Annotated in this window: 94 protein-coding genes and 1 riboswitch (2 of these 95 running past the window's edge); of the genes, 44 read left to right on the forward strand and 50 right to left on the reverse strand. The window is 38.7% G+C overall.

Going from position 1 to position 115,343, the window contains the following annotated elements; genetic code table 11:
• The 9 genes from CH362_RS08125 to CH362_RS08165 all read right to left on the reverse strand — a co-directional run.
• Window positions 1-129, reverse strand: the beginning of a protein-coding gene (locus CH362_RS08125; protein WP_100709868.1) for a precorrin-8X methylmutase. Its footprint begins 540 nt before the window's first position; 129 of the gene's 669 nt are visible here — the first part of the coding sequence; its start codon is at window positions 127-129; its stop codon lies beyond the left edge, outside the window.
• On the reverse strand, window positions 130-1,236 hold the full coding sequence (locus CH362_RS08130) for a cobalt-precorrin-5B (C(1))-methyltransferase (RefSeq protein WP_100709869.1): 1,107 nt from the start codon (window positions 1,234-1,236) through the stop codon (window positions 130-132). It lies immediately after the preceding gene.
• A 6-nt stretch (window positions 1,237-1,242) separates the two neighbouring features.
• Window positions 1,243-1,995: an FAD-dependent oxidoreductase gene (locus CH362_RS08135; RefSeq protein WP_100709870.1), complete on the reverse strand. Its 753-nt coding sequence runs from the start codon at window positions 1,993-1,995 to the stop codon at window positions 1,243-1,245.
• Window positions 1,996-2,003: 8 nt separating this feature from the next.
• The gene (locus CH362_RS08140) at window positions 2,004-2,378 is read right to left on the reverse strand and encodes a DUF3209 family protein (RefSeq protein ID WP_100709871.1); all 375 of its coding nucleotides are present in this window, start codon (window positions 2,376-2,378) and stop codon (window positions 2,004-2,006) included.
• 9 nt (window positions 2,379-2,387) lie between these two features.
• Window positions 2,388-3,578 carry a CbiX/SirB N-terminal domain-containing protein gene (locus CH362_RS08145; RefSeq protein ID WP_100709872.1) on the reverse strand — a complete coding sequence of 397 codons (1,191 nt, stop codon included), beginning with the start codon at window positions 3,576-3,578 and terminating at the stop codon, window positions 2,388-2,390.
• Window positions 3,575-4,390 (reverse strand): CbtA family protein, encoded by an 816-nt coding sequence (locus CH362_RS08150; RefSeq protein ID WP_100709873.1) that lies wholly within the window; start codon window positions 4,388-4,390, stop codon window positions 3,575-3,577. The genes CH362_RS08145 and CH362_RS08150 overlap by 4 nt, the downstream gene beginning before the upstream one ends.
• Window positions 4,381-4,563: a CbtB domain-containing protein gene (locus CH362_RS08155; RefSeq protein WP_100709874.1), complete on the reverse strand. Its 183-nt coding sequence runs from the start codon at window positions 4,561-4,563 to the stop codon at window positions 4,381-4,383. The genes CH362_RS08150 and CH362_RS08155 overlap by 10 nt, the downstream gene beginning before the upstream one ends.
• 140 nt (window positions 4,564-4,703) lie before the next feature.
• A riboswitch (cobalamin riboswitch) is annotated at window positions 4,704-4,886 on the reverse strand.
• A gap of 104 nt (window positions 4,887-4,990) precedes the next feature.
• The gene (locus tag CH362_RS08160; protein WP_100709875.1) at window positions 4,991-6,013 is read right to left on the reverse strand and encodes an isopenicillin N synthase family dioxygenase; all 1,023 of its coding nucleotides are present in this window, start codon (window positions 6,011-6,013) and stop codon (window positions 4,991-4,993) included.
• 96 nt (window positions 6,014-6,109) lie between these two features.
• A complete protein-coding gene (locus tag CH362_RS08165) occupies window positions 6,110-6,964 on the reverse strand; it encodes an SDR family NAD(P)-dependent oxidoreductase (protein ID WP_100709876.1) in 855 nt (284 codons plus the stop codon).
• A gap of 136 nt (window positions 6,965-7,100) precedes the next feature.
• Here CH362_RS08165 and CH362_RS08170 point away from each other — a divergent pair, with 136 nt between their 5' ends.
• The gene (locus tag CH362_RS08170; RefSeq protein WP_244280526.1) at window positions 7,101-7,739 is read left to right on the forward strand and encodes a Crp/Fnr family transcriptional regulator; all 639 of its coding nucleotides are present in this window, start codon (window positions 7,101-7,103) and stop codon (window positions 7,737-7,739) included.
• Window positions 7,740-7,784: 45 nt separating this feature from the next.
• Here CH362_RS08170 and CH362_RS08175 read toward each other — a convergent pair whose 3' ends face one another.
• The 3 genes from CH362_RS08175 to CH362_RS08185 all read right to left on the reverse strand — a co-directional run bounded on the left by CH362_RS08175 (window position 7,785) and on the right by CH362_RS08185 (window position 11,771).
• A complete protein-coding gene (locus CH362_RS08175; protein WP_244280527.1) occupies window positions 7,785-8,963 on the reverse strand; it encodes a two-component system sensor histidine kinase NtrB in 1,179 nt (392 codons plus the stop codon).
• 207 nt (window positions 8,964-9,170) lie between these two features.
• Window positions 9,171-10,958, reverse strand: coding sequence for an alginate export family protein (locus CH362_RS08180; protein ID WP_208859560.1), 1,788 nt, complete (start codon window positions 10,956-10,958; stop codon window positions 9,171-9,173).
• 291 nt (window positions 10,959-11,249) lie between these two features.
• Entirely contained in the window at window positions 11,250-11,771 is a 522-nt protein-coding gene (locus CH362_RS08185; protein ID WP_100709879.1) for a hypothetical protein, read from the reverse strand.
• 336 nt (window positions 11,772-12,107) lie between these two features.
• Between CH362_RS08185 and CH362_RS08195 the strand changes: the two genes are divergently transcribed.
• Entirely contained in the window at window positions 12,108-15,623 is a 3,516-nt protein-coding gene (locus tag CH362_RS08195) for a nitrate reductase (RefSeq protein WP_208859561.1), read from the forward strand.
• A 7-nt stretch (window positions 15,624-15,630) separates the two neighbouring features.
• Here CH362_RS08195 and CH362_RS08200 read toward each other — a convergent pair whose 3' ends face one another.
• The gene (locus CH362_RS08200) at window positions 15,631-18,105 is read right to left on the reverse strand and encodes a SpoIIE family protein phosphatase (protein ID WP_100709881.1); all 2,475 of its coding nucleotides are present in this window, start codon (window positions 18,103-18,105) and stop codon (window positions 15,631-15,633) included.
• Window positions 18,106-18,237: 132 nt separating this feature from the next.
• Window positions 18,238-18,774 (reverse strand): TetR/AcrR family transcriptional regulator, encoded by a 537-nt coding sequence (locus tag CH362_RS08205; RefSeq protein ID WP_100709882.1) that lies wholly within the window; start codon window positions 18,772-18,774, stop codon window positions 18,238-18,240.
• A gap of 151 nt (window positions 18,775-18,925) precedes the next feature.
• Between CH362_RS08205 and CH362_RS08210 the strand changes: the two genes are divergently transcribed.
• The 9 genes from CH362_RS08210 to CH362_RS08250 all read left to right on the forward strand — a co-directional run bounded on the left by CH362_RS08210 (window position 18,926) and on the right by CH362_RS08250 (window position 27,444).
• Window positions 18,926-20,095, forward strand: a complete 1,170-nt coding sequence (locus CH362_RS08210) for an MBL fold metallo-hydrolase (protein WP_100709883.1) — start codon at window positions 18,926-18,928, stop codon at window positions 20,093-20,095.
• Between the two features lie 4 nt (window positions 20,096-20,099).
• Window positions 20,100-20,762, forward strand: coding sequence for an NAD-dependent epimerase/dehydratase family protein (locus CH362_RS08215; protein ID WP_100709884.1), 663 nt, complete (start codon window positions 20,100-20,102; stop codon window positions 20,760-20,762).
• Window positions 20,763-20,816: 54 nt separating this feature from the next.
• Window positions 20,817-21,689 carry an AraC family transcriptional regulator gene (locus CH362_RS08220; RefSeq protein WP_100709885.1) on the forward strand — a complete coding sequence of 291 codons (873 nt, stop codon included), beginning with the start codon at window positions 20,817-20,819 and terminating at the stop codon, window positions 21,687-21,689.
• An 83-nt stretch (window positions 21,690-21,772) separates the two neighbouring features.
• Window positions 21,773-22,216, forward strand: a complete 444-nt coding sequence (locus CH362_RS08225; RefSeq protein WP_100709886.1) for a DoxX family protein — start codon at window positions 21,773-21,775, stop codon at window positions 22,214-22,216.
• A 95-nt stretch (window positions 22,217-22,311) separates the two neighbouring features.
• Window positions 22,312-23,661 carry a PAS domain S-box protein gene (locus tag CH362_RS08230; RefSeq protein WP_100709887.1) on the forward strand — a complete coding sequence of 450 codons (1,350 nt, stop codon included), beginning with the start codon at window positions 22,312-22,314 and terminating at the stop codon, window positions 23,659-23,661.
• Between the two features lie 4 nt (window positions 23,662-23,665).
• Window positions 23,666-24,388, forward strand: coding sequence for a LytR/AlgR family response regulator transcription factor (locus CH362_RS08235; RefSeq protein WP_100709888.1), 723 nt, complete (start codon window positions 23,666-23,668; stop codon window positions 24,386-24,388).
• Window positions 24,389-24,523: 135 nt separating this feature from the next.
• A complete protein-coding gene (locus CH362_RS08240) occupies window positions 24,524-25,912 on the forward strand; it encodes an MBL fold metallo-hydrolase RNA specificity domain-containing protein (protein WP_100709889.1) in 1,389 nt (462 codons plus the stop codon).
• Window positions 25,913-26,052: 140 nt separating this feature from the next.
• Window positions 26,053-26,733: a Crp/Fnr family transcriptional regulator gene (locus CH362_RS08245; protein WP_100709890.1), complete on the forward strand. Its 681-nt coding sequence runs from the start codon at window positions 26,053-26,055 to the stop codon at window positions 26,731-26,733.
• Between the two features lie 42 nt (window positions 26,734-26,775).
• On the forward strand, window positions 26,776-27,444 hold the full coding sequence (locus CH362_RS08250) for a dienelactone hydrolase (protein WP_100709891.1): 669 nt from the start codon (window positions 26,776-26,778) through the stop codon (window positions 27,442-27,444).
• Window positions 27,445-27,447: 3 nt separating this feature from the next.
• Here CH362_RS08250 and CH362_RS08255 read toward each other — a convergent pair whose 3' ends face one another.
• From CH362_RS08255 to CH362_RS08300, 10 genes are all read right to left on the reverse strand, one after another.
• Entirely contained in the window at window positions 27,448-28,200 is a 753-nt protein-coding gene (locus tag CH362_RS08255) for a sulfite exporter TauE/SafE family protein (protein WP_100709892.1), read from the reverse strand.
• 15 nt (window positions 28,201-28,215) lie between these two features.
• On the reverse strand, window positions 28,216-28,368 hold the full coding sequence (gene ccoS, locus CH362_RS08260) for a cbb3-type cytochrome oxidase assembly protein CcoS (protein WP_100709893.1): 153 nt from the start codon (window positions 28,366-28,368) through the stop codon (window positions 28,216-28,218).
• Window positions 28,365-30,830, reverse strand: a complete 2,466-nt coding sequence (locus CH362_RS08265; RefSeq protein ID WP_100709894.1) for a heavy metal translocating P-type ATPase — start codon at window positions 30,828-30,830, stop codon at window positions 28,365-28,367. Before CH362_RS08265 ends, ccoS begins: the two co-directional genes overlap by 4 nt.
• Window positions 30,827-31,312: a FixH family protein gene (locus tag CH362_RS08270; protein WP_100709895.1), complete on the reverse strand. Its 486-nt coding sequence runs from the start codon at window positions 31,310-31,312 to the stop codon at window positions 30,827-30,829. Before CH362_RS08270 ends, CH362_RS08265 begins: the two co-directional genes overlap by 4 nt.
• On the reverse strand, window positions 31,302-32,669 hold the full coding sequence (gene ccoG / locus CH362_RS08275) for a cytochrome c oxidase accessory protein CcoG (RefSeq protein WP_100709896.1): 1,368 nt from the start codon (window positions 32,667-32,669) through the stop codon (window positions 31,302-31,304). The genes CH362_RS08270 and ccoG overlap by 11 nt, the downstream gene beginning before the upstream one ends.
• A 34-nt stretch (window positions 32,670-32,703) precedes the next feature.
• On the reverse strand, window positions 32,704-33,237 hold the full coding sequence (locus tag CH362_RS08280) for a cbb3-type cytochrome c oxidase N-terminal domain-containing protein (RefSeq protein WP_100709897.1): 534 nt from the start codon (window positions 33,235-33,237) through the stop codon (window positions 32,704-32,706).
• Window position 33,238: 1 nt separating this feature from the next.
• Window positions 33,239-33,385, reverse strand: a complete 147-nt coding sequence (locus CH362_RS08285) for a cbb3-type cytochrome c oxidase subunit 3 (protein WP_020768294.1) — start codon at window positions 33,383-33,385, stop codon at window positions 33,239-33,241.
• An 8-nt stretch (window positions 33,386-33,393) separates the two neighbouring features.
• Window positions 33,394-34,083: a cytochrome-c oxidase, cbb3-type subunit II gene (gene ccoO, locus CH362_RS08290; RefSeq protein ID WP_100709898.1), complete on the reverse strand. Its 690-nt coding sequence runs from the start codon at window positions 34,081-34,083 to the stop codon at window positions 33,394-33,396.
• Window positions 34,080-35,519 carry a cytochrome-c oxidase, cbb3-type subunit I gene (gene ccoN / locus CH362_RS08295; RefSeq protein ID WP_100710236.1) on the reverse strand — a complete coding sequence of 480 codons (1,440 nt, stop codon included), beginning with the start codon at window positions 35,517-35,519 and terminating at the stop codon, window positions 34,080-34,082. The genes ccoO and ccoN overlap by 4 nt, the downstream gene beginning before the upstream one ends.
• 207 nt (window positions 35,520-35,726) lie before the next feature.
• On the reverse strand, window positions 35,727-37,004 hold the full coding sequence (locus CH362_RS08300; protein ID WP_100709899.1) for an acetyl-CoA hydrolase/transferase family protein: 1,278 nt from the start codon (window positions 37,002-37,004) through the stop codon (window positions 35,727-35,729).
• Window positions 37,005-37,236: 232 nt separating this feature from the next.
• Here CH362_RS08300 and CH362_RS08305 point away from each other — a divergent pair, with 232 nt between their 5' ends.
• Window positions 37,237-40,374 (forward strand): response regulator, encoded by a 3,138-nt coding sequence (locus tag CH362_RS08305; RefSeq protein WP_100709900.1) that lies wholly within the window; start codon window positions 37,237-37,239, stop codon window positions 40,372-40,374.
• A 19-nt stretch (window positions 40,375-40,393) separates the two neighbouring features.
• Window positions 40,394-41,032, forward strand: coding sequence for a LuxR C-terminal-related transcriptional regulator (locus tag CH362_RS08310; protein ID WP_100710237.1), 639 nt, complete (start codon window positions 40,394-40,396; stop codon window positions 41,030-41,032).
• Between the two features lie 7 nt (window positions 41,033-41,039).
• Here the strand turns inward: CH362_RS08310 and CH362_RS08315 are convergent, their stop codons facing one another.
• The 4 genes from CH362_RS08315 to CH362_RS08330 are packed head-to-tail and all read right to left on the reverse strand — an operon-like array spanning window position 41,040 to window position 44,329.
• Window positions 41,040-41,858, reverse strand: coding sequence for a sulfurtransferase (locus CH362_RS08315; protein WP_100709901.1), 819 nt, complete (start codon window positions 41,856-41,858; stop codon window positions 41,040-41,042).
• Entirely contained in the window at window positions 41,855-42,736 is an 882-nt protein-coding gene (locus CH362_RS08320) for an NmrA family NAD(P)-binding protein (RefSeq protein ID WP_100709902.1), read from the reverse strand. The genes CH362_RS08315 and CH362_RS08320 overlap by 4 nt, the downstream gene beginning before the upstream one ends.
• On the reverse strand, window positions 42,733-43,524 hold the full coding sequence (gene thiM / locus CH362_RS08325; RefSeq protein WP_100709903.1) for a hydroxyethylthiazole kinase: 792 nt from the start codon (window positions 43,522-43,524) through the stop codon (window positions 42,733-42,735). The genes CH362_RS08320 and thiM overlap by 4 nt, the downstream gene beginning before the upstream one ends.
• Before the next feature lie 43 nt (window positions 43,525-43,567).
• A complete protein-coding gene (locus CH362_RS08330; RefSeq protein WP_244280528.1) occupies window positions 43,568-44,329 on the reverse strand; it encodes a class I SAM-dependent methyltransferase in 762 nt (253 codons plus the stop codon).
• 439 nt (window positions 44,330-44,768) lie between these two features.
• On the opposite strand from CH362_RS08330, the gene CH362_RS08335 reads away from it, so the two are divergent.
• The gene (locus CH362_RS08335) at window positions 44,769-45,014 is read left to right on the forward strand and encodes a hypothetical protein (RefSeq protein WP_100709905.1); all 246 of its coding nucleotides are present in this window, start codon (window positions 44,769-44,771) and stop codon (window positions 45,012-45,014) included.
• 82 nt (window positions 45,015-45,096) lie between these two features.
• On the opposite strand, the gene CH362_RS08340 is transcribed toward CH362_RS08335, so the two are convergent.
• Together CH362_RS08340 and CH362_RS08345 are read right to left on the reverse strand one after the other, a co-directional pair.
• Complete coding sequence (locus CH362_RS08340; protein ID WP_100709906.1) at window positions 45,097-45,654, reverse strand: YbhB/YbcL family Raf kinase inhibitor-like protein; 558 nt, start codon at window positions 45,652-45,654, stop codon at window positions 45,097-45,099.
• Window positions 45,655-45,731: 77 nt separating this feature from the next.
• On the reverse strand, window positions 45,732-46,571 hold the full coding sequence (locus CH362_RS08345; protein WP_100709907.1) for an AraC family transcriptional regulator: 840 nt from the start codon (window positions 46,569-46,571) through the stop codon (window positions 45,732-45,734).
• 105 nt (window positions 46,572-46,676) lie between these two features.
• Between CH362_RS08345 and CH362_RS08350 the strand changes: the two genes are divergently transcribed.
• On the forward strand, window positions 46,677-47,240 hold the full coding sequence (locus CH362_RS08350; protein WP_100709908.1) for a penicillin-binding protein activator LpoB: 564 nt from the start codon (window positions 46,677-46,679) through the stop codon (window positions 47,238-47,240).
• Here the strand turns inward: CH362_RS08350 and CH362_RS08355 are convergent.
• The gene (locus CH362_RS08355; RefSeq protein WP_100709909.1) at window positions 47,237-48,541 is read right to left on the reverse strand and encodes a COG3014 family protein; all 1,305 of its coding nucleotides are present in this window, start codon (window positions 48,539-48,541) and stop codon (window positions 47,237-47,239) included. The two genes, CH362_RS08350 and CH362_RS08355, sit on opposite strands and share 4 nt — an antisense overlap.
• A 445-nt stretch (window positions 48,542-48,986) precedes the next feature.
• On the opposite strand from CH362_RS08355, the gene CH362_RS08360 reads away from it, so the two are divergent.
• Together CH362_RS08360 and CH362_RS08365 are read left to right on the forward strand one after the other, a co-directional pair.
• Window positions 48,987-49,928, forward strand: coding sequence for a family 2A encapsulin nanocompartment shell protein (locus tag CH362_RS08360; protein ID WP_100709910.1), 942 nt, complete (start codon window positions 48,987-48,989; stop codon window positions 49,926-49,928).
• On the forward strand, window positions 49,915-51,627 hold the full coding sequence (locus tag CH362_RS08365; RefSeq protein WP_100709911.1) for a family 2A encapsulin nanocompartment cargo protein cysteine desulfurase: 1,713 nt from the start codon (window positions 49,915-49,917) through the stop codon (window positions 51,625-51,627). The genes CH362_RS08360 and CH362_RS08365 overlap by 14 nt, the downstream gene beginning before the upstream one ends.
• Window positions 51,628-51,662: 35 nt before the next feature.
• Here the strand turns inward: CH362_RS08365 and epsC are convergent, their stop codons facing one another.
• On the reverse strand, window positions 51,663-52,559 hold the full coding sequence (gene epsC, locus CH362_RS08370; RefSeq protein WP_100709912.1) for a serine O-acetyltransferase EpsC: 897 nt from the start codon (window positions 52,557-52,559) through the stop codon (window positions 51,663-51,665).
• A 273-nt stretch (window positions 52,560-52,832) separates the two neighbouring features.
• Here epsC and CH362_RS08375 point away from each other — a divergent pair, with 273 nt between their 5' ends.
• From CH362_RS08375 to CH362_RS08390, 3 genes are all read left to right on the forward strand, one after another.
• Window positions 52,833-54,245: an OmpP1/FadL family transporter gene (locus tag CH362_RS08375; RefSeq protein WP_100709913.1), complete on the forward strand. Its 1,413-nt coding sequence runs from the start codon at window positions 52,833-52,835 to the stop codon at window positions 54,243-54,245.
• Window positions 54,246-54,941: 696 nt separating this feature from the next.
• A complete protein-coding gene (locus tag CH362_RS08385) occupies window positions 54,942-55,748 on the forward strand; it encodes an enoyl-CoA hydratase-related protein (protein ID WP_208859562.1) in 807 nt (268 codons plus the stop codon).
• A 144-nt stretch (window positions 55,749-55,892) separates the two neighbouring features.
• A complete protein-coding gene (locus CH362_RS08390) occupies window positions 55,893-56,162 on the forward strand; it encodes a hypothetical protein (RefSeq protein WP_100709916.1) in 270 nt (89 codons plus the stop codon).
• A 56-nt stretch (window positions 56,163-56,218) separates the two neighbouring features.
• On the opposite strand, the gene CH362_RS08395 is transcribed toward CH362_RS08390, so the two are convergent.
• The 3 genes from CH362_RS08395 to leuC form a co-directional block, all read right to left on the reverse strand.
• Entirely contained in the window at window positions 56,219-57,136 is a 918-nt protein-coding gene (locus CH362_RS08395) for a lysophospholipid acyltransferase family protein (protein ID WP_100709917.1), read from the reverse strand.
• 128 nt (window positions 57,137-57,264) lie between these two features.
• Window positions 57,265-57,891, reverse strand: a complete 627-nt coding sequence (gene leuD, locus CH362_RS08400) for a 3-isopropylmalate dehydratase small subunit (RefSeq protein WP_100709918.1) — start codon at window positions 57,889-57,891, stop codon at window positions 57,265-57,267.
• Window positions 57,888-59,291 carry a 3-isopropylmalate dehydratase large subunit gene (gene leuC / locus CH362_RS08405; RefSeq protein ID WP_100709919.1) on the reverse strand — a complete coding sequence of 468 codons (1,404 nt, stop codon included), beginning with the start codon at window positions 59,289-59,291 and terminating at the stop codon, window positions 57,888-57,890. The genes leuD and leuC overlap by 4 nt, the downstream gene beginning before the upstream one ends.
• A gap of 92 nt (window positions 59,292-59,383) precedes the next feature.
• Between leuC and CH362_RS08410 the strand changes: the two genes are divergently transcribed.
• Window positions 59,384-60,283, forward strand: coding sequence for a LysR family transcriptional regulator (locus tag CH362_RS08410; protein WP_100709920.1), 900 nt, complete (start codon window positions 59,384-59,386; stop codon window positions 60,281-60,283).
• A 19-nt stretch (window positions 60,284-60,302) separates the two neighbouring features.
• Here CH362_RS08410 and CH362_RS08415 read toward each other — a convergent pair whose 3' ends face one another.
• The gene (locus CH362_RS08415; RefSeq protein WP_100709921.1) at window positions 60,303-61,304 is read right to left on the reverse strand and encodes an alpha/beta hydrolase; all 1,002 of its coding nucleotides are present in this window, start codon (window positions 61,302-61,304) and stop codon (window positions 60,303-60,305) included.
• Window positions 61,305-61,436: 132 nt separating this feature from the next.
• Window positions 61,437-61,868, reverse strand: coding sequence for an Rrf2 family transcriptional regulator (locus CH362_RS08420; protein ID WP_100710238.1), 432 nt, complete (start codon window positions 61,866-61,868; stop codon window positions 61,437-61,439).
• Between the two features lie 179 nt (window positions 61,869-62,047).
• On the opposite strand from CH362_RS08420, the gene CH362_RS08425 reads away from it, so the two are divergent.
• Together CH362_RS08425 and lsa20 are read left to right on the forward strand one after the other, a co-directional pair.
• Window positions 62,048-63,526, forward strand: a complete 1,479-nt coding sequence (locus tag CH362_RS08425) for a discoidin domain-containing protein (RefSeq protein WP_100709922.1) — start codon at window positions 62,048-62,050, stop codon at window positions 63,524-63,526.
• A 3-nt stretch (window positions 63,527-63,529) separates the two neighbouring features.
• Complete coding sequence (gene lsa20 / locus CH362_RS08430) at window positions 63,530-64,111, forward strand: LIC11469 family lipoprotein adhesin Lsa20 (protein WP_100709923.1); 582 nt, start codon at window positions 63,530-63,532, stop codon at window positions 64,109-64,111.
• A gap of 6 nt (window positions 64,112-64,117) precedes the next feature.
• Here the strand turns inward: lsa20 and CH362_RS08435 are convergent, their stop codons facing one another.
• From CH362_RS08435 to CH362_RS08460, 5 genes are all read right to left on the reverse strand, one after another.
• Window positions 64,118-64,723: an MORN repeat-containing protein gene (locus CH362_RS08435; RefSeq protein WP_100709924.1), complete on the reverse strand. Its 606-nt coding sequence runs from the start codon at window positions 64,721-64,723 to the stop codon at window positions 64,118-64,120.
• 43 nt (window positions 64,724-64,766) lie between these two features.
• Window positions 64,767-66,458 carry a glycosyl hydrolase family 67 gene (locus tag CH362_RS08440; protein ID WP_100709925.1) on the reverse strand — a complete coding sequence of 564 codons (1,692 nt, stop codon included), beginning with the start codon at window positions 66,456-66,458 and terminating at the stop codon, window positions 64,767-64,769.
• 3 nt (window positions 66,459-66,461) lie between these two features.
• Entirely contained in the window at window positions 66,462-67,328 is an 867-nt protein-coding gene (locus CH362_RS08445; RefSeq protein ID WP_100709926.1) for a DMT family transporter, read from the reverse strand.
• Between the two features lie 146 nt (window positions 67,329-67,474).
• A complete protein-coding gene (locus tag CH362_RS08455) occupies window positions 67,475-68,545 on the reverse strand; it encodes a fatty acid desaturase (protein WP_100709928.1) in 1,071 nt (356 codons plus the stop codon).
• 157 nt (window positions 68,546-68,702) lie between these two features.
• On the reverse strand, window positions 68,703-69,845 hold the full coding sequence (locus tag CH362_RS08460; protein WP_100710239.1) for an AraC family transcriptional regulator: 1,143 nt from the start codon (window positions 69,843-69,845) through the stop codon (window positions 68,703-68,705).
• Between the two features lie 437 nt (window positions 69,846-70,282).
• Here CH362_RS08460 and CH362_RS08465 point away from each other — a divergent pair, with 437 nt between their 5' ends.
• From CH362_RS08465 to CH362_RS08490, 6 genes are all read left to right on the forward strand, one after another.
• Window positions 70,283-73,867, forward strand: a complete 3,585-nt coding sequence (locus CH362_RS08465; protein ID WP_100709929.1) for a hypothetical protein — start codon at window positions 70,283-70,285, stop codon at window positions 73,865-73,867.
• Between the two features lie 5 nt (window positions 73,868-73,872).
• Window positions 73,873-77,589 carry an Ig-like domain-containing domain gene (locus tag CH362_RS08470; protein ID WP_100709930.1) on the forward strand — a complete coding sequence of 1,239 codons (3,717 nt, stop codon included), beginning with the start codon at window positions 73,873-73,875 and terminating at the stop codon, window positions 77,587-77,589.
• 375 nt (window positions 77,590-77,964) lie between these two features.
• Window positions 77,965-79,542 carry a BTAD domain-containing putative transcriptional regulator gene (locus CH362_RS08475; protein WP_100709931.1) on the forward strand — a complete coding sequence of 526 codons (1,578 nt, stop codon included), beginning with the start codon at window positions 77,965-77,967 and terminating at the stop codon, window positions 79,540-79,542.
• A gap of 129 nt (window positions 79,543-79,671) precedes the next feature.
• Window positions 79,672-80,670 carry a hypothetical protein gene (locus CH362_RS08480; protein ID WP_100709932.1) on the forward strand — a complete coding sequence of 333 codons (999 nt, stop codon included), beginning with the start codon at window positions 79,672-79,674 and terminating at the stop codon, window positions 80,668-80,670.
• Window positions 80,671-80,727: 57 nt separating this feature from the next.
• Window positions 80,728-81,735, forward strand: coding sequence for a putative solute-binding protein (locus CH362_RS08485; protein WP_100710240.1), 1,008 nt, complete (start codon window positions 80,728-80,730; stop codon window positions 81,733-81,735).
• 84 nt (window positions 81,736-81,819) lie between these two features.
• On the forward strand, window positions 81,820-83,808 hold the full coding sequence (locus tag CH362_RS08490) for a TRAP transporter large permease subunit (protein ID WP_100709933.1): 1,989 nt from the start codon (window positions 81,820-81,822) through the stop codon (window positions 83,806-83,808).
• 165 nt (window positions 83,809-83,973) lie between these two features.
• Here CH362_RS08490 and CH362_RS08495 read toward each other — a convergent pair whose 3' ends face one another.
• The gene (locus tag CH362_RS08495; RefSeq protein ID WP_100709934.1) at window positions 83,974-86,286 is read right to left on the reverse strand and encodes an inorganic phosphate transporter; all 2,313 of its coding nucleotides are present in this window, start codon (window positions 86,284-86,286) and stop codon (window positions 83,974-83,976) included.
• A gap of 233 nt (window positions 86,287-86,519) precedes the next feature.
• Here CH362_RS08495 and CH362_RS08500 point away from each other — a divergent pair, with 233 nt between their 5' ends.
• The 7 genes from CH362_RS08500 to pgsW all read left to right on the forward strand — a co-directional run bounded on the left by CH362_RS08500 (window position 86,520) and on the right by pgsW (window position 93,520).
• Window positions 86,520-86,879 (forward strand): RNA recognition motif domain-containing protein, encoded by a 360-nt coding sequence (locus CH362_RS08500; protein WP_100709935.1) that lies wholly within the window; start codon window positions 86,520-86,522, stop codon window positions 86,877-86,879.
• Window positions 86,876-87,280: an FKBP-type peptidyl-prolyl cis-trans isomerase gene (locus CH362_RS08505; protein WP_165780243.1), complete on the forward strand. Its 405-nt coding sequence runs from the start codon at window positions 86,876-86,878 to the stop codon at window positions 87,278-87,280. The genes CH362_RS08500 and CH362_RS08505 overlap by 4 nt, the downstream gene beginning before the upstream one ends.
• 265 nt (window positions 87,281-87,545) lie before the next feature.
• Entirely contained in the window at window positions 87,546-89,069 is a 1,524-nt protein-coding gene (locus CH362_RS08510) for a PAS domain-containing sensor histidine kinase (protein WP_100709936.1), read from the forward strand.
• A gap of 35 nt (window positions 89,070-89,104) precedes the next feature.
• The gene (locus CH362_RS08515; RefSeq protein WP_100709937.1) at window positions 89,105-90,712 is read left to right on the forward strand and encodes a SpoIIE family protein phosphatase; all 1,608 of its coding nucleotides are present in this window, start codon (window positions 89,105-89,107) and stop codon (window positions 90,710-90,712) included.
• A 42-nt stretch (window positions 90,713-90,754) separates the two neighbouring features.
• Window positions 90,755-91,945 (forward strand): poly-gamma-glutamate synthase PgsB, encoded by a 1,191-nt coding sequence (pgsB, locus tag CH362_RS08520; protein ID WP_100709938.1) that lies wholly within the window; start codon window positions 90,755-90,757, stop codon window positions 91,943-91,945.
• Window position 91,946: 1 nt separating this feature from the next.
• Window positions 91,947-92,411 carry a poly-gamma-glutamate biosynthesis protein PgsC gene (gene pgsC, locus CH362_RS08525; protein ID WP_100709939.1) on the forward strand — a complete coding sequence of 155 codons (465 nt, stop codon included), beginning with the start codon at window positions 91,947-91,949 and terminating at the stop codon, window positions 92,409-92,411.
• Window positions 92,412-92,416: 5 nt separating this feature from the next.
• Window positions 92,417-93,520 carry a poly-gamma-glutamate system protein gene (gene pgsW, locus CH362_RS08530; RefSeq protein WP_244280531.1) on the forward strand — a complete coding sequence of 368 codons (1,104 nt, stop codon included), beginning with the start codon at window positions 92,417-92,419 and terminating at the stop codon, window positions 93,518-93,520.
• Here the strand turns inward: pgsW and CH362_RS08535 are convergent.
• From CH362_RS08535 to CH362_RS08545, 3 genes are read right to left on the reverse strand one after another with little or no spacing between them, the layout of a single operon-like run.
• A complete protein-coding gene (locus CH362_RS08535) occupies window positions 93,517-94,494 on the reverse strand; it encodes an alpha/beta hydrolase (RefSeq protein ID WP_100709941.1) in 978 nt (325 codons plus the stop codon). The two genes, pgsW and CH362_RS08535, sit on opposite strands and share 4 nt — an antisense overlap.
• 10 nt (window positions 94,495-94,504) lie before the next feature.
• Window positions 94,505-94,804, reverse strand: coding sequence for a hypothetical protein (locus tag CH362_RS08540; RefSeq protein ID WP_100709942.1), 300 nt, complete (start codon window positions 94,802-94,804; stop codon window positions 94,505-94,507).
• Between the two features lies 1 nt (window position 94,805).
• On the reverse strand, window positions 94,806-96,035 hold the full coding sequence (locus CH362_RS08545) for a DUF445 domain-containing protein (RefSeq protein WP_100709943.1): 1,230 nt from the start codon (window positions 96,033-96,035) through the stop codon (window positions 94,806-94,808).
• Between the two features lie 176 nt (window positions 96,036-96,211).
• On the opposite strand from CH362_RS08545, the gene CH362_RS08550 reads away from it, so the two are divergent.
• The 6 genes from CH362_RS08550 to CH362_RS08575 all read left to right on the forward strand — a co-directional run bounded on the left by CH362_RS08550 (window position 96,212) and on the right by CH362_RS08575 (window position 104,391).
• Entirely contained in the window at window positions 96,212-97,876 is a 1,665-nt protein-coding gene (locus tag CH362_RS08550; RefSeq protein WP_100709944.1) for a PAS domain S-box protein, read from the forward strand.
• A gap of 49 nt (window positions 97,877-97,925) precedes the next feature.
• The gene (locus tag CH362_RS08555) at window positions 97,926-98,399 is read left to right on the forward strand and encodes a cyclic nucleotide-binding domain-containing protein (protein WP_100709945.1); all 474 of its coding nucleotides are present in this window, start codon (window positions 97,926-97,928) and stop codon (window positions 98,397-98,399) included.
• Window positions 98,400-98,406: 7 nt separating this feature from the next.
• The gene (locus tag CH362_RS08560) at window positions 98,407-99,318 is read left to right on the forward strand and encodes an alpha/beta fold hydrolase (protein WP_100709946.1); all 912 of its coding nucleotides are present in this window, start codon (window positions 98,407-98,409) and stop codon (window positions 99,316-99,318) included.
• A 45-nt stretch (window positions 99,319-99,363) separates the two neighbouring features.
• The gene (locus CH362_RS08565; RefSeq protein ID WP_100709947.1) at window positions 99,364-101,595 is read left to right on the forward strand and encodes a PAS domain S-box protein; all 2,232 of its coding nucleotides are present in this window, start codon (window positions 99,364-99,366) and stop codon (window positions 101,593-101,595) included.
• Window positions 101,596-101,643: 48 nt separating this feature from the next.
• A complete protein-coding gene (locus CH362_RS08570) occupies window positions 101,644-103,506 on the forward strand; it encodes an ABC-F family ATP-binding cassette domain-containing protein (RefSeq protein ID WP_100709948.1) in 1,863 nt (620 codons plus the stop codon).
• A gap of 168 nt (window positions 103,507-103,674) precedes the next feature.
• Window positions 103,675-104,391: a hypothetical protein gene (locus tag CH362_RS08575; protein WP_100709949.1), complete on the forward strand. Its 717-nt coding sequence runs from the start codon at window positions 103,675-103,677 to the stop codon at window positions 104,389-104,391.
• Window positions 104,392-104,430: 39 nt separating this feature from the next.
• Here the strand turns inward: CH362_RS08575 and CH362_RS08580 are convergent, their stop codons facing one another.
• From CH362_RS08580 to CH362_RS08595, 4 genes are read right to left on the reverse strand one after another with little or no spacing between them, the layout of a single operon-like run.
• The gene (locus CH362_RS08580) at window positions 104,431-106,872 is read right to left on the reverse strand and encodes a right-handed parallel beta-helix repeat-containing protein (protein ID WP_100709950.1); all 2,442 of its coding nucleotides are present in this window, start codon (window positions 106,870-106,872) and stop codon (window positions 104,431-104,433) included.
• The gene (locus tag CH362_RS08585; RefSeq protein WP_100709951.1) at window positions 106,866-108,053 is read right to left on the reverse strand and encodes an LIC11435 family protein; all 1,188 of its coding nucleotides are present in this window, start codon (window positions 108,051-108,053) and stop codon (window positions 106,866-106,868) included. The genes CH362_RS08580 and CH362_RS08585 overlap by 7 nt, the downstream gene beginning before the upstream one ends.
• Window positions 108,043-110,157: a FecR family protein gene (locus CH362_RS08590; protein ID WP_100709952.1), complete on the reverse strand. Its 2,115-nt coding sequence runs from the start codon at window positions 110,155-110,157 to the stop codon at window positions 108,043-108,045. The genes CH362_RS08585 and CH362_RS08590 overlap by 11 nt, the downstream gene beginning before the upstream one ends.
• Window positions 110,141-112,798, reverse strand: coding sequence for an adenylate/guanylate cyclase domain-containing protein (locus CH362_RS08595; protein WP_100709953.1), 2,658 nt, complete (start codon window positions 112,796-112,798; stop codon window positions 110,141-110,143). Before CH362_RS08595 ends, CH362_RS08590 begins: the two co-directional genes overlap by 17 nt.
• Window positions 112,799-113,014: 216 nt before the next feature.
• Here CH362_RS08595 and CH362_RS08600 point away from each other — a divergent pair, with 216 nt between their 5' ends.
• Window positions 113,015-113,470 carry a peptidylprolyl isomerase gene (locus tag CH362_RS08600; protein WP_100709954.1) on the forward strand — a complete coding sequence of 152 codons (456 nt, stop codon included), beginning with the start codon at window positions 113,015-113,017 and terminating at the stop codon, window positions 113,468-113,470.
• 124 nt (window positions 113,471-113,594) lie between these two features.
• A protein-coding gene (locus tag CH362_RS08605) for a PAS domain-containing sensor histidine kinase (protein WP_100709955.1) crosses the window boundary here: on the forward strand, window positions 113,595-115,343 show its 5' portion. It continues 480 nt past the right edge of the window; 1,749 of the gene's 2,229 nt are visible here — the first part of the coding sequence; its start codon is at window positions 113,595-113,597; its stop codon lies beyond the right edge, outside the window.

The following is a 115,343-nucleotide window of genomic DNA, read 5'->3' on the forward strand; positions in this document are numbered from 1 at the left end:
TATGATCCTTCTAACAACTTCCCAATCACCCGGAGGATGAGAATGATTTCCTGATTCTTCATCTATGATTGCAAAAGAATTATTTTCGATCTCCCTTCCTAAGGAAGTCATTTGTCGCATATCATTCATTTATTCAGCTTCTCCTTTGATTCCCCAGCCTTCTGGAGCTTCAAATTTTCCTAATAGTGTTCCGTCAAAATCCACCATGTAAGTGGAAACTCTTAGTCCTAAACCATGTTTAGAACAATTTTTAGAGACAATCTCACAGATCCTGGTAGTGATATAAAAATGTCCGGATTCTTTACAAATATCTAATACGTGCCTTGCTGTGTTTGCTGATTCTATATTACTGCAAACAGTTTCAGGGATTTCCAGAGATCTTGCAATATTTGCGAGCATCTTTGTGTTTACAGAAGAGCCACCTCTATGAGTCATCATAACTCCGTCGGCCATCTTAGAGAGTTTTCCGATCATACCAACAATGATCACATGATGAATATCTTCTTTAATTGCAGTCTTGATCCCTGTTCCTATAAAGTCTCCGACTTGGATAAATGCGATCTCGTTCATTGAAGGAAGAAGGTCCATTGCAAACTTTTCGGACTTTCCGCCTGTAGTTAGTATGATACTTTGTTCTCCATATTCTCTGGCAACTTGTATTGCTTGTATTACACTTGCCTTATATGCCGCAGTGGAATATGGTTTTACGATACCTGTTGTACCTAAGATTGAGATACCGCCTATTAACCCTAGGCGCTCATTCATAGTTTTTTTGGCCATCTCCTGGCCACCCGGAACACTGATAGTAACTTCTGCGCCTGAAAATGCTGAGCCTATCAGTTCTTCTAATATCATTTCCGTAATATTTTTTCTAGGAACTGGATTGATTGCAGGCTCTCCTATCTCTAAACCGAGCCCAGCTTTAGTGACTACCGCTACTCCTTCTCCGCCTTTTAATACGATCTTGTTTTCTTGATTAAGTTTTACTTCTGCAGTTAACTCTGCACCGTGAGTGCAGTCTGGATCATCTCCTGCATCTTTGATAATACTACAAACTGCGCTATCATTTGAGATCTCGCAACGTTTCAGTTCGAATATAACTTTTCTTTTGTTGGGAAGAGTAGTTTCGATTTCCTTAATGGTTTGGCCTAAGATTAGAACTCTGACTGCTGCTTTCGCCGCAGCAGCTGAACAAGCTCCTGTAGTGAATCCTTCTCTTAGTTCTTTGGTTGCCATTTGAACTTATCCGAGACTTACAGCTTGCGATGGATTTCTTTGGGTATTAAAGAATGCTTCCATTCCGATCCTGGACTCTAAGGTTCCTAAACGAACTAGTTCGGATCTTACTTCTCTTAAGATGTTTCCGTCTCCGCTTAAGAATGCGTTCTCCGGAACTGTACAATCCCCCAAGATCGATTTAAAGATTTCTAATGCACTTGAGATCCTATTTGGATCTGAAATGGACGGGATCTGAAATATAGTCGGAAAATTAGAAATTTCTGAGAGTATTTCCCTTAGTTTATTTTCAGAAAGAAAATCTTCTTCTTTTGTTTTGAGCCAAACTGTTATTGTGCTGTCTAAACGACCCGAGAATTTTTTGGAAAGAAGAAGTCCTGCAAGAGTAGTGATGCCTGTGTCCGTTGCAAGAACGAGAGAGAAACCTGGAGAAGGCCATGTAGGATCTCCTACAAATTTTCCCCAAGGACCAGAATATTCCAATTCTTCTCCTAATTTTAATTCAGGTAGAATGCTGGATGCTTTTCCGGTCCCTAAACGTTTTACACAAATTTGAAAAGAATTCGTTTTGGAATCGGAAGACAAAATAGAATAAGCCCTTTTGATAGGCTTCCCCTCATTATCGTTTCCGACATTAAGTATAACGTATTGTCCTCCTACAAACTCGAAAGGAAAACCATCCGATCTTTCGAATTGATATAGATCCGAGGAAAGGTTTAAATTTTCCTTATGTATTAACTTAAGAAGTTTTTGGCTCAATGTTCCTCCTAAGAAGGGTAGATCTCATGCACGAAATCATGCATCTCTTCTAAATCTAGATATAAGGTTTGGAATGATTTGGCGGAATTTTTGAGATCCAATTCTACTTTTTTTGTAAGTATCAATAGAGAAGTGTAATATCCCGATTTAGGATCTCCGGCAGGAAGTTTTGAGATTGTTTGTTCTAAATCTACTAAACTTGCTTCAAAAAATTTGATGAGATCATCGAAATTATTTGCAGTTGTCAACGACTGGATCGGCCCGGGAGAAGAGAGTGCTTCGGTTCCTATTTCATTTTTTTCATGTTGGATGACTGATTCGTCCTTGATACCAAGAACATTCATCATTCCTAATCTTAAAGCTGCAATTTCATGACATGCCATATTATATTCCTATTGCATAATATTATCTACTAAACGAGAAACGAGTCTATCTTGCAGTAGATGTTCTGAAACCAGATCGTCCGCATCTTCTACACTTACTTTTTGGTACCAAACTCCATCTGGATAAACTACAACTACCGGACCTTCTCCGCATCTTCCCATGCAGGAAGAGCGAGAAATTTTGAAATCTAAATGCCTTCCTTGTAATTTTAAGATGGATCTCATCCGTGCGACTAATGCAGAACTTCCTTTGCTTGCGCAGTCTATATTCTCACAAACAAATATATGTTTTTGTAAATTACGATGAGGGAATAGATGAGGAGCAGCTTGGTTATGAGTTTCCAGATGACGGATACTCCAAAGAAGAGCTTTTAATCCTCCCACTTTTTTAGAAAGGCCAGGAAGTTGTGCTCTGTATTCGCAGGTATCACAAGGAAGAGAAAATTTTCCAGAGATACAATCTTGTATCCTTTCATTCATGACTGAGAAAAGTTCTGGATCAGGTCCAAGGTAAGAGGTAAGTTCTGTTTTGATCCAAGGAAATTTTTCAGAGAAGTTTTGTACTAAAGAGGAAATTTTTTGGATCAATTTTCCTCCAAATAAAAAGTAGGGGACCACCAGAAGTTTTTCCGGTCTCAACTTAGAGGCCATCTCTAAGGTTTCGGGAAGAAGAGGGCTGGTGATCCCTATAAACGAAGGAAGAACAAAGGAGAAATGATTTCCTTCTTGGAATAAACGAACTGTTTTATAAAAGTCACCATTCGCATCCGGATCGGAAGAACCTCTGTTTACAATGATCACTCCGGTTTTGGAAGATTGTTCTTTGTTTAGAGGTAAAAATTCTTCAGCACGTTTTCTGAGTAAGGATACCATCTTAGAATGGATACCTAAACTATTTGTTATCTTAAAAGAATGATCCGGAAATTCGGATTTGATCCTATCAAGAACGATTGGAATATCATTTTTTATATGACCGGAAGTATATAGAAAAAGAGGGAATATTATAATATTAGAATATTCTTCTGAAATTTCTCTTAATGCAGTTTCCAGATCCGGCTTTGCAAGTTCCACATAAGCGTGAAAAATTTTCAGATCTGGGCGGGTAAGTGAATAGGCCTTAACTAGAGAAACGAATTCCAAATTGGAATTTTCTTCTCTACTCCCATGGCCTAGTACCAAAACCGCAATTTTAGGCTTCATTTGAACCCCAATACCTGCCTTGGTTTCCAAAATAGGAAAAATAAAGAAGATAATAAAAACCAGAAGATCAGATTTGTGAGTAAGGTCACATACTCGAATTTTATCCTCAATTCTTTCGGGGCAGCAAAGTCTTCCGAAATTTTAGGTACTCCAAGATAGAAAGGAAGAGCTACAAAAAATATAACTGTTATTAAGGCGAAAGACCACTTCAATAGATTATGAATTTTTAAATAAGAGAGAACTACCCTAAATCCTAAAACTCCTACTAAACTGGAACCAACGCAGATGTACCACCAAGCCTGTCTTTCAGGATAATCATATGAACCGGAGACTCTTCCTGGTAATTCAGGGGGAAGCCCCAAAAATGGGATCCCGAAAAATATTAAAAATCCACCTGTCGTAAATAAAATACTTAGGGTGATTGCTTTGTATAGGGAAGGGCCTTCTATAAATCTGCTTGGAGGGAAGAAGATTACCCAAAGTGAGACGAGGACTCCAAAAGAAATTCCTAATAAAATGGAGCCGACTAACGTTCCAAAATTTCTTTTTTGCCAAAGTTTATCATTCTCAGCTTCTTCACTAAAGTTAGATTCAGCCTTTGTATGAGAATGAGTTTTTCCATGCGTGTGAGAATGAGTATGTATATGGCTTATATTAGAATTTTCAGATACAGATTTGGATTCAAACTTCTCCGCTTCTAAAATTAACGGAAGATTCCAAACACAAACCAGGATCCCTAAAACAAGTCCAGACACCAGGCCAGAGAATATTCCGGCCCGTAATAGATCAGAAAGTCCTGATCTTAATGGCATGGGAAACCCGTAGAATGCCTTATATCATGGAATGTATCGTGCAAATACACCATTGGTTCCAGACCTACTACATAGATCGTAGAAAAAGCGAGAAACCCAGCCAAAACTAGAACGGAACCTCTAAGCCATAACTTGGCTCCGGAAAAATCCTTCGAAACGGAAATCGAGCGCATAAAAATCCCTCCTAAGAGATCTTCACCTTACAAGATATAAACGATATTAAGACACGAGAGATCGTGCCAAAGCATCGTATGAAGAAAAAAAAATTGAGTTTAGTTACGAGATTGTCTTACATCCGAGACTGGATCACGTAGCTTCAGGATTTTTGTAAGGCGTTTTCTGACTCGAGATCATCCTACTCAGCACGTCTTCCCAGGTTTAACACCCAGTGACATCTTGTGCCTTTTGTCCCTCTTACAGCGGCGGGTACCGTGACGGAATTGCACCGTCTTCCCATAGATGAGATCATCTATGTTCCTACAAAAATAGTCTGAGATTTTAGGATCTATTTTGATCCGTTTATTTGTATATCTTTTTTTAGGATGAAATTCAGAAAATATGGAAACACATTCTGATCGTGGCGACGTAAGAGAGATCGATCTAAAGAACAGAATCTAAAAGTTTGGAATGGTAACGTTGTGCGACATCGGGATGGGATCTGAATCTGCTCTTCAATAAATTTTTTCCAACTTCATAGAATAAAGGATTATTCGGATCTTGTGTAAGTCCTCTGATTTCTTTCTGTAAATGTTCCGGCAAATGTAATAAAGGAACATTCGCATCTAATCTCGCGCTATAAAAGAAACCAACCGAGATCCGATCCGTTCCGGAAGAGGGAACGAGAGCACGATGTACTGTCGCGCGTAAATAACCGTTGGAGGCCAATTCTAAAAGTTCTCCAATATTGATCACAAAGGTCCCTGGAATCGGAGGCACTTGGATCCATCCATTCTCATATTCCACTTCCAAACCTGCTTGTTCGTCTTGTAAAAGAACGGTTACAAAACCTCCATCCTTATGAGCTCCCACTCCTTGATCACTATTCGTAGATTCTCTTCCCGGGTAACGGATTACTTTCATCAATTGGTGAGCCTTTGCTCCTAAGATAGGATCAAAAACAGATGGCTCTTGGCCTAGAGCAGAAGAGAATGCATGCACCAATCGGATCGCAAGATTTGTGACTTCCTTCTGATATCTTAAAACGATTTTTTTAAATTCGGGCAGTCGATCCGGCCATTGGTTCGGTCCTTGTAAGATCGTCCAATGAGGAGAAATATCCGGATCGGAAACTGGAGAAAGTTCAGCCCCTACATCCAATTGTTCTCTCCAATCCGGAAGGCCTAAAGTTCTTTCTGCCCCGATCCTAGAATATCCTCTGAAATGAGGAGAGTGGATCATCTCGATGGATAATTTTTCCTCTATCGGTAATGCAAAAAATTCCCTGGAATTTTTAAGAAGGAGTTCGGGAAGTTCCGTATCGATCCCATGACCGGTTAAGTAGAAGAACCCAAGCTCACGGGAAACCTCTCTTAATTCTTCCAGAAAATTTTCACGCTCAGTAACTGCTCCTGAATATTTAGAAAAATCTAATATAGGCAGAGAGTTCCATTTTTTGTTTTGCATAAGGATGACTGCTAAATCTTCTTCCTCCCGGAAGTAGCGGTCAAGCCTATTTCTGTTTTAACGGATAAAAAGTCAATTTAACGGATTTGGCTATAGTTATACTTTTTGTTTTTTCTTATCCAGTCTGGACTGGGCCGCTTTTAATTCAGAATCCGTAAGCTTAATACTGAATTCAGGGAAATGCCTAAATAGGAAATATTGGAGCCAAGAATCCCAGCCAGTATATCCAATAAACTTATTGTTCGGGATCCATTTTAAGATTGCCTTTGCTACTGAATCGATCGAATGCACTCTATTCAACGCTGAACCCATTTCAATTTCCTTACTCAATTCAGGTTTATCAGTATTCTCTTTTTCTAAACCAGGAGTGTCAGTTGTAGGAGGAAGGAACAATTTTACTTTCACTCCGTGGAGCATCATCTCCTGTCTGAAACCTTGAGCAAAGCCTACGATCGCGAACTTACTCGCTGAATAAGCTCCGTATCCATAGATGGAAAAGAACGCAAGAGTAGAGGATAAAAATACGATCTCTCCACTTTTTTGTTTGGAAAAGTGATCACTAAATGCGAGTGCACTGTTCACATGGCCGAAAAAGTTCACATCCATTAAATTTCTATAAACTTCGTCGTCCAGGTCGGAAGCTTCTCCCGCTTTTGCAAAACCACTGCTACAGATCAAAAGGTCCAATCCTCCTAAAGTCTGGATTGCCTTTTTGGCTTCTTTTTCAAGAGCCTTTTTGTCGGAAACATCCAAAACTGCGAATCCGAAGACTGCTGTTGGAGTTCCTACAGACTTCAATTCCTGGACTGTTTTTTCTAAGTTAGATTTTCCTCTGGCGGAAACAATTACACTTGCTCCTGCCTTCGCTAATTGAATTGCAATTCCTTTGCCTATACCCGCGGAACCGCCTGTAATAAATACTTTTTTGCCTTTGTATCTGCTGAATGACATACTGAAAAATTCTCTTCGATGCGGGCAAGGTTTCCGCTTTTGAGAAACTATTCAATCTAATTCGAAACTTTTTACATAAAGAATTAGAGAACTTGTTCCAAAATCTTAAATTCCTGGTTTGGTATCAAAACAAATCTTGCCTTTTCATTCCTATAATACTGAATACGTGAGAATCCAAGGCCCCAATATGCATGAGATACCTTTACTGGAAAACCTAAGGAAGAAGATCCCAAGTTTGGAAAAAAATTGGGACCGTTATACTTCCATGTTAAAAGAAAAGAAGGTCCCACCAAAAACTGAACTCATCAAAAGAGGCGTTTATACCAAAAATATATTCATCGTTAAAAAGGGATGTCTGCGATTAAAATTCGAAGATAAGGGACGTGATATCACGATCGCGTTTTTTCCAGAAAACAGGGCAATCACTTCTATTCATAGTTATAGAGGGACTTATAAAAATAGTCAACTTAGTGTAGAAAGTATAGAGCCTACAGAATTACTTATACTAAGCGGAGAAGATGCTGAAATTATTTACCGGGAGAATGAAGAGGTTCGTGATTTTTTATTGGAATATGTTGCCGAAAGATTTGATACTTATATGAATTTGTTTTTGTCTAGGATTAGGGATAGCCCTGAACAAAGATATTTGAATCTGATCAAAGAACAACAGGATATCGCAAATCGTATCCCTCAACATTATATTGCTTCTTTTTTAGGGATCACTCCTGTGTCCTTAAGTAGGATTAGAAATAGGATATGGAAGGAACAAAAATAAACTTCTTATAAATTTTTTTAAGGGTAGAAGTGGCCGGGACTTCTTTTATTCCAGAACCGGAAAGTAGATAGAAAATTTTGTACCTGATCCAAGTTCACTTTCTACTTTGATCTTTCCTTTATGATTTTCTAAAATACCATAAACGATCGAAAGTCCTAGGCCAGTTCCTTTTCCGGGCTCCTTAGTGGTGAAGAATGGATCGAATATTTTGCGGATTGTTTTTCTATCTATTCCAGTCCCACTATCTAAAATTTCTATCACTGCAGTCTTTTGAGTCTTTTCTGGAGAAATGAATTCACCTTCTTCCATTCTTAATCGTATAGAGAGCAATCCACCGTTAGGCATTGCGTCTTTTGCGTTTAAGAATAAGTTCAGAAAAACTTGATGGATCTGAGTATGATCCGCTTGGACCCAAATAGGATCTTGTGGAAGATCAGAAATTACCCTTATGGATTTGGGAAATGTAGAGGAGGCTATATGTGCCGCTTCAGACAATAAATCGTTCAAGATAGAAGGTTTGAGATCAGATTCTACTTTCCTTGCCAAAGTCAGAAGTTGTTTAATTAACGAGGATCCTCTTTCTGCAGTCTTTTTAATTATTTCAGAATATTGTAAGATCTTTTCGGGGTGTTCCGAATTCTTTTCTAGTAGGGTAGTGTAACCTAAAACTACAGTTAGAATATTATTAAAATCATGTGCCACTCCACCTGCAAGAGAACCGATCGATTCCATTCTTTGGGAATGTATGAGTTGTTTTTCCAATTCATGTTGTTTGGTAATATCCTGGAATTGGGCCGCAAAATAATTTGGATCTCCCTTTCTATTTCGTATTAATGTGGCATCTACCTGGACCCAGAGATGATGTCCGTCTTTATGAATGTATCTTTTTTTCCTTTTAAAGATAGATATTTGTCCTCTTAAGAATTGATCCTTTAAGTGAAGATCTTCTTCTAAATCGTCTGGATGAGTGATATGGTCGAAATTCATTCCAACCAATTCATTTTCAGAATAACCTAAAATTTGTGAAAGTGCTGGATTAGAACTAATAAATCTTCCTTCCAGAGAAATGATCGCAAATCCATTCGGAGAGTGATAAAGTATATTTTTAAATTGTGCCGCCTGGCAGTACCATTCATCCCATCCCATTTCTTTAGGTAAAAAATCCTTCTCCAAATAACCGGATGGCTGGTTTATTTTTGGAGGAATTTCATCGCAACTTTGCATAACCTTCTCTTCCATGCTATTTAAGACAGAGAGTGTGAATGGTTTCCTCTTAACTATTGTTAATAAATTATGTAACTATTTTAAACTCCACCTAGTAACAAATTATAGTCTAACTTACTCTAGGAATTAAGAAGAACTAGGACTTCTCCCCCAAAAAAAAAGAAAGGAGAGGCCGAAACTTCGACCCCTCCCAAGGAAAGGATTGCCTTATAGGGAGGCGGAGACCATGAGATAAAAGAACTTAGAAGTATCGTCGAACGTGTATCTATTATCAGGATTAGAAGCAAATGGATTTGTTCTTTCATTCCCGATTGCTTCTTTAGCTTTCACGACGGAAATTCCCATCCAGATAGAAACTGAATCAGTGTAATTATAGATCCAAGTAAAATCGTACTGATAGAATAATCTTCTGCCTAATCTAGAATTGTCATAAGAGAACTTATCATTCGAATAATTTTCGGTGCTTGCTCCAGTATTCGGGACTCCTGAAACCTTATACCAAGCATCTTGTAAATTTGCTTTCTGAGTATCGTAAAACGCGAATATAAACATTCCATATTCTGTTTTGAGATTTGCTCTGATAGAATAAGACTTTATATTCTCAAATCCTGCCATTAGAGCCTGGCCATTCATTGTATTCCAGTTTGGAAAAGAGCCGGCAATCTGCGGAAATAAACTCTGCCAAGTCCCTACCTTAGAATCGGATCTATTCGGATCTCCTGATGCATATGTATAACCTAAACCTAATCGGATCCAATCATTTACTTTGATCCCAGTATCCAAGGAGAGAAGTCTTGTATCATACTGAACCTTCTCCGTATAAATATTTTTACCGTTAGCTGCTTTTTGGTCTAAGATATCCCAATCCGCTTTTACTCTGTCCCCAGTCATTCCTGACTGCCATGCAGATTCAATCGTCCAATCCCAGATCTTTCCGGCAGGTAGAAGGTTATTGTTCGTTCTGTTGGTGAATCTAAAACCAGTGGTCAATAGATCGTCTCTTTGTTTCAGACGATTATCGAAATCTGTAGGATTTGTATTGGGGATCCATTTTTTAGAAACTTCGAACATATATACATCTAAGTGAGCTTCTTCTCCAAACTTGATCGTATTATAAGCACCGAAAAAGTAAGCCTGGTCTATAGAACCCTTAGATCTTCCATTACTCGTAGTCAAACCATAAGGAGCATCATATTGGTTGGATAAGATTGTTCCAAATACATGAGACCTAAACCATTGTGAATCGTGAACGAATCTAACTCCATCGAATGCAAAACCTGTATGAAGCCAATTTAATGGACCTACAATTTTCAGATCCCCGAAAGCAAATACTTGTCTACCTACAAAAACGGAAACAGGAAGTTTATCAGTTTTTTTGAATACGATATAGGCTTCCCTAATATCAGTATTGTTTCTTATATTAGTATTGGTAGAAGTAGCCGGAGTCAAAGTGGTCCCAGCACCCGTGCTAAGCCCGTATGTCCAGTTGCCAGCATTCTGTGGAGTTTGACTTCCTCCCCAGAGTCTGCTATCTTGCATAGTAACTTTGATCGCATAATAGGGAGAAGGATCGAATAAAAACCAGAGCTGAGTGTTTTGTCCTACAAAAGAACTATAATCATCTGTCTTCTTATTAAAGTCAGGATTCTCTCTTGCCTCGAATCTAGGACGGAGAGAAACTCCTAATTTTAAATTATCCAACCAGAATAGATCCGACTTTTGTGTATCCTTCATCTGCTCCGGAGTAACTAAAAGAGTTCTGAGATGATCTACAGGAATATTTCCCTTCCATGGAGAATTATACTTAGGCTCTTGCTTCTTAGTTTTCGGATCAGTGCCTTCTGTCTTATTCGTATCGGAAGAAGGGGGCAGTGGGTTTTGGATTGTTTCCTTTGTATTTTTATTCGGGTCCTCCTCCGAATACGCGGAAATACTAATAACAATAGTTATTAAGAGAAGTATAAAATTAAACATTGGTTTCGAGATTGTATTCATCCAGGAGTAGCCCACAGTAAAAGTATCTTTGTGAAACTTTTAGCAATTACTGTGCCAATATGGTAAAAATATATGATTGTTAAGTGAATTGGTGTATTAAAGTGATTTGCTGAGATTTAGATCGTGTGTAGTATTTTCTGTACGTTTTAAATATATACGTAATGTATAAATTAGATGCGTTTTCTAGGAAAATTCTTTCTGTAGTATCTTCGACTGTCTTTTGGAGAGGTAATTTAACGCTTAATATTGCTATTTTTTAAAAAATTACATAGTTGGCATGAGTTTTGCTTTTTAGGTGATGATGTCTATATTCAGTTTTTTGCGGAAATTGAATCCGTAATGTTCTATCAACTCCAGTTCAAGTTCGTTATTGAAACGAATTATACTCTTGGTGGTTTCTTCTAATGAAACTAGTAAGGGACCTTTTCTTCCCTCTTGGATTTCTTTTTGTAGATTCCAAAAGTATTTACTGTTTTGGAGAGATTTTTTCTTATCCGTTTGTTTACTTTCAAAAACTCTTTTGTAGATCGAAACTAACTCACTCGGAGTTTTTACATTTATATCTACTTTTTTTAATTCGTAAGAAAAGTCGGGATCGTTTCCGTTTTCGGAAGCCAGTTTTGTTTTTGAGATCACAGAAGGGAGAAGTTTAGAAATGTCTTCGTAAATCGGAAATGCCGCAAAAATCCAATTCACTAGATTTAAGCAGGAAAGTTTTGCTGGAGATCTTTTGTATTCCGCCCAGACTTCTTCTAAGAAGTCCGCTTGGGAATAGAAAAAAAACAAAATTTCATGCTCGTTCTTCTCTTTCATTTTTTGGGTTCGAGCCTGAGCGACCCGTTGTATCCAAGGGATACTTTTTCTTTATATGCAGGATAAATGCCAGATCTAAAAAAGAAAGGCAATTCGTTTCTAATCGCATCGAATCCTGATTCCAACGTATATTCTGCGCTTCTTGGCTGGAGAAGGCAGGGGATCTTGGGGATGACGATTTTGTCGAAGATACTACATTGCAGAGATTCTATACAAACTGCCTCGGAACTGAGGCTGGAAGGGACTTCTCCCACTGAAAGCAGATTCAGAAAGCCTCAATTTGACCCGTTTTCTAAATAATCCATGCTCTGGCGTGATAATTGCATGAATATAGGTATGCAAAACCCGGAAACTTTTCAGACCACCTGTCCGTACTGCGGGGTGGGTTGTGGCCTGAAGGTGGAAAAATCCGGGCCATTGGAAATTTCCGTAAGCGGGGATCCGGATCATTCTACGAATAGAGGGATACTTTGTTCAAAGGGGATGAATTTGCATTATTCCGTCATGGACAGGTCAGACAGACTTTTGTTCCCAATGATGAGAGAAGATCGTTTCGCTCCCTTAAAAAAAACAAGCTGGGACAAGGCTCTCGATTTCGCTGCAGAAAAATTTAAAAGTTTTATTAAGGAGTTCGGTCCCGATTCCGTTGGCTTTTATGTTTCTGGGCAACTTCTAACGGAAGAATATTATATTATAAATAAGTTAACTAAGGGTTTTTTAGGAACAAATAATATAGACACAAACTCCAGGCTTTGTATGAGCTCCGCCGTTACGGGATACAAGATGGCGTTCGGAGAAGATGCTGTTCCCGTAGGTTACGACGATTTGGATCTTGCAGACTGTTTTTTAGTTGCTGGTGCAAATCCAGCCTGGTGCCATCCGATTGTATTCAGAAGGATTGAAGCTAGGAAAAAAGAAAATCCGAATATCAAGTTGATCGTGATCGATCCTCGCAGAACTGAATCCTGCGAGCATGCGGATATTCATCTGCAGATAGATCCTGGAACTGATATTTATTTATTTCATGCAATTGCAAGAATTTTAATAGAGAAGGATTGGATAGATCCAAAGTTTATTCAGGATCACACAGAAGGATTCGAAGAATTAAAAACAAAAGTTTTTGAAATTTCTGTTTTGAAAGCAGCAGAAATCTGTGGGATTTCTTCTGAACTCATATATAAAACTGCAGAGTATATCTCTAAAGCAAATGGTTTTATCAGTTTATGGGCAATGGGTTTGAATCAAAGTGTTGTTGGGGTAAATAAAAATTTAGCTCTCATCAATCTTTCTCTTCTTACTGGGCATATTGGAAAGCCTGGGTCCGGTCCATTCTCCTTAACAGGTCAATCCAATGCGATGGGGGGAAGAGAAGTTGGCGGACTTTGTAATCTTCTTCCTGCTCATAGAGATTTGGAAAATCCTGAACACAGAAAAGAAGTCGCGAAATTTTGGGGAGTCGATTCGATTTCGGAGACTCCAGGTTATAGCGCGACTGAAATTTTTGAAAAGCTTGCTTCAGGAAGAATGAAGGCTATTTGGATTATTTGTACAAATCCTGCAGTGAGTCTTCCAGATGTGAGATCGGCTGAGTCTGGACTTCGTTTGGCTGAGTTTGTAGTTGTTCAGGATATTTCTGCGGACTCAAGTGTGATCCCTTTTGCAGATCTTGTTTTACCTGCTGCAGGTTGGGCGGAGAAGAAGGGCACGATGACAAGCTCCGATCGGAGTATTTCTGTTCTTCCAAAAATTTTGGAGCCTCCTGGAGAGGCTAGGGCCGATTCTTGGATCATTCAAGATTTTGCAAAACGAATGGGATTTGGTCCTTCCTTCCATTACTCAGATGAAGAAGAAATATTTCTGGAACATTGCAGATTAACCGAAGGGACCAAGATTGATATATTAGGTTTAGATTATGAAGAAATTCGTAAACATAGAGCTGTAAGATGGCCTTATCCTCAAAAAGGACATTTGGATAATATACGATTATTCGGTGACGGTAAATTTTATAGAAAGAATGAGAAGGCAAAGATCCATTCTGTAAGATCAGAAGATGATTCGGAAAAACCGGACGAGGATTTTCCTTTGGTGCTTACCACAGGTAGGATCAGAGATCAATGGCATACTATGACTCGTACCGGTAAGGTCAAAAAATTAAGAGAACATAGGCCTGAACCTTTTTTAGAGATCCATCCGGATGATGCCTATAAATATGATATCAAAGATGGAATGGTGGTAACCATTTCGAGTAAAAGAGGATCTGTTCGCGCAAAAGCACTTCTGACTGAATCAATCAAACGAGGTGTTGTGTTCCTGCCAATGCATTGGGGAAGAAAGAATGGGACGGATATATTCAGATCTAATAATCTTACAAGTTCTGCTTCCGATCCTTTTTCAAAACAACCTGGTTTTAAAATTTCAGCTGTTCGTATCACTCAATATAAAAAAGCTAAAGAGAAAATACTCATAGTAGGTGGAGGAACTGCAGCTTATGCATTTTTAAAACAATATAGAGACCTTGCTCCCGGTGATGATATCACTGTAATGTGTAGAGAAGAAAATCCATTTTATAATCGAGTCCTTCTTCCTGATTATATTGGAGGGGAGAAGGAATTTGACGATCTGATGCCTACTGATCCAGACGAGGTCAAAGACTGGAATTTGGATCTTTTCCCAAATAAATCAGTCCAAATGATCTATACGGAAGGGAAGAAGGTCCGTGATACGGAAGGAACATTATATTCTTATAATAAACTTGTACTTGCTATGGGAAGTTCTCCCGTTTGGCCTAATAAGGTTCCTCCTGAAATGCAGGGAGTGTTTAGTTTAAGAAGTAAAGCTGATGCTGATCGTATAAAAGGGTTTTTTGTTCCTAAATCTCATGCTTTAATTGTGGGTGGAGGACTTTTAGGATTAGAACTCGCTGCCGCTTTAAAAGGTGTTGGCGTACAAGTGACTGTTCTTGTTCGATCGGATCGTTTGATGTCCCAAAAATTAGATGCGGTTGGGGCAGAAATCTTAAAAGAAGAAATTCTCTCAAGAGGAATAGAGCTAATATTCGAATGCGAAATTTCTAAAATAGAAGGAACAGAAAGAGTCTCTAAAGTCCAGCTAACAAATGGAAATTTTATAGAACCGGACGGGATCATCTTTGCAATTGGGACCAAACCGAATTTCGAGATAGCTGTAAAAGGTGGATTGGATTGTAATAGCGGAGTAGTAGTGGATTCTTTTTTAAGATCTAGTGATCCCGATGTATACTGCATCGGGGAAATTGCAGAACATAAAACTGGAACATATGGAAATATTTCTGCAGTAGATGACCAGGCTAAAATTGCAGCACAGCATTTATTTGGTTATGCGTTTAACGAATACACTGGTTCATTACATGCTCATATCTTAAAAATTCCTGGATTGGAATTGGCGACCATCCGTCTTCCTGATGTTCCGATGGAAATTCCTCAGGACAAAAGAGGGGAATTTGAAGAGATCATATTCTTAGATCGTAAAAAACGTTTTTATAAAAAATGTATTATCCGAAACGATAGATTGGTTGCTGCGATATTAATAGGAGACAAATCTTCTTTTAGTAGAATGAAAGATTGGGTTTCTTCCGGGATTGAGCTCGGAGATCGCAGGAAACATTTGCTGAATGATGGAGAGATGATGAAACCTCTCCAAGGAAAGGTTGTCTGTTCCTGCAATGGAGTAGGAGAGGGTAATATTAGAGAAGCCATCCAGGATGGTGAAAGAACCCTAGATGCTATCGGAAGAAGAACCGGAGCAGGAACAGGATGTGGAAGCTGCCGTTTGGAAGTAACTACAATCCTGAAAAGTATGCTAAAAGAAGCCTAAGAGTTTTTTAGTCTAATTTAAATTTAGAGGCCGCTAATAAAGCCTCTGCTCGGACCTTGTTTCCATTTTTATAATGTAATTTACTTAAATGTTCCAGGTTTTTGGAATGGGTCGGATCTCTCATAAGGAGAACTTCTCCGAAATCAATCGCCTTTTCGTAATTTCCAAGTCTTGCAAGCGCATAAGAAACCCAGAGATAGACAGAGCTATCATCCGGATATTTTTCCAAATACTTTTGTCCTTCTGAACCAACGTAGATATAATCTTTCTCTTCTATTGCGTTTCTGAGAGCTTTTCTACGATTTGATTTTTCAGAGATTGCATCCGGAACTTGTTGGTTTTGAAAAGGATCGTCCAAAATATCCGCAACGGATGTCATCTCTTCCTTATAAGAAATTCTTACAAGACTCAAATCGTCTATGATATCTCCCCTGGATTGGATCAGGGATTCTATTTGTAGAAGTTCAGCTTTCGCCTCTTCTACATCTCTTAAGAACGCTCTTTCGTCTTCATTGATGATATGATTTCCGTCTTCGTTGATCCCAAGTTGAACATCGTCTCTTCCGTCTGAGCCAATTAAGATTACGTCATTTGGTTTGAGCTGGAGTGTTTGGACTACGAATACCTCTTCTGGATCTTCTACTCCTACTTTTCTTAACATTCCATTCTCGGATAAGAAGTCAGCTCTCCCGTCTCTATACATCACTACTTGGGGATGTTCTGCGTTTACGAAATACATTAATCCTGATTCTTCGTCTACGATTCCAACTACCATGGAGATCAACATTCTTCCATCAAAGGAAACGAATACACTTTTCAGTTCATGGTAACATCTTTTGAGCCAATGTTCCGGGAAAAGTTCCTGCATCTCTACAGTATTCTGGGTTCTTGTGACTATGGTTTTAAAAATGGTTCCCATGATGAGAGCTCCACCGGCCCCCTGCATAGATTTACCCATTGCATCCCCATTAAAGAAAACTAATACAGGTCGTCCTTTTAATTTTAGGGAATATACTGCGCATAAGTCTCCGCCCAATTCACCTTGCCAATTTCTGAATTGGAATCTTTTTTTCTGACGGCAAAGTATTTCGGCCCTCACTATATCGCTATGCCCATAGTTTCCGGCTAATGGTTGCATTAATTGGGAAGTTAAGAAATAATCCCCGTCCTGTTGGTGTTTGAGTTCTTTGATCTCGGTCAGACTTTTTTGAAGGTCATTTGTCCTTTGGCGGACCTTCTCCTCGAGACTGGCATTTAACTCTTCTACCTCATTGTGAACACGAACGAAACGATTTGCTAATATGAACGCTATTCCCAATATAAATGCTAAGAATGTGAATGGCATGATAAGTGCGGAATTGATTAGCCTATTTGTCACCGCATAGTCATGTAATCCGCCGAGCGCAATCAATGCAACTCCGCCTAAGAGTAATCTTGCGTCAGAATTCCCTTTCCAGGCGGATCTTCCCGTAATGAATGAAATATATGGAAGAACAAAAACTACTGTGAGTCCTGCAATAATCGTGAGTAATAGATCTCTAATATACTGATTTACGAATATATCTAAAAGACCTACAAATCCGTAGAGCGCCGCAGAATATACTGCAAATTTAGGATGTTTTCCTTGGAAGAATCTTGCAATAAACAAGAGAAGGCTTCCTATAAACATCATCAAGGAGAACTGATCCACCTTGGACTGTAATTGCCTATGCGACCCGAAAAGTATCTCAGCAGTGGAATTATTAGTAAGATGGAATATAGAGAAAAATATAGCGAAGAATCCAAAATATAAATTGAATATATCACTCGGTCTTCTGATCGCTAAAAGAAGGTGATAAAGTCCGACACTGATATAAACTGCCGCAAGTAAGAACGCAACGCTCAGTTCTAATCCAAATTTTTTAAAAATGGATTCTGAAAGTCCTAATGAAACTTTAGGTCCACTCCAATGGAAAGGTTTTCCCGGGATTGTGCAGATCTTTGCATATATATAATTTTCTCCGCCAGGGCGAAATACTGCAGCAGGTAATACGGATACGATCCTTCCATCCTGTCCGGAAAGATAAGGATCTCTTCTTCCTGTTTTTCCGATAAGACCTAATTTGGAAGTTTCGTTTAGATAAAATTCTGCAAAGTCTGAACTATGGCCAGAGTCGATTGCAACCGAAGTCTGCTGATTCATCCAAGCGCGGGCCTTCTCCGGTAGCGCATGACGTATTGAAATACATCCATCATAATTTTGATAAACATCATCCGAACTAAAATCAAATGGGACAGTGATCTTAGTTCCTTTTTTGAAATTAGGATTTGTATTATTGTCGGAGACAAATTCCCATTCTCCATTCAAGGATAGAATAGAATCTTCCGCGATCCAAGAGGCTCTCTCACAATTACCAAGGAGAAAAACTAGGCAGAATATAAGAAGTTTTTGTGAGACAAATCTGTGTAAATTAGATGGAATGAGAAATTTCAGTTTGGTCATTACGATTCTTGTAAAAAGTCAGCTGCAGGGTATAATACCCCGATTTATTGGCAAGAGCTAAATCCTAAGACGTAGCATGATTGTAATTTTCGACCCGGAAAGGTCGGAAAATTATTGAAAACCGCAAATAACTTAACGTGTAAATCTTTCGGTGAGTAATTCGACTCTTTTGCGTAAAACTTTCGTTTTTGGAAGGTCCGCAGAAAGTCCTTCTAAAGCCAGGAAGAACACTTTAGCGCTTTCTTTGTCTCCTAATATCTGTTCTGTGAATTTGATAATTTGGCGCTCATATTTTTGAGTACTCTTTGGAGATAATTTAGAACAGGTTTCATAAAACTCTGAGGTCTTAGGCTTTCCTTCTATTTTTGCCCAAGGTTCTATTAGTATCAGTTCACAAACCCGCAGAAGTTTTTGTTTGGGAGAAATATTCTGGCTTAAAACCTTCTCCGCTTCTTCGTAACTTCCCTCTAAAGTATAATCGAAAATCCCTTCGTAAAGATCCTCTTTACTTTTAAATTTTAAATATAGAAGAGGCCGAGATAAATTCGCCTGCTTAGCGATATCATCCATAGAGGTTTTGGAATACCCGAATTGAAGAAAACAATATAAGGCGGCATCTAAAATTTCCTTTTTTCTCTCCTCGTCCACTAGGTTTGCCTTTCGAGTCATAAGATTATTTGACAAATTTATAAAAAAATGTCAACTTTATCTGGATTCCCAGGTCTGAAAAATTGACAAATTAGATTTAAATTGTCAAAATGTAAGAATATCATCTATCCGAGACCCGAGTAGATCCATTCTTAAAGAGGAAATAGTAAAAATGAAGAAGGTTCACAGTTCTCGAAAATGGCTCTTCCCAGTCCTGGTCTTAGTTTTGGGAGCGTCGTTTTTTTATACCTGCCAAGCTCTGGGTAAAAAGGCAGAAGGAGAAAGGCTGATCAGAATGCAGAGTTCTCCACAATGGAAAGAAGGACAATTTGTAAATCCTCAACCTTTGATTAACGATTTCTGGATGGCATTAGGTAGTATGTTCCGACAAAGCGCGGATGTAAGCCCTAAGGATCCCGTTCCTGTTGTTTATGTGGAAAAATCAAGATTTTCTAAATTACCAGAGTCTGGTTTAAGGGTTACTTGGTTTGGACATTCTTCTACTTTGATAGAATTAGATGGAGTTAGGATTTTGACTGATCCTGTTTGGTCTGATAGAACTTCTCCTTCTTCCTGGATCGGTCCTAAAAGATGGTATCCACCTTTGATTTCTTTGGAAGATCTTCCTGAAATCGATTTAGTATTAATTTCTCATGATCATTATGATCATATGGATTTGGGAACCATTTCTAAATTGAAAGATAGAAACATATTATTTGTAGTTCCACTTGGACTCGGAGCAAATCTTTCTTATTGGGGAGTTCCTACTGAAAAAATTATAGAGATGGATTGGTGGGAAACTAAGAAGATCAAAAATTTGGAAATAGTAAGCACTCCTGCAAGACATGCATCCGGTAGATATCTTTTGGATAATGATGAAAAACTTTGGTCCAGTTATGCTCTACTTGGACCTAAACATAGAATTTATTTTTCAGGAGATACAGGTTTATTCCCTAAGATGAAAGAGATAGGAGAAAAATACGGACCTTTTGATCTAACTATGATAGAAACAGGTCAGTATAACCAAGCTTGGCCAGACTGGCATATTGGGCCGGAACAAGCGGTGATTGCTCATACACAACTCAAAGGTAAGGTTCTTCTTCCTATTCATTGGGGATTATTTGCTCTTGCTTCCCATGGATGGACAGAACCAATCGAAAGAGTTTTAGAAAAATCTAAAGAACTCGGGGTAACTGTGATCACTCCTAAACCAGGAGAAAGTGCAGAACCGGGTTTACAAAAAGATTATATTGTTTGGTGGCCTAAACTTCCTTTTAATTCCGCCAAAGAAGATCCAATTCTTTCCAGCCAACTGGAAGAAAATACAGCGAGTGCGAGGTAGTCATATGAAATTAAGAGTAATTATCACAGGTTCCACTGGAATGGTGGGAGAAGGTGTTCTGCTAGAATGTTTAGAAGATCCGAATGTAGAAAAGATACTTCTTTTAAATAGAAAACCTTATGGTATTTCTCATCCAAAGGTGGAGGAAGTCCTACATTCTGATTTTTCAGATATTTCCCTGGTTAAGGATAAATTAAAAGGATATAATGCCTGCTTTTTCTGCTCAGGAGTTTCTTCCATAGGATTAAGTGAAGAAGAATTTTTTAAACTCACTCATACGTTAACTCTGCATGTGGCGAGCACTTTGGCTTCTTTAAATCCTAATATGGTTTTTTCTTATATTTCGGGCGCAGGAACAGATAGTACTGAAAAAGGAAAAACAATGTGGGCGAGGGTAAAAGGTAAAACGGAAAATGATCTATTAAAACTTCCTTTTGAGAAGGTATATAATTTCCGTCCAGGATATATGCATCCAACTCCAGGAGCGAAAAATACTTTGTCTGCTTATAAGTATATTGGTTGGAGTTTTCCGATCCTAAGAACAATTTTCCCAAAACGTGTTTCTACTTTGAAACAGCTTGCTGTTGCAATGATCCATGCTAGCGAAAATGGTTATAGTAAGAATACTATAGAAGTACAGGATATTCTGGAGTTATCCAAATCCTAAGGCCTTTTCAGTTTTTACTTGCAATTTTCCTGAAAATCTTCGGACTTCAAATGGATGTCTAAGTCGGCCGAGAAAGTCCCTTTGATCCATTTGTCTGAAATTTCGGAGAATGTTAGGGATAAAATATTCTATGCAGGTAGGTTGGAAAACCTACCTCCTAGTTTTTCAGAATACGATAGTTCTCATAGACATTCCTACTTTGCTGTTTTCTATTTTTCAGAAGGAAAAGGAACTCATAAGATCGATTTCCAGAATTTTGAAATAGAAAAGAATTCGATCTTCTTCTTAAAACCTGGACAGGTGCATTCTTGGAAATTTCATAAAAAGCCAAAAGGATTCGCCTTAAAGATCAGCCCTGAATTCTTTCTAGAGCAAAATGAAAAGAATTCTGAACTTAGAAATTATCCTTTTTTTGGTTACGAACCAGGTTTATCCAAGATCGTATTAAGAAATCTTACTAAATTGAAAGCAGACTTTGGCAGATTGGTAGCCGAATTTGAAGAAGGTTCTGAACCTAAGGTTCTATTTTTACTAAGCCAATTGATCTTATTGCAAATTAAAAAAGAATACGATACTTCTTCCGAATTATTTATAAAAAAAAATCGACCTGTTTCTGAATTCCAAAGTTTATTAGAAAAATATTTTTTGAAAGAAAGAGGAACTTCTTTTTATTCCAGAAGATTGGGGCTTGCTCCAAATACTTTAAATCGACTTTGTCAGAATATCTTGGGAAAATCTGCAAAGTCTGTCATACATGATAGAGTTTTACTGGAATGCAAAAGATTATTGATACATTCCGATCTGAATATCACTCAAATCTGTTTTGAATTGGGATTTTTGGATAATGCGTATTTCAGTAGATATTTCAAAAAACTGACAGGTCTTACACCTGAACAATTCAGAGAGTCTGGACGAAAAACACAATAAAATACATCTTTCGTCCATTTACTTTCCTTAAACAATTTCTTATTCTTCTTTATGGGTTTTAGGATCCATATTAGGAGATTTTAATGTTAGAAAGGTTTTTTGCGACCGATTCAAATTTACTTTTTACGGTAGCTAGATTGGTTTTAGGGATTGTAATGCTACCTCATGGAGCTCAAAAATTATTGGGATGGTTTGGAGGACATGGTTGGAGTTCCACTCTTGGTTTTTTTTCTTCTCAAGGAATTCCTACAATCATCGGTGTTCTTGTGATCTTGGCAGAATCTTTTGGAGCCTTAGGTTTAATTTTAGGATTTTGTACTAAATTATCCGCTTTCGGAATTGGTATCACAATGCTCGGTGCTGCGATCTTCCAGAGACAAAATGGATTTTTTATGAATTGGTTTGGGAACCAAGGTGGAGAAGGTTATGAATACCATGTTTTAGCCATGGGACTTGCGTTTATTCTGGCATTCTCAGGAGGAGGCGCTTATTCCTTGGATGGTATTTTATCTGAAAAATTGAAATAGTAAAAACCGAGGGTTATTTTTTAATTTAAAAATAACCCTCGTTCTTCGGTGAGATTTCCGAAAGCCACTGGGTTATAAGGAATTTCTCAAGGTCTATGGAAAGCGAAGTTAGAATGAAAAAAGTTTTGGATAATATGCCTATCCTTTTCTTTTCCTTGGATGAGAACCTTAGGCCTGTTTCCTGGAATTATGAATGTGAAAGAGTTTTAGGATTTTCTTCTGAAGAAATTCTGAACGATAAAACATTCTCCTTTAAAAATCTCATCCAAGTGAAAGGAGAAGGGGAACCTTCTGGATTCAATCCTGAACTTTTAAACTCTGATTTTAAAAACTGGGAGTTAGATCTACTCTCTAAAGAAGGAAAGTCCAAGTTAGTCTCTCTTTCCAATATTTCTTCTGAATTTCCTCTTTTTGGTTCTACAAATTGGTTTGTGGGTGTAGATATCACAAGGACAAAGGAGATAGAAAGGGAATTAACAAGTTCTTTAAAAGAACTTTCTGATTTTCAAACTGCACTTAATGCTGTGTCCATTGTTGCGATCACTGATAAAGCTGGAACGATCATTTATGTGAACCAGAACTTCTGCGATATCAGCGGGTATTCTAGAGACGAACTTTTAGGTCATAATCATCGTATCATCAATTCGGGCTATCATCCTAAGGAATTTTTTACAGATCTTTGGAAGACAATCGCCAAAGGAAAAATTTGGCAAGGTGAAATTAAGAACAAGGCAAAAGACGGAAGGTATTATTGGGTGGATACAACCATCTCTCCTATCCTGGACAGAAATGGAAAGCCTTACCAATATCTTGCAATCCGAAACGATATCACAGAAAGAAAAGAAACAGAAGAGAAGGCAAGGCACGCAGAGAATAATCTGAAAATCCTGCAAGATAGGATGAGCCCTCATTTTCTTTTTAATACATTGAGTATTATCCATTCTTATTTACAAACAAATCCTGGGCTTGCGGATTCTGCGATACTAATGCTTGCAGATAATTATAGATTTCTAATGGACCAGGCGAATCAACAGCTTGTTCCTTTCGATATAGAATGGGAATTTATGGAAAATTATCTCCAACTTCTAAAACTTAGGTTTTCCGACTTCTTGGAGGTGGAATCTGAAAAATTGGGAAATTTTAAACAATGCCAGATACCTCCTTTAACTTTACAACCTCTTGTGGAAAATTCATATATCCATGGTTTAAGAGATAAGAAAGGAAAAGGAAAAATTATCGTAAAAGCTTCTATACAAGATGGAAAAACTCTGGTGACCATACGTGATAATGGAAAAGGATTAAGTGATGCAAATATTCATTCCAGAAGTATCGCAAACATCTCTGAACGTCTGAAATTTTATCTTTACGATTCCGAAGTGAAAATTGAAAATCATCCAGAGGGTGGCGCGATCGTCACGATCGGTTTTAAATCCGCGAAAAATTAGTACGATGACAGAATGGAAAACATTAATTGTCGAGGACGAGGCGCCTACTAGGGAGCTACTCGTAAATTATTGTTTAGCTCGTCCTGAATTAAAATTAGTAAAAGTCGCAAAAGATGGAGAAGAGGCTTTAGAATATCTCCAGAATGAAGAGTTTCATCTTGCATTTTTGGACATCAATCTTCCCATTCTTTCCGGTTTAGATATTTTAGAAAGACTGGAAAATCCACCTTATATTATTTTTATTACTGCTTTAAGAGATAAAGCAATTGAGGCTTTCGAATTCGGCGTCATTGATTATCTACTCAAACCATTTTCTAAAGAAAGATTTTTTAAGGCAGTGGATCGTGCCCTGGAAATTTTAGGGAATGAAGCTGACAAACCTTCCAAGAATGTTTTTAACGAACATGGGCTTTTTATTTTAGAAAAGGAAAATCATTTTCTTATTCCTTATGGAGAGATCATTTATATTTCTTCCAGAGATAATTTCAGTGTGGTCCATACTGAAAAAAGACAGTATGTTACTTACAAATCCTTAAAAAGTCTGGAGCAAAAGCTTCCACCAAGTAAGTTTCTTCGAATCTACAAACAATATATAATTAACCTGGAAAAGTTGTCTCATTTGCAAAGTGATAATATGGGGAATTATTCAGTTCATTTGAAGGACGAGGATGAAACACAACTTCCTGTAGGAAGAAAATATATCTCCAAAATTAAAGAACTTCTTTAATTTCCCCCTGTGATTTTGCCGTTTAATAACGGATTTCCCCGTATCCCATCCTGACCATTGACTTAAGAAAGAAATTTACTTATCCTTCTTCTTTCCTGAAACCCGGAAAGAATTACGCCCAAAGGAGAAGGTAACGTGGAGAACCAGAAAGAGGATCATCTCGCTAGTTTACGATTTTTAGGAGGAGTTGGGACTGTTACCGGTTCTAAATATCTTATAAAAGCATTCGGTAAAACAATCCTGATCGATTGTGGACTTTTCCAAGGAGAGAAAAAATTAAGACTTCTAAACTGGGACTCTGACCAATTTTTTCCAGCGGAAATTGATCATATTCTTCTTACTCATGGACATTTGGATCATTGCGGATATTTGCCGAGAGTAGTCAAAAAAGGATTTAGAGGAAAAATATTAGGTACAAAACCTACATTAGACGTATCTAATGTAGTTCTAAAGGATAGCGCAAAACTACAAGAAGAAGATGCCGAACTTGCAAATTCAGGGGGATATTCTAAACATAAACCCGCTTTTCCTTTGTATGATAGTGATGATGCAGAAAAGACGATTAAGCTATTTCAAGCGGTAGAGATTGGAGAATGGGTGGACCTGGAACAAAGTATTAAATTTCGTTTCAGGTATAATGGCCATATTCTGGGAGCAAGCTTCATTGAATTGAAGATCGGAAATAAGACGCTTATTTTTTCAGGAGATATAGGTAGAGATGATGATCCTCTTTTGTTTCCTCCTGAAAAGCCTGAAGAAGGAGATTTTATTCTAATAGAATCCACTTATGGAAATCGTATTCACAGAGGAAATCCGATCAAACGTTTGGCCCAGTTGATCCATGAATTTTCCACTTCTAAAGGAACTATTGTAATTCCATGTTTTGCTGTAGAGAGAATTCAAGCGGTCATGTATCTGATCTGGAAACTCATGAAAGATGGTGAGATTCCAAATATTCCGGTCTATATGGATTCTCCTATGGGATCTAAAGTTTTAGATTTATTTAATATTTATGGAAGTGAATGGCATAAACTAAAAGAAGATGAGTTAGCCGAACTCAAAGAAGATATATTCTGCATCACTGACTCTTCCGAGACCAAAAAAATCGCGAACAAAAGAGGTCCTAAAATTGTGATCGCTGGGAGCGGAATGGCTACAGGCGGCAGGGTGCTTTCTTATTTGGAACATTCTTTAGGAGATCCTAACTCTTTAGTTTTATTTGTAGGTTACCAAGCAAAAGAAACAAGAGGTAATAAACTACTAAGAGGTGATACAGAGATCAAGATCCGAGGTAAATATCATGAAGTTAGATGTGATGTTCAGAATATAGACGGACTATCCGCCCATGCCGACCAAACTGAACTTATAAATTGGTTATCCAAGATCAAAACCCCGCCAAAGGAAGTTTTCATAGTGCATGGAGAAGAAGACGCAAGTAGGACTTTGGGAAATCGGATCCGCAAGGAATACGCCTGGGAAACAAGGATCCCGGTAATGGGAGAAGTTTTTGAATTCGAGGTATAATCCTTGGGTTGGTGCTTGGAATTTTCACCCTGGAAATCCGCAGGAAACCACCTCAATCGGTAGGATCTCCCACCGGCCCTTGACCTTTGCTTTATTCTCACGTATGGTAAATACATCGAGATATAAAAGGGACGTAAAACATGACCAGCGCAGTAAAAATCGAAACTGAAACAAACCGAGTTTTACCAAGAGAGATTTTTCAAAAAGAAAATCTTCTCCACCACCATGAACTTAATTTTACCCGTAGGAAAATTTCCAAAGGAGAGATCTTATTCTCTCAAGGAGAGCAGGCCAACGGATTTTATATAGTCGAGACCGGTTCCATCAGATCTTATAGAACTTCAGGTTCCGGAGAAAAACAACATACATTCAGAATTTATCATCCAGGCAACTGGGTTGGGATCAGGGATGCGGCAATCGGAGGAAATTATCTTCACCATGCAGTTGCGCTTGTTGAATCAACAGTTCTATTCGTAGAAGAAGAAGAACTCCGCAGACTTTTAAACTCAGATTCTGAATTCCAAAATTCAGTATTCAGACAAGTTACTATTGAAGCGGTAGAATCTGAAAATAAGATTTATTCTTTAGGAACTCGTCAGGTTCACGCAAAACTTTCAGAATTTTTACTACAATTATCAGAATCCCAAGACTCGGAGGAAGATCTTCCATTCACTCGTGAGATCATGGCATCCATGATTGGGGTGACTACAGAGACCTTGGTACGTGCCTTAGCTGATTTTAAAAGCAGAGGTTGGGTGGAAATAGACAAAAGAAAAATAGTGATCAAAAATGAAGAGGCTCTTCTTCGTTTGCTGGATTAAACATCCGAACCATTTCTAAATCGAAAATTAAAGTTTTATAAAATGGTCCGGTATGATTTTCAAACCACTCTCGACTTTCAAATAAATCGGGTCCAACTAAAAGGAGAACTTTTTATTCCAAGCCAGGCTGCGTTTTTAGCAGTCCTGGTTTTGGATGAGAAGGATGATAAATTTGCGGATCGGTTTTCTAAGATGAGAAACTTTCTAAATGAAAGGGGAGTGGCCACTCTTTTTTTGAAAGGTTTATTAACCCAAGAGGAAAGGGAGATTCACGCAAATCGTTCTGATACAAACCTTTTGTCCGATCGTCTTTCCGAGATCACTAAACAGATCAAAAATTTGGAAGGAGCGGACTCTTTAAAAATTTCTTATATAGGTTCTTCTGTAATTGCTGGCAGAATGTTTCGTGCCGCTGGAAGTTCGGATTCTTCTGTGGAAAGCCTGATACTGATAGGCAATGGCCTTCAGGAATATAGCGGTAAGTTTTTGAATGTTTCTTTATTGAATATCTTAGGAGAACTTGATTTTACTGGAAGAATAGTGAATCGTTCTGCTCTTTCTAAGATAGAGAGCTCTATTAAAAAAGTATATTTTGTGCCTGGGTCCCCCAGTCATTTTGAAGATAATACCAAATGGTTTATGGTATCAGAAGCGATTCAAAGATGGTATTTATTCCCTGAGAAAAGATCCAGAGAATTTTCTGAATTTTAAGATTTAATGATGGTGGTGGTGATGCCCACCTTCTTCCATTTTTTCCCCAGACCCGGAATGATTATGAGTATGATTCATTCTGAATAACATTAAAGAAATGGAAAGAAGAATGATCGCAAAACCTGCGAGTTTGAGTTTATCCTTTCCAAATTTTGCTAAGATCATTCTAAATCCCAAGCCAAATCCGAATAGTAAAGGGAAGGTCCCTAAAAAGAAGAAGAACATGCTGAGTGCTCCAAATGCAGGAGAGCCTGTTGCAAATGCCATCACGAATGCAGGATATAAGATCCCGCAAGGTAGAAATCCGGTCAGCATCCCAAATGTAAAGCCGATCGCTAAACGAGAGCCTAGACTTTTATTTACTCTAGATTTTAGAAGTTTAGATCCAATGGTAGAAAATACCTTGGAGAAAAATCTATTCTGGGTCCAATCTTTTTGGAATAAAATAGAAACCCCGAAAAGTAAAATGAAGGTCGCTCCGAACCACGCTGCAAATTCCTGAGCAGGAAGTAATAGTGAAAGGCTTTGATTTGTGACCTTTCCTAAAAATCCAAAACCTAAACCGATGGAAGTATAAGACACAAGTCTTCCAAGGTTATACAATATTTGTAATAGAACAGGATTTATCTTTTTGTCAGAAGGGGATAGTGTAAGATTTAAACTTCCAGCTAAAGGGCCGCACATTCCTAAACAATGGAAAGAACCTGTTAGGCCGTTTAAAAAAGATCCGAATAATATCGTAGATATTAGTTCCATAATAAATTCCTAATTTTATTTTTCCTGTTTGTCTTCTTCGAATAACATTCTGTATTTCGGGCCTTCTATGTCCTCGTATTGCCCTGACTTAAAATTGAGTAAGAATACGTAGAATGCGCCGAAGGAGATCATGAGTGCAATCGGAATTGTCAGATACAAAGCGTTCATATATATACCCTATGTTTTAAGGAAATTGAATTTAAGACTACCGTTAGAGAGCTTAATGTCATAAAGCCGGCACAGATTACTGGAAGCATCAATCCGCTTGCTGCTAATGGGATCATTATGGAATTATAAACTAAAGAGAGGCAGATGTTTTGTAGAATTACATTTCTTGTTTTTCTTGCGATCAAAACCGATTTAGGAAGAGAATCAAGTTTGTCTTTTACGAGTATAATATCGGATTTATCCAAAGAAAGATCTGAACCCATTCCCATAGAAATTCCTAGATCTGCTTGAGCGATACATGCAGAATCGTTAATCCCATCTCCTACCATGAGAACAATTTCTCCAGAAGATTGTGCGTCGATGATCCTTCCTTTCTTTTGGATAGGCGTTAGATTTGCTCTATAATTTTGTATTCCTAATTCCTTAGAAAGTGGTTCCACATTGGAGGGAATGTCTCCGGATAATATCTCCATATTAGGAAAAAATGATTTTAGTTCTTGAATAGAGCCTTTTGCTTCTGCTCTGGCCTTATCTTTAAATTCCCAGGCAACTAATGGAATGCCATTTTCGGAAAGATGGACCCATCCGTCATTTTCTGGTTTATTTTCCCAGGCAAAACTTTTCTTACCTATTCTGTAGATCTTATCTTGAAATTTCGCCTCCATTCCTTCTCCGGGTATTTCTTTGTAGGAGTTCCAATCAGAGATGTAGCCTGCAGAATTATCTGTAATTTCGTCTTTAGATATATCCTCTAAAAACTTAGGGGTATCTGCCGCGAATGCTTCTATAATAGATTTTGCAATTGGGTGAGAAGAATTGGATTCTAATCTGATTGCGATCTCTCTGAACTTAAAAGGATCTTCTTCTAATGTAAAATATTTCTCTGCGTTTAATTCTAATTTGCCTGTGGTCAAGGTTCCAGTTTTATCAAAGAAGATACGATTTGCTTTTGCTAAAATTTCTACCGATTCTGGATTTTTGACAAGTACACCTTCTCTGGATTGGAGTAGATGACTGATGACGAGTGCTGCAGGAACACTTAGGCCCAATGCACAAGGGCAGGCTACGATCAATACGCTGATCGTATTTAAAATGGCATCTTCCGTAGAATGGAAATTAAACCAGTAGGTAAATGTTCCGATCGCAACGAATAGGACCACTTTAATAAAGACAGCAGCAAGCTTATCCGTGCTTCTTTGGATTTTCGGCTTTGTTAATAAAGAATCTTCTAATATTCGGCCAATCTGCGCAAGAGAACTCTCGTTTGCATTTCCTTTTGCTTTGAATTTTATATCCGTGGAAAGTGAAACTGAACCTGCTTTGATCTCTGCTCCGGATGATTTTCTGATTGGTTTACTTTCTCCAGTCAAAACGGATTCGTCAAAAAATGCAGTCTCAGATTCTAAGATACCATCGACTGGTGCCTTACTTCCCAAGGATAATCTGACCAAATCTCCTCTTTCGATGGAAGAAGCAGAATGTTTGGACCATACTCCTTTTTTGGAAACTTCGTATTCTTCAGGGAGAAGAGAGAGTAATTCTCCTATTTTAGCTCCAGCTTTATAACGGATCATTGCCTCGAAATATTTTCCAAGTAAAATGAAGAAGTAGATTGTGCAGACTGAGTCGAAGTAAACTTCTCCCTTGCCGGAAATTGTTACATAGATACTATAGAAATAGGCGAGACTTACTCCTGCGAATAATAATGTATCCATTCCAAGAAGTTTTCTTTTCCAGGATTCGTAGGCTCCTTTCCAGAAGGGATAACCTGAATAAAAATAAACTGGGGTAGCAAATATCCAAGAAATATAATGGAATAAATTTTTAATATTGAATTCCATTCCTTCGAAATAACCTGCGTACAGACTTGCCGAGAATAACATGATATTCCCCCAGCAAAAGCCCGCTACTATCATCCGAATGCTGAGTTCTCGAAATGGTTTTTCTACCTTTGATTCTGCTTTTAGAGGGGAATATAGTTTGGCCTTATACCCCAAACTCTCGATTGTTTTGATAATCTTTCCAAGTGTGATCTTGGAAAGATCGAATCCTACTTTGAGTCTTCCTGTTCCGAAATTGATCCTTGCTTCTTGGACACCTTCCGTTTTTGTAAGAACAGTTTCAATTAGCCATACACATGCGGAACAATGTAAATTAGTAACAGTGATATATATATTAGAGTCCTGGCCATTCTTCTTTTCCAAATATTCCGAATATACGGACTCATTATCTAATTCTTCCAGAGAATTTTTTTGGACTTCTCTATCGATCGGTTCTAAGGATTGGGTTCCTCTGATCTGATAAAATTGGTCCAGTCCGTTTGCAAGTAATAGATGGGAGATCTCTGCACACCCATTACAACAATATTCTCTTTCTGATCCTTGTTCTGTTCTGCGTATAGATACCCCGTCAATTTCAGTATTACAATGAAAACATAATGTTTTGTTTTCTAATACTTTCAATGGATTACCTTAACCGACACGGCTTTTTCTAAGGTCCCTTCCGGAATTTTTGCTGATACTGAAACTCTCCATTCTCCTGGAAATGGAATAGAAAGTACTCCTTGGTATTTTCCTGGAGTTGTTTCTTTTAAAGTGATTGTCTCGTTAAACTTTTCAGTAGCTGTTTTGTCCAATTGGACTTGGACCTGAGCACCTTTGATCTTTTCTTGTCCATGTTTGAATTCCAACTGTAGTTCTTGTTTTCCCGATTGGAGAAGTTTTGGATTTTGGATCCAATCTGCTTGGAATCCGAAACCGTTCTCTATCATTTTTCTTTGAGAAAGAATGGACTGTTCGTATTTGAGCCCTTTTTCGTAATAATTGGAATCGATTGCTGGAGTATGTCCTGCTAATGCAAGTTTTACGGTGAAAAATGTGGCAACAAACAATGCTAAAAATGCGAACTTAATCACCCAAAATGCTCTTTTTAAACTAACGTCCATGGACTATCCTCTCATCATTTGGTAATTTCCATCCGGATATGGATACCGGAAGTAGGAATGGGATTGTTTCCGATTTGGAATATTCAAAATCCTGAATGTCTATCACTTTTAGCTTGATATCATGACTTCTTCTTTTGACATCTTGTTCTGCTATTTTAAGCTCTATAAATAGTCTGTATCTTTCTTCTGAATTTCCTTTTAGTTCTACTGTAGCTTCTTCTGTTCCACCAACGAGAATTCTTCTTTCTCCCTGAAGATCAGAGTTTTCTATTTCGAATTTTAGTGTTCTGTCTTTAGAGGTCAGATTTTGCATTTGGACTTCGTAGAAGTTTCTAACGATTCCATCTTGGACTAACATAGGTTGAATATTTCTATCTGGAAGAACTGATAGATAGAGTGGAATCCTATTAGATAATAAGACACCGATAGAGGAAAGTGTAAGTATTAAGAAAAATGCATAAATAATTGTTCTTGGGCGGATCCAACGAATAGGAGATCCTTTTTCGGAGATCTGGTTCTCTGACCAATATCCAATCAGCGATTTTTTATCTTCCTTAGCCATTTGTTTTGTGCATGCGTCTGAACATTTTCCGCAAGCGATACACCAAGGATTTGCTCCGTCCCTGATATCTATCCCTGTAGGACATACTACAAGACACATATTACAAGCAGTGCAGTCTCCGATCTTAGTTTGCCCTTTTCTTCTAGGTTCTCCTCTGGAGTAATCATAAGTAATATTGACCGAATGATTGTCCATCATCACTGTTTGGAAACGTGCATAAGGACATGCATATTTGCAGAATTGTTCTCGTATGAATGCTATATCTGCATACATCGCAAACGTAAAGAATCCCAGAAATAAAGACCAAGTAGGGAAATCTAAATTAGGATTTTTGAAATATGAGAGCATTTGGTATGGATCTATAAAATATGAGATCCATGCGAAAGATGCGGCAAAGCTGACAAAGATCCAAGCTATATGAGTTAAAACTACTAATGAACGGTTTGCGTCTTGTTTTCCATATTTGGAATTTTGGATCCTTCTTCCTATCCAATCGAAAATATCAGAATAGATGGTTTGAGGACAGGCCCATCCGCACCAAACTCTACCGATTAAAGTAGTAAAGAAGAAAAGGCAAAGTCCTGCAGCGATCAGGAATAAATGAAGGAAGTATCCTTCTTGTGGAATGAAAATATGACCGAATAGAAAAAACTTTCTATCCGGTATATCCAATCGGATAATTTGAAATCCGTCCCAGTGGATCCAAGGCGTTATAAAAAAGAGAAGAACCAAGAATACCTGGACGTAATTTCTTGCGGTCCTTATCTTTCCCTGCATTGGTCTTGAAATGATCATTGCCCCTCCTTATGATCCTCTGAGACGGTTGAATTTATTTGGAAGATTTAAGCTCCGGATTTTTCGACGCCAGCCATGCTAACACCTGATAAACTTTTTCTGAACCTAATGAGTTCTCATGTGCAGGCATTGGTCCTCTGCCTAACTTAGTTCTTTCTACAGAAATTCCCTTCATTACGGTTGCATAAAGTTCTAGATCTGTATTTCCGTGTAACCATTCTTTATCCATAAGGTTTGGGCCTACTAAACCTTCTCCCGTCGGACCATGGCAAGCTACACAATAGGTTTGGAATGTTTTCTGTCCTGCGTTGATCGCGTCTTGGTTCCCTCTGAAAGGATTAGATCCATCAGTGGACTCGACTGCAACGTTACGATTCGGAAATTCTTTTTCATATTCTTGGATCTGGGCCGCGTAATACTCGCTTGTCCCCCAATCCGAAAATACGTGGAAGTATACCGCGTAAATTCCAGCAAAAACTATACACCCTAAGAACACCCATTTCCACCATTCAGGAAGCGGATTGTCTGCCTGTCTGATCCCATCGAATTCCTTGTTTGGGTCGCTCATATTAATCCTCCTCCAGCATTCTGAATTTAGGTTTTTCCATTCTTTCCTTTCTGGAACTTCTATATACGTATAAGATAATCGTAAATATGGAAAGCACCAGGATTGGAAGCCTTAATGATTTATAAATTTGTAATGTATCAAGATCCATATTATACCTTACTGTAAACTTTTGGACAATTCGGCAGTATCTCTTCCTAATTTCAGCAGATAAGCGATCAATGCATCTCCCGCTGTTTTACCTGCGAGTAGTGTAGAAGCAGAAGCAATATCTTCTTCCGTATAAGGAACTCCAATCTTTTGGAGTCCTCTCATATGATCTGCGATCTTAGAAGCATCGACGATAGAAGATTCTTCGAATAACCAAGGATAAGCAGGCATGATAGAACCTTTTGCAGTATCTCTAGGATTGATCAAATGTGTCTTATGCCATTCTGCAGAAGATTGTATCTGAGATTCGTGAGCCAGATCTGGTCCAGTTCTTTTGGATCCCCATAAGAACGGGTGATCGTAAACATATTCTCCTGCCTTGGAGTATCCGTCTTTTCCGTAAGAATGCTGAGGATCGAAACGATCTACTTCCCATTTGAAAGGACGAATCATCTGAGTATGACAGTTATTACATCCTTCCTTTTGATAAACGTCTCTTCCTGCTAATTCTAAAGCGTTATACGGTTTTACATTCTGTATAGGTTCCGCAGTTTTCGTGAGAAAGAATGGAGGAACCAATTCGAATAATCCTCCGATCAAAATTGCAACCGTGGTGTATAAGGTGAATTTAACTCCATGTTTTTCCCACTGATCTGTAAAACCGGAGAACCAATCCAATAATTTGTCGAACCAACTCATACAGTTTTCCCCTCTTTTAATCCGATTCTTGGATCGATTTCTTTAAATCCGGATCCTGCGTTTTGGATTGTGCGGACAACGTTATAGATCATTAGAACAACTCCTGATAAATAGAGTGCTCCTCCTATTCCTCTAAACAATCTGTAAGGTTTTAAGGTTTCGGTGATCTGAACCCAGTTCGGGAATTTTAAAGATCCTGTTTCGTCTATCGCTCTCCACATGGATCCTTCGCTGATTCCGGATACCCACATAGACACGATATACAATAAGATACCTAGTGTAGCGATCCAGAAGTGAGTGTTCGCCAATCTTTCAGAGAACAGATTTGTATCCCATAATCTTGGAACTAAGTAGTAGATTGCAGCGAATGACATCATTCCTACCCAACCTAAGGTTCCGCCATGCACGTGACCAATGATCCAATCTGTATTATGACCTAAGCCACTCACTGCTCTAATTGATAGAAGAGGACCTTCGAATGTGGACATACCATAGAAGGTGAGTCCAACGAGTAACATCTTCAAGGTTGCATCTGTTTTGATCTTTTCTTTGGCTTGTGTGAGAGTTAAAAACCCGTTTAACATTCCTCCCCAAGAAGGCATCCATAACATGATACTAAATACCATACCTGTGGTCTGTAACCAATCAGGAAGCGGAGAATAGAGTAGATGGTGAGGACCTGCCCAGATATATAGGAAGATCAAACTCCAGAAGTGAATGATGGAGAGTCTATGACTATAGATAGGTTGTTTGATATGTTTAGGAAGATAATAATACATCATTCCTAAGAACGGAGTGGTGAGAACGAATGCCACCGCGTTATGACCATACCACCATTGGATATTAGCGTCATACACTCCGGAATAAACTGAGTAGGATTTGATCCAACTTACTGGAATAGAAAGGTTATTTACTATAAATAAGATAGGGATCGTGACCCAAGAAGCGATATAAAACCAGATCGCAGCATAAAGTTGTTTTTCTTGGCGAGTAAAGATGGTCCCGAAATAATTGATCAAGAACACCACAAACCAAACCACGATCAAAAGATCCAATGGCCATTCCAACTCGGCATATTCTTTGGATTGATTTAAGCCCAAAGGAAGAGTGATTGCAGCGGCTACAATCGATAGGTTGTATAAGAATAAATGTAGATTAGAGAGTTTATCACTCCAAATTCTTACTCTACAAAGTCTTTGTACCGTGTGATAGCCTGTTGCAAATACGATACTCAATGCAAATCCGAAAATTGCAGCATTCGTATGTAAGGGTCTAAGCCTACCAAAAGTGAAGTATGGTCCGAAATTTAATTCGGGATACACCATTTGGAAGGCGATCCATACTCCTACAAGCATGGAAGCCAGACCCCAGACCAGTCCCGATATCAAAAATCCTTTGACGATCGTATCATTATATTTTTGTTCTGAAGAACTCATTCTTGATCTCTCCGGTTTTTCCGTGAAGGATAATTCCACATTTAGATTGGAATGTCGAAACGCAAGGAATCCGACTTCTTCTTCCCTCAAAACGGTCTTGATAATTGTCAATTGGATAAAGGTGAGTTAAATGCTTTCGATGATAAATTAGTACTTAATGAAATTTTAATATACTGATAGAGTTGAGGAGACTTTCGATTTTGAGAATTAAAATCCTTTGAACCTTTCGAATGCTTCTCTTTCCAGAGATTCTCTGTGATTTGGATGAGCAATCTGTGTAAGAAGTCTGGCTCTTTGTTTTAGATTTTTGCCATAAAGATCTGCAATTCCGTATTCAGTGATTACATAATGAACATTCGCTCTAGTCGTTGTTACACTTGCACCGGGTTGTAGGATTGGAACAATTCTTGATTTTCCATGAGATGTAACGGAAGGAAGAGCAATGATTGGTTTTCCTCCTTCTGAAAGAGAAGCTCCTCGGATAAAATCCATCTGTCCTCCTACACCTGAATATTGCCTTGTTCCTATAGAATCCGCACACACTTGGCCTGTAAGGTCCACTTCGATCGCGGAATTGATCGCAGTTACTTTAGGATTTTTACGGATATTTGCAGTATCGTTTATATAACCAATATCTAAGAATACTACTTCTGGATTATCATCTACAAAATCGTACAGCGTTCTCGTTCCCATTACGAAACCTGTTACGATTTTTCCAGGATGGATTTTTTTGTTTTTACCTGTGATAATTCCTTTTTCTACCAAAGGAATTACACCATCAGAAAACATTTCAGTATGGATCCCAAGATCTTTATGATTTTTTAAACAAGATAGAACTGCATCAGGAATAGCTCCGATTCCCATTTGAAGAGTGGCTCCGTCTTCTACAAGACCTGCGATATATTCTCCAATCTTAGCTTCTACTTTGTCCGGTTCTGTATGTTTGGCTTCTAATAATGGAATATTACCTTCTACTAATTTATGGATCTTGTTTATATGAATGATTCCGTCTCCATGTGTCCTCGGCATAAAACGATTCACCTGAGCAATTACAATATTTGCAGAATCTACAGCTGCCTTGCTTGTATCTACTGAAACTCCCAAGGAACAAAATCCATGTTTGTCTGGAGGAGAAACTGAAATGAGAGCTACATCTAACGGAAGTATCTTTTTTCTGAATAAAGAAGGGCATTCGCTTAAAAAAATCGGAAGATAATCAGCTCTTCCTTCTTTCACCGCTTCTCTCATGTTCGCGCCTACAAAAAGAGCGTTTGTATGAAACGAAGACTCCATTCCTTTTTGTGCATATGGAACTTCTCCTTCCGTATGGATATGCACCATATCAACATTTTGTAATTCGGAAGCTCTATCGCTCAATGCTTCAATTAGAAGTTTTGGGGCGGCATATACACTGTGGATGAAAACTTTTTGGTCGTTTTTGATCTCTGAAACCGCTTCTTTCGGGGAAACAAAATGTAAATCCATATCGGAATAATTTTCAGATTTTTACTGAGTAGAAGTCAAGGGACAAAATTCGGGAGAATGTATTGATATTTCTTAGGGTTTGCCTTTTAAACGATTATAAGAAGAAGGTCCGCTGGATCCAAATGATCCCTAGAATAAGGGAGAATTTTGCGCCTTCTATTTCTTTGCCGAATGCTTATTTGGAATATTAAAAAGGTTTATAAATCTGGAATGGTCTGAAGAATAAGTGTAGATGGTTTCCATTTTCTCTCAAAAATTTCAGGGAGTTTTACTGATCTCAATCCTAATTTTCAGTATGGGTTGTGTGTCTGAATCTTCTAAGAAAAAACCAAGAGTAGAAAACGGGATATTAGACTTAAGCAAAGATTGGAATTTCGAAAAGGAAGAACCTCTAAGTATAGAAGGTGATTGGGCATTTTACTGGTCCCAATTATTTTCAGAGATAAAAAATCCTTTAAAGATAGATCTAGATCCCTCTAAAAAATCAAAAGAGCAAATCAAATTTGGCGATGTTCCGAATGTTTGGAATGAATACAAGGATCAAAAGTATCCAGGTTTCGGATATGCAACTTACAAGATACTCGTTCGTTTAAAAAAAACGGAAACGGATATGGCAATCAAGATGTTGGAGGCCTCGACATCTTATACAGTTTATGTAAATGAAAAAAAAGTGATCTCCAGCGGCGAAGTTGGAAAAACTCCAGAGACAAGCAAACCTTTGTACAGGCCTGGAGTCAGCGAAACATTTGATTTAGGAACAGAGAACGAAATCGCGATAGAGATTTCCAATTTTTCGCATTTTAAGGGAGGTCCTTGGGCAAAGATCTTTATCGGAAAAAGAAAAGATCTGGTTATGATACGCCAAGATAATGTTAGATTGGATCTGTTTGTAGGCGGAGGGCTTTTTGTTTTAGGTCTTTATCACCTAAGCTTATTTGCATTCTTAAGAAGAGAAACTTCTACACTATATTATGGAATTCTAACGATCTGTTCTACCATTCGTATTTTGATCACTGGGGAAAGAATATTATATTCTATTTTTCCTCATTTCGATTTTGAATGGGGATATAGATTGGAATTAATATCCAGCTTCTTGATCGCCATATTCTTTCCAATGTTTATCCAAACCTTATATCCGGATGAGATAAACAAAAAGGTTATTCGATTTTTAATTAGTATTGTTATAGGGCTTTCTTTCATCGTACTGTTTTTTCCCTTGGTCATTTATTCCAAGACAGTTTCTGTCTTTGGGATTATAGTTTCCATTGCTTGCGTTTACCTAGTATACGTTTTTTGGAAAGCAATGCGAAATAAGAAGTTAGGAGCTGAAGTAGGCTTATTCTTCTTTCTTCTTTTTTTTGCAGTAGTAACAAATGATATACTATATGCAAATATGATAATAAATACTGCATATTTTTCCTCTTATGGGATAGCATCTTTTTTTGTGGCACAGGCGTTTATGGTCTCTCAAAGATTTACAAGCGCTTATAAACTTTCAGAAAAATTAGCGTATGATCTAAAAGATTCCAACCAAAGATTGATCTCTTTGGATAAACTCAAAGATGAATTTTTGGCTAATACTTCTCATGAGTTGAGAACTCCTTTGCAAGGGATCATTGGTATTGCTGATTCCTTAAAAAGGGGGGTGGGTGGCCCATTATCTCAATCTGTGGAAAGACAGTTAGGAATGATTGTTACAAGTGGTCAACGGCTTTCTAGTTTAGTAAATGATATTATAGATTTTTCTAAATTAAAGCATAAGGATTTAAATCTAAATTTAAGAGCAGTGGACTTATACCAGGCGGTAAATTTCACTCTGGAGTTAAATAGGATTTCTACTGACCAAACTAAGATCAGATTGGTAAATGCGATCTTACCTGAATTTCCTGATTTACTCGCAGACGAAAATAGACTCCAACAAATCCTACAGAATTTAGTAAGTAATGCGATCAAATTTACTGAGAAGGGAGAGATCGTAGTTAGTGCTAAGATCAAAGCACTTGGGATCGCAGAGATCAGTGTAAAAGATACTGGGATCGGAATAGATCCAGCAGAACACCAGAAGGTATTCGAATTTTTTGAACAGGTAGATAGAGGAGATTCTAAAAATAGTTCAGGTGCAGGCCTTGGGCTTTCTATCAGCAGGGCATTGGTTGTATTACACGGAGGAGAAATTGGAGTCGATTCCAGCCCAGGTTTAGGATCTCGTTTTTATTTTACGATCCCATTTGTTTCCGGAAAAATCCCAAGATCCGAAGGAAAAGAATTAAAAAACTATAAAGAAGGAAATCATCCAGGTTCTACTGTAACTTTTCAGGATGAGCCTTCAGACTCGGAAAAGAATGCTCGAATCTTGGTAGTAGACGACGAACCTGTGAACTTACAGGTAATACAAAACTATCTTTCTTTACGAAATATTTCCTCAGTCACTGCAAAAAGTGGAATGGAAGCCTTGGAAATATTACAAAAAGATAAGGCATTCGATGTTGTTATTTTAGATGTTATGATGCCTAAGATGTCCGGTTTAGACACCGCCAGAGAGATCCGTAAAACACTTAGCACATTGGAGCTTCCCATTCTAATGTTGACTGCTAAAAATCAAGACAAGGATCTGATGGCGGCTTTGAATAATGGAGCAAATGACTATCTGCTTAAACCTTTTGATTTCGAAGAATTGATCTTAAGGATCAATAATTTGCTCGCTCTTGCAGATGGTCATAAAAGCCGTTTGAACCAGGAGAATGAGAAAAGGGAAGCTGTAAATAATGTAAGGCAAAGGATCAATATTGACTTACATGATCACCTGGGTGGAAAACTCACAGATCTAAAATTTTTATCAGAAGAATTACTCTCCCAAAACCAAGAAGATAAACCAATCTTCAAAAAGATCAACGATGCAGTGAATCAATCTATTCATATTCTAAGAGAACAAATGTTGAAGATAGAAGATCTTGGATTACTATCCGAAAATTTTATCACAGGGATCAATTTAGTTTTACTTAGAAGATATTCGGATGTAGAAAGAGATTTAGAATTCGAATGCCAAGATGAATTGCTTAAATTTTTTGAAGAAGAAAGAAATGAGACTTCTACAATAGAACTTTACAGTATTGTAAATGAGATCACGAATAATGATCTGAAATATGGGCAGGGTGTGGCCAAATGGAATTTCTATTTGGAGAATGGAGATCTGATTACAGAAATGAATGTAGAGTCTTCTTACCATCTAAAAAAACATAAAACCGGAAGAGGTACAGAGAATCTGATCTATAGGATCTCCGGCCTGGGTGGAAAAGTGGAAATGTCCCTAGTCGAAAACATATATAAAATAAAAATAAATATCCCGATCGGAAATTTTTCCGTAAAATAAATAAGGTGTGAATACGATCATGAAAAGTTCAGATATCAAAGTAGGAATCGTAGAAAACGACGAAAGTTTTAAGAATCAAATCTTAAAAACTTTGGAATCTATTCCTGAGATTGGAGGAGTATTTCATTGGGAATCTGCGGAATCCTTCTGGGAAGACGAGAAAGGAAAATCCTTAGATATAATTTTTCTGGATATCATGTTGTCTGGAATGAATGGAGTAGAACTTGCTGGAAAAATTTCTGCAAGAGATCCGGAAATATCCAAAATTATGCTCTCTAATATGAATTCGGACGAACTAATTTATGAATCCTTAAAGAATGGTGCCATAGGTTATATCCTGAAATCGGAACTAAAAGATATTGCAGATGTAGTTGATACAGTTCTAAAAGGTGGTGCGATCATTACTCCTACAATCGCATTCCGTGTTTTAAATAGTTTTAAACAAAAGGATTATTCTGGAGAATTTAAACTGACTCCAAAAGAAAAACAGATCCTAGATGAGATGGTAAAAGGAAAAACCATCGGAAGAGTTGCAGAATTTTTAAAAGTAAGTAAATATACAGTCCAGCACCATGTGAAGAATATATACAAAAAACTAAATGTTCATAATAGAGCTGAATTGGTAAGAAAGGCGAGTGATATAGGATTATTGCCTTAAAGGATAATCAGATGAGTTGGGATTTGGGGCGTTTTTCGTCCTTTCCCCATTCATTCCAAGAACCGTCATAGACTGGAATATTCTCTATTCCTAAAATTCCAAGAGCTGTAATTACAACAGTCGCAGAAACTCCTCCATTGCAATAACAGATGATTTTTTCTGGAGGAGAATCTGTATCTACTCCAACATTCTTAAAGGAAACTTTTAACTCTTCTTTAGAGAGAAATTTACCAGTTTCTGGATTCGTTAGACTTGTATGCGGCACATTGATCGCACCCGGAATAAAACCTTTTGCAAATACTTCAGGACGTCTACCATCTAATAAAAGAGTATCCGAAGATCTGAATTCCACTTCGTCTGCATTTCTTTTTAGTTCAGGGTTGGGAATAGCGATAAAATCTTTTTTTTCGTATGTATGAATAATAGAATCAACGGGTTTTCCTTCTTTGACCCAACCTGTAAAACCTCCATCCAGGATCCTTCCATCTGTATGTCCGTAATATCTTAGAGCCCAGGCTAGACGACTGGAGAACATTCTATTATGATCATCGTAAGCAACCACGATAGTATCATTAGAAATCCCTAATGTAGACATCAATTCTGAAAATTTTTCAGGAGGTGCTATATTTACTGGAATCGGATCATTAAGATCTACTATATCCTTTGTCCAATCTATAAAAACTGCACCTGGAATATGGCTTTTATCGTAAAGTTCCGGTTCAGCATGGTATCTTGGTTCAGTATGTTCTACTCTTCCGCGTATATCTACAATCCTGATATTAGGATCATCTAAATGCGCAAAAAGCCAATCTGAACTAACAATCATAAAGAATCCAATTTAGGTTTTAAGACCCTTTTCCCCCAAAGTCCTACTGTTGTAGGAGTAGTAGTCTCAGAACTTCGTATTCCTTCCACTTCTCTAGGAAGATGCATGGAACGGTAGATATCAGTATAACCTTCTGCGGCAGCCTTTGTCACCCCTTTAGTAACTAAATCTTCATAAAAGTTTTCCAGACTTATATAATTATATTTTAATGTAGATCCGACGGCGCTACTTAAACTTTTCACAGCGGCCTCAAATGTCAGGTCTTCTCCTCCGTGTAAAACGTGGATCTTCTTACCTTTCCAATTCTTATTTAAAAGATAATCTGCTGCGACATCTGCAATATCCGAAGTGGCAATGAATGCGACTTCTCTATCCGGAGGAATAGGGAAGGTAATTGTTCCTTTAGATTTCAGTTCAGAAATCTGAGGAAGAAGATTTTCCAAAAAGAAGCCGGGACGAAGATGAACCACATTTGCATCTGTTTCGTTCAGATATTCTTCGACATGTACAATTCCATCTGCTACTCCAGCTTCTACTACTTCTGGAATAATCGTGGAAATATTTACTACGAATGGTATTTTATTCTTTCGGACTGCATTAGAAACACTTTTTCCATAGAGACGATACCATCCGTGAACATCCTCTGCTTTTTTATTACCTGGATTTAACCAGTACAGTGCTTCTGTTCCTTTGGTGGCTTCTAAGATAAAGTTCTCATCTTCTAATGCTCCTTGTTGGATGATCACTCTTTCTCTAATTATTGGATCCAATTTCTGAGGACTTCTGGTTAGTACAGTTACATCTTTGCCTGACTCCAAAAGTTTTGGTAGAAGAAATTTTCCTATATTTCCTGTAGGAACTGCGACAGTGATACTCATGCGGAAATATTACTTAGTTCGTCTAGAAATGCCACGGCGAAACTTCCAGTGCCTGATGATCTTTCTGCTGCCCTGGAACCTGCAATCGCAAAAATAGCAGATGCAGAAACTGCAGCACGTAATGGATCTTTTTGAACACCTAAGAAGGAAGCAATCAATGCTCCTAAGGAACATCCAACTCCTGTGACCTTGGTCATTAAGATATGACCTCCTGGAACTGCGATGGTCTCTTTTCCGTCAGTGATATAATCTACTTCTCCGCTAATTGCAATTACTGCACCTGTGCTGATTGCCAATTCTTTTGCAAGAGGTACTGCATCAGAAGAAGCTGCAGTAGAATCTACACCTTTTCCTCCGCCTACTGCACCAGCAAGAGCCAAGATCTCTGAAGCATTTCCTCTGATCACGGTTGGTTTGTGCTGTAAAAGATCTTTTGCGATTTCGGTCCTGTATCTAAGAGCTCCTACTGCAACTGGATCTAAAACCCAAGGTGTTCTAGCTTTTTGCGCAGCGATCGCAGCGGCTTTAATTGCCTTTGCATCAAAACTATTTATAGTTCCTACATTGATAAGTACTCCGCCTGCAATTCCCGCAAAATCAGAAACTTCTTCTTCCGCTATGACCATAGCAGGAGAAGCTCCTGCAGCCAGAAGAACATTCGCTGTCCAGTTTGTGACTACAATATTAGTAAGCACATGAGTTAGAGGTGCATGTTTACGGACTTCGGCTAGGTCTGAGACCACGTCGGGAGAAGGCCAGGTTTTTTGTGTTAAAGAAGCGGTTGTCATATTTTATTCTCCTAATATAATAAAAACTTAAAATTATTTCTATCTATTCTTTTAATAGGCTTAGCGCCAGAAGTTGGGGAAGATCTCCTTGTCCACCTTCTACTACTTTTACCAATTTAAAACCAGCAGAGAGGAAAGTATTGATCACATCCGATACGGGTCTATGCCAGGCTCCCACTTTACTTCTTACCGTTCCTTTCAAAAGATTGGGTTCTACGAATTGGGATTTATTATAACCCGGTTTTTGAATAATTTCACCTTGAGAAAGAGGTTCTGAATAAGCTCCGTAAAAGCAAGGATGAACCCCGATATCTATGTATCTTCCTCCAGATGATAAAACTCTGAAAATTTCTTTGGCGGATCTTTCCAAATTTTCCCAATCCGTAGTTGTAAAAGTGCTATAGGCGAGTTGGATAGAATTATCCGAGATAGGAAGTTCTGCTGAATCACCCAAAACTACAGGAAGTCTTTTGGCTGCGATCCTCAATTGGTCTTGGGAAAGATCCACACCGATAGGTTCATATCCCAATTCTTTGGTGATATCTGCAGCAAGCCCAGTGCCACATCCAATATCCAACGCGATCCCTTCTCCTTTGCCTAATAATGACCGTAAAATAGAATACGCTGAGTTAGCTAAGTCCCCTCGATCGTTTTGGTCCTGCATTACGGAATCATACCATTCTGCCAAACCTTCATAACGTGCTTCTGTGCCGGCATCAACACTTTGAATGGCGTTTTGTTTGGTTAAATGGAAGAAGCCATTTTGAAAAGGGTAGTCCAAACCAAGTCGAGGGTTATGGGCCACTCGTTTTTCTTGATTCCAGACCAAATTTCCCTTATCTGAAGGGTCCGCTAATATATTTTGCAGTATATCCAACATATTGAATTATATCATAATATAACAGAAGATGCTTGGAAAGGAGAATGAGTCAAACTTTTTTTATGATTTTGTATGAAGAAAGAAGAAGGCTGAAAGGAGCCAAACCTAGTCGAAAGGAATCAGGCTTAGTGTATCTTAATTAAGCACGCATAACGTTATGCTTTTGTGACACGTTATGATATTCTGTATTGTGATGAATAACGGATCCATTACTCAAGAGACTATGACCTTTGGTCGGCAACTCAACATTTAACTTAATATTTTTTGCAAATTTTTTTGAAATGGTAAGACATAGTGTAGGGATTTTTTATAAGATACGTCTATTTTTATAACTACTTTTATCTAGTTTCATTAGGGAGGAATAATGAAAGGAAGGATTGCCGGCATCAATGAGAAGTCGAACAAAATGATCATACTCACAGAGAACGGATATACATTCGGAATTGGTAATGTAGAATACATGCAATTGGATCATGTTATCACTGGTGAATTGAGAAGTAGTGGGACAGAGATCTTAACCAATATTACTTCTGGCGACGATTTCGTTTTAGATATAGAAGCGTACGATTGTTCTAAAGAGATCGCGCTTACACTATTGAACGCGGAATAATTTTCCGAATATTTATATTTTTTAATAATAACAAATGATGTATAAAATCCGAAGCCGGGTTTAGCCGACTTCGGAGAAATTTTTATCTTCCGTATTTTGCGGTCAATTTTCCTTCTGCAAGTTTAAGAGAATTGATATAAAAACCAACTAACGCTCCAGAAGCTTCGCCATCTAAGTCTATTTTATCCTTTAAAGCAAATACCTTGAAGATATAACGATGAGGTTTGTCTCCTTTAGGAGGGCAAGGTCCACCATATCCTGGTTTACCAAAATCAGTTCTGCCTTGGATCGCACCTGCAGGAAGAGGTCCTTTATCATTTCCGGCCTTAGCAGGAAGACTTGTAACGGTAGCAGGAATATTGATCACTGTCCAATGCCACCATCCACTTCCGGTAGGAGCATCCGGATCATATGCAGTCACAGCAAAAAACTTTGTTTCTTTAGGAGCGCCTGACCATTGTAAGTCTGGAGAATTATTTTCTCCCGAACATCCGAATCCAGAAAACACATGAGTGTTGGTGATTGTTCCTCCTTCTTTGAGGGCGGAGCTAGTGACCTTTAGGTCCCCAGCAAAAGCGGATCCGGCAAAGAATAAAACACAAAGTAATATACCGTTCTGAAACGATATTGATCTCTTCATAAAACCTCCGAGTTCTTAGCGCTGCAGAATAACACAGAAGTTTAAGTATGCATTCCAAATTTATGAAAAAAGTGACCTTATGTCCGCACCCGATCAAGTATTGTTCCGTTCCGATCACGACTGGCTTCTCTTCTTAACATAGTAGGAGAATATCCGAATCTGTCCCTGAAACGGACTGCAAATCTGGAAGCTGAATCGTATCCTGCCTCCCTTGCGATCTCTCCTATGGTTCTATCCGTTGCCTGCAATAGGGAAAGGGCGAATGACATTCTGACATCGATCAATATTTCTGAAAAAGAAGAAAGTTCAGAAGAAAGTCTTCTTCTCAAAGTAGCTTCACTCATTTCTAAACGATCTGCAATTTCGATCGCAGACCAATCTTTAGCAGGATCCGCACTCAAGAAGGATCGAACCTTTTGGGAGATATTATCAGTAGAAGGTACCTTAAACTTTCTACCATATTCTCCTAACCAGATCAAAATTTCTGTCGCTCTATGGATCGCAACTTGATCAGAGATCAATTTATCAGTAGTTATGGATTCTCTTGCCAAGCGGAATGCATCCGAAAATCCGGAACTTATATTAGAAAAAATGAATGCTTGCTCTATATCTTTTAGATCCTGGGTGATCGGCTTATAATTTCGGATCACATTCGGATGAAAAGCAATCCAAGAAGCCTCAAATTCTCCTGCATCAGGCCGATTGATTACATCGAACGCTTGTCCTCCTGCGATCGCTACAGCTTCCCCAGATTTAATATCTAACTCTAGATCATTTTGTTTAATACTTTTGATCCCTTTTTTTACGAATACAAGTGTGGGTAGATCGGTCACTACTCTGGAAAGGTATAATTCTCTTTTTTGGATCACTGTGGCCGAGAGTCCGACCCCTTCTCTGGATATAATGGAACGTTTCATAGGTTTTCTCAGGTTTTGTGTTAGACTGACTATTTCAAAGGGATTGGCAAGATTTTTGTTTTTTGCTTTTCGGATTTTTAGGTAGGGGTATTGTTTAACTCATATATGAAATTCTATCTTCTTCCTATATTTATCATATTAAGTTTTTATTATTGCGCAAGCGTAGAATATCGGGACCCAAACCTAGCTGAAGGCACAAAACAATGGGGAGTGAGAGAAGTCAGAGAAACTGTTCAAAATATGAGCGTTTCACTTTCTGATTTTTATAAAAAAGACTCAGTTAAGGGTTATATAGAACTCCAAAAATTCAAAAACAATACTTCAGAACATATCGACACTAAAATTCTAGCCAATGAGATCGTTACAAATTTAACCTCTAATAAGATCCCATTTGTGGATACTTCTCAAAGAAAAGCATCTTTAGACGAGATCAGTTTGAATAAATCAGGGATCACTTCTTCCGATAATAAACTGGATTTTGGGAAATTAAAATCCCCAAGTTATCGTTTGAGCGGAGAATTGAATGATCTAGTTAATTACGAAAGAGGAAAGAAGATACAATACATTCTTATCACTCTTCGTTTAATAAGTGTAGAATCGAATGAGATTGTCTGGCAGACAGACAAAAAATTCCTGAAAATAAGTGATACGGAAGGTTACGGACTTTAATCTTCCGGTTTTATATCCGGGTAAAAACCTAAAGTGACCGGAATTTTACCAAATGTTTGCACTTGTAAAATTTCTTTTCCGGTTTGTTTATCTTTTATTTTAGGAAATCGTAAATTACTTTTGGAAGTTCCAAACCAAAGATACTCGGGTAAAAAACGAACATATCTGTAATTGGATGAAATATCTATATCTTCTGAAAATTCCTTTTTAGAAGTTTTAATAGAACTTTGTATCATTCGTCCTGCTAATTGGAACCCTGATATTGCGATAAGGATTCCAGCTCCACCAATCTCAGATGAATGTGCTTGGGCACCCAAATATGTGATCCCTGCTCCTAAAGCTACGATAGCAGCTCCTGTCAGGATACTTCCGGTAACTTTTGCCGCTAAGATAGATGCCTGCTTAGTAGTACTAAGTGTAACTAACTGAAAATATTTAGAATCGTCTATGATCTCATGGATAGAATTATCTCGATCTAAATGCCTTTGATACCAATTTTGGGTAGAAGGACTTAAATATAATTTATCCTGAATTCCTTCTAGATCGACCCAAGAAAGTTCACTTCTTTCACCTTTAAATTGAAAGCCTAACTTTCTAAGTCCTCTTACAAAATTTAAATTTGTTTCAGGATCCATAAAAGGTTCTGGTCCAGGACCTCCCAAAACCAAAAAGATATTTTTGGGAGCCTGCTCCAAGTATGCATATTGTCTAAGCCAGACAGATTTCGGAGAAAGTCTTAAGGCAGCTCTCAAATCTATTTTAGCTTCTTGCCAATCTCCACATGCAGTCCAAAGAGAAGCTAGTAATATCCTTAAGTTAGGATCATCAAATTGTCCTTCTGCACTCCATTCTCCGTTTAATAAGTTAGAAGCATATCTTGCTTCTACTAAAGCTTCTTCGTATTGTTCTTTTTTAGCATAATAAAATCCTAAAAGTATATGAAGAAAGATTACTTCTGCTTCTGATGCATAATAACCTTCAGGAGTTTCAGAATAGAAGAAGGAACGTAATTCTCTGCTTGCACTGAATCTAAGTCTTGCCTTATTTTCTTCTGCTATGTCTTGTAATCTGGAAATATCTTTTTCTGGAGTGAAAAGTCCTAAGATGGCCTTTTCGAGAACAGTTATAAATGTTCCTCTTTCTCCCGAAGGAAAACTAGCTAAGGCAGATTTAGGATTTCCTTTGGACCATTCTTTTTTAGATAGAGCGTAATCTTCTCTTTTTAATAGGGAAGAGCAGGAAACGCATAAAGATAGAGATAGAAGAAAAACGTAGCCTAATTTCCGGGAATTTTTCGCCATAGGGTAGTTAGGAGTAATAAAGTAAGAATGTTAGTTGGGAACCAAAAAACATTTGGAAAACTTTTATTTTCACGATTTCTTTTGCGGAAATGAGGCACATTTTATAGAATAAACTGTCCGAAATATCCATCTAAATGGATTCATTTTATCGTTTGGAAATTTATTTTCGTTTTATTGTACTTTGCTCTTTATGATTTCATCACTCTTCTTCTATTTTTATTAATTTCCCAAAAGAATAAAAAAGTATTTCCCAATTTTGTTACTTATCGAATACCAACAGGAACGAATGTTTCGATCTATCTTAGTACATTTAATTTGTTTAATATACTTATAAAAGATTAAAATATATTAAACAGAGCATATTCGACATCTGAATCCTATTATTCGTTTAAAACGATAAATAAATAAAAGGGATCGAAACATTCAGCTAATCAGGAGTTTTAATATGGCTGAAAACAGCATTCCGCAACATTCTTTGGGAGATAACGCAGCCCGTAAGCTAGCAAATACAACTAAAACAAATGCACAGTATGATTTAATCACACCGCGTTGGTTAGTTCGCTTATTAGATTGGAAACCTTTAGAATCCGGAACCTTAAGAGTGAACAGAGTAAAGGACAATACTTCTGTAGAAGTTCTTTGTGGACAGAAGGACGAACAACCTCTTCCTGAAACTTTCGTAGATTACGAAGAAAAACCTAGAGAATATACATTAAGTGCAATATCCACAGTTTTGGATGTTCATACTAGAGTTTCTGACTTATTCAGTAATCCTCACGATCAGATCCAAGAACAACTTAGACTTACTATCGAAAGTGTAAAAGAGCGCCAAGAGAACGAACTAATCAATAACGAAGATTATGGACTACTGAAGAATGTTCCTAAAAAACAAAGGATACAGACTAGAAAAGGAGCTCCTACACCAGATGATCTGGACGAGCTCATTTCTAAAGTATGGAAAGAACCTTCTTTCTTCTTAGCCCATCCTTTAGCAGTGGCTGCTTTTGGTAGAGAATGTACTCGCAGGGGAGTTCCACCTGCTACTGTATCTCTTTTCGGAGCACAATTCTTAACTTGGAGAGGACTACCTATCATTCCTACTGATAAACTTTTAGTAGGGGGAGAGACTGCACCTAAGGCTCCTGGTGGGACAACCAACATTCTTCTTTTGAGAGTGGGCGAAAAGAAACAAGGTGTGATCGGATTATACCAGCCCGGATTACCTGGTGAACAAACTCCTGGACTTTCTGTTCGTTTTATGGGAATCAATCGTTCTGCAATCGGTTCTTATTTGATCTCTCTTTATTGCTCTGCTGCTGTTCTAACCGACGATGCAATCGCGGTTTTAGAAAACGTGGATGTAGGCAATTATTATGAGTACAAGTGATTTTTCTCCGGAGATTCCCGGAGAATTTTCGAATTTGAGGGATGTTTCTCCTCCTGTAGATCCTAACTTGATTGCAGAATGGTCTAAGAAATTTTTTGGACCTCTATCAAGCGGGTCTAATGTGGATGAATTGGTCCTTTCTTCTTCCAAAATTCCAAATGAAATCCCGGCGAATAGCCAAGGAATTATTTCTCAGGCAGAATCTTCTTCTGTAGATAATTCTTGGACTTCTACATCCGGAGCAGGATATACTCGTGTTCCGGATTTGGGGTTGTCTGGTGTAGGAGTTCCAACATTTCCCGGAGGATTGAATGTTCCTGGTTCCGGGCAAGGTTTACCTGGGCAGAATTCTCCATTTTCTTTTTTGGATGAATTTAGATCTTTTGATTCAAAAGCACAGAATATTCAAATTTCTGATCCATTTAGTTTTAGTCCAAGTTTAGTTCCTTCAGTAGATATTTCTTCTGGAAATTTTGATCTGAGTTATGCCAGAAAAGATTTTCCAATTTTAGAAGAGAAGGTAAACGGAAAGAATTTAGTTTGGTTGGACAATGCAGCAACCACTCATAAACCTCAGGCAGTAATTGATAGACTTTCCTACTTTTACAAACATGAGAATTCCAATATCCACAGGGGAGCTCATACTCTCGCAGCAAGAGCGACTGACGCGTACGAGGCTGCAAGGGAGAAGGTACAAGGTTTTCTAAATTCTTCTTCGACCGACGAGATCGTATTTGTTAGAGGTGCTACTGAAGCAATCAATCTTGTGGCCCAAACATGGGGAAGGCAGAATGTCGGAAAAGACGATGAGATACTCATCTCTTGGTTAGAACATCATGCTAATATTGTTCCTTGGCAGATGTTATGCTCTGAGAAGGGAGCCAAACTAAAAGTCATTCCTGTAGATGAAACAGGACAAATTATCTTAAGTGAGTACCAAAGATTACTAACACCTAAGACTCGTATAGTTGCATTTACACAAGTCTCAAATGCGTTAGGAACTGTTACACCAGCTGAAACAATGATAGAACTGGCTCATAAACAAGGAGCCAAAGTATTATTAGATGGTGCGCAAGCAGTGTCTCATATGCCAGTAGATGTACAAGCTTTGGATTGTGATTTTTACGTGTTCTCCGGTCATAAGGTATTTGCTCCAACTGGAATAGGTGTCCTTTTCGGTAAGAAGGAAATTTTGGACCAAATGACTCCTTGGCAAGGCGGGGGAAATATGATCCAAGATGTAACTTTCGAAAGAACAGTTTATCAACCTGCTCCTTTTCGTTTCGAAGCAGGCACTGGTAATATCGCTGATGCAGTAGGATTGGGTGCGGCTATCGATTATCTAAACAAATTTGGAATGATCCGCATCGCAGAATATGAACATTCTCTTTTGGAATATGGGACCAAGGAGCTTAAAAAAATTCCTGGCCTAAAAATGATCGGAACTGCTCCTGATAAGGCTGGAGTATTATCTTTCGTGTTAGAAGGTTTTAAAACAGAAGACGTAGGAAGATATTTAGCGCAAGAAGGAATTGCAGTCAGATCAGGACACCATTGTGCTCAACCTATTTTAAGAAGATTCGGATTAGAAAGTACTGTCAGACCTTCTTTAGCATTTTATAATACCTGCGAAGATATAGATGCTTTGATCCGAGCACTTTATGATCTAAAAGGTGGAAGGACTTCCGGCCCTCTTTGAGGGTCGGATACAGATTCGTTTCCAGCGAATATTCTTCAGATAGAAAAATCGATCACATTGTCCAGTTCTTTGGAATTTCTGACCCTGATCTCATTTTTCTGATACACAACCGAATAAGGAGGAACACTTTGAGTAACCCAGGTGTTTCCTCCTATAATACTATTCCTACCGATCACAGTATCTCCGCCTAATATTGTGGCTCCCGCATAGATAATTGTATTCTCTTCAATCGTAGGATGTCTCTTGATACTCGCCAAATCTTTACTGACAGAGAGTGCTCCTAATGTAACACCTTGGTAAATTTTGACATTATCTGCAATTTCAGAAGTTCCACCAATCACGATCCCTGTCCCATGATCCATAAAGAATGATTTTCCGATCTTTGCTCCGGGATGTATATCTATCCCAGTTTTTTCATGAGCATATTCACTTAACATCCTTGGAAAAATTGGAATTCTCAAACGATGTAATACATGTGCAACTCTATGAACTGCAATCGCATAAAAACCTGAGTAGGCGAGTATAACTTCTTTCACACTTTCTGCAGCAGGATCTCCTTCATACGCAGCGATTGCATCTTTCCATATTAGATCATAAAGTAATGGTAATTCTTTTTTGAATTCTGAAAGAACCCAATTGATCTCTGGACCGTTGGATCCTACTAAATAAGGTTGTAACTTCTTCTTCGCATCTAATAGAAAACGGGAGATACTATCTTCTACTTGAGTTTGATCTCTAAAATTTAGGTCGGAGAAAAATCCTGCAAAAAGAATATCAAATAACTCTTGGATGAATTGTCCAGCGACCTGTCTACCTCCGTAACGATGAGGATCTTCATTCTGTTTTTTGAATATAGAATCTAAGAAGTTAAGGTAGGTATCTTCCAAGCCTGGTTCTATTTTGGATTTGCCGTTTGTTTCTTGGAGTCCCATGAATATTCTCCTAACAGATTTTTGATAAAAGTTGATCTGCTATAATAGATATATTCTGACTCTATTTCTTTAAAATCCAGAATTATTTTAATATATTAAATTTAATTCTGCTTTAATTGCATAATACTCTTATATTAGTTTAATAATGTGAGACGTTTGCTTAATATATTCATCTCTTTTGGATATTTTAATTCGTTTTATTGGAATTTTTGCGTGCTATGACGGAACTTCTTCAGAGACTTTTGTTATTCAGGGTTCTGGGGAGGAACATAAATGCAGAGAGGTTTTGTCCGAAGTAAGTATTCGGTTTTTATAATATTATTATTCGTTTTTGGTAGCGGAGAAGTTTTGGCGGTGGATGGATTATACTTCAACGCGATCAATTCCAGATATCTGGGTCTTGCTGGTGCGGGTTATGCACTCGGTGGTTCTCCAGTGGATGTTGCTTTGAATCCGGCGAACTTGTCCTTGGTCAAAGGTAAAAAATTGGAATTCGGTTTGGGTGCTTCTCTCATCCAAAACAGATATAGGGACAGATTCCAAGACCCAAATCCAGAACTTGTATATGAGAATGATAAGTCGACTAACGTGGTTGGCCCTGGTCCTTATATCGCTTTTAAACTACCGGTTACTGAAACTATCAATTACGGGGTTACATTCTATGTTCCGGGGGGAGCTTCCGGAGGAGTGGATAAGATCACAAGAAATACTCCAACTGGAGAATCGGTAAACCAATGGGCAGATGTCAATTTACCTGGGCCTCTTGGGAATTCAAAACAGATCAAAGAGTCTAATTCGAATACATTTGCAGTTTTCAAATTAGTAAATGGGCTCTCAGTCAAGTTTGGGAATTTATCTTTGGGTGGAAGTGTTGAACTTGCTTATGGAACCCAAAAATTAAATCAAAAATATTATGATGCTACTGGTAATATTGAGATCCCTGGCCAGGGTTATTATTATGAAAGTTCTAAAAATGCATTCGCTGTAGGCGGAATTTTAGGAGCTAATTATTCATTTTCAGATTCTTTCCGTATCGCATACGCGTACCAATCACATGTAGGAATTCCATTGAATGGTGGATATACTGTTGGAACAAACGATCCGAATTACTATCGTAAAACAGGGGTTTCTTATAACTTCGACCTTCCTGAAAAACATGTATTGGGTTTTGCGTTCGGACCTGAGAATCTAAAATTCGCATTAGACTTCGTATATACAAATTACGGTTCATATTTAAGAAAAGCAAACCAAACCTTAGAAGATCCATGGCTTCCAACTCCACTCGGAAAAACAGGTTCTGCAGATGCACATTTGAATTTCAGGGACCAATGGGCGGTCATTTTAGGAATTGAGTATAAGGCTTCTCCTTCTTGGATACTGAGGGGAGGATATTCTTATAATTCTCCATTAGTAAAAAGTAATGCTTTGGGTGGAACAACCGGTGGATTTTTCTCTCTTACGGATGTTGTTTCTGCAGGTTTCAGCTATTTATTCGATAGTTGGAGTTTAGATATAGCGGCAAGTTATAATATTCCAAGAAAAACGATAGAAGGTGGAAAGGGAACCGATTGGGATCTTTCTCATGCAGTAGGAAGTGTGGGTAACGCGAATTTAACAGGTTATTCTTATAATGCAAGAGCAGCAATTCCATCATTTAGTATTGGAGCTGTAAAATCTTTTGATTGATATGATAGGTCAATAGAGCCGGTTTTGCCGGCTTTTAAAGAAAGGTAAATTAGTTTAGGGCTTATTGATTCTTTCGAAAGAAGAATTTAAGTCCCTATAAGTTTTTCGACTTAGTAGACGAGATTTCTAAGCTGCTGGAATACAGAACCTGAGTGTGCTCTTATGTATAGAGCATAACTGGTGGTTACTAAACTCAAAACAAGTGGTAGAAATTTAAAAAACTTATTTTTCGCAAACGAGAACAGGATGAACGCAGGGAATACTCCTACGATTGGTATTAACGATCCTATAAATAGGAAAAGATAAAATACCCAAAAGGAGGCGATTTCTTCCTCTTCCGGTTTTCCTGCTCTATACTTGATTGGCTTCTGGGGCTGCGCTCGTGAATGAATCACGACGCCACCCGGTTGGGTCTTCATTCGGTACTTTTGGTCCGATCTCTGGCTTCTATTATCCATTCCTTAAGTGTAGATCTTTTTGGATCAAGGAGCAACCTGATTCGGCTTATTTCGAAAATAAATAGAATATTCCAAAAATCGAAATTTGACCGAATTAGAAGAAATCGAATGAAAACGGATATTTAATCCTTAAATAGAATTAAGAACCTTCTAAAGGATCGTAATTCCTTCAAAAACGTAAGTTTTCGTATTATCAAAAAGTTCTTCCTGTATTATAGATCTAGTTCTTTATGTTGGCATGTCAGAACTTCCATTAATTACAAATATTCACGAAGTGCCAGGAGGTAAAATTTTCCAGATCACTATGAATCGTCCTGAGGTTCACAATGCAGTGAATAAGGAGATGGCAGATCTTTTTCTAGAAGCTTGGAAAACTTTCCAAAGAGATCCAGAACTTACAGTAGCTGTTTTGCATGGGGCAGGAGATAAGGCATTTTGTTCCGGAGCAGATCTTTCCGGTTTGGATAAAATGGCGAATCTGTATCTAAATCAGGAAGAAAGAGAAGAATATGCTAAGAATGATCCTGGTCCCTTGGGAGGTTCACGGATTGTTCAGAAAAAACCAGTAATCACTGTGTCTCATGGTTATACATATGCTGGTGGTTTAGAATTATTTTGTCATGGACATATCCGTATTGCTGAACCACAGGCAATCTTCTCAGTTGCTTGTAGAAGATGGGGAGTTCCTCTCGTAGATGGAGGGACTGTGTATCTTCCAAGATTACTTGGATGGGGATCTGCATTACCATTGATACTCACTGGACAAAGGATCCGTGCGGAGAGGGCTTATCAACTAGGCTTAGTTTGGGAACTTGTAAAAAAGGGAAAAGGTTTAGAAAGAGCATTTTCTTATGCAACTCAACTTTGCAAGCAACCTAGAGATGCAATGTTTGCAGATCTAAACTCTGCTTTAGAAGGTTGGAATCTTCCTTTGCAACAAGCCTTAACTATAGAAGCCAGAAATACTTTTCCAGTAATGGAAAGCAAAAGCACCAAAGAAGGTGTAAAACGTTTCTTAGATGGGGACCGTTTTTGGTTTCGATAAAATAAAACCAGTTCAGAATATTCCCTATTTCCAAAATTGTATTGTTGGTTCCGAAGAATGATGATCTAATCCTAAAACCATTGCGGTTCCTTATGAATCAGATATTCTTAGAAAAAATTAACTGCCATAATATGGAGAATGTTTATGCGAACTAAAAAAAGGATTTTAGTTTTATTATTGGTCCTAGCTTCACTCGGTTTTGTAAATTGTAATACGTATAACGATCTATACGGAACCGGTGGAAATGATAAGAGTGATAAGAAAAATTGTAATGCTGCAGCTGCATTATATTTAACCTGCTCTAACGAAAACCCAGGATATGGAAACACTGCATGTTCTTCCCAATATCTATTAGCCGTTGCCGCTTGTGGTTATGGCGGGGGAAGTGGAGGAGGAGGCGGGGGAGGTTACTAAACCTTCTCCCCATATTCAAAAAGCGGATCAGCGATAGTTTGATCCGCGCTTTCATTTTATTTTTGTTCGGAAAGAATTTCTACATTCCATTCTTTTAAATTAGTTAATACATAATTCAAAAGTGTTTGCTGAGCCTTTTTGGAATCTTTAGTATCTATCTGAGGGCCGAACTTCATATGGATCTTTCTGTCTCTATAAAGACTGCCTAAATCTTTCCAGATCTTACCATTCTCCCAGAAATCAGTTTTGATAGCAAAAGGAACCACTGGAACTCCGGCTCTGGAAGCAAGTTTGACCGCGATTGAATTGAATTCAGCAGGATTAAAAGTTCTGGTCCTTGTGCTTTGAGGGAATACTACTATAGAAATTCCTTTTTTGAGAAGATTTGTACCTTCTTCCAATACCTTGACTAGGTCTTCTCTTGGATTGTCCCGTCCTACTGCGATAGGGTCTCTGCTTCTCATGATAGGGCCGAAATAACCCTTTATTAAACTTTCTTTAACTACATAGGTAAGTCTTCTATGAGGAACTAAAAAATAGGAGAATACGAAAGTTTCGAGAACACTCATGTGGTTTCCCGCAAAAACCACTGGCCCTTTAGGAGAGACTACATTTTCTAAATTTTCTATTTGGAATTTTCCTTGGCAACCTTCGATCAATTCCAAGATCCCACCTGATAATTCTATCCAACGAGGATCGAAAAATTTTCCCTTTAGAACATTCTGCCTAGCGATTATAATTTGGCGGAAATATCCGTATAAGAATGTAAGATCGGAACCGAATAAGATCCTATCTAAAAGCCATCTTTTGCGATCAGGAGGAGTGATATATCTAAGGCTCACTCCTTCTCTTAGTTCGATCCTTTGTCCCAGTTCTTCCTTGGTTAAGTCGTAGATCCCTGTTTTCAGCGACGAATCAGGGATTTTGACTATAGGTGTTGTGATCTTATCATGAATGGATTCTGTTAAACTCACTCTAGGTTCCTTTTAGAAGCGAAAGAATGACGAACATATTAATTTTCCCCGAATTCTTTTCCAGCTAATAAAAGGTTTTTTTAAGATCTATTGTGCAGAGCACCGGGACAAAAATTTTTGGAAGAAGGTCACCTATGTACTTCCAAAAACGGTTTTTCTGCTTTTCGTTTCTGTTCGAAATCCAGGATCTCTTTTGCATTTTTCAGAGTGATATCAATATCATCCAAACCTTCTCGGATCCGATTTACAGAAGCAGAATCCAAATGAAAGAAGAAGGTTTTATCTCCCGCTTGCACTTCCAAATTTTCCAAATTGATCCGAATTTGTGATCCAGGATTTTTAGAAACCCATTCATTTAGAAAAGATATTTCCTCTTCTTTCAAACGAACTAGCGCAATCCCATTCTTTGCAGAATTGATAGAGAATATATCTGCAAAAGAAGGAGCCAAGATTGCTCTAAATCCAAAATCTGCAAGAGCCCAAGGCGCATGTTCTCTACTCGAACCACAGCCGAAATTTTTTCCAGCAACAAGGACACTCGCGTTTTTAAATCCTTCTTTATTCAAAATGAATTCAGGATTTGGAATATTCCCTTCTAAATCAGAATATCTCCAATCATGAAATAGATGTTTTCCGAAACCTTTCTTATCTATCAATTTCATGAATTGTTTAGGAAGTATTTGGTCTGTATCAATATCCTCTCTTGGAATAGAGATTGGAACTCCTGTGTGTATTGTCCAAATTTTTGAGCTCATACAAATTTCCTCACATCTGAAAATTTTCCGGTTACCGCAGCAGCCGCAGCCATAGAAGGGCTAACTAAATGAGTCCTTCCGCCTCTGCCTTGCCTTCCTTCAAAGTTACGGTTAGAAGTAGAAGCGCATCTTTCTCCCGGTTTTAATACATCGTCGTTCATCGCAAGGCAAAGAGAACAACCAGGCTCTCTCCATTCGAATCCCGCTTCCTTGAAAATTTTATCTAAACCTTCTGATTCCGCCTGACGTTTTACCGATCCAGAACCAGGAACAACCAATGCCTGGACTCCAGGATGGACTTTTTTTCCTTTGGCAACTTCCGCTGCGGATCTCAAGTCTTCTATCCTGGAATTTGTACAAGAACCTATGAATACTTTATCAATTTTGATTTCTGAGATTGGGGTTCCTGGTTTTAAACCCATATATTCCAATGCATTCCAGGCAGTTTCTTTTGTTCTTTTATCCTCGAATTCTTCTGGATTAGGGATTACTCCTTCGATTGATAAAGATTGAGATGGATTTGTTCCCCAAGTGACCTGAGGTTCTATTTTAGAAATATCTAATTCGATAATCTTGTCGTAGACCGCGTCTTTATCTGAAAAGAATGTTTTCCAATATTTTACTGCTTGCTCAAAACTTTCTCCTTTCGGGATTAATTTTCTATCTTTCAAATAATCGAATGTGATTTGATCAGGTGCAATTAAGCTTGCTCTTGCTCCAGCTTCGATGCTCATATTACAGATAGTCATTCTTCCTTCCATGGAAAGAGAATTTATCCATTCTCCTGTATATTCCATTGTGAATCCTCTTCCACCCGAGGTTCCAATTTTGGAGATTAATTCTAAGACGATGTCTTTTGCAGTGATACCAAAACCTGGTTTCCCAATAAAACGTACCAACATTGATTTTGTTTTTGCCTGTTTTAAAGTTTGGGTAGCAAGTACATGTTCCACTTCACTTGTTCCGATCCCGAATGCCAATGCGCCGAATGCTCCATGAGTTGCAGTATGAGAATCACCGCATACAATGACTGAGCCTGGGATGGTGAATCCTAACTCTGGACCCAATACATGTACGATCCCTTGTTCAGGATCTTCCGGTCCAAATAAACGAACTCCAAAGTCCTTACAATTTTTTTCCATTGTGTCTATCTGCAATCTGGAGATTGGTCCTGCTGCATCTCTATTCTTACGATCTCTTGTCGAAACATTATGATCCACAACTCCGAAGGTAAGATCTGTTCTTCTGACATTTCTATTTTTTGTTCTTAAGCCTTCGAATGCCTGAGCAGAAGTCACTTCATGAAGAATATGACGGTCCACATACAAAATGGATTCTGAGTCCGAATTCTCTGAGATACGATGGTTTTCCCAAATTTTGTCGTATAAAGTTTGTCCCATATTTCCCTCTTGTTAAAGAAGGTATCAAATTTACTGATATAATGCAAATAAATTGGTTTTATGAAATATATAACTAAAAGTTATATGTTCTTATGGAATTCAGACAAATCGTTTATTTTCTGGAAATTTCAGAATCAGGCACATTCCAAAAGGCGGCTTCTCGTTTAGGATTAACTCAGCCGGCACTCTCCAGACAGATCTATCTTTTGGAAAAAGAATTAGGTGTTAGTGTTTTGGAAAGAGGGGGAAGGTCAGTTCGACTTACCCATGAGGGAGAAAGATTTTACCAGTATTCGATCCGAATGAAAGAATTATGGGAAGAGATACAAGATGGTTTTTCAAAAGAAAATGAACTAAAAGGGAATTATTCTATTTCAGCTGGTGGAACAGTTTCAGCTTGGATCTTACCTCAGATCTTAAAAAAGATCCTGAAAAAAAGACCGGGACTTTCCCTTTCCGTAAGAGAAGGAGATGCTCAGGAGACCAAGGACGCAGTTTTAAATGGAGAAGTAGATCTTGGAATTTTAACTGGCCCTATTTCAGAACCAAGTTTGAATGTTCTGGAATTCCTTTCGGATCAGATCTTTCCCGTGGCTTCCAAGGATCATCCTCTTTTTCTAAAAAAGAAAATTAGAATAGAGGATCTAAAAAAACAATCATATGTATTATTCCATCCGGGTTCTGCTCTTAGAAAAGCTGTGGAGAAGAAGATCAAATCTTTCTCTAAAGAATTCGGTCCTAAGATCGCAATGGAACTTAGGAGTGTAGAATCAGTTATCAAATCTTTAGAAGCTGGACTTGGAATTGGATTTTTGTCTGAATATTCAATCAGCCAAAAACTCAAAAAAATAAAATTCGAAGAATGGAATACTGAAAGGAAATTTTATCTTTGTTATCGCAAAAAATCCGGACCAGGGCTCGCTTTACTTGCTGAGGAAATTTTAAGATCCGCGAAGGAATGGGAATCTGAGAGAGGACCTTCTTCCCTTTGAAAGGAAGAAGGTTATAATCTTATTTTACTCCGGTTTTATGTAAGAAGTCCAAAACTTCTTTTTGGACCTTCTCTTTATCAGAGAATACATGTTTAGAAGTTAGAACATGGCTTCCTTCTTCAATTTGAGCCTTTGTATTGAGTGGGTTAGGAGTATCTCCACCAATTTTATCAAAACCTTTTAGCATCGCAGGAACGCTTGCAGTCTTATCTTGGTGATCCTTATCTTTATAATAATATACTAATAGAGTAGGGACCTTGATCTTTTCGAAACTATTCTGGCTAAGAACAAATTTGGTCGCATTACTTACATGTTGGATCGCACCTAAATACTGATCCTTATACCAATGCTCATAATAATGTTCTCCAAGTCCATCTTCGGGTGTTTTTGGAGGGGATTTTCTTATCTTTCCTTGGACTGTTTCTCCAAATGTCATTCCACCCGGATAAAAGAATATTTTAGCTAGAGGAACTGCAAAATCAAAGAATGGAGAGAATAATACCAGATCCTTGATCTTATCTGGATATTTTCCTGCCAGATAAACTGAGATTAAACCACCCATACTGGTTCCCATAAGTATAGTTTGATTTCCTAATTTATCCATCATTAATAGACTTTCTTCTGCTACACGCAAGTATTCGGTAAAAGGAGTGTCTCTATGATCTTCATTATTGGTTCCGTGACCAGGAAGTCGTAAGTAGTAAGTATTCGCCTTAAGAGACGCAGAAATTTTATCTACAGTTTCTTCTCCTTCTGCGCGGGACGCGCCGAAACCATGTATGTAAAGAATTGCATATTCTGTTTTACCTGGAGAATAACGGATCAGTTTTTCTTCTGAGCCTGGTCTACCGTGAAGTGATTTGGTCTCTTCTAATTTAGTTTTATAGAACGAATCAAAACTTTGAGTTAAGTCCGCCTTTGGGTGAAATTCATATTTGGGAAATGTAGCGTAATAGATCCCCAAATAGGCGATAAGCACAGCACCTAGGCCAATCGAAACCCGTTTGAATATTTTTTTCATCCTTCTCTCCAATTATTTTGCGGATTGAAATGAGCGACGAAAAGAATATTAGGAACCCTTTATTTTGAGGCAAGGATTTTTGTTGGAAGAAATATGAGGATTTAGACCGGGTTCTTCTTTAGTTAACGCCGCTCATGCTCTCTTTTTCTTTTCAGAATCCAATTGGAAGAGCACATCAGAAAGATGGAACTCACCTAGCTTTGCCTCGAGAGCAGATTGTGCTTCTTGAAAAATTCCTGTCAAAGTAGTTTGTATCTTTTTACCCACAGGACATTTAGGGTTCGGCTTATCATGGATAGAGAATAGAGGGCCTTCTGTTTCCACGGCCTTATAGATCTGTAAAAGTTGGATCTCCTCAGGAGATTTAGCAAGTTTTGCTCCTGCCACACCTTGTTTAGATGCTACAAGACCCGCCTTTTTTAATTTTCCCAGGATGTTTCGGACTACAACTGGATTTGTACCAATACTATCCGCCATAATTTGAGAGGAACTGGCTTCTTCTCCATCCCTGTCGATCAAGGAAAGAATATGGATCGCTATAGAATATCTGCTTGGAATCGACATCTTTCCCCCGTAGTTGATAATGGACGATCTTGCGGATTCGCCAATCATATTTTCAGACGATCGAAATATCTAGGAACTCTCCAAACCTGGAATAAAAAACAAATTGCAGTCTATTTTTTCGTTTTCCGCTGGTTTAAGAAATATATTTCTGATTTCTGCAATTTCTCGGAGGCATTCCTATGTTCGCCAAATATTCGACTCTATTATTAGGGGCATTGTTCTTTTTTCATTGTGGTAAAAAATTGCCTGTTTCCATGATCACGGCCACTTCCATGGATAGCGGGCTTCCATTCGAGATCCTAGACGGAAAAAAATGGAGACCGGAAGAGGGCGCCAAATTTGTAAAACTTCACTTTTATCCGGATGAGACCTTCTTATTATCCAAGATAGAAGTAGAATCCTGTAACGGGGATTTCTCAGACCCGATCACTGCCTATATTAACTTTGATGAATATAGTCAAGAATTATCCACTGGATCCACTGCCGCAGTTACTTTTGATGCACCTAAAAGTACTCGTTCAGTCACTTTTAACTTTCATAGAAACGCAAATCTTTGTGTCCAAAAGGTAAACTTTTATGATGACAAAGGTTCCAAGATGAAATGGAAGGGACCAAAAGTTGTAGAAGCTTCTGTAACTGCATCCGAAACTGCTAAGCCAAATCTTTCCTATGATGTAATGAACTTATTCGATTCTAGATATGAATATGCTTGGGCTTCCGATAAAAAAGGTCCAGGAGTAGTGCTGGATTTTGATTTTAAGGAAACACAAAAGATCAAGTCCATCAAGATCTGGAATGGTTACCAAAGATCTGATAGACATTGCCAGACAAACGGAAGATTAAAAGTGGCAACTCTTACTGGAGATAATGGTTTCGAAGAAAAGATAGAAGTAGGGGATATCATGGGTCCTCAAACAATCCAATTCTCTAAAACTTTCGAAGGTAAAAAATTAAAACTTAAAGTAGATTCTATTTATACAGGAAAAGATTATAAAGGACTCGTTATCAGCGAGATCCGTTTTTCTGACGGAGATGATTGGATCTTACCGAACCCAATGGAACAAGTGAAGAAGATTGCAAAGAATAACTTTTTCCAATTTTCTGCGGCTAATATTGATAATGTTCTGAATTGGAGTTATGTTGGAGGAGAATATACTGGAAATGCTCCAATATCTACAAATACAAACTTGGAACAGCCTGCTCAACAATCCGCGGAAGCTGCCACTGAAGGAACCACAGGAGAAGAGCCTAGTCCAGAAACAGGTCTTATATCTTCTAACTGGACATTACGTTTGAGATCTGATGGAAGTCTTTTCTTCGAAGGAAATACAACCGAAGCAGATGGAGATAGCCAAATTAATAAAAGTTTCTTTGCATTAGGAAATTATGAAGTAAAAGAAGCCAAACCTGATGGTTTAAAACTTCGTATCTTTGGACTTGTTCGAAAGATGACCCAAAAAGAATATAACGAAGATTATTACGGAGGAGACTGCAATGGTTGCGGAAGAGACTGTAATAATAGCCAGGATTCCGAAAATGGGGAGAAAATTTTCCAAGAACAGATACTTCTTCGTAAATCAGGAAATAAACTTTATATAAAGAATGAAAACCCTGGTAAAGTTTTCCAGTTTTCTACTTTAGAATTGGTTCAGGAATAAATTTTGTTTAGAAGTATTATCCTTCTTCTTTTCATTTTGAGTCTATTCTCTTGCGAAAAGGAAAAAAGTTCTGATCCTTCTTTTTCCCTGAATCTGTCCGGGAAAAAAGGGGGAGTTCCAGTCCGTATCGAATGGATCTATAAAGGTTTTCCTGGAGAGATGAAAATTTATGAACTGGCTTCTCAGAGGCCGGTTCAACTCTGGGATACAAATACTGTTTCAGATCTGAACTTAGCACCAGTTTCTAGTTTGATAGAAGATTCAAAATTAGTTTTGGGTCCTGGAGAAACTCGTAAGTTTGCTTTAGTATTTAAGAATGAAACAAAGGAGAAACTTTATTTCTTCGCGGCCCCTCATTCAGTCAATCCGCCTGAATTCGGTTTTGGTTTTAAATTTAAATGCCTTTGCGTGAACCATTTATTCCAAGTGGAAGCTGGTTCTGTTTGGTATAGAATTGTAGAAATTCGCACAATGCCTAACTGGGCGAGTGATCCATTTCAGATCACTCATACTTTAGTGAGAGTGGATCCAAGCCAGGCAAAAGAATGGAGTAAGTCAGGAGCACATTCCCATTCAGATGAATGAGATGTTCTATTGCTGAGTTTGAGGTGTCCCAGCAGGATCTGGTTTTACACAAACCAAAACCTTATTTTCCAGAAAACATTCAGTTTCTGTTCCATCTTTTTTGGTATAAGGTCCTGGATTAGAATTGCTGGAGTCTGTAAATTCGGTTACTAAAACACTTCCGTCTGTGAATGTAACTTTGCCAGATCCTTTAATAATACCTTTTGCAAAATTTCCTCGGATCACAGTTCCGTTGGAGTAGAAATACATTCCATCTCCTTCTTTCAGATCGTTTACATAAATTCCTTCGAACTTGTCTCCGTTTTTGTAAACGAATTTGCCTTTACCTTCTCTCATTCCGCTACTGAATCCACCAGTGTATATATCTCCTGTAGAATATACATATGTGCCAGTTCCGTTATCACAGTTGCCTGATTCGCAACGACCATCTTCGCTCTCTTGGTCTGGATTCATAGATCTGTTAGAAGCAGAATTTGAACCTTCTGATCTGGACGAGCTTGCGCTGGCATTATTGGAAGATTCGGAAGAATCCTTTGTTTCCGCGGAAGAACAGTTGAATATTATAAAAAATGCGAAAATGGAAATCAGAGAACCTGTGAAAATTCGAGCCATAGTAAAATTTTTGACCCTAAACTTAGTTTCGTCAATTAAGATTTCATTGTAATAATTCTCTGACTGGCATCCCCTGGCGGTTGATAAAGTCGGGGAGTTTGTTTTTGATCCCTAAAAACACCAGATAATAGATCTTACGCAAAATCGGATGAAATAGGATTTTGTCGCGTAACCTATATCGGCTTCTATTTCTCAGAAATAATTTCAGTATAAATCCTAAAAACCGGGAAGGTTTGGACTTGGATGCCTGGAATTGGAAGCGGAAAGTTTTAGGATATTTCTTATGATATTCTTTTGCGAGTCTTTTGGATTCCGCTAACAATGCAGGGTTTTCGGAATAGAGTAATTTTCTTGCGTTTAGAATGAGCCGAAATGTCTTTTTTTGAAATTGGTAATCGTAAGAAAGATCCAGTTTTTCAGAGATCTTTTTCATACGAGAAAGTTTGGAGAATGCTTCTTCTCCTAATTGTAAGGACTCATTTGGGTTTGGATTTAAAAAAGAATATAGTGACCTGAAAGGATCAGAGACTGTGATCTTGTCCCAGGTTATATGAAGAATGGGAGGGATACGAACACGGTGCATATAAAAACTTTGTCTGGCAAATCCAGGATCGTATAAAAGATTTAAGATCAATTCTTCGCTTAATTTTAAAAATTCCAAAAATAGATCCGAGTTCTTTTTGCCGTAAAATTTAAGAAGTATATCTTCTAAACTTTTTTCAGGTTTTGTGAATAACTGAACAGAGACGAATGTATTCAATTCATTCCAATAAGAAGAACGTTTTAAAAAAGTGATATTCTTGAAAGAGGACCAGCCCCCAGTTTGTGTCCAAACACTGATCCCAGCAATATTGGCTTTTCCTAAAAGTTCTGATCTGTATTTTTCATACATCCAACCTATAAAGCTTGGATATTCTCCGAAACCTTCGTATTCTCTTCTGGCTTGTAATTCTAAAAGTTTAGGTTTATCATCTTCGAAAAATAATGGATTGATAGGAAGATATCTAAAGAAGTCGCCTTCTCCATATTTTAAGGAAATAATTAGGGATTTGCTTCGTATATCTTGGAATACTTTACGATATGTTTTTGGATTCCAGATTAGATCTCCTATTTCGTAGGCCCCTAATGTCCAGGTCCTAAATATTAATGTTTTATTATATTTTTCGAAAACAGGTAGGATTTCCTTCAAGAATGAGTTCGCTGATTTAGGAGTTTTAAGCAGAAGTTTACTTCTGAAATCTCCAGTAACATCCACTCCATCTGATTCGCCGATCCTAAGAACTATTCCCGAAATTTCTGTAAAACTGGAAAATAGGTCTTCTAAAGACTCTTCAAAAAGTTGGATGATCTTATCCAGGTTTCCATTTGTATGTTCTATGATTGAATCATTGATGGAGAAAAAATCTGAGGTGATAAATACTTTTAGATCTTGAGATGAAGCGATCTTAAATAGTTTTTTATATTTTTTACGATAAGATGAGATCTTACGTTTTAGATCTTCTGGGTAAAAATCTCTTTCGGAAAGATAACATAACTCATCCAGACTAACTGCATTAAATCCTAGTTTAGAAATTCTTTTAGTATATCTGTAAAAAGATTCTCTGACTCTTTTATGTTTTTTCTTGGAGGGAAGGGAAGACTTCTCCAAATGGGCCAAAGGTGCCTTGGACCAATTTTGATGTTTTTCTTTGGATTCCAGAAAGAAGGGAGCAGATCCGTCTACAAGAGCAAACATCTTCTATTCCGTTTTTTTTCTGTATCTAAATGATTCGAGGGCAGCAGCAAATAAGATCATCGCTCCTCCTATAAATTCTTCCTTTCTGGGAACCTCATGTAAGATTGCCCAAGCAAGAATTGCGGAATATACAGGCTGCACAGTGGATAATAATCCTGCGGTTTTGACCTTCATCTTGAATACAGATTTGATATAGAATGTATGACCTACCGCAGTAAAGAATACTCCTAAAAGAATGACTAGTCCCCAATCCTTTGGAGTGACGAATAGATCTTCGAATAATAAGACAGGGCTTAAAACAAAACAAGTAACCGCAGTTTGGTGGAACATCACTTGTGTGGATCCATGACCTGAAAGATATTTTTTTGTAAGAATATTTCTGAATGCCATTGCCCAGGAAGAAGAAAGGCCGAGTCCCACTCCCAGAAGGTATTTGTTCTCTAGATCAAAACTTGGGACGAGTATCCACATTCCAAACAAAACAAGAACTGCAAGTCCAAGATCCAGACTTCTGATCTTAGAAGGAAAAAATAAAGGTTCGAGTAGCACAGTCCAGACTGGATGAGTGAATAAAGTGAGTACTGCAACTGCGATAGTCGCTTCCTGTGCTGATGCAAAAAAAGTAACCCAGTGAAACGCTAAAAGTAATCCTAATGAAAAGGAGATCCAATTTTCTTTTTTGCTTGGAAAGAAGAATGGTCTTTTTCTCAACCAAAGAACGAAAGCTAATAGACTCGCCGCGAATAATGTTCTTCCCCAGGTGATAAGAGAAGGTGAGTAAGAGAGGACCTGTGCGAACAATACGTTTCCACTAATCAAAATTTGGGAAACTTGGAATTCAAGATAGGTTCTAAGTCTGTTTTCCTGCATCTGGCAGGACTAATTTCAGATGCCTATTTGGAACGGAAAGGAAAACCTTTTGCTCAATCGACGATTTTTATGATTTGTAATAATCAAAAAAAGAAGAAGGACCCGGGCCTTTGCCCGAATCCTCATACCAAAAAAGAATATAATCTTTAAGCCGCTACTAGGGCTTCCTCTTTACCCAAACGATTCCCTCTGAAAATACTTCCGAAATCATTAAATCTGATCCCGTAACGTTTCATTGCAGGGTGAACGAAAGGTGCCACCGCTTGTCTGAGATAAAAAGGCTGATTTACTACGAAATGATGAATTCCATGAGTGCTTCCAAAATTAAAACAGAATAGATGAAGAGGGAATAAGAACCAACGATTCAACACTTGCGTTTGCTCATGAAGTCCTTTTACATCTCCATAATAATGCATATTAGAAGAAACAACTTGGATACTTGTTTGTCTGATCCAATTTGGAATTGTATAAACCACTGCTGAAATATTCAAGAAATGGCGGACAGTATCCAACCAAGCAGGGATCTCTATAGGTTTACCCAATAATTCATTTCCAATATAGAAAAGATTAATGAATAAGAAATTATACCATAGATGAAAATAGATCACGAGATACGGCCAACTGGAGCGAGTGATCTCACTTCTTTTAAATTTAGGAGCTTCTCTGCGTAATATATGTGATTGGAATAAGAAAGACATATTTCCGTCCATCATGGTGATAAAACGTTTTAATCCGAATTTCATTCCGTTCCCGATCAAACGTTCCTCTATATCCTCTTTATGACCGGATACTTTATGATGAAGAGTGTGGATCATTCTTCTATACCAAGGACTTACTGTGTTTCCACGAAAGATCCAAACCATCCAAAACATGAAGTTTTGGATCTTTAGATTATCCTTATAATATAAATTATGAATTAAGTCGTGTTCAACTTCGTGAAGAATGGAGGCAAGAATCCCGTTTGCAACGATACAAGCCCAAGCAGGAATGATCCCGGCGATATAAAGTCCCGCAAATAAGATCATACCTGCGGCGGAACCTAAGGTAATCGCAAGACCTAATTGATCTTGGTGTTTTAGGAATTCGAATTTACCACGTAATTTTTTGTCCCTGAATCGGATCCATTTCATGATCTTCTTACTTTTTTCTTTTTGGGACAATCTAGTATAAAGTTTGGTTGGAATCTGGACGGTCGGTCTTTCTGCAATGGCGATCATCGGTTTCCTCCGTATTTGTTTTCGGTTATCTATATCTTACGGAAATTTTTGAAATGAGTCGTCTCAATTGATCGAATGCAACTATAGATTTGGTCCCAATCTATAAATTTTTACTGATCTTTCTTAGGAGCGCGTGATTAGTTTGGAGCCAAACAGATTAGCTTCCTCTGAATTCGGAAGGAGTTTTACCTGTGTGTTTTTGGAATGCTCTGTGAAATGAGGACTTGGTTGCAAATCCAACTTCGAATGCTATATCCAAGATAGATCTATCAGGTTCTTTTTGTAGAAGTTCGCATGCTTCCTTGATCCTATAATCATTCACAAACGCGGAGAAGTTTTTTCCAAGCTCCTGATTGATCAGTTCTGAAACCTGATGAGTTGAAAGTGCGAGTTCGTCTGCAAGATCTGCAAGTCCCAACTTTTCATCTCTGTATAATTTTTCCTTTTCCATAAGCTGAGTAAGGCTGTCCCTAAGTGCGTGTCTGTTCACTCCAGAGAGAAGGGAACGTGCATATTTTTGCCTGGTAGCTTGGCTTACTTCTTGGAGCACTTGGAAGAATGCTGGCCGTTTATGCCCGATTAGATAGGCGAGGCAAAGGCTAATCCCCATCATTGAGGAGCATGCGAGAAGAAAGATAGGCGACTTGCTAGACAAATAAACCGCACCGAACCCAAGATTCACGAATGTTGCAATTACCATGAATGCAAGTATTCTTGCGGTCCATTCTTCTTGTAGTACCTCCCACCGAAGTAGGTCAGAACTTCCTTTTAGTATGAGTAAAATATAAAAAACCAAGATTAGAATTGGAGAAGAAAGTAGGATCTCCCCCTCATTCCATCCAGTTACCTTCAAGAAGACCGAGATCTTTTCTAAGATCCATTCCCCGGGAAGAAGGAACACTGCCAGGAAATATACAACCCAGACAAGACCAGGCAGAAGAAAATGTTTCTTTTCTACTCCTAAATACGAGACTTCTTCTGAGTCTCTGTCCTGGCTTACACTATGAATTCCGAATAGAATAGGGCCAACGGATGCAATAAGAGGGAATTGGATAAGAGAAATCCTGGGAAATTCTAAGTATAACCCGGAAACTAATAGTAAAAAGCTACCTTGTATCAGGCCTAATATTAGGAAAATCAGGGCCAAAAGCCTGTTTAGAGCTGATTTATTCTCCATAACAAGCTGCCCGAGAGACATTAGAATTCCAAGTGCAGTCCCGAATTGGGTGCTCGCCCAAAGGACCTGAAACCAAATCCCTGAATTGTAGTAACTAAGACTTCCCATTGCATCTGGAGGCATGGCAGGGAGAATGAAAAAAACTGAGAGAGTTGTCAAGAATTCCCTTAACGATTTGGAGCCATTCATACTGAGATGAATTTTGTAGTACCTTCTATAATTTAGAACGAAATCTAGAATAAATTATATAAAACAGTCGTTCTTTTTAATATATCTCCCAAGTGACAGAAGAGTAGTTTCGTTTTTTGTAATATAGTTTTTATTCGAATGGACAAAATCGAAGTCTCAAAAGATAGATTGAGACCTCCAATCGAAAAATGCTATATTGAATAACAATTGTTATTTTAAAATAAACAAAAATCACCCGGAAACTTTTTATAGAGTCTCGCTTATTTTTTTTCAAATGCGCCGGAAATATAAGCCTGATATAAGCCCGCTTTATGTAGCGATCGCTATGCTGTGCACACTTGGAAAGAAACTGTTAGGATAAGCTAATAGATATGAATATAAAGAAAGCACACATTCTTTTCTTGCTGTGTTTGGCTCTGGGGATGGGCTGTCAGGCAGGTGGAGATAAATCAAACGCGGATACTTTTTACGATAACGTAGATTATAAAGGAATTCGCCTTTTTAATTTGTTCGATGATTATCCTTCCATCAAATCAGGTTTTCAAAGTTTAGAACCTATTCACTTTAACCTTAAACTAGAGTCTTCCATGACTATTCCTTATAGAGAGGATATCGTGGGATTCTTAAGAGTTTCCGGAGATCTTCTTCTTAAGCCGGAAGCTCATGTGCGTCAGTCTCTTATAAGAGTTCATTCTCTTTTAGATCGTATAGAGAAAGCACCTAATAACGCATTCGATACTCTTCAACCTTGGCTAGAAGCATTACGCACGTATCGTAGACCTGTACTTCGAAATATGGCACCTCTTAGCCAAACTGCTTTGAAGTATATGTATACAAATTATTCCAAAGAAACTATGGAGACCAAGTTCAAAGAGGTTTCCGCAGTATTAAAAGATCCTGAAATTAAGATCCTTTTTGTGGAATTGGAAGATGTATTAGATAAAGCAATCAATCGAAACGCGAATGCAAAACAAGCGATCGTAGGTCTTTTACAAGGTATGGTAGATCCTTCTCTCATCTCTGATAGAGTGATGAAGGAAAAAATGATCCAGATCATTTCTGCTTTAGGAAAATCTTTCCGTCAGAGAGCGGGCTTTAGTGATGCCAAGTCTTCTGAAACTGTTCTGAAAAACCTGGTAGTTAATTTAGAAAAATTTTATACTGTAGGCGGTTCTGTTTATTCTGATCCGGCTTTTGCAGATTATAGAGATGCTACTTATCCTACTGAATTCGCTACCGTACTAAGTGAATCCTTCCGTTATCTGAGACCAATGCTTGGAAGAGGAGGGAATTACACTGCGGATCCTAACGTTATTCTTTCCTTAGAGATGGCTAAAAATTTCGCCAAGTTCGACTTCTCCTCTGGAGTAACTGGTGTGGATCATTCTCTAAGAGAATTGATCCGTATGGATGCTGCCGGTTTGGATAGAGCAGATCCTGCAAATATTACAAGTAGCCCAATCACTGCTTTAGAATCCTTGATGTTCATCCTGACCTTATCCGATACTTTTGGATTCCGTTGGGAAAATCCTGCTGATACTTCTATGATGAGATTAGAGCCTAACGGTTCTGGTAACGGCGGTCCTATGACTGGCGGTGTTCTCACTGTAGGAGATAGTATCTATTCTATGAAATCTGCGATGACCGGTAATATCGGTATCAAGGCTTTCATGAACCAAAGCTCTAACGACGCTGCGGTGTTCAAAAATGGAGATGCAAGCACTCCGACTGCACTTTCTATCGGGATCAATACTCCAACTTTGACCTTATTGGAAGCTCCGGATCCAACTATTATCCCTGCTGCGAACGACCCTGTTTATACTAAAACAATTCCATTCATTATGAAATTGATCCGCACAGTTCTGATCTCAGGCGGTGGGCCTTATTATAATAAGAACCGAGTGGATTCCAATGGGAATGTTCTGACTTTGGATGGAAAAATTTATAAAGATTCCAATGGTGTGGACCTGATCTACAAGGAATCTTGGAATACTTCTGAATACAGAGTGAAGGTATCGAATACCGCTAGTGGTTCTTGTAGCGGGGGCACTATCTGCAAATGGGTAGGCCCAGGTGGAAGAGAGACAAACGCAGTTGTTGCAAACAATTCTTTTACACCTGTTGCATCAGGACAGAACGCCTCCGGTGCAAAAGGTTGGAGTATTCCTGTTTGGGAAATTCCAAAGGACAATACGACTGAAAGAGCAGTGAATACAGACGAGGAAGCAATTTATAAGAACTTCCAGTGGCTTCTTCATGAAAAACGTATGGTGGCTGTGATCCCACTTCGCGCTTCTTTGGGTGCAGGGGTTCCTTACAAAATGGCTGCCTTTGTTACTCTGATCGCTAACGGTATGACTGGTCTTATGAATGCAAGACCAGTTCTGAAAGACGGATCTGCATGTGCGGATCGTGTGAATGCGATCTGGAAAATCAAAAATACTTTCTTAAAACCAGGATGTGCAAGTTCTACTCAACCGAATTTCAGACAACCAGGTGTTCCGGTTCTTCAAGAGAATTATTCTGATATTCCTGGGGACAGTATGTTCTATCTGGAAGCTTGGGACTACGGAACCAGCGGCGCGAGTTCCTTAACTTTCAATAGCTTAGGAGATGCATCCGTTTACAGTATTTTCTATCCTGATCCTGATAATTCTTATGGAGTAATTCCTCAAGTAATCGCAGCTAACTTTGCGGTGATGGAAAGACTTTCTTTCCTAACTCCGGATAAGGTTCTTCCTTCCGGACCAAATGTGGCTGTTTATGGAAAATCAGTTGAGGATGCTTGGGGACAGAGAAACAGACTTCTTCCTTTAATACTTTCTCTTGCATGGACATTGGATGACCAATCAAGTCCAAGCTTAAACAAAAATCCATTCCAGATCCTGACTGGACTTAGTGCGGCTCTTACCAGACCACTTCTTGCAAGGATCACAGATCCTGAGCCTAATAGTGGCGGAAGAACAATTGATGTAGTTAAAATAGTAAACTCTGACTCAAGTGTAAGAAGTAACTCTGCAACTGAATCTGAATATTTCTTTAGATATCTGGATCCAGTTTCAAGTAAACCGGTTCGTTCTCCACTTTCTATCTTAGCTGAAAATGAAAGAAGATACCAAGATGGACTTTTGAATCTGATGTCCAGAACGGACCTTCTATCCACATTCGTACAAATGCTCGCTGAAATGGGAAAACCTGAAAGAGCAAGTGGCGCGCTTCTTACATTCCAATCCATTGCGGATTTGATCGGAGAGATAAAACTCGCGAACGAAAGTCCTACAGCAGTTCAATTTAACTTAGAAGCATATTTGGGAGAAGTTAGAGATATGCTTGCGGCATTCCCTGACGCTCGTGTTGCAAATATTTATGACCCTGAATGGGATAGGTTAGGGAATTGGGCAGTCCGTTTAAGAGATTATTTCGATCCTGATTCTGTTTATAGCCTGATTCCTACCTTGGATTTTTCCATGGATATGATCATAGATAATATTCCTACAAACACTCAGTTGGTAGCAATTGCAGATCTTTTGGGTGGAATCACTCGTGATCAGACAAGCACTCAGGATTATTTAATTACGAATTTATTAAGCGTAGATACGGCCGACTTGGCAAAAGTCTCCGCTCCTTATGGAAGAAGCACCGTAGGAGTGTTGATGGGTATCGTTAAGACAGGTGAATTCTACTCTTACTTAGAAGCGGATATGAGAAGTCCGTATTCACTCAAATCCATATTCAAAGACGCTAAAAAACTTTTGATGTCTGATATGATACAAACACAAAGAGAAGACGAAAGCTCACTGATCTATACGGCAGGAGTGTTGATGGGTATATTTGCGGATCTTGCTTCTACGGGTAAAAAACAATTCCCGGACGGATTCGTATTCTATGACAGATTTAACGAAGATGAAAACTCGGACACCTATTGGGATAGGTTCGTTACGGTATTCACCCGGTGAGAATAATGAAGAGAATTTTTTTGGGAAAAATAAGTCGAGGGCTGGAAATGAATCTGAAAAATATAAAAGTTTCTAATGTCGATAAGGGAATCAAACTCGCGATCCTTTCTATTTTGTGGGCAGGTGTCTTAGGATGTAGCCCCGAAAAAATGAAAGGATTTGCAATGTCGGATATTTTCGACATAGGATTCTTTTCAGGAGGAAGAGTATTCGATGCAAATCCGAATCTTCAACCTCCATACAATAGCGTAGACAACAGCACTGCTGTACTACCTGTTGATTTCGGTTCTACCAGTCCTCAAGCTACTTTATTTATTAACTCTACTGAGAACGTAGACAGATATAAAGAGTTGGAAATTCGTTTTTCCCACCCAATGAATAAGACTACAGTAGAGCAGAACTTTACTATCTCTGGCACTACTGGAAATCTTTCAGGGCCGAATCCTGGTGGAGAATTCTACTGGATGAGTGGTCAGAAACTTCGTTTCAATCCTTATAGAGAATTAAAACCAGCTGAATCTTATACAATTACAATCACTCCGGATGCGGCGACAATCGGTGGAGTGGCTCTGGAAAATTATACAATTACTTTCAGAACCGGATTGGATTATAGCCTTACAAATAAGATCACCCAAGGAAGCCAATATACTCTGAACGGAACGAATGATATGACATTCGATCAGTCAGCAGCTTTGACAGTGGCTTCTACTTATGTAAGCCCAGTGGTAGGAGAGAATTATATCCAATCAGTTATTTTGAAGAAGATTGGCGCCACTAATTCCCAAGATATTTGTACCACTCCTCCATGTTCTATGAGTGCTACTATTTCTCTGAACTTAAACACTTCTCAAGTTCCTCCTACTGTTGGTGGGAATACCTACTATTATGAAATAGCTACAACAAACGGAAAAACTTTCCGTAAGTATTTCAGTTTTAATTACGGTAAGCTGGAGAACGCGAATGGTGTTCTTCCTTACGTAGCAAATGGTGTAATGGACGAAGCACAAATGCTTCCGTTCTTAGGAAAAGCCATCCAGAAATATACAACAGGCGCTTTCAAAGTTAAGGATGCAAACGGAACACCTCGTACCTTCCAAGAATTCTTATTAGGAATGCCTGATTTCCCTAAGAAAAAGTTTTTCGAAAATGGAGCTTGGACAATCGGCGAAGCTTGTATGAGACAAGATGCTAAAATGTCTGGGGATGCGAACGTCGCAGCATTTAAAGATTTCGATTATATTCCTGTGTTCGGAGCTAAATCTGGCGGCGCTGGAAGAGGGTATTGTTGGGTAAGACACCCTGACTGCGTTACGGATAACGGACCGCCTTATCACCCTAAAAAAAGAGCAAGCGGTGTAGATAGAGACCAATGGTGGACTATTTATAATAATAATAATTGTGGTCAAAACCAGAATAACGCGAATTACCCTCAGGCTTGTAAGAACTTATTCCATTGGGGTGAGGCGGCTTGGAGTCTTTGCCATTATCCTACCGACGTGAAGTCCTATAAGAACGGTGGATATACTTCTACAGTATTCTCCGCATTTGGTAGACCGGAAGGAGATATCGGATCAGCGGGAGAAGACTTATTAGATTGTGCATTCCCTGCATGTTTCTTCGATTCTTATCATATTGAAAAAATCGCTCCGGGACCATTTTCTAAATATAGCGCTATCTTAAACGTAGCTTCCGGTGGAATTGCAGACGGAAGTGCTGCGATCACATTGGACGTATATGTAACTGACATGAGGCTTCCTAAGTTCGTTCGTTGTGGATCCAATAATGCTACTCATGGTTGTGCTGCAGGAACTGGAACCCAATTAGGAAACGTTGTTGCAGACTTAAAAGTTAACCCTGGTTCCGGGGCGGTTACGCCAGGACTAGGTTTGGATCTAAAATCCAGATACACGGAAGTGGATCTTTTAGTAGTATCTCGTTTCGAAGACTGGTATGGAGCATTTAACGGACCTGGAGCTCTACTCGTGTTCAGAACAACTGCTAAGTTGAACTGGGATCCTGCGGTAGAAGGAACTTTAAATCCAGCAGGTTATGATTGGAATAATGTGCAACTTTCCAAACCTCGTTTGGCTTTAGCTCGTACTCGTAATAATATGACTGTGACTTCTGACGGTTTGATCAATATGACTGTTAAGACTCCTTTCACAGTAAATGACGATTACTTCCCTGATAACCCTAGCATTGCACAGATACTCTCGAATTCGAATAATTTCTTCATTCGCCCATGGGCAAACCCACTGCATATGTCTTTAGCAGGTTTATATCCTGGGGAAGATACTTCAGACTTCATGTATACAGAGCCAATGACTTATATTCATGGTAGTGAAGGTTTCAATACAATCATCGAAGCTCTCGTAGGCCGAGCAGAGTTGAGCAATATGGCGAATTTAACTGTGGATCAAGTAAAGCAGATCATTACACAGTATATGCTTAGGGATATCGTACAAAGGATCGCTCCTAACGTTCTTAACTCTGTAATTGCTGACTTAAGAGATACTGGAGTTACTATCACTTTACCAAGTTATCTTCCTGCTCCTCTTGGAAACTTCCCATTAACAGTGAAGTTTAAATTGAATACTGATGCAGCGATCAAACATGATGGAACTAATAAGGGTCTTGTGACTTCTTTGGATTTCGCATTCACAAGCGGTTATAATCCTCCAGCCGGACTCAGAACCCAATCTGGAAAAACTGGAATGGTTACCACCAGAACTTGGACTGCTGCTAATCCACCTCCTTCTACTTATCAGTTCAGCCAGTCCGCTGCGAACCCTGGATTCTTGATCTCAATGCATACTGATACAATTTCTCAGGCTGCATTCCATTTATGGCAGAGAAGGGGATTGGATATCGTTCTGAATAAGGCATTCATCGATGGAATGAACGCTTTTGCTGGTGCGGATCCTTTATTCGCTCTGACCACCTCTTTCTTAAAAGCTTCTCCTTTGGTTACAATCCTTGTGCCTGGAAGAAACAAATTGCAAGGTCTGAATGGTTCCAACGCGATTGCACCTCCAGTAAAATCTTTTGATGATATTGATATGGTGATGTCCCCGATCCATGCACCTAACGTGAAGTTTAAACCAATGACTTCCGCTGGAGTGCCTAAGATGAGATTGTATTTTACTGAAATGCAATTACAGATCATTGCTAAGAAACCGACTTCTTGCACTGGTCTTGTTGATGAAGAGCTTACAGAATGCCAAGCAGATACAAGAGCGAATGGTTACCAACAAACTTTGGGAACAGTTAGGATCAGCTTTGCTGCAGATGCAGACTTCCGTTTCAAAATGTTCTCTAACCCGACCAATAATCCTGCGTTTGCTAACTTAAACGCACTTCAGGTAATCCTAGATCCAATCAATAACTTGGATTATTCTGTAGAAGTTTTGGAGGGACAGACTTACAATCCTTTTGGTTTGGATCCTGATGGTATTAAATCAGTAATCTCTCCGTTAGTCACCACTTTGGTAATTCCTATGGTAAACAGTATTATGAAAGAAATTCCAATGCCTCCAGATATCACTTTCCCTAAATTGATCAACCCTGCAGGAACTCAATCCTGTGCGATCAGTGCGAAGAGTGATAAGGTACAATTCTTCACCTTGACTACTCCTCAAGTTGCAGATCCGTACCTGTTAGGAGGAATGAGATTTGTAGGACAAGCTGTAACAGATCCTGCATCTCTGATTGTCTGCCCTTAAACACTCCTAGCTATTTCGAAAAACTAGATTTCGAAATGACCGAAAGGCTTAAAAACCCTTTCGGTTTTTTTTTAAGGAACTTATTGGATAACTAAATTAGAAAAAGCTTATGAGTGAGTCTTCACTCAATTAGGATTGTGTAATTTTGATTTTCTTTTGCTACAGTTTCGCAAAAGTTTTTGTTCGGATCACTGTCGAACATCATTCGTTATTTCATAACGATCGTTAGAACGTGCTATATAATTTTATAAAAATGAAAAGGAAACTCATTCAAATACTTGCATTTAAAAATAGTGAGCATTTAGTCACATTTTTTGTCCCGTTTTCATAAATGGGTTGCAGGAATCCGAATAAGATAGGAAACGAAAAGTGGATATGACGTATTATCAGCTTTCATGTTATTTGGTCGTGACTGTATTAGTATACCGTACGATTCATAATTTAGTTTTATATTTTAGAAATCGGAAACAGTCATACCTTCTATATTTCGCCTTGCTTCAAGTTGCGTATGGCGCTTACTTATTTTGTTTTATCCAAACCATCAATGTTGAAAATCCTGAAAAGGCTTTACCCTGGGAAAGAGTGGAGAATGCGACAGCGGTAGTATTTGCCACGTTTATCGCGCTCTTTGTGAATAATTATAAAAAACTTTTTAGCAGGGATTTCATTCTGCTATACGTGTTCATGAACTTGATCCTTGTAGGGATACTATTGCAGGATCCAAACGCTTATACAATGAGCGTTGCTCACCCGAAACATTTTCCTTCTTTAGGCATAGTTATCTACGAAACAGACCAGCCTACTATCATGCAGTTTATCTTCCTTTCCAGTATTCTGATGATCATATGGACTGTAATGAAGGTAATGGGTCAGGTCCGTAAGAATCGATTTAGGAACCATTTCCTATTTTACGGATTGGTATTATTCTTCGCGAGTTTGATAGCGGATATCTTGGTAGCGAGTGATATAATCGGTATTCCTTATACTTCTCATTTTAGCTTTTTGATCCTTATGTTCTGTGTGGACAGCTTCCTCACAGTGAATAAGTCCGAAAGAGAAGTCAGGATGGAATTCAAGGAATCAGTTTCCAAATGGCTTACTAAGCCGGAAGCTTCTTCTTTTGGATCACAAGTTAAGAACATAAGCGAAGAAGGTTCCGAATCTAAACTTAATAAAGAGAAGGGCCGTAATCCTAAAAAGTTAAGTGTTAGAGCACTTGGTCCATTAGAATTGGATCTGGATGGGAAGAAGATCCCAGCAGCAGAATATTCCAGTAAGAAAAAACTTCTTAAACTTATTAAACTACTATTAGTTCGTTTTGGCAAAGGTATTCATAAAGAGGAATTATTAGAAAATCTCTGGCCTGGAATGTCTGAGAAAAATGCTCTAAATAGTTTGCATGCTCTACTTTTCCGTCTTCGTAAAATATTAGGAAATCCAGAAGCAGTTGTATTCGCAGAGGATAGATTATTCTTCCATCCCGATCTGGTAGAAGCTGACTTTGTTGAATTCGAGAAAAGATATGAGACTGCAGGTAAACTTCTTCGTAACAAAAAAGAAGAAGAAGCGGTGCAATCTTATAGAGAAGCACAAGAACTATATACAGGAGACTTTTTCGAATTCGATCTGTATTTCCCGGAATCAGAACTAAAGCGGGAATATCTACGCAAGAACCTGATCGAAATTTATAGAATTCTATGTGAATACGCTCAGAAAGGCGGAGATTCAAATTCTCTACTTTCTGATTCTGAAAGCTGGATCCGTTTGGATGATCTGGACGAAAGAGCTTGGAGATTTCATTTCGAGTCATTACAATCTCTTGATCGTAAGAATGAAGCTCTACGCAAATTCGAAGATATGAAGAAGATCCTTAAAAAAGAATTAGGCGTGGAACCTGACCAAGAGACAGTTTCGTTGATAGAAAAGATCCGTGTTACTTCTCCAGTGAGCTGATTGTTTTAGGAACACTGCACTATAAAATAAAACACTCATTAGAAAAAAAATATTGGACGAAGTAAATCCCTTCTGTACGTTCTTCCAGAATCCCCCAAATTCTAAGTAAAAAATAACCCTCGAAATAAAATGAATAAACGAATCCTTTTTTTTGTAACGATTGTTACAATTACCCTGGCAAACTGTTCCATCGTATATAGAGTTACTGGCAAAACTTTAAATTCTTATGCCCAAGACCATTTGGTCCCTCATTACCTTGCTTCCGACGATTTGGATGCGATTTGTACCGGAGGAACTGCACTCGGACCATTGGTGGCTTCTTTTGAAAGAACTGGAGCATCTGTGGAATTGGCTACTATGGTAGCGCAAATGGGTGCGGGGATGTGTGCTGAAAGACAAGCACAGGAAGCAGAACTTTTATATATCGCAGCAGTTCGTAAAGGTAAGGGAGAAGAAGCTCTAGATAACCAAGCTAGACAAATCCGTTATCATGGGATCGCAGCAAAAAGATACGGGGATGCACATAGTAGATTCCTTCAATACTTCGGAGAATGGAATGGAAAATGTCCTTCTATCAGTGAAGACGAAGAGTTATATTATTTAGTAGGACTTTCTTCTGGATTACTCGCAATCCTTCACGATTTTGCTTCTCAAGGATATGCAGGGATCACTCGCGATGTGCCAAGCGTAGTTGCTGGCGGATCAAAATGTTTAGATTCCAAAAAATGGTGGGGAGCCCCTCTTGCATTGGAAGCTGTAGTTTGGCTTTCCGTTCCAGGCGCAACTCCTGAAGGAAAAGATGCTAATAAACAAATGGAAGAAGCTGTCAAACAGGGCGACCAGGCAGGTGTTCGTTTAGCTCGCGCATTCCAGATCCAAGCCGCTGCCGGAAAGGGTGATGTGGAGAAGATCAAAAAACTTATATTAGAACATTCTAAAGTTCTAAGCCAAATCCCTGCTAAGAAAGAATATCGTTTCTTGGAAGCATTTGCGGAAAATTTATCACGTCATGAATCTGATAAAATTTGGATGAAAGAAACTGGGCATAGAGGACCGATTTATTTCTCCTCTTTCCCGGGAAAAAAGAAAAACAATAAAGAAGAAGACGATCTGTTAAAAGATCTTTGAGCGGGTTCTTGGGTGGAAAACGAAAAAAAAGGGACCTTATTAAGGAGAAAAAACTATATGAAGAAGTTTCTCATTCTATCGGTAATCATTCTCGGGACTTGGATGTCCGTAGGTGTGGGAGCAGCGGAGACGGTGGATCGATCCATGTGTGTATTCGATCCTTCCGGCGCACACGGAGACGTGTTTAAAGCGGCACAAAGATACCAAGCACAAGCTTTAACATGGGGAATCCGTCTGGATCTAAAAGCTTATACAGACGAAGTGGTCGCAAACTCCGACTTCAAAGCCGGAAAATGTAATATGGCATTCTTAACTTCTCTTAGAGTAAGAAGTTATGTGCATGAATCAGGATCCATCGAAGCGATCGGTGCATTGCCAAGTTATGACCTTCTCCGCAAAACAATCGAAGCATTATCAAATCCTAAAGTAAGAGAATTAAATACAGACGGTGACTACGAGACCATGGCTATGTTCCCTGGTGGCGCAGTTTATCTTTTATTAAGAGATAAGAACTTGAAAGATATCAAGGACCTAGCTGGAAGAAAGATCGCTACTTTAACTTATGACCAAGCTGCGACTACTATGGTGGATATTGTTGGAGCTTCTATGGTTCCGGCAGAGATCGCTACTTTTGCAGGTATTTTCAATAATGGTAGAGCGGATGCTTGTTATTCTCCTGCTATCGGGATCAAACCTTTGGAGCTGATGAAAGGGATTTCCCCGAATGGTGGAATTGTTCGTTTTCCAATCGGACAATTAACTTTCCAAATCGTAGCTCGTCATAAGGATTTTGCAGAAGGTTTTGGAAATACTTCCAGAGCTTGGGCAGCAACTCAGTTTGACGCTATGCTTTCTCTTACCAAAAAGGCAGAGCAAGAAATCCCAGCTAAGTTTTGGATAGAAGTTCCTAAAGATCTTCAAAAGAACTATTTCGAAAAATTTAGAGAAGTAAGGATCAGGCTGAGAGACAAAAAAGTATATCATCCTACCATTCTGAAACTAATGAAAAGGGTTCGTTGCAGCGCGGATAAAGAAGCCGCAGAGTGCGCGGATAACCTGGAATAATTTCTAAAACTAACACAAAAAAGGCGGGAAAAATCTTTCCCGCTACTCTTATATCAATCAATCGCAGATTCCAGAGGATATTCTATGTGGAGAAAAATCGTTTCCTGGGCGGTATTATTCTTTTTATTCGTACCCCTTGTTCAAAGTGGAAGCCAGTTAGTTCAGGCTAGGTTATTAGGCTTAGGCGGCAGTATTTGGCCGAACTATGCTATGATCCGAAATGTTTGTATCGCTGATCCGAATGCGGAAACAGATACAAAAGCAGAAGTCAGCCAAGCGGATATGGACGCTTTGGATGACATAGGTCTTGGAGATACTTCAGGCGGGAAAAATGTAGGAGTTCCAACAGGACCTACGGAAACTCAATTGGAGTTAGAGAAGCTTGCAGGCTCTCTTACTACAGGACAGAAATTATACTGTGGATTTGAACGTAGGCTTTCCTGGCTTACTATCTCAGCCATAGATTATATTCCTATGACTATGGTGTTCTTGCTTATTGTAGCTGGAACTGTTTCAACAACCAGAAGATATCATATTGCTCTTCGAAACCCTGAAAACTCAAAAGAGGAAAAGATTACTGAATGGAGCCAGATCATCGCGAATACGATCATCATGGTTTCTGCAGCATTCATGTATCCTCTTCAAAAAGGAGTAGAAGCTCAGATCCAAGTTCTTTGGGTTTTGGGACTTATACTTTTGGCAGGATTAAATTTTTATAATTTATTAAATCCTGTATTCAAAAATGGGGAAGGGAAACAAAATACCAAACTTTCCAATGCATTATTATGCGTTCCTTTATATGCTTGGATGGCGCTTATTTGCGGATTGTACTTCTTTATTTTAGAAAAACATCCGGCAGGGCTTGCGATCTATCTTCAAAAATTGACCGCACATGCTCAACTTTATATTCAGATCGGTCTTTATGTTTGGACTGGAATTCTTTTAAGAGATACTTCTCTCGGAAAAAGATTTTTCGATCTTCTGAACCCATGGAAACTTCCTTCTGAATTATTGGCGGTGATCATCGTTGTTGTTGCTGCTCTTCCTACTGCTTATAGCGGTGCTTCCGGGATCGTGGTTTTAGCATTAGGAGCTACTATCTTCAAGGAATTGAGAAGGGCAGGTGCAAGCCAAGAGAGAGCGCTTGCTGCGACTGCTATGTCAGGAAGTTTAGGAGTGGTTCTTCCTCCATGTTTACTCGTTGTGATTGTTGCTTCTTTGAACTTAGAAGTGACTACTGACGAATTATTCCATTGGGGTTGGAGAGTGTTTGCACTTTCTTCTACTTTATTCTTGATAGTCAGTTGGTTTAGCAGAACTGAATCTTGGAAGATCAGACCAGAACAAGATGCATTCAAAAAGTCTTTACTGGCATTCAAATCTTTCTCAGTTTATTTAGTGATCTCTATTGCAATCGTTCTTACGATCGTTCTTGCACTTGGAACCCATTTTGATGAAAGAACAGCACCTTATATCTTGCCGATCGCGATGCTGGCACTTCTATTCATAGATTATAAAATTTCCAAAAAAGAAAAACTGGAAAAGGGAGAAACTCATAACGAAGAAGTGGAACTTTCCAGAACTTCTTATGATGCAGGCTCACATTTAGGGGCACTTCTTCTTTTAATGGGATTGTCTGCTTGTATGGGAGGGGTTTTTGAAAGATCAGAAGTGATCAATCTATTCCCGACTCAATTGGGATCTCCAATGTCTGCGATGTTGATCTTAACATTTGCACTCGTGATCATTGGAATGCTGATGGATCCTTACGGGGCTGTGATCTTAGTTTCAGTAACTTTGTATCCGATTGCTAAGGCAAACGGGATCCATCCTTTGAATTTCTGGATGACCGCGCTTGTTTCATTCGAGTTAGGTTATTTGACTCCTCCAGTCGCGCTCAATCACTTGTTAACCAAACACGTAGTGAGAGATCTGTTAATCGAGGATAAAAGTTTAGAAGGAAAAGGTTTCTTCGCAAGACATGAACATATCGTAATTCCGATTATTGTTCTGACTCTGACCTTGCTTGTGACCGCTTTCGGGCCAATCCTGTATTCTAAATACGCAGGGTAAAGACCGAGAACAATTTCGCACAGAGATCACTGAGGGCTTATGTATCCGATGTAGGATGTCCTACATCGGATAATTCTAAAGGAATTCATTTGGAATAAGAACTGCAATGGAAGTTCACTTTCTCCTTGTCCTCTGTGAACTTCGTACGAAATTTCCTACTATTGATCACTTCTTCTTTTTTTTCTTACCTTTAGTCTTAGGGAATTCCAGTTTTGCTCCCGAGAAATTTCCCTTAGCAAATTGTTTTTTCTTGGTTTCTATCCAAGGTAAAACCCAAACCAATTCTTCTGCCAGAGCAAATAAGTTTTCGTTAATATCTACGAGTTCCTCAATTACTAAGAAGTAGGCAACGCTGGATTTTAATTTGCTATCTCCTTTTCGGATCCGTTTCATTTGATTTTTGTAAATACGGACTTTGATATCGGAGAGTTCTTTTACTTTTTTGCTAGATCTTGCCTTTTCGACTAAACCTGGGACCTTATCAGATTGTGCCAGAAGTTCAAAAAGATCTTCTGCAAGTTTGCGTAATTCTTTTAGATCTTCTCTTTCGTCTTTTGTGAGTCCTGTTTGGAAACGATCTATCTTTTCGGAAGTGTTCCTGTGAATATTTGCAAGATTCTCTGCGATACGATCTATATAACCGAGTGCATTTGTGAATGGATGAATGGATTGGAAATCTGACTCATCAAAATGTCTATCTACGAGACTTAAAAAACCGGAGATAGAAGATTCATAGTTTTTCTTCAGGTTCTTTAATATTTTAGAAGCCTGTTTAAAGTCCTTCTTCTTTCCTCCAATATAACCGGAAGAAAGTGTATTCATCGCCTTCTTCTCTAATAACAAATTTCCTAATAAAGAAGATAACGATTTGGAAAGTGCCTTTTCTGGGTGTTTGGTGAGAAGGAGAAGTTTTTCCAGATTCTCATCATATTCTGCCTTTCTTTTCTTATGGATTCGATTGAATGCAAGAACCAAGAAAAATGTGAATATTAAAACTACTACTACTGCTGCGAATCCGAAGTAATAGAATAGAGCTGCGATAAATCCACCTGTGAAAGAAGCGAATATCGCAGTCATAAACCATCCGCCTACAACTGTTAAAACTCCGCTTACACGATTGACTGCGTTTTCTTTCTGCCAGGCTCCATCTGCGAGCGAGGTTCCCATCGCTACCATGAAGGTTACGAATGTAGTAGAAAGAGGAAGTTTTTCGATGGTTCCAACAAGGATGAGTGCGGATGCAATGAGTATGTTTACGGAGGCTCTTAATAGATCGAATGCATCACTTTCATGCAAACGAACTAATTCCAAGGTCCCAGTTTGTTTAAATCTGGAAGCGATCCAATTTCGGAGGAAAGAAGGCAGAAATCTTTTAATAGGGTAATAGATCCCAACTGCGATTTGGACGAATACTCTTGCGACCAAACTGGATTGATATGCTTCTACAGTTTCTCCTTGAGAGCCTAAACTTACTTCAGTTCTGGTTACAGTTTCTGCTTTCTTGGATTTGAATAACGCGATGATCATGATGAGGGCGGCACCAATCAGAAGTCTATTGTCTGTAAGAACTTCTTTTCCTAAGCCAGACGCCATCGTATTTGCATCCCAGTTGGCCGCTTTGATCAATTCATGTGTTTGTAAACTTGCGATAGGAACTCCTATAAAGTTCACTAAATCATTACTTGCGAATGCCATTGCAAGTGCTGCAGTTCCGAATAATACGACGATCTTCAGAACATTTATTTTAGATAAGATCAGTATCTGGAATAGAATAGAAAATCCTATAAAACTTAAGGCAAGAATTGTCTTAAAATTGGTTTGGATCCAAGCTAATACGTCTTTGCTTAAGAAAGTGGACCCTTTCATTGCAGTAAGAAGGATGAAGAAGATCACAACCGTAACTGCGAGTCCTGAAAAAATTCCACCGAACCATTTCATTGTTTTTTCTAAACGGAAACTGAAGATCAATCGGAAGAAGAACATCAATATCAGTCCTGCAAAGAATGCGAGTATCACTGATAATGCGATCCCGAATATGATCTTTAAGGCGGATTCTGAGTTAATGATCTTAAATGCATCGTTTAATGTGTCAGCTTTTAGAATTGCAAGGACCAAAGAGGCGCCCAATAATTCGAAAACCAAAGACACAGTGGTGGAAGTGGGAAGTCCTAATGTATTGTATAAGTCCAAGAGGATGATATCGGAGACCATCACCGCCAAAAATAAGAACATTAACTCTGCTAGGCTGAAAAATTCAGGATGAAAAATCCCTTTTCTTGCAACTTCCATCATTCCGCTGGAGCTTAATGCCCCGAGCATGATACCGAATGCAGAAACGATGAGGATGATTTTTCTGGAAGCTGCTCTAGATCCGACTGCTGAATTTGTAAAGTTCACTGCGTCATTGGAAACCCCGACGAGTAAGTCCATTACCCCGAGAACAGCCATGACTGCTACTATGATTAGGAAGATATCCATATTCTTATTTCCTGGAATTATTGGAGAAAGAACACCCAGGCAGGGTGATTTGGGTAGTATTTAAGGCAAAGTAGGAGCCTCAACCTAAATTTCCGCGGGTTTCTTTTTCAAAATACAGATTATGAAATGGGCTTTCGATTTCTCCCCGACCTGAAAGAATGGGTGATCTAACCGGTTTTTTTAGAAAGCAAAAGACCGGCTAATCAATCGTCGCGATATAAAAAGGAGGCGGTATGAAGATTTCAGTGGGCAATCTTCCCCAGGAATGGAAGGAAGAAGATTTGGAAAAATTATTCTCCAAATACGGAAAGGCTGAACATATTTCCATCAAAAAGGATAAACTCACAGGACGTTCTTTGGGTTACGGTTCTTTGGAATTGGAAGATGAGGCTGCAAAAAAAGCCCTGGAAGCTTTAAACAAGTACGAGGTTTCCGGAAAAGTTCTAACGGTGGTAGACGCCGACGAATGGAAAAAAGAATTCGATAAAAAACAATCCGTAAAAGGCGGGCCTAGTCACAATAAAGTACAGGGTAGCCAGACCACGGGAGGTTTTGGAAGTTCCGTCAGACGCACTGGAGGTAGAGGAAAATGAATTTAAAAAGAATCCATATATTAACCGCAATTTTAATCTCAGCATTCGTTTTGAGCCTGGGTGTATTCGCTCAAGGCAACGGTCTTGTGATTAAAGACATCAAAAAGGGAACTGGAAAAGAGGCCTTCAATGGGTCTAACGTAACCGTTCATTATACCGGTTGGCTTACCAACGGAAAAAAATTCGATAGCTCCAAAGACAGAGGAACTCCGTTCCGTTTTGATTTGGGTGCTGGACAAGTGATCCGTGGTTGGGACAAAGGAGTCCAAGGTATGAAAGAAGGTGGGATCCGTAAATTGACAATCCCGCCTGAATTAGGCTACGGAAGTGCTGGAGCTGGCGGAAGTATTCCTCCTAATTCTACCCTTATTTTTGAAGTGGAATTGATCAAAGTTTACTGACATTTCTGTGTTAATTCTGTTGCTTCTATCCTGATGGACTGGAAGCAACAGTAGCAAAATATCACGATTTCACTGCAATTCGCGACAAACCTGCACCCTGGCTCACCTTAGTTCTTCTTTTTTTTAAAAAACTGTAATATTTAAACAAGGCCGCTCTTCCCATTTACTATAAGAGCCTGTTGGCTCTTGAAGCCCGAAAAATTATGCTAATCGATAGCATACATTTTGAAACGGACTATAGAGAGAAAAGGGGAGGAAGAAGGTTTTGAATAATGAAAATAACTTATTAACTACAACAACATCCTCTTCTCAATATCGTACTCTATTCGAGCATCAACCTCTAGCTGCTTTTTTGGTAGAAGCAGATGGAACAATTGCACTGGTAAACCAGAAGTTCGAGGACATCTCCGGACGTAAAAAGTCAGAGATCCAAGGTAGAATGAAATGGTCTCAATTTGCACATCCAGATGATACAGAAAGTCTGAGTGATGCATTCATGGATCGATTCAGAAATGAAGTCCCAAAAGTGTTTTCTGCAAGAACAAGACTACTTTCTGCAAACGGATACAAAAAAGTATATGTAAGAGCAAACCGTATTCCAACGGAAGAAGGTAGAGTGCTCGTCCAATTGCAAGAATTAGATGAAGAAGGTCTGCTAAAAGATTATTCTTTAGAAGATTCAGATTATCGCTGGCGTTCCTTTTTAATGGAAGGAATGGATTTTGTGGTCATTATGGACCTGAATGGGAATGTATTATTCATTAATAAAACATTCACTGGAGTTCCTGCAGATGAGATCCAAGGTAAAAACTTTTTCGAAGTATTAAAAACCTCTGATGCATTAAAATTACAAGCAGTCATTTCGAGAGTATCGAACACTGGAAAGCCGGAAGCATTCGAAGAATGGAGTAGCTTCACAGGTAAAAGAAGTCATTATTATATCAGAATTTCTCCTGTGACTAAACAAGGAGAGATAAGCGCAATCTTACTTGCGATCTCTGATACAACCCAACAGAAAGAATCTGATTCGGATCGTTTGAGAAGAATGGAGTCCCAAAGGCATCGCCAAAAATTGGAGGCGCTTGGGACATTGGCCGCGGGCGTTGCTCATGAGATCAATAATCCGCTTACTGGTATTTTAAATTACGCAGAACTTGTTCGCACCCAAGTAGAAGAGAACGAATCTCTTTCTAAAAATATGGAAGTTATTATACGCGAAAGTGAAAGAATTTCGGGTATCGTAAGAAGTCTATTAGGTTTTGCTCATAAAGAAGAAGGTATCAAGGCCCACGTTTCTACCGGAGAAATTTTATATTCTTCTATCCAACTTCTTTTACCATTTCTTGTACGAGACGGGATACAGATAGATGGAATGGACAGATTGGTGGATGCAGATTCTGAGATCCCACTTGTGATCGGTGAACCACAAAAACTAAAACAGGTTTTTCTAAATTTGATCACTAATGCAAGGGATTCGCTCAACGAAAAATATCCTTTCGAGACTGACCGTAAGAGGATTATGGTTTCTCAGTCGATCTTCCAGAGAGGGGATACTCGTTTCGTTCGGATCACTGTCAAAGACTGGGGACTTGGAATAGGTGATGAGAATTTGAATCGGATTTTTGATCCTTTCTTCACCACAAAACCAACCACGGTCGGAACCGGGCTTGGGCTTTCAGTTAGCTATGAGATCGTCCGGGAAATGGGCGGCGACATAGAGGTAGAAAGCTCCGAAGAAGAATACGCCACATTTCATGTCATGATCCCAGCTTCGGAAAAGATTTCTTGACCTTGCTTTAGGCACGGAGATACTTTTGATCTCCTATGTCAGAAGCAGAGGAAAAAACTTCCGGAACCAGAGCACCATTCCAATCAGCTTCTAGAAAAGACGTAATTCGGATCTTAGAAAGAATTACCGATGCATTCTTGTCTTTAGACAAGGAACTTAGGATCTTATACGCAAACTTTGAGGCCGAAAAACTTCTGGATATTATCCGGGAAAATTTAGTTGGCAAAAGATTGCCAGAGATACTTCCCCAATTCAATTTTACTTCTTTATTCCCCGCGATGATAGAGTCCATGCATTCTGGACTTCCAAAAGATCTGGAGATTTTAGATCCAAAAGAGAATATTTGGTACGAGGTTCGTATCTTTCCTTCTATCGAAGATATAGCAGTTTATTTGCGCGATGTCACTGCCAGAAAAGAAGGAGAAGTAAAACTCAAAGAATCAGAAGAAAGACTTTCTGAACTTGTGAGAACTTCTTTGGATTCTATACTTTCTGTGAATGAATCCATGGAAATCGTAATGATGAATCCAGCGGCTGAAAAAATGTTAGGATATTCCTCTTGGGAAGTGAATGGAAAATCATTAGATTTATTATTCCCCTCAAGGCGTAAGAAATATATTTCTAAAGTATTATACAAAATAGGAGAAAATCCTGATAGAGGGATCTTCGGTCCTTTTAGAGCCAGACGAAAGAATGGAACTGAACCTATTTTAGAGGCCTCCGTTTCCAAGGTAAATACTTCTTCTGGAAAAGGATATACTCTAATTCTACGAGATATCACAGACAGAATTTCTATACAAAAGAAATTAAGAGGAACTGTAGAAGAACTTAAAAACGTAAATAGAGAGAGATTGGACCTCCTACAAAATCTGGAAGCAGAAGTAGAGTCTCGTTCCCAGGAACTTTCCAGATTCTATCGTTTAATGAAGGAAGAATTGAATCTCGCCAAAAGAGTGCAGAACAGTTTACTTCCTCCGATCGATTTTTCCATTCCAGGAGTTCAAACTTTCGTAAATTACGTTCCAGTAATGGAAGTAGGAGGGGACTGGTTCGATATATTCGAATTTCGTCCTGGAGTTCTTAGGGTGATCTTGGCGGATGCTACTGGCCATGGGGTCCAGGCGGCACTTGTTACTATGACGATCAAGGGAGTTTACGAACCTCTAAAATATTTGGCAGATTCTCCTTTGGAACTGATCAAAGGAATTAATACGGACTATTGTAGAAATTTCAAAAACCTACAAATGTATTTCTCCTGTTTTATTTTAGATATAGATACGATCGAAAGAAAGATACGATTTGCATCAGGGGGACATCCCGCACTTTTATGGAAATCCAGATCAGGGATAAAACCTTTGGAAAGAACGGGATCTCTTTTAGGTTTGAATTCTAAAATGGAATATCTGGAAGAAGAGTATGATTATTCTGAAGGAGATTCCATACTGATGTTAACGGATGGGATCTTTGAAGAATTCGATTCTGAGCAAAATCCATTCGGAGAAGAGAGGATCGAAAAAATTTATAAAGAGTCGGATTTAAGCGGACTGGAACTACATTCTCAGATCATAAAGGAAATGAAAGCTCACCTGGGAGAAAAAGAACCCCAGGACGATATTACACTGATTTCTCTGAACCTTACCTAATCTAAGTTGACCTAATGGCTAATTTAGAAGGACATTCTTTACGTGTCCGAATTTCTCATACTATTTCCATTACTTCTGGTTTTATTAGGATTCGGAATTGCAGAATATATTCTTCATATTTACAGAAGAAATAAGATCCCAGTCCGCATCCATGTGAACGGCACTCGAGGAAAAAGTTCCGTTACAAGACTGATCGCATCCGGTTTGAAAGAAGGCGGATTTCAAGTCCTTGCTAAAACCACAGGAACTATTCCGAGACTCATATTGCCTGACGGTTCTGAAAAAAATATAATCAGATACGGCGCTCCCAATATTTTAGAGCAGAAGTTTGCGATCCAAGAGGCAGCTAAACAAAGCGCGAATGTAATCGTTTTAGAATGTATGGCTCTTGTTCCATTCAATCAAAAAGTTTCGGAAGAAAAATTGATCAAGGCTACACATACGATCATCACAAATGTAAGAGAAGATCATTTGGAAATTATGGGTCCAGAGAAGAAGGACGTGGCCTTAGCTCTAAGCGGCTCCATTCCGGAATCCAATATACTATTCACTTCCGAAAAAGAGTTTTTTCCATTCTTCCAAGAGATATGCAAAAGGAAAAATACAGAAATAGTTTCGACTCGTCTTGAAAAATATTCAGATCTGGACTATATGCAGGGTTTTGCATATCATGAACATCCTGAAAATGTGATATTAGCACTGGAAGTATGTGAATCTCTGGGAGTGAATCCTACGATTGCAATTCGAGGAATGTGGTCTCATTCTCCAGATCTGGGGGCAACATTTTTTGCAGAATATGATCTTGGTATAAAAAAGATCGGATTTGCAAATGGATTTGCTGCAAACGATCCAAGATCTGCTGCAAGTATATGGAAGAATGCAGGTCTACAATTTCCTGATTATAATTATAAAGTCGCTCTTGTGAATTGTAGAAAAGATAGACCTGAAAGATCGGAACAAATGGCTAAAGAAATCCTTTCCTGGAAGAGAAATCCTGCAGACTTGATTTTAATTATAGGAGAAGAAACGGAAGTATTCAAAAAGACCTGTTCTAAACTAAATTTGGCAAATCCTAGATTAGAAGATCTCAAATCTCTGAATGTGAAAGAAATTTTGGGATTTTTAGAAAGATCCATTCCTGCTGATTCGATGATCGTTGGGCTTGGAAATATAGGCGGATTAGGCTTAGAACTTCTGAAACATTTAAAACAAAAGGAAATTCTAAAAAGTTAATATGGATCTATTGAGTATTTCCATAGGTTTAGGACTTGGGATCAGCTTATTCTTTTCTGAATTTTTCGGGATTGCAGGTGGGCTTGTTGTTCCAGGCTATTTTGCATTACAGCTCCAGAATCCAATCAGTATTCTTCTGACTTTATCTGTAAGCCTATGTGTTTTCGGCTTAGGAAGACTTATTTCTAAATTTGTAATATTATACGGAAAAAGAAGAACTGCAATTTTACTTTTACTCGGATTTGTGCTGGATGCAATCGGTAACGAGTGGATATTTCCTGGCATTTTTAAGGATATCATACATTTTGAATCAGAAGTAAAGGCTGTGGGCCATATTATTCCAGGACTCATTGCAGTTTGGATGGATAGACAAGGTTGGTTAGAAACCTTGTCATCTTTACTTACTGCTTCTGTGATAGTTCGTTTGATCCTGATCTTATTTCTCGGAAAGGAGTTACTGCCTTGAGGGGAATGTATTGGAAATCTTCCAACAAATCTGTACTCTATTATCTCATTTTGGCGGTATTTTCCATTTTTGGAATGTATTCAGTGGAATATTTTCGTTCTGAAAATATGCAAGAGTATTATTCAGAAAAAATAGAAGCAGCAAAACTCACTGCGAGAGCCTTCGGAGAAATTAAAAATTATAAAGAATCTAAAGGAAAAAAAATAGATCTAAATTTTGATCCAACGAATTCAGGACTCATTGGTGAATTTTTTACACCTGTTACAAGCAATTTAGGTTTTCTTAGAGCAAAACAAAGTTCTATCAATCCAAATTTTGGAGCCTTAGTTCTAGAATATTTGATCCAAGCGGGAGTTCGGAAAGGAGATACAGTTGCAGTTTCTCTTTCTGGATCTTTTCCTGCTTTGAATATTGCTGTTTATTCGGCGGCTAAAATTTTGGATTTGAATCTTGTGATCATCTCCAGTTTGACTTCCTCCCAATGGGGTGCGAATGATCCAGAATTTTTATGGCCGGATATGGAGAAGGAACTCTATATCCGAAAAATTTTTCCTTATAAGTCCTTGGCATATAGTTGGGGAGGAATAGAAGACCAAGCATTTGGTATATCTAAAGAAGGGTCGAAGAGCCTACAATTTTCCGCCTCCAAAAATTCACTTCCAATATTACATTCTAAAAATTACTCAGAAAGCCTGGAAGAGCGATTAGGTTTGTATTCCGCCATACTTCCTCTCTCCGAATACAAAGCTTATATTAATGTGGGTGGTGGAACTGTTTCTGTAGGAACTAAGAAGAATGCAGGCGAATTTTCGCCAGGTTTAAATCTAAAACATCCGGTTGCACATGATGGAAGAGATTCAGTCATGAGACGTTTTGCAAATTTAAGAATTCCAATCATTCATTTGGTTAGAATAGAAGAACTTGCTACCCAAAACGGATTTACGATCCAACCTAAAAAACTTCCCGAAATTGGAGAAGGTAGGATATTCGTACGATCAGAATATGATCTTCGTTTAGCTGCCGCAGTATTAGTTGGTATTTTAGTTTTGTTATATGTATTTTTTAAAAGAGATTCTTTTATAGAAGAAGATAGAGACGAATCTCTTTAAGATCTCAAAAATTTGAATATTTCCTGGTCTCTCTCTTTATCTTCTAATAATACACATTCATAATGATTTTTATCTGTTAGTTCATAAACTTTCAGATTTTGGATTTTCTCTTTCATCTTCTCGATTGCAGTAGAAGGTAAAAGTTCGTCTCCAGGTTTGAAATTCGGTTTTAAAGCACGGATTACGAGCACAGGACAACGTAATGTTGAATAGGGCATTACTTTGTTTTCTTGGATGGTTTTGATAAACTTTTTAGGATCTTTGAAAAGCCTCGCAACGATCCCAGAAGGTCTCATTGCTCCACCCATATTTTTTAATTCTGAATCTATCACAAATGGCGGAATGGAACAAATTGCTGGTCCGTAAAAAGTATCGCCAGGCATTAAAGATGCTGAAAGTGTTCCTATCGGTTCCAGTTCGTATAATAAGAAATTTTGAATATTCGTATTCCAGGCTGAAAGTAGGGGGGACTTTTTAGCTTCTTGCAAATAGATTTCTTTGCTAGGGATCCTTCTGCCCAAACGAGCTAAAGAACCTTGGATCATGAGTAAATTAGAAATTTTACGTTTGATGGAAAGTTCTCCGCCTCCATCTATTAGGACGGCTTTTTCTAGGAAACTTGAGAACTTCTCCGCAAATCTAAGAGTGATCCATGCTCCTAACGAATGAGAAAGGATAGATATTTTAGAATATCCTAATATACTGGAGAGTTCTTTTAGGTCTTGTGCGTGAACTCTGGCGGAATATTCTTCTTTAGGTTTGTCCGAATTCCCTCTTCCGCGCAGGTCGTATACAATTACAGTGATCCCTTTTTTAGAGAGTCCTTGGGCGAGCGGTTCGAAGTTTTTTAGATTTCCTGTTAATCCATGAACACAGAAAAGAGGAACCTTTGATTTGCCTGGAAAAATCCGATAAGCGATTCGGATTCCGGAGGGTAGAGTTGCTATTTTGGAATCCGAACCGAATTGTAACATTCTGTAATATTTAGGAAACTTCTGCTCCTAACCGGATCAGAATATTCTCCAAATTTTTTTCCATTTCTGATCTGAGAGCTAAATGTAGTAAAGCAATCTTTTCCCTTTTTTTGACTGCGGAGAATCCTTCTCCTTCTCTTTGTAATTTGAACCAGATCCTGGATTCACCGAGTCCTGAAAATTTAATACAAAAATCGTCTTCTTTCAGATCGAATTTTGTGATTTCACCCAATCTTCCTCCGGCAATTGCTTTGGTTAATTTCCGAAGGAAAGAGTCTGGATCAGAATCTGTAACTTTGATCAGATCCATATTACACCGCGATCATGTAGATCCCTTGTACAAGACCTACGATTGCTCCTAAAACGGAACCGATCAGAATAAGAACATACTCATCTTCTTGGAAGGCTGATCTTAAGATCGGTTCGAATTCTTCAGGTGGGAGATCCTTCATACGTTTGAACATATTATTTTCTATGCTCATTGCTCTTCCCATATAAGTTTCGAGTTTGGTAGAACTTCCTGCCAAGGAATCGCTTACCTTGCGGATTACTTCTTTTTTGGTATTTTCGAAATCAGAATCTTCTCCTCGATTCTCCGCGTCTAGTTGTCCAGATAAATTGAGTCTAGTAGCAGCTGATTCGGTTTCAGCTTGGATAGTTTCTACAAGAGTTCTTGCGGCTCTTTTGTATAAAATTTCTTCTAAAACGTTTCTTGCTGTGAGAACTTGGGTTGCGAATACATTTGAATATTTTTTAGAAACTTCTTCTTGTCTCGCGATGAATAAACCTCTGTATTTGATCGGTCCTACTCTTTTTTCATAAAGAGGGCGGAAGATCATTGTGAGTGCGACCCAATTTGTAATATATCCTACGATGATCCCTTGGATTGGAAGAGTCCACCAGATAGGAAGATAATTCCAAAGGAAAGCCTGAGCAATACCAAGTGCGCCACCGAGTGCCCAGCCACAATGTTCAATAAATTTGAATTCTTTAGAACCGACTTCTTCAAATATGTTTACGATCCTTTCTACATTCGGACCTGTGAGTTTTCGAAGCACCAGAGATCTGAAATTGAAAACAGAGGATACATTCTCTTTCACCTGGGTCATGATGTTCTTCACAGTGTGAGCACATTTTTCTTGGACAGCTCTTACTATCTCTTCTCCATGACCGTTCTCTAAATGTTTTCGCAGGATCGGATTGATATGATGAACGATCTCATGAGTGGCAGAAGGAATTAGATCATTTAGAACAGGTTGGAATTCAGTCTCTAATTGGTCCGGGTCCACTTTTGAGAAAAAGTCTTCGACTTTGATAAGCCTCTCGGTCATAATATTCACCGATTTTAGGGCCAATTTCTGGGCCTTCTTCGGAACGATCCCTTGCCATCCTAAATAAGGAGGAATTCCTACAAATTCCAAAGGGTAGAAGGTCATTTTTAGGGCCACCACGTTGGTAAACCAACCCACGAATCCGTAGGTGAAGGGCATCATGATGATCCCGATCAATTCTTTGTTTTGGCTGAAGAAGGACAGATCCATATTTTCAATTCCTGTAGCGTGCGCTATACTATTCGGTTCTATTGCAAAGTCCTTTTCGACCCAGTGCACTGCAAGTTATTTTTCCATTCGTTTTTCGGATCTTTCCGGGCGGTTTTGAAAAATGATTTTTCAGAGTCGAATAAATCTCAGAAATAGTCCTCTCTCATTTTTAAGTTATGAAATCCTCCTTCTTTCCATACTGGTGTATTCTAATGGATCCTTCCGGATTGATCATTGAGACCAATCTTCCTTTGGATTCCTGGAGACAAAATCCTCTCTCCTATTTTTTACATGGAACAGAGACGATCCAAGGGGAGAATGGAAGTGCCGTTCTATCTTGGCAGCCTGGAAAAAGCCCTCTCTCATTCCCAGGAAGTACAGGACTACTAGCAAGTTGGTCTCTTACTCATGGGATGTTTTGGATCAAGATGGAACCAATGGAAGAAGGTTCCGCTTCTCTTCTTGAAAATTCTTTTTGGAAAGAATTTCTATCCAGCGACAGACCATTCCGACAAATTTTTGAGACCAACCAAGCAATCAAATGGATCTTAGATCCTGACTCCGGAGATATTTTATACGCAAATCAGTCTGCAAGCCAATTCTACGGTTATAGCCAAGAAGAGCTTTTGCAGATGAAGATCACTGATATAAACATTTTTACGAAAGAACAAATTTTCGAAGAGATGAGGCAAGCTGCAATAGAAGCCAGACAATATTTCAGATTCAGACATAAATTAAAAAGTGGAGAGATCCGCGAGATGGAAGTTTATAGCGGACCTTTACAGTTCGGAGGTAAAAGGGTACTATTCTCCATTTTATACGATGTCACGGAAAGAGTGATGGCGATATCTTCTTTAGAAGAAAGTGAAAGAAGATATCGATCCTTAGTAGAAAGTGCATCTGATTCAATTATCATTACAAATTTTGAAACTAAAATTTTGGAAGTGAATAGAAGAATGTCCGAACTTTTAGAATATACCAAAGAAGAACTTCAAAAATTCTCCTTAAAAGATATTCTGGACGAAGAAAGTTATGCGGATGCAATTCATAGAATTCCTTCATTAGAAATTGGTAAACCTGTAATCTTAAACAGAAAATTCAAGGCCAAATCAGGTAAAATTATAGAAGCAGAGGTAAACGCAGTCCGTATAGATGAATCACGTTATATGGGGATCGTGAGGGATGTCACCGAAAGGAATTTTATGACTAGAACCTTGGAAAAGTCTTTAAAGGAAAAAGAGGCTATGCTCCAAGAAATTCACCATAGAGTCAAAAATAACCTGCAAGTGATCTCAAGCCTTCTTGGCCTACAATATGAGAATACGGAAGATCCAAACCTAAAACGTATCCTGCAAGAATGTGAGAATCGGGTTAAGTCTATGGGATTTGTTCATGCTGAATTATATAGGTCTGAAAATTTTGCAGCGGTAGACTTAGAGAATTATTTTACAACAGTTTCTTCTAACCTGATCAGAGCTTATGGAGGACTTCCTCGTATCCAACTCCAATTGGATCTGAGTTCTCTGGAAGTTAGCATAGAAAGAGCGATCCCTCTCGGTCTGATCTTAAATGAACTTCTCACCAACTCCTTAAAATACGCTTTTCCGGAAGATCGTTCCGGAAAAATACAAGTTAAGATCTTTAGAGAAGAACAGAATATCGTCTTCGCATACTCAGACGACGGGGTAGGTTTTAGAAAAGAAAATCAGAATGGCTCTGGAACTATAGGTATCCAGCTGATTGAGATCTTATCCAGGCAGTTAAAGGCAAACTCTGAATTTACTTCGGAAAATGGAGTTGTTTTTCGTCTTAGAATTCCGGACCGAAACCCAGGAAAGTAGCTTGATGGTTTTTTTCTAGGCTCAATACTCGGTCTTTGGTAAGGAACACATGCAACACACTACAGAAGAAATCCTACACCAGATTTATTTATTTTCCAGCTTCTCTATGGATGAATTAGCCAAAATAGCGGAGAAGACAAAATACAAGGTCCTTGAACAAGGGGACGCGGTTTACCAAGAAGGGAACGATGCAAAAGCCTTCTATGTGGTAATGTACGGAACTCTGAAAATTTTAACCTCTACCGAAAAAGGGGACGATGTAAGCGTAACCACGATTGCAACAGGCGATCATTTCGGAGAATTCCCATTTTTGGATCAAGGGAAAAGAGCTGGAACAGTAGAAGCAATGGAACGTTGCGAACTTTTGGAAATTCCGTTCGAACATCTGCAACATATTCTGGATTCGGATAAGGAACTCGCTCTTAAGTTTTATAAAGGGATCACCACTTATTTGGTGAAAAGAATGAGACTTTTGACTCATGACTTAGCTTACGCTAGAGAATTAAAAAAACGTTATTCGTGATCTGACTATGAACCGCAAATTTTTCCCAATCTACCTTTTTCTAATTCTATTCGGGCTTACCTATTGCACTGAGACACTCGTCAAAACTGGCATCGGTTATGAAAGGTGGAAAGCCGGCCTTGAAAAAAAACAAACCAAGCTAGAACCTTGGAACTGGGTATATTTAGAAGGCGGAGAAGGTAGCGAAAAAATCCTGATGGTCCATGGATTCGGCGGAGACAAAGACAATTGGACTAGATTCTCCAAATGGCTTACTCCTACATATACTGTAGTAGCAGTGGATCTTCCTGGTTTTGGGGAGAATGATAGAATTGCAGATCAGGATTATAATATTGCCCAGCAAGTAAAACGATTAGATGAGTTCGTTACTAAACTTGGTTGGGAAAAATTCCATATCGTAGGAAACTCTATGGGAGGAGCAATCTCTGGAGTATATGCAGCAACTTATCCTCAAAAAGTTATATCTTTAGGATTATTTGCTCCTTCCGGTGTAAATAGCCCTGAAAAAAGTGAATTGTCCAAAAATCTGGAGAAGGGGAAAAATAATTTAGTTGCGACTAACGCAGAAGAATTTCAAGAATTAATGAAATTCATTTTTGTAACTCCTCCTCCAATTCCTTCTTTTTTAGCGTCTTATTTCGCAGAAAAAGCGATCAAAAATTCTGAATTTAATAAATACATATTCAAACAGATCAGATCTACAGGATTTCCTTTGCAGGAAAATATGAATAAGATCCAAGCAAGAACCTTAATACTTTGGGGAGATACTGATAGAGTGTTGAGTGTCTCCGGAGCTGGAGTATTAGAGAAAGGTATCAAAGGATCGAAAAAGGTGATCTTGAAAGATATGGGTCATGTTCCCATGCTGGAAAGACCAGAAGAAGTCGCGAATACTTACAAAGAATTTTTAGTGAAGTAGGCTCCAAGAAAACCTCGTTTTTCTTAGGAGTTATTCGGAGTTGCGATGGCTCTTGCCAAACTTTTAAAATGGTTTCAAAATCGGAATATTCGAAAAAAAATAGAAAAAGAGATCCGCGCCCTCGCGCCCGAAGTATTTAACGATTATCTTTATAGGGTAGATATATTAGATAATGGAAATCTAATATTAAGTTGGGCAAACGAAGGATTTTTAAAATTCTGCGGTATCGGTATAGACGATTTGAGTAATCCTTGGCCAGCCGCAGATCCAAGATACTTTCATCCTGACGATCAAGATCTGATCAAACAAAGAGTAAGATCCTTACTCGCTGGAAATGCAAGAGCAGACGAGTATAGGGCCTATGGTCCAGACGGGCAGATTAGATGGATAAGAGATCATGCTCATCCTATTTGGGATCCTGTCAAAAAGAGAGTCTCCCAGATCTACGGTTCCTTCCAAGATCTAACTCCATTAAGAAAAAGTGAAATAGTTCTACAGGACCAACTTTCCTACACAAATATCCTATTGGATAGCACGGAAGAATGGGTAATCAGGGTAAACCAAGCGGGGAAGTTACAATATGTAAATTCTTCCGGAAGATCCGAGGTCAGAAGACAATTCGGGATAGAATTACTTCCAGATACTAAGATCTTATCCTTGATTTCTGAAACTCATAAGGAAATTTTCCAAGCACAATTAAACAAGGCCTTCTCAGGAGCAAAGGTCAAATGGCATTTCTCTAAACTATTTCCAGTCCAGCCAAATTCAGAGTTAGAAGTTTCCTTTGCTCCATTATCTAAAGAAGGAGCAATTAACGAAGTAGTAATATTCCTAAAAGACGTAACTCTTAGGACTGTCTGGGAAACGGCACTACTGGCAAGTGAAGAAAAATATAGAAAATTAGTAGAAGTTTCTCCAGATGCGATAGGCCTACATGCCGACGGAAAAGTAATCTATATCAACGAAACTGGTCTGAAGATGCTTGGTTATGAAACCTTAGAAGAGGTGGAAGGACGGCCTATCGTAGAATTTATACATCCTGAGTCCAGACAGGTTGTGGCAGAAAGAGTTCTAAAGGCAATGCTCAAATCGGAACCGTTGGAACCGAAAGAAGAAAAATTCATTCGTAAAGATGGATCAGAGATCTCTGTAGAAGTTTCGGGGATAGCATTCGAACAAAGAGGCCAAAAATTAATGCAGGTGATTGTCAGAGATATCACCGAAAGAAAAAAAGCAGAACACGAATTAAGCGAACTTAGAAAAAAGATCCTACAAACGAACGACAGACTTCAGGCGATCATAGAAGGTGTAAAAGATTCTATCTGCGCAGTAGATATGGATCTAAGAGTTATCTCCTGCAATACAGCATTCGAACTTATGGTCTGGAAAGTTTATGGAAAACGTATTACAGTTGGCCAAAAGATCTGGGATATAGGCATAGAAGATCCGGAAGAAAGAGATAGGATTATTCGAAATTGGAGTAGGGCTCTTACTGGTGAAGTTTTCAAGACGGAGAGAAAAATTTCAGGCCTAGTCAAAGATTCCATCGTGCTTGAAATAAACTATAGTTCTATCAGAGATGAAAGTCATAATATGATAGGTGCGACACAGATCATCCGGGATGTAACAGATAGATACCAATACGAAGAAACCTTAAGAAAATCCTTGGACGAAAAAGAAGTGATGTTGAAGGAGATCCATCATAGGGTTAAAAATAATCTGCAAGTGGTTTCTAGCCTCTTAAGTTTGCAGACTGATTTTACTGACGATCCAAAACTAGTTTCCATTTTAAAAGAATGTGAGAGAAGGATCCAGTCCATGGCTCTCGTTCACAAAGAACTTTATCAGAATGATACAATAGCAGATGCTGACTTTACTGAATATCTAAACAATCTACTTGTGGCGCTTGTACAATCATTCGGCGCAAACAAAAGAGTCGGTTATTCGATAGAATCTCAAGATATACGTTTAAATTTGGATTTTGCGATCCCTCTTGCATTAGTATTTAATGAACTAGTTTCAAATTCCTTAAAATACGCATTCCCTGGAAATCAAAATGGAGAGATATTTATCTCTATCTCTAAAATGGAAGACGGGCTTTCTATCTCTATTGGAGATAATGGAGTAGGACTTCCTAAAACAGTGGATGTTAGAAATTCTGAAGGACTTGGCTTGCAGCTGGTGGGAATGTTATTGGATAAGCTCAAAGCAAAATGGGGACTCGAAACTGTAGAAATCGGTACCAGATATAAAATAGAACTTCCTATTCCTAAATAGATCTTTAAAAGAATTGCTTCTCACCTGGTTTCAAAAAGGCTGGAAGCGATGAATCTAATCTCCATAGATAAAGTCGGTAAATCTATCGGCGAAAAACAACTTTTCCAAAACCTAAGCTTTGGGATAGATGAAGGAGAAAAAACGGGACTACTCGGGATCAACGGATCCGGAAAATCCACCTTGCTTAGGATCTTACTCGGAATAGAAGAACCTGACACTGGCAAAGTAGTTCGAAATAGAGAACTCAAAATTTCATTCTTATCCCAATTTCCAGAATTCGATCCTGACAAAACTGTATTAGAACATATACTTTCCGGTTCTGGAATTCTTTTAGATACTGTAAGAAGATACGAAAAGGCATGTATTGAACTCGAAAAAGGCGGAGAAGAAGCCGAAAAAGAATATCATCTCGCGATGGAAGAAATGGATTCTAAACAGGCTTGGGAACTGGAATCCAAACTCAAAAATATATTAAGAGAACTGAATATACCTGATCTTTCCAGAAAAATGGGAGAGCTTTCGGGAGGAATGGCCAAAAAAGTATCTCTCGCGCAGGCCCTGACTGACGAATCCAATTTTTTGGTATTAGACGAACCTACCAACCACTTGGATATAGATGCAATCCTTTGGTTACAAGACTTCTTAACAAATACTGATAAAGCAGTTTTACTTGTTACACACGATAGATATTTTTTAGAAGAAATCGCAAACCGCATCTTAGAAATAGATAGAGGGAATTTTAGAGTTTATCCCGGAAATTACGATCTATATCTGGAAAAAAAAGTAGAGATGCAAGTAATCGAAGAAAAGGAAGAAGCAAAACGAAAATCCTTTCTTAGAACAGAACTTGAATGGCTAAAACGCCAGCCTAAAGCCAGAGGGACCAAACAAAAAGCCAGAACGGATCGTGCGATCGAAGTAATGGAAAGAAAAAAGGCAGGCAAGGATATCGTCCTGGATATTTCTGTTTCTGGCAGAAGGCTCGGCGGTAAAATATTAGAATTAAAGAATATTAAAAAATCTTATACAAAAGCAGAACTAATTTCTGGATTCTCTTACGTATTTAAGGGAAAAGAAAGGATTGGTGTAGTAGGTCCAAACGGTGCCGGAAAAACCACTCTTTTAAATTTAATCACCGGAAGGGAAAAAACGGACTCTGGAGATGTTGCAGCAGGCTTAAATACAAGTTTTGGATATTTCGATCAGCTTGGAAAGGAACTTCCTGGTCCTAAAAAAGTATTAGATTATGTTAAAGAAGAGATCGCACCTACGATCAAAATGAATGATGGAAGTTCTTGGACTGCTTCTCAGTTCTTAGAAAGGTTTTTATTTCCTCCTCAATTGCAACAAACCAAGATAGAGAGACTTTCCGGTGGAGAAAAGAAAAGACTTTATCTAATTCTACTTCTCATGAAAAATCCAAACTTTTTAGTTTTGGATGAGCCTACAAACGATCTGGACATTCCAACACTTTCTGTACTCGAGGAATTTTTAGATGATTTTCCTGGAGTGGTGCTCGTAGTCTCACACGATCGTTACTTCATGGACCGTGTCACAGATTATCTATTCGTATTCAAAGGAGAAGGGACGATAGACAGATTTCCTGGAAACTATTCAGAATATCTGGAATACAGAGAATACGAAGAAAAAGAAATCAAGACTAACACTCCTAAACCAACTGAAAAACAAACGGACAATAAGAAGAAGGGCCTAAGCTACCAAGACAAAAGAAAACTGGAAATCTTGGAAAAGGAAATACTCTCTTTGGAAACAGAAGAGAAGGAGCTGGTCCAAAACCTACAGTCTTCTGATCCGGAACTTGCCAGAAAATCTGGAGAACGACTAAGTAATCTACAAGAAGAATTGCAGAAGAAGGTCATTGAATGGGAAGAGCTTGCTTCTAAAGAATAGAATTCGCTCTAATCTACCAATTGCCGTTGCTCTGTAACTAATATGTAAATCTTCTATCTCCATTAAACACTGTTAAACGAACTAACCCAAAGTGATTAGTTTTGTATGAAGAATATTCTTAATCTGATGATTTTTGTTCCTTAGTGTCGCTCGATGCTTGACTAAAAAATGAACAAAAACATCTTCCTTCCTATGAAACATCTATATGCAATACTCTTACTTTCCGTTATCTCTTTCTTCAATTGCGCAGGGCCCAAACAAGATGATCTAAGCGGCTTACTGCTATTATTAGGAGCAGGAGGACCTGGGAGTTCTTTCCATTGTGGTCAGACGGTTGCGAATCCGGTTTCAGTTTCCTTTGCTGCTTCTAACGGAAATTATGTGACTGAATCTAATCTACTTACTGCTCTCGGTGGCGATAATTGCAGCACTCCGAATCTTACTGATAATAATAATGGAACAGTAACAGACTCTGAGAATCGTTTTATTTGGACACTTTGTGTACTCGATGATTCATCGAATCAACCGAATACCTTTAGCTCTCCTAATTGCGCGGGCTTTGACGCAAATGATTCTAGTTTTAGCCAGACTAACGCTTCGACTACTTGTTCCAATTTGACATTCGCAAGCCGTTCCGATTGGATTTTACCCGATGCAATCCAATTACATTCTCTTCGAAGCGCAAGTTCTCCTTATGTTCTTGGAGCTTTTGGAAGTGCAAATAATTCTATAGGAGATTCTGGAACCGCTTGGTCTAGCACCGTTATTAATGGTACTATAGAGGCACTAGGGATCACCTCACTTTATGAAGCTACAAATGTGTTTAGAGCGTTTACTCCCAGCACTACCGGGCAAACAACCGTAGTTTGCGTAGCGAAATATTAAAAAAATAAAAAGTATTAAACTTTACTACGGCTGCTTTTTTTAAAAACAGCCGGGGTCATCTAACTCGAAAGCTCCGATTGAATAGCCATCTGAACCGGACGGAGTAGTCCCTCCTGAAGATGTGGTTCTTGTTATGGGGGCCCCGATTACCGCATCCAATTTATAAATCGGATCAAAACTATTCAAATACGCTGAAGTCTCCACTCCGCCGAAGGCGATATTACATGGACCTCCTGTTGCCGTATTCAGTGACAGCCAAGGTTGCAGTGGTGGGTATCCATTAAAGGTAGGAGTTGTTACGAAATTTTGATTCGATCTAGTCGCAGTCAGCACATCATTCATAAAAGCGTTGGCTACTAGGCAAAGTCCGGTAATATTAAAGGTTCCATTTCCACTACAGAATACCGTGAAATTTGTCGCCCCAGACGTAACTGTTTTGCCTGAAGGACAATCTAAACTATTTCCTCTAAATATTGCACTTCCGCTCGGAGTAGTGCTAAAGGAAGTACATACTCCATTACTTCCCGGAGCCTGGATTAGATTATTTGTAATCTGCGCGTTAGTTGCTACGCCGGTCATATATATTCCGTAATTTGAACCACCGGCAGCTCCGTTAGAATAGATCGTATTTCCTGCTATATAGTGTTTAATCAGAGCAGTATTTTCCTCATTACGAATCCCATAAGTGAACGTAGAAGTTACGGAACCATCTGTATATTGGCGGAAATTCATCGTGTTATTTATGACAGCTACTAATCTATCTATAAAATTCACAAGTAACACTGAGTGGGAATCGTTTACAGCTTTATCCCCGCTGATTCTATTTCTAAGCAAATAGACATTAGAATTATAACTATAAACTGCCGAAGAACTCAATGCACCGAAGCCGCCTTTGATCACATTTGTATCAATTTGGTTATTCGATGGAGATGAAAGAAGATAGATTCCACCCCGTGTCCCAGCGGCATTCTCAACTCCTAATCCGCCTTCTCCGCCGGAAATATAATTTGCATATATATACACATAACTATTTGCATCACCATTAAGGATCCGAATACCAAAAGCATTTTGTTTCGTTTCGTCTGCAAAAATACTAAATCCTTGGACCATATGAGCTTTAGTAGAATCTCCGGCCATTCCTGATGCAGTGATCGTGATCGGAGCACACTCATTTGAACTTAAAACTGTTCCAGGACATTGAGCTACATTTCGGTTATCTACAATTCTAGTTGGAGTGCCAGTTAAATCCTGAGTCGTAAATGCAGAATCAAAACTTCCTAAAAGTCGGACCCCGCCTGAAGAATTCAGGGTGATCGGAGAGGTTGTGCCTGAAATGATATAGTCTCCACCTTCTACAAATACTGTACAAACACTGGAGCTAGTACATTGATTTACGCCGGTTTGGATGGTCTTACAAGAATCACTTGGGTCCATACAACTATTGCTATCATTTCCAGAAGTATCGCTTATGAAGTAAACATCACCATCCATCATTTTAACATTCAACGATATGGTTGCCCCATTATTCGCAAGAGCAACCGCATCCTTACATCCGGTGAGTATAAATACAACATCCAGAGGGAAACTCAATGCTCCGAAAGACCAAGGTAAAGAAGTAGGAGCTACAACGGCGGTTTTTCCAGCATAAGTGACTCCTGGGCTTCCGCTTGCAGTTCCCGCAGAATAAGGAGGCCCGCCACCTGTTGCATCTAATGAACAACCAGTCACAGGACCGGAGAATGTGAAAACCATTGCCTTGGTAGATGGAAAAAAAGCACCCGCAACAGGCACACTTGTTTTCATTAAACTCAAACAACTGATCTGAAGATTTACGTCTGCAGCGGCAATCGTTCCATTCGCTGGAGAAGTGACTACCTGACAAGTATGTGTAGAAGGAACGGTAGGAACAGTGCCTATTGTAATATCGTAAGGCAACCCGTCTCCCACATCAAAACTAACAGTTCCGTTGGAGGTCCTCGTTTTTAGGTCGGTGCCATTATTATAAATTTGTAAATCCGTAGTATTAGTGCTGTCTATCCCTGTAACGGTCACATTTGCCTTGTACCAATTCTCTGCGCAGTTTACAACGAAAGTAGTGCTTGCAAAAGTAAGAGTGAGATTCGGGTTACTGATAACGCAAGTCTGAGTAGGAAGGGTAGAAGGTTGAGTAATAATACTTAAAGTATATACAATATTCGGATCATAATATCCGGAAAAAGAATCCGATCCTGCTGCGGAAAATGTAAGTTGTTCTCCAGTGCTTCCTAATTCTACAATCAAAGTGCCTGAGTTAGTTAATCCGTTTACTTGCACGTTTAACGGAAAAGCAGTCCCTGTCAAATAGGACACAAAATTAGATATATTCATAAAATCTAAAATGCCCGATTTTTTAGGACGTGTATAACAACCCATAGTGCTCAAAGTAAAAATGATCAATAGGGCAGAGTATAATTTCGGGAGAAAATTCTTGAGAGTTACCATGCGAATTCCACTCCTAATTCCATTCTTTGTTGAAGAAGATAAGAATTTCCGGAAGCAAATGTCGCTGCTCTATCAGACTCTCTCGCGTTTCTGAGGATAGGAGAGACTGTTACAGGAGTATCTGTTCCTTCTACCTTTACTTGTTTAGGTCCTGGGAAAAATCCTGCGTCGAACACATTGATTAGATAAAAGAATCCTAATACACCTAATGCTACTCCTAACTGGTTATATTCTCCTACAGCATGAGAATATTTAGGGGAGATCTGGGTATAATTATATAATGCAAGGTTGAATAGTGCAGGGTTCCCTGATTGCAAGAATGCCGAGTTGTACAGAATATTACTCTGTCTTGCTGCATCCAATTCATGAGTTGCACTTAGATAGGAACTTCCTCTTGCGACAGCATAACCACCTGCTACAAAGATCAAACTAGGGAAAATCGCAGTTCTGAATGTGGATTTTTTTTGGTAATATTGTCCCCAGCCAGGAAGAACTGCTGATCTTGCTGCAGCTCCAAAATCAAAGATAGAAGGCCCAGAAGATCCTGAGTAAGAGGACTTGGAATCTAAGGCGGCTAATTCATCTTCGGTTTCTGCTACTAAGAAATAATTTTCCCTTTCCGTAGACTTGTTACGCGGATTTTCTAAACGTAAAGAAACTGCACCTTCCGGAGACTTCTTCTTATCAATGGTAACAACCATAGTTTCCGAATTTTTGATATCTATAGACTTAACAGGGATCTCATTCCCTTTAGAATCTTTTAATATTACTTTTGTTGCTTCTGTAAAATGTTTACCCTTGATCTCGAAAGTTTCTGGCATGTCTTTGCTTAAAAACTTACTTTTTTCAGCAGCGATCACTTCAGGTTTTTGGGAAAGTATAACTTCGAATGGGATCCATGCGGAGAAGACTGAAACTCTTCCATATTTATTCAATACACCTATCCTATGCTCGTAAGCTCCAGGAGGTAATTCTATTTGGATCTGTGATCCGTTAGTTTTTTCTTTTGTGATTTTTCCGCGAGAATCTTTGATCTCTACTTGGTAACCGCCTGCATCAGGAATAGGTTTCCATTCTAGTTTGACACCTTCTTCCTTTGCAAAAATTGGAAGAGAGAATAAAAGGAATCCGACTAAAAGAGCCGCAATCGTCGTAGATTTTTGGGATCTTCTACTCAACATAAAATTCCTTAGGAGTCAAAATCTCCGGTGCCTTGAAAGTAGCGGACATGATTACTTCGAAATCCCTGGTCAAAGGAAGTGTGGTGCGAACTTGTCCAGAACTGTCTCTGTATTTTGCGCTCAGTCTCCACTGGTATTTTCCTTCCCTTAATCTATACAACTCTCGATAGTCGTAAGATTCTCCCTTAATTTCCTTTTTAAATACTGTTTTTAGGGTTTTTTGGTCTGCTTCTAAAAGCTCCAAAATGTAAGCCTCAGATTTGCCTTCGATTTCCCAATAAAATGACAAACTTGCTTTCTCATCCAGATCTATCTTATCTCTATCCCTTGGATATACAGGAGAGACAAATGGGGCAGAGTCTGAGGTTTTAAATCCAGAAGAAGGACTGCTCGTCAGAACTTCCCCCTCCGGAGAAAGAAGAGTAACTTTCCAATAATAGTCGCCAGGTCCTTGGAGCGGTACAGAGTTTTGCCCGGAACGTACGGATGATTCGAATATCTTAGAAGCAAAATTTGGATCTTTAGAAACTTCTAATTTATAAGTTCCAGTTGGATCTGGTCTGTCCCATCTGAATTGTAATTTGCCGTCCACCGGATGACCTAACTCGGATCCATCTTTAGGAAAGGAGAGTCGAATTGAACCTAAAGGTTTTAAAGTGAATTTACCAATTGAAGATGAAATTACTTCTTCAGAATTGGAGCTTGCTTTAATTCTCCAGAAATATGTGCCTTCTTTCCATTCCAGATCCGGTTTCATAAAATTGGAGTTAGTCGATTTGGCGAAAAGAATATTTTTGAAATCAGAATCGGCAGCAATATCCAGGGAATAAGATTTAAATTCCTTGTTGGAACTCCAACTGAAGAAGGAACCGGCCTTAAAGATACGAATTCCTATTTCTTCTCCTTGTAAAGGTTTTAGAAGTTTAGGAGGTTCAGCTTGTTCAGATTTACGTAAAACGAAAGAAATTGTGTCTGAGCTTAGTTCGGTGAATCCTTGTTTGTCGGAACTCATTTTTACCCGAGCAAAAAATTGTCCTTCTGCCTTAGGCTCCCATTTTAAGAAACCTGCAGAAGAATCTCCAGTATATACGATTTGTTTAAAGTTCGCGTCTGAAGAAACTTCCAATTTATATTTTGTCTGAGAGTCGAATGTATTCCATTGGAAACGGACAGGTGGCGCTGTTTCTGTATAAGAGAAAGTTTCCTTATTGGTAGGGGAGACAAGTTTTGGTTTATTCCATGAAAGGATTTTAAAATTTTTAGAAGAGCTAAATTCGTCTTTTCCAGACTGAGGATTTTTTCCTGCAAGTCTCCAATAGTAAGATCCGCTAGGAAGTGAAATGGAGGCGTTTGTGCCGCCTGCGTTCAATTTTTTTAAACCTGTTCGGAACCCGGAGTCTTTGGCAACTTCCAGTCTGAACGTTTTAACACTTGGAGAATTTTTCCATTCGAATCTAACAGGAAGAGTTTCTGCTGCTAAAGGAAAATGGGTCTTCTCCGGAGGAGAAACTGTTTCTAGATTTAATGTATGAACTTCTACTTTTCCGTCTTTTAAGTCAGCAGATTGGTTTTTACCTACAGTATTTTCACCGGAGGCGGAGACTACTTTCGCCTCACCTTGTTTTACTTCTAGATTTAGGCCTTTGTTTTCGTCTTTGGATATTTTTAGATCTGAATTTCCAAGAGAGATTTTAGTATCTCCAGAGCTGATCTGTAGGTTACCTGAACCTCCGCCTGTGGCGGAAAGTGAACCTGATACGAAGCTGATCTTATCTGTATCTTCTACAAGGATCATACTTCTTTCATCCATTCTGATCTCTGCAGAATTATCTCCATCAGTAAAAAGTAATACTGCTTCGGAGCCTTCTTCCGTACGAATTGTATCTCTGTATCGGATTGGATCGGACTCGTCCAATTCTTCCCAGATAACTTCTGAATCAAGTTTTCTTAATATTTTGAGCTGTTTTGTTTTGAGTTGGCCAACTATCTTATTTGTCCCTGTTTTGGGGCCTGCATTGGCATATAGATATAATAGTCCCGAAAAAAAGAACAGTAGTAGAACTAAAGCAGTAACGACGACTCTGCCGTCATTCAAGTATTTCATACTTTAATTCCTCTTCCTCATCTCCTGTTTTTGTTTTTTTCTTAGATTCGTATTCTATTCCGAGTTTTCTTCTAAGTTCATTTAGGTCTCTCGGGCGATCCATATCGTCTTTTCTTCCCAGGACTGCGTAAATGGTTTGGGGTTCTTCTTTTCCCTTCACCTTGATAGATTGCATTTTTTCGACCGCAAAAATATCTTTTACATGATCCAGAAGATCTTGTGTAATTAAAATGTCTGTACCAAAAGGTTTGTTCAATGCTTCCACACGAGAGGCGAGGTTCACTGCGTCGCCGATGACAGTATATTCTAATCTTTCTTCGGAACCGATCTGACCCGCGATCACTGGTCCAAAGTTAAGACCACAACCGATACGGATAATCGGTCTTTTATCTCCACCTCTTCCTTCATTGAACTTAATAAGAGCGGCTCTCATTAAAAGTGCACCATTCACTGCATTTTCCGCATCTTGTTCTGAGGTGCGAACCGCTCCCCAGGTTGCCATGATCGCGTCTCCAATAAACTTATCCACAATCCCATGAGTATCGTTCACGCATCGAACCATCTCTGTCATATACTCGTTTAGGAATTCTACTACTTCTTCTGGTTGCAGTTTTTCTGATATAGCTGTAAAGGAACGGATATCTGAGAAGAAGATCGCACACATCTTTCTTTCTCCACCGAGTGTTAGCTCTTTATTAAGAACCATTTCGGCGATCTCTTTGTTTACAAAACGACCAAGTGCGTCTTTTACCTTCTCCCTTTCTTCTAGACCTTTACCCATACTTACGAAATAATCAGTCAAAACGCCAATCTCGTCTTTTGTAGTGGATTTGATCCCGATCCTGAAATTCCCTTTCGCGATCTCTACAGTGGCTGTCAGAAGTTTTAAGACTGGAATTGTAATGGTTCTTGCTAAGAAGAATACAATGATAAGTGCGATACAAAGTGCGATCGCCATGATTAGAAGGTTTTTGGTCTGGATACGATATACCATCTCAAAAACTTTTTCTTCCGGAACTGCGACGATTACTCCAGATCCACCAAAACCTAATTTTTGGTAAGAGCCGTAATATTTTGTCTTAGTAGAATCTTCATATCTGGTTTGTTGGCTATCTTCTCGTACGGAAGAAAGCATTGTTTCAAAAATAGGAAGATCAGCCCAATTTGTTTGCGAGGCAAGAAGTTGAAGATCATGGTGTGCGATCAGATCTCCATCCCCATTGATCAAAAATGGAACGTTAATATCTTGTTTTTGGAATACAGATAAAAGTCTTTCTGCACGAATGATATAAAGAAGAATAGACTTACTCTGAGAATCATATACAGATATAGAAAATGTAGGTTCCTTAAAATTAGGAGTAAGATTGTCTATTCTTCCGCCCGATTGGATCGTTTTTAAAAAGGAAGATTCTTTTTGAGAAACTGCAGCATCCAATTCTTCTCTGTTAGAAGAAATTCCTTCTAAATAAGAATCATTATATAGAACTGTTCTTTTTTTGATTTTATCACCTTCTGCAGAATAAATTCCTGCTAAAAGGAAATCCGGTTCGTTTCTGAAGAAAAGATCTGCATAAGCTCCTGGACCTTTTGGATCCAAAAGTTTTTCTGTAAGAGTTTTACCTTTATCACGAATATCTTTTAGATCAGATTTTACTTTGATCCCTAAAATATTCACCAAAGAGAAGTTAGTCTCTAATACTCTTACTTCGTAGTTCTTTTTGAATTCACTGGAGGCATATAAAATGACTGTGGAAACTGTAACAGTGAGCAATAGTGAGATTACCGCCATCAGTTTTAACTGAAGAGGAAATTTTGCAGTGGTCGCAAGATCGCCTACATCCGCAGAAGGGTGGGGTGTGGTTTCCCTTTTCGGAATATTCTTCTTTTCTGATGTTGCTGGAGCTTTCGAAACTTCCGGTGTAGTTTCTGTAGTCTCGGGCTCTTGTTTTTCTCCGGAAAATACTGTATCAAAGGAGATAACCGGCTTACTTTCCAAGGTGCGGAAATTCTCTGCCTCTTGGAATTTCGGGACCTTCTTCTTTCCGTTAGAATCTTTATGGCCGTTTTTAAAAACTCCAAGTTCAATTCCGGAAACTGCCAAAGGAAGTTCCTTTAAGAAAAGAGAAAATTCTCCTCTTGTAGAATCTGGGATTTCTTTAGGAGCTTTTTTGCGAGAAGCATAGGTTTTAAATTCTCCTAAGAATTCTGCTTCTGCTTCTCCTTGTAAACTTGGGAACCAAGCGCCTAACTCTCCTGAGGCGATATGTGGATAAGAAGAAATTACCATTTTGGAAAGTATAACTTCCCATCTTTCTTCTAATTCTTCCGGGATTAAAAATAATATATTAGATTTTGCTGCCGCCGAAATTAACTTCCAAGCAGAGTGAAACACCGACTCGTTCGTTTCTGGTCCAGGAGGAATTTCTAAAGCGAATAGCTTCCATTCTCCTGCATGTAATACTTCCTCTAAATCGGTGACTAAAGAAGAACCTTTTTCTGAAAATACACAGACTACAGTTTTGATCCCTAGATCTGCCCAGGCTCTTAACTCGTCCTGGTTTTGGATCTTATCCTTTGCTCTGGCCCAGAAGGCGACTGCACCATTTGGTCCTAAGGGAATGTATTTTGTAGATGATGGCATTTTGTTCCTAAGGAAGTTCCAGAATAAAAAATTCTCTTTTAGAAAGCTAAAAAATCGATCCGTCTAGCGGAAAGTAGATTCTGGAAATCCTCCGTTAAATTATCGGAACAACTGCATTCTATATTGAAAACAAGTCGAATGCGTTCTTCCTAATATAGGATACCTATTTTGTTGATTATACGGACATTCTTAAGAATTTGGACTTTGAGGATATTTATGGCAACTGCTAAGTTTACCACCAACCGAGGTACCTTCTCCGTTTTATTGGAAGATGAGAAGGCACCAATCACCGCCGGAAATTTCATCCAATTGGCTCAAAAAGGCTTTTATGATGGTCTGGTCTTTCACAGGATTATTGCAAATTTTATGATACAAGGCGGTTGCCCTCAAGGAACCGGAACTGGTGGACCAGGGTATAAGATCCAGGATGAGTTTCATCCGGAACTTAAAAACAAAAAGTTTACTATCTCTATGGCGAACGCTGGACCGAATACTGGCGGTTCTCAATTTTTCATTAATGTGAGAGACAATTTATATCTGGATAATCGCCATGCGGTTTTTGGCCATGTGAGTGAGGGAGAAGACATAGTCCAAACTATTTCCGAAACTCCTACAGCTCCGGGAGACCGTCCAGTCCAACCAGTGGTAATTGAGAAGATAGAGATCATCTAATATATCCCTTATGGGGTATATGTTCCACAAACTCCACAAAAAGTCGAAATATGCTTGAAAATATCTATATTTCGCCATAATTAGAGCCCCCTGCCCGGAATTTCTATTCCGGGCGGATCTATTTATGGGTTCTCGCTCTCAAATATTATCAAATCAATCCGGTCCGGAAAATTCAAAATCCTTACTAGATTATATACTCTCCAATTCCCCCATTGTACTCTTTTCAGCTGACGAGACTGGGCTCATGAATTTTGCCTCGGGAAAAGCGTTAGACATGCTTGGTCTCGATTCCAGTGCTTTTATAGGGACTAACTTTGTACAACATGAATGGAATGCAGAGTTTAGAGAAGAAGATGGAACCGTCAGGATCCTAGAGCAAACGGATGCACTAAAGCTTGTACTTTCCGGAAAAGAGATAAGCGCAGAAACAATATTTTTAGGAAGGCATTTTTCCGTAAGGATCTCTCCTGCCATAGGAGAAGACGGAAAGATAAGAGGACTCGTCGGAGTTTCCTTAGATATAACAGATCGTAAGATCGCAGAAGATATATTAGAAAAACGTACTGTAGATTTTCAGACCCTAATTGGGGCTTTACCGGTAGTCATATTTTCCATTTCTCCAGAAGGAAGGATCATACTCGCCGATGGAAAAGGATTGGAAAGATTAAAGATCAATCCTAAGGACATTGTAGGCAAAACTATTTTTGAAAGGGCAGGCAATCGACCTGAAGTATTGGAAGCATTCTCCAAGGCGCTCCAGGGAGAAGAGAGTATCTATCATACCAATCAAAACGATCTTCTTTTGGAAACAAGAATGTATCCAAGGAAGGGAAAGAACAACCGTATCCAGGAAATATTAGGAATTGTTTATGATATTTCGGATCGGAAAGAATACGAGGATCGGATACGTAAGAATGAGGAGAAGTATCGGAATCTATTCCAAAACAATCCCCAGATCATGTTTGTGTTTGAAAGATCTTCTCTTAAGATCTTGGCGGTAAACCAAACTGCTATCCAGACTTACGGATATTCCGAAAAAGAATTTTTAGGAAAGGGCGCAGAAGAACTCAGACTTCCGGCAGATAGAGAATTTATGAAGGAGAAGATCAAGGGCCTGAAAGTTGGTCCGAATTTTTTCCAAGAAATGAAACATCTCCGAAAGGATGGGAGCATTGTTTATTTGGATATAGTTTCTTCTCCCATACAGTTCCAGGAAATGGAAGCAGTTCTTGTTTCCGCAATGGATGTTTCAGAAAGGGTGAAGATGACTCGAGAGAATCGTTTTAATTTGGAAGTCATTTCTCAAGTCAATGACGCGATCATCGCTTTGGACGGTGATATGAAGGTCACTTATTATAATAGTTATGCTGCAAAAATGTATGAAGTGGAAGAGGGGGAATGTCTAGGAAAACATTATACTTCTCTTTTTGAAGAAGATTGGATCTCTGAAGAAAATTATAAGTCGGCTATGGAGGATTGGAAAACTTTAGGAGCCTCCAAAAGGGAACTAATCCATACATTAAGATCTGGCAGAAAGATCACGATCGAAAGTAATTTCAAAAAGATTAATGCAGAAGGATATCTGGTTCCCGGAATGATCATGGTAAACCGTGATATTTCCGAAAAAATAGAATCCAGAAAATCTTTGGAAGAAGCTCTCCTTGGCTTAGCAAAAACGAATAAGGAGCTAGAACAATTTGCCTATATTGCTTCTCATGATTTGCAGGAACCACTTAGGACAATCGCAAGTTATCTTCAATTATTAGAGAGAAAATTCTCGGAAGAAATAAAACCTGAAATGAGAGAGTTCATCCATGTGTCGGTAGAGGCCGCGAAAAGGCAACAGGGCTTGATAGAAAGCCTTTTGAGTTAT

Source organism: Leptospira saintgironsiae (assembly GCF_002811765.1).
Taxonomy (GTDB): Bacteria; Spirochaetota; Leptospiria; order Leptospirales; family Leptospiraceae; genus Leptospira_B; species Leptospira_B saintgironsiae.

What these genes read in the sequence shown, in the direction of transcription:
- CH362_RS08150 (WP_100709873.1), bottom strand. Translation starts at nt 4,390, where the DNA reads ATGCCATTAAGATCAGGACTTTCTGATCTATTACGGGCCGGAATATTC.
- CH362_RS08390 (WP_100709916.1), top strand. Translation starts at nt 55,893, where the DNA reads ATGCGAACTAAAAAAAGGATTTTAGTTTTATTATTGGTCCTAGCTTCA.
- leuC (WP_100709919.1), bottom strand. Translation starts at nt 59,291, where the DNA reads ATGGGACAAACTTTATACGACAAAATTTGGGAAAACCATCGTATCTCA.
- CH362_RS08340 (WP_100709906.1), bottom strand. Translation starts at nt 45,654, where the DNA reads ATGAAGAGATCAATATCGTTTCAGAACGGTATATTACTTTGTGTTTTA.
- CH362_RS08195 (WP_208859561.1), top strand. Translation starts at nt 12,108, where the DNA reads ATGCAAAACCCGGAAACTTTTCAGACCACCTGTCCGTACTGCGGGGTG.
- ccoN (WP_100710236.1), bottom strand. Translation starts at nt 35,519, where the DNA reads ATGAGTTCTTCAGAACAAAAATATAATGATACGATCGTCAAAGGATTT.
- CH362_RS08435 (WP_100709924.1), bottom strand. Translation starts at nt 64,723, where the DNA reads ATGGCTCGAATTTTCACAGGTTCTCTGATTTCCATTTTCGCATTTTTT.
- CH362_RS08185 (WP_100709879.1), bottom strand. Translation starts at nt 11,771, where the DNA reads ATGAAAGAGAAGAACGAGCATGAAATTTTGTTTTTTTTCTATTCCCAA.
- CH362_RS08600 (WP_100709954.1), top strand. Translation starts at nt 113,015, where the DNA reads ATGGCAACTGCTAAGTTTACCACCAACCGAGGTACCTTCTCCGTTTTA.
- CH362_RS08545 (WP_100709943.1), bottom strand. Translation starts at nt 96,035, where the DNA reads ATGGATCTGTCCTTCTTCAGCCAAAACAAAGAATTGATCGGGATCATC.
- CH362_RS08485 (WP_100710240.1), top strand. Translation starts at nt 80,728, where the DNA reads ATGAAGAAGTTTCTCATTCTATCGGTAATCATTCTCGGGACTTGGATG.
- CH362_RS08470 (WP_100709930.1), top strand. Translation starts at nt 73,873, where the DNA reads ATGAAGAGAATTTTTTTGGGAAAAATAAGTCGAGGGCTGGAAATGAAT.
- CH362_RS08175 (WP_244280527.1), bottom strand. Translation starts at nt 8,963, where the DNA reads ATGCAAAGTTGCGATGAAATTCCTCCAAAAATAAACCAGCCATCCGGT.
- CH362_RS08535 (WP_100709941.1), bottom strand. Translation starts at nt 94,494, where the DNA reads ATGTTACAATTCGGTTCGGATTCCAAAATAGCAACTCTACCCTCCGGA.
- CH362_RS08140 (WP_100709871.1), bottom strand. Translation starts at nt 2,378, where the DNA reads ATGGCATGTCATGAAATTGCAGCTTTAAGATTAGGAATGATGAATGTT.
- CH362_RS08585 (WP_100709951.1), bottom strand. Translation starts at nt 108,053, where the DNA reads ATGTTGAGTAGAAGATCCCAAAAATCTACGACGATTGCGGCTCTTTTA.
- CH362_RS08360 (WP_100709910.1), top strand. Translation starts at nt 48,987, where the DNA reads ATGGCTGAAAACAGCATTCCGCAACATTCTTTGGGAGATAACGCAGCC.
- ccoS (WP_100709893.1), bottom strand. Translation starts at nt 28,368, where the DNA reads ATGAACGCTTTGTATCTGACAATTCCGATTGCACTCATGATCTCCTTC.
- CH362_RS08180 (WP_208859560.1), bottom strand. Translation starts at nt 10,958, where the DNA reads ATGAATACAATCTCGAAACCAATGTTTAATTTTATACTTCTCTTAATA.
- CH362_RS08250 (WP_100709891.1), top strand. Translation starts at nt 26,776, where the DNA reads ATGGTCCGGTATGATTTTCAAACCACTCTCGACTTTCAAATAAATCGG.
- CH362_RS08490 (WP_100709933.1), top strand. Translation starts at nt 81,820, where the DNA reads ATGTGGAGAAAAATCGTTTCCTGGGCGGTATTATTCTTTTTATTCGTA.
- CH362_RS08320 (WP_100709902.1), bottom strand. Translation starts at nt 42,736, where the DNA reads ATGAGTATCACTGTCGCAGTTCCTACAGGAAATATAGGAAAATTTCTT.
- CH362_RS08310 (WP_100710237.1), top strand. Translation starts at nt 40,394, where the DNA reads ATGAAAAGTTCAGATATCAAAGTAGGAATCGTAGAAAACGACGAAAGT.
- CH362_RS08285 (WP_020768294.1), bottom strand. Translation starts at nt 33,385, where the DNA reads ATGGATCTTGATACATTACAAATTTATAAATCATTAAGGCTTCCAATC.
- CH362_RS08465 (WP_100709929.1), top strand. Translation starts at nt 70,283, where the DNA reads ATGAATATAAAGAAAGCACACATTCTTTTCTTGCTGTGTTTGGCTCTG.
- CH362_RS08575 (WP_100709949.1), top strand. Translation starts at nt 103,675, where the DNA reads ATGAACAAAAACATCTTCCTTCCTATGAAACATCTATATGCAATACTC.
- CH362_RS08270 (WP_100709895.1), bottom strand. Translation starts at nt 31,312, where the DNA reads ATGGACGTTAGTTTAAAAAGAGCATTTTGGGTGATTAAGTTCGCATTT.
- CH362_RS08255 (WP_100709892.1), bottom strand. Translation starts at nt 28,200, where the DNA reads ATGGAACTAATATCTACGATATTATTCGGATCTTTTTTAAACGGCCTA.
- CH362_RS08215 (WP_100709884.1), top strand. Translation starts at nt 20,100, where the DNA reads ATGAAATTAAGAGTAATTATCACAGGTTCCACTGGAATGGTGGGAGAA.
- CH362_RS08235 (WP_100709888.1), top strand. Translation starts at nt 23,666, where the DNA reads ATGACAGAATGGAAAACATTAATTGTCGAGGACGAGGCGCCTACTAGG.
- CH362_RS08210 (WP_100709883.1), top strand. Translation starts at nt 18,926, where the DNA reads ATGAAGAAGGTTCACAGTTCTCGAAAATGGCTCTTCCCAGTCCTGGTC.
- thiM (WP_100709903.1), bottom strand. Translation starts at nt 43,524, where the DNA reads ATGACAACCGCTTCTTTAACACAAAAAACCTGGCCTTCTCCCGACGTG.
- CH362_RS08540 (WP_100709942.1), bottom strand. Translation starts at nt 94,804, where the DNA reads ATGGATCTGATCAAAGTTACAGATTCTGATCCAGACTCTTTCCTTCGG.
- CH362_RS08305 (WP_100709900.1), top strand. Translation starts at nt 37,237, where the DNA reads ATGGTTTCCATTTTCTCTCAAAAATTTCAGGGAGTTTTACTGATCTCA.
- CH362_RS08130 (WP_100709869.1), bottom strand. Translation starts at nt 1,236, where the DNA reads ATGGCAACCAAAGAACTAAGAGAAGGATTCACTACAGGAGCTTGTTCA.
- CH362_RS08570 (WP_100709948.1), top strand. Translation starts at nt 101,644, where the DNA reads ATGAATCTAATCTCCATAGATAAAGTCGGTAAATCTATCGGCGAAAAA.
- pgsC (WP_100709939.1), top strand. Translation starts at nt 91,947, where the DNA reads ATGGATCTATTGAGTATTTCCATAGGTTTAGGACTTGGGATCAGCTTA.
- CH362_RS08415 (WP_100709921.1), bottom strand. Translation starts at nt 61,304, where the DNA reads ATGAAAAAAATATTCAAACGGGTTTCGATTGGCCTAGGTGCTGTGCTT.
- CH362_RS08555 (WP_100709945.1), top strand. Translation starts at nt 97,926, where the DNA reads ATGCAACACACTACAGAAGAAATCCTACACCAGATTTATTTATTTTCC.
- CH362_RS08550 (WP_100709944.1), top strand. Translation starts at nt 96,212, where the DNA reads ATGAAATCCTCCTTCTTTCCATACTGGTGTATTCTAATGGATCCTTCC.
- CH362_RS08475 (WP_100709931.1), top strand. Translation starts at nt 77,965, where the DNA reads ATGACGTATTATCAGCTTTCATGTTATTTGGTCGTGACTGTATTAGTA.
- CH362_RS08425 (WP_100709922.1), top strand. Translation starts at nt 62,048, where the DNA reads ATGTTCGCCAAATATTCGACTCTATTATTAGGGGCATTGTTCTTTTTT.
- CH362_RS08495 (WP_100709934.1), bottom strand. Translation starts at nt 86,286, where the DNA reads ATGGATATCTTCCTAATCATAGTAGCAGTCATGGCTGTTCTCGGGGTA.
- CH362_RS08345 (WP_100709907.1), bottom strand. Translation starts at nt 46,571, where the DNA reads ATGAAACGTTCCATTATATCCAGAGAAGGGGTCGGACTCTCGGCCACA.
- CH362_RS08205 (WP_100709882.1), bottom strand. Translation starts at nt 18,774, where the DNA reads ATGACTCGAAAGGCAAACCTAGTGGACGAGGAGAGAAAAAAGGAAATT.
- CH362_RS08160 (WP_100709875.1), bottom strand. Translation starts at nt 6,013, where the DNA reads ATGCAAAACAAAAAATGGAACTCTCTGCCTATATTAGATTTTTCTAAA.
- CH362_RS08300 (WP_100709899.1), bottom strand. Translation starts at nt 37,004, where the DNA reads ATGGATTTACATTTTGTTTCCCCGAAAGAAGCGGTTTCAGAGATCAAA.
- pgsW (WP_244280531.1), top strand. Translation starts at nt 92,417, where the DNA reads ATGTATTGGAAATCTTCCAACAAATCTGTACTCTATTATCTCATTTTG.
- CH362_RS08225 (WP_100709886.1), top strand. Translation starts at nt 21,773, where the DNA reads ATGTTAGAAAGGTTTTTTGCGACCGATTCAAATTTACTTTTTACGGTA.
- CH362_RS08355 (WP_100709909.1), bottom strand. Translation starts at nt 48,541, where the DNA reads ATGGCGAAAAATTCCCGGAAATTAGGCTACGTTTTTCTTCTATCTCTA.
- CH362_RS08230 (WP_100709887.1), top strand. Translation starts at nt 22,312, where the DNA reads ATGGAAAGCGAAGTTAGAATGAAAAAAGTTTTGGATAATATGCCTATC.
- CH362_RS08455 (WP_100709928.1), bottom strand. Translation starts at nt 68,545, where the DNA reads ATGATCGCCATTGCAGAAAGACCGACCGTCCAGATTCCAACCAAACTT.
- CH362_RS08220 (WP_100709885.1), top strand. Translation starts at nt 20,817, where the DNA reads ATGTCTAAGTCGGCCGAGAAAGTCCCTTTGATCCATTTGTCTGAAATT.
- CH362_RS08580 (WP_100709950.1), bottom strand. Translation starts at nt 106,872, where the DNA reads ATGGTAACTCTCAAGAATTTTCTCCCGAAATTATACTCTGCCCTATTG.
- CH362_RS08500 (WP_100709935.1), top strand. Translation starts at nt 86,520, where the DNA reads ATGAAGATTTCAGTGGGCAATCTTCCCCAGGAATGGAAGGAAGAAGAT.
- CH362_RS08145 (WP_100709872.1), bottom strand. Translation starts at nt 3,578, where the DNA reads ATGAAGCCTAAAATTGCGGTTTTGGTACTAGGCCATGGGAGTAGAGAA.
- CH362_RS08440 (WP_100709925.1), bottom strand. Translation starts at nt 66,458, where the DNA reads ATGTTTGCTCTTGTAGACGGATCTGCTCCCTTCTTTCTGGAATCCAAA.
- CH362_RS08350 (WP_100709908.1), top strand. Translation starts at nt 46,677, where the DNA reads ATGAAATTCTATCTTCTTCCTATATTTATCATATTAAGTTTTTATTAT.
- CH362_RS08375 (WP_100709913.1), top strand. Translation starts at nt 52,833, where the DNA reads ATGCAGAGAGGTTTTGTCCGAAGTAAGTATTCGGTTTTTATAATATTA.
- CH362_RS08165 (WP_100709876.1), bottom strand. Translation starts at nt 6,964, where the DNA reads ATGTCATTCAGCAGATACAAAGGCAAAAAAGTATTTATTACAGGCGGT.
- leuD (WP_100709918.1), bottom strand. Translation starts at nt 57,891, where the DNA reads ATGAGCTCAAAAATTTGGACAATACACACAGGAGTTCCAATCTCTATT.
- CH362_RS08335 (WP_100709905.1), top strand. Translation starts at nt 44,769, where the DNA reads ATGAAAGGAAGGATTGCCGGCATCAATGAGAAGTCGAACAAAATGATC.
- CH362_RS08420 (WP_100710238.1), bottom strand. Translation starts at nt 61,868, where the DNA reads ATGTCGATTCCAAGCAGATATTCTATAGCGATCCATATTCTTTCCTTG.
- CH362_RS08505 (WP_165780243.1), top strand. Translation starts at nt 86,876, where the DNA reads ATGAATTTAAAAAGAATCCATATATTAACCGCAATTTTAATCTCAGCA.
- CH362_RS08590 (WP_100709952.1), bottom strand. Translation starts at nt 110,157, where the DNA reads ATGAAATACTTGAATGACGGCAGAGTCGTCGTTACTGCTTTAGTTCTA.
- CH362_RS08515 (WP_100709937.1), top strand. Translation starts at nt 89,105, where the DNA reads ATGTCAGAAGCAGAGGAAAAAACTTCCGGAACCAGAGCACCATTCCAA.
- CH362_RS08480 (WP_100709932.1), top strand. Translation starts at nt 79,672, where the DNA reads ATGAATAAACGAATCCTTTTTTTTGTAACGATTGTTACAATTACCCTG.
- CH362_RS08565 (WP_100709947.1), top strand. Translation starts at nt 99,364, where the DNA reads ATGGCTCTTGCCAAACTTTTAAAATGGTTTCAAAATCGGAATATTCGA.
- CH362_RS08560 (WP_100709946.1), top strand. Translation starts at nt 98,407, where the DNA reads ATGAACCGCAAATTTTTCCCAATCTACCTTTTTCTAATTCTATTCGGG.
- epsC (WP_100709912.1), bottom strand. Translation starts at nt 52,559, where the DNA reads ATGGGACTCCAAGAAACAAACGGCAAATCCAAAATAGAACCAGGCTTG.
- CH362_RS08365 (WP_100709911.1), top strand. Translation starts at nt 49,915, where the DNA reads ATGAGTACAAGTGATTTTTCTCCGGAGATTCCCGGAGAATTTTCGAAT.
- CH362_RS08595 (WP_100709953.1), bottom strand. Translation starts at nt 112,798, where the DNA reads ATGCCATCATCTACAAAATACATTCCCTTAGGACCAAATGGTGCAGTC.
- CH362_RS08445 (WP_100709926.1), bottom strand. Translation starts at nt 67,328, where the DNA reads ATGCAGGAAAACAGACTTAGAACCTATCTTGAATTCCAAGTTTCCCAA.
- CH362_RS08280 (WP_100709897.1), bottom strand. Translation starts at nt 33,237, where the DNA reads ATGAGCGACCCAAACAAGGAATTCGATGGGATCAGACAGGCAGACAAT.
- ccoO (WP_100709898.1), bottom strand. Translation starts at nt 34,083, where the DNA reads ATGAGTTGGTTCGACAAATTATTGGATTGGTTCTCCGGTTTTACAGAT.
- CH362_RS08460 (WP_100710239.1), bottom strand. Translation starts at nt 69,845, where the DNA reads ATGCCTCCAGATGCAATGGGAAGTCTTAGTTACTACAATTCAGGGATT.
- ccoG (WP_100709896.1), bottom strand. Translation starts at nt 32,669, where the DNA reads ATGATCATTTCAAGACCAATGCAGGGAAAGATAAGGACCGCAAGAAAT.
- CH362_RS08410 (WP_100709920.1), top strand. Translation starts at nt 59,384, where the DNA reads ATGGAATTCAGACAAATCGTTTATTTTCTGGAAATTTCAGAATCAGGC.
- CH362_RS08245 (WP_100709890.1), top strand. Translation starts at nt 26,053, where the DNA reads ATGACCAGCGCAGTAAAAATCGAAACTGAAACAAACCGAGTTTTACCA.
- CH362_RS08200 (WP_100709881.1), bottom strand. Translation starts at nt 18,105, where the DNA reads ATGACCAAACTGAAATTTCTCATTCCATCTAATTTACACAGATTTGTC.
- CH362_RS08155 (WP_100709874.1), bottom strand. Translation starts at nt 4,563, where the DNA reads ATGCGCTCGATTTCCGTTTCGAAGGATTTTTCCGGAGCCAAGTTATGG.
- CH362_RS08385 (WP_208859562.1), top strand. Translation starts at nt 54,942, where the DNA reads ATGTCAGAACTTCCATTAATTACAAATATTCACGAAGTGCCAGGAGGT.
- CH362_RS08315 (WP_100709901.1), bottom strand. Translation starts at nt 41,858, where the DNA reads ATGATTGTTAGTTCAGATTGGCTTTTTGCGCATTTAGATGATCCTAAT.